Here is a 115,343-nt window from a genome sequence, read left to right as displayed (position 1 = left end):
TGCGGATTGCAGGGCCATGAATCAAGCCTTGTCGAAACATTTGCTCACGCGCTGTTCAGCTCGCCCGCAAATATGTTACAAAAGTTGCGCCACCCACTGGGGTGGCAAACGTTCTCAGGGCGGGGTGCAACTCCCCACCGGCGGTAATGGCGCGCAATGCGCCGAGCCCGCGAGCGCTTGCAAGCCGGCAACGGCCTGCAAGGTCAGCAGACCCGGTGTGATCCCGGGGCCGACGGTCATAGTCCGGATGAAGAGAGAACGGGATTGCGACACCTTCAAAAGGCCAACGCAGGGCCGTGCCATGCGCATGTACCCATAGATCCCCTTCGATCCACATGCCCTGTTTTTTTCTTGAACAGGAGTGAACCGATGCAACCCACTGCAATTGACAGCAAAAGCCACACCCACGAACGGATCGCTTTCGTCCAGGCTTGCTGGCACAAGGATATTGTCGATCAGAGCCGCAAAGGCTTCGTCGAGGAAATGCGCGTGCTGGGCTATCAGGAAGCCGACATCGATTTCTACGAGGTCGGCGGCGCCTTCGAAATTCCGCTGCACGCCAAGCTGCTGGCCAAGAGCGGGCGCTACGCCGCCGTGGTCGGCGCTGCCCTGGTGGTAGACGGCGGTATCTACCGTCACGAATTCGTCGCCCAGACGGTGGTCAGCGCGCTGATGCAGGTTCAGCTGGAAACCGAAGTGCCGGTATTCTCGGTGGTACTGACCCCGCATCACTTCCATGACGGCGAACAGCACCACACCTACTTCTTCAATCACTTCCTGCACAAAGGCGCGGAAGCTGCACGCACCGTGGCCGATACCGTGCAGAAAGTACGCGCCCTGCGTCGCCTGCAGCAGCAGCAGAAAAGCGCCTGAGCCTCAGTCCTGCGGAGTCGGCACGATGAGAATGCCGGCGCGCAGGCCATTGGCAACCTTGGGGTTGGGGAAAATGATCCGTGCGCCCTGCTCTTCTACGACCCAGCGCTGACCGGCGCCGTCCTCGGCCAGCAGATAGCCCGGCGCCAGCTCGGTGAAATTCTCGATGTCGTCATCCAGGTGCAGGCGGAAGGCGTCCGTGTGCTTGATGACCTCGCGCGACACTGAAAACAGCTCCAGCTGCACCAGCGGTTGATCGAGGTCCGCCTCGCGGCCTTCGATCAGCTCGCGCAGGCTGGCGTCCAGACGCGTCAGATCGACCTCGGCGTTCTGCCCGAACGGCCTCGCCTTGCCCAGTTCCAGAGTGAACGCCTCGGCGTCCAGCTGCTCGTAGGTGAACGCGCTGAACGTGATGGAGGACTTGTTCTGCAGCAACACCGCGCGCATGCCTGCCGCCTGCAGGCGTACCAGCTCTTTGCGGGAGTGCTCGCGCCCCTGCTTCCAGGGGTACAGCGCGAACTGCTCGATCCGTGAGCCACGAATGGCCGTGTGCAGGTCGTAATGCAGGCGCGTGCGCTGCGGCAGGCTGAAGAAGGTCGTGGCCAGGCGTTCCAGTTCGCAGGCGCGCAAGGCTTCATTGCCACTGGCAGCGGCATGCCGGCCGTTGAACAGCCGGTTGACGTCGCGCTCGATGTAGCGCGCACCCCGGCGCATGGCTTCGGGGTTGCCGAACAGGAACAGGATACGCGCGCGGGGAATCAGCTGGCCCCGCGCGATGGCCTGCAGCAGGCTGTCGAGCAGTTCGATGGGCGCGGTTTCATTGCCGTGCACACCGGCCGACAGCAGCAGGTCGAGGCCGCTGTCCGTCGCAGCCGGCGGACGCACCTCCAGGGCGCCTTCCCCCAGCCAGCGCAGGCAGACGCCCTTGGTGGTCAGCTGGATCTTCTGCGTTGGCTCGTGGCCGGCCAGGGTCAGTTCGAGCAGTTTGCCAAGAGCGAGCATGGGGCGGCGTCCCTGAAGGATGAGGTTTTAGTGGTTGCAGTCGGGACCGTGAACGTGGCCGTCTTCGTCCTCGGCACCGGCGTCGGCCGGCTCCATTTCCAGCTGCAGGCTGACCAGGTTGGTCGCCAGCGGGCGCAGCAACAGGTTGGCGTATTCGGCATCGCCTTCCTCGACGTCCACACCGATCAGCAACTGGCCGCGGCCGTCATGCTGGATCCAGACTTCCTTGCCCTGCCAGACCACGCAGAAGCGCGTGCAGGAGGTTTCCAGCTGGGTGCCGTCGGTGTCTTCGAGAATCAAGCGCAGGGCGTCGGACATAGGTGTACCTCGATGCTATTTAGAGTTGGAAAAAATCAAAGCTCGTTGAATCAGAGCTGGAAAGGATAGACCGAACCCAACCGGAGGATCCGGGTCAGCTCGTCCAATGCCTCGCGGCATTCGATCAGCAGTTGCGGGTCGGCCATATCGGCTTCGACCAGACGGTCGCGATAGTGACGTTCGACCCAGTCGTTCAGGGTGTCGTGCAGCGCGGGTGTGAGGATCACGCCTGGGTTGACCGCCGCCAGCTCCTCGGGCTTGAGCGCCACGCGCAGGCGCAGACATGCCGGGCCGCCGCCGTTGCGCATGCTTTGCTTGAGGTCGAATACCTTGACCTCGGCAATGCCTGTGCCCTGCCCGGTCAGCTGCTCCAGGTAGCTCCAGACCCGCGGGTTGGCGCGGCACTCTTCCGGGACCACCAGCAGCATGCTGCCATCGGCGCGGGTGAGCAACTGGCTGTTGAACAGGTAGGTGCGCACGGCGTCGTCCACGGAAACGTCGGCGCGCGGCACGCTGATCGCCTGCAGCCGACCACCGCGCGCGGCGAGCTTGGTTTGCAGTTCGGCCAGCACGCGGTCGCTGTCGAGGAAGGCGTCCTGATGATGGAACAACAGCTCGCCGTTGCCGACCGCGATCACGTCGTTATGGAACACCCCCTGGTCGATGACCGCCGGATTCTGCTGGGCAAAAACCACGCCCTGCTCGCTCAACCCATGCAGCCGAGCCACCGCCTGGGACGCTTCCAAAGTCTGGCGCGCCGGATATTTCTGCGGCGCGGGCACTCGTGCGTCGAAGGCGCTGCGGCCGTAGACGAAAAACTCCACGCCAGCCTCGCCATAGTCCCGGCACAGCCGCGTATGGTTGGCAGCGCCCTCGTCGCCGAACTGGGCGACGGCAGGCAGTGCTTCATGGTGGGCGAAGTGCGCGGGGTCGGCAAACATCGCCTGCAGCACCCGGCTGGTGGTCGGGTGTTCGATGCTGCGGTGGAATTTGCAGTTGAGGTTCGCCGCGGTGAAATGCACGCGCCCATCGGCCGTGTCGGCGCTGGGACTGACAGTGGCGGCGTTGGCTACCCACATGCTCGAGGCCGAACAGCTAGCCACCAGCAGCGGCATGGCATCACGCGCGGCCTGGGCGATCACCTCGGCATCGCTGCCGGCGAAGCCCAGGCGGCGCAATGCTGCCACATCCGGGCGCTCCTGCGGCGCCAGAACGCCCTGGGTGAAGCCCAGTTCCATCAGCGCTTTCATCTTGGCCAGGCCCTGACGCGCCGCTTCGCGCGGATTCGAGCCTTGCTGGCTGTTGCTCTGCGACGCCACGTTGCCGTAGGACAACCCACCGTAGTTGTGGGTAGGCCCCACCAGGCCATCGAAATTCACTTCACAGGGTTTCATCGGTTCGGCTCCGTGGATCTGTTCTTGTACGCAAAGGTGCAACGACCGCCTACAGCGTGATGCCCGGACTCAGGGTCGCGGGCAAACCGAGTGTGGGGGTTTCCAACGAGGCCACCGGGTAGGCGCAATAGTCGGCGGCATAGTAGGCACTGGCGCGGTGGTTGCCGGACGCGCCGACGCCGCCGAACGGTGCGCTGCTGGCAGCGCCGGTCAGTTGCTTGTTCCAGTTGACGATGCCCGCTCGGCTGCGCAACCAGAATTCGCGGTAACGCGCTTCCGAGTCCGACAGCAGTCCGGCAGCCAGGCCGTACTGAGTGGCATTGGCCTCGGCGATGGCCGCATCGAAATCCACGTAGCGCACCACTTGCAGCAGCGGGCCGAACAGCTCTTCGTCGCGACGACCGTGAGCCTGGGTGACGTCGAGGATGCCGGGGGTGAGCAAGGCCGCGTCGGCCCGTGGCTGGGTCATGCTCAGCAGGCTGATCGCGCCGCTGTTCAGCAACTGCTGCTGGGCCTGGAGCAGCGCCTGCGCCGCGGGCATGGAGATCACCGAGCCCATGAAAGGCGCTGGGGTGCAGTCGTATTCGCCGACCTCGAGGGTGGCACACACCTGCACCAGACGCTCGAGCAGACGGTCCCCCCACTCGCCGACGGGGACCAGCAGGCGCCGCGCGCAGGTGCAGCGTTGACCGGCAGAAATGAACGCCGACTGAATGATGGTATAGACCGCAGCATCGAGGTCCTGCACCTGCTCGACCACCAGGGGGTTGTTGCCGCCCATCTCCAGCGCCAGGATCTTGCCCGGCTGGCCGCCGAATTGTTGGTGCAGCAGGTTGCCTGTGGCGCTGGAACCGGTGAAGAACAACCCGTCGAGCCCGGCATTGGCGGCCAGTGCCATGCCAGTGTCGCGGCCGCCCTGCAGCAGGTTGAGCACGCCGGCCGGCAACCCGGCTTCGGCCCAGCAGCGCACGGTCAACTCCGCCACCTTGGGCGTCAGCTCGCTGGGCTTGAACAGCACGCAATTGCCAGCCAACAGTGCTGGCACGATATGGCCGTTGGGCAGATGGCCAGGGAAATTGTACGGACCGAACACCGCCACCACGCCATGGGGCTTGTGCCGCAGGGCCGCCGTGGCGTCGGCCAGCGGCGCGCTCTTCTCGCCGGTGCGTTCGGCATGGCTCTGGATCGAGATCGCCACCTTGTTGACCATGCTGGTCACTTCGGTGGCTGCTTCCCACAAGGGTTTTCCGGTTTCTTCGCCGATGCACCGCGCCAGCTCATCGGTGCAGGCCTTGAGTCGCTCGGCGAACGCCTGCAATACGGCAATGCGCGCCGACAACGGCTGGCTCGCCCAGCCGACGAAGGCATGCCGCGCGGCCTGTACGGCCAGGGCCACCTGGTCGGCACTGGCACTGCGCCCCTGCCAGACCACAGCCTGGCCCACTGGATTGAGCGACGTCAGCAACTCGCCTTCACCAGGCAGCCATTGGCCGTCGATAAACAAAGTATTCATCAAAGCACCTCCCGAACGGGCGGAGTCATGGGTACCGCGCGCACCTGGTCACCCGCGCTCAGCTGCAGGCGGCGGGCGGTCAAGGGATCGACCACCAGCGTGCCGGAAGCGAAGCGCGCCGGCGCCGCCGTGATGCGGCACTCTTCGCGTTCGCGGTTGTAGATCAGAAACGGTGGGGCATCGTCGCCGGGGGTGCCGATGGCCAGGACCAGGCTCTTGCTGTCGTGGACCGCGCGAATCTTGCTGGTCTCGCATTCCACCGCCGGGCCGGCGTCGAAGATGTCGACGTAGCCCTGGTAGCTGAAGCCTTCGGCCTTGAGCATGGCCAGGGCGGGCTCGGTATCGGGGTGGACCTTGCCGATGACCTCGCGCGCAGCCGGGGACAGGAAGCAGCTGTAGAGCGGGAACTTGGGCATCAATTCAGCGATGAAGGCGCGGTTGCCGACGCCGGTCAGGTAATCGGCCTGGCTGAATTCCATCTTGAAGAAATGCCGGCCCAGGCTTTCCCAGAACGGCGAGCGGCCGTCGGCATCGGAAATGCCGCGCATCTCGGCGATCACCTTGCGCCCGAACAGGTGCGGAAACTGAGCGATGAACAGCAGCCGCGCCTTGGCCAGCAAGCGCCCGTTCAGGCCCTTGCGGTGACCTTCGCGCAGGAACAGCGAGCACAGTTCCGAATTGCCGGTCAGGTCGTTGGCGAGGAACAGCGTGGGAATCTCGCGATAGATGTTCAGCTCCTGCGAGGCGCTCACGGTCAGGCCCACCCGGTAGTTGTACCAGGGCTCGCGCTGGCCCACGGCACCGGCAATGGCTGAAATGCCCACGACCGTGCCGTCATCGTCTTCGAGCACGAACAGGTAATCGGCATCGCCGCGCCCGGCTTCGCCGCGAAAGGTCTTCTCGGCCCAGCCGACCCGGTGCGCCAACCGTTCTTCGTTGGCTGGCAAGGTGGTCAGGCCGGGGCCGGTGCTGCGGGCCAACTCGATCAGCGCCGGCAGGTCACTGCTGCGTACGGGACGAACGATCATGCTTTCTCCTCGAGCAGGCACCGCGTGGTACCTGCAGAACTCGGCCTGTTCAACCAGGTATCAAACTGCAACCAGACGCACGCTGGCGCCCTCGCCCACACCCAGCGCCTCGGCGGTGGCCAGGTCCAGCCCGACCGGCTTGCCGGGCACCCAGTCGAGTTCCAGCAGCACCGCGCGGTAATCCTGCAGCAGACCGTTGGAAACCAGGTAGGGACGGCCAGGGCCGCCGCGCTCGTCCGACGCCGCGACAAGCTTGACCGGCACCACGCGGCTGTGGGCGATCGAGCGAATGCCCGATACCCGTGCATGCAGGGTGGGCCCTCCGTCGAAGATGTCGATGTAGTGATCGGTTTCGAAGCCTTCGCGCATCAGAATGTCGAACGTCACCTGCGCACGCGGGTGTACCTGGCCCATGGCCTCTTGCGCCTGGTCGGGCAGCAAGGGCACGTAGATCGGGTAGTGCGGCATCAGTTCGGCGAGAAACGTGCGGCTCTTGATGCCGCACAGGCGTTCGGCCTCGGCGTAGTTGAGATCGAAGAAGTTGCGGCCGATCGCGTCCCAGAAAGGTGAGTCGCCGTGTTCGTCGCTGTAGCCGACGATCTCGGTCACCACCGAATCGGCAAAGCGCTCCGGGTGGTTGGCCATGAACAGCAGGCGTGCCCGCGAGTTGAGCTCGGCCCAGATACTGCCGACCAGTTCGGGCACCACGTAGAAGCTGGTCAACAGGCTGTTGCCGGTCAGGTCATGACACTGCGAAAGCACGTGAATCTTGTTGTGGATCTTCAGCTCGCGCGAAGCGTGCACGAAGGTCTCGTTGCGAAAGCTGTAGAAGGGTTCGGAGTAGCCGGCGGAGGCGACGATCGCCGAACAGCCGACCAGGCGCTGGGTGCTCAGGTCTTCAAGAACGAAGAAATAGCTTTCCTCACCGTTGAAGCTGACTTCGGCGGCAAAGGACGCCTCGGACTTGGCGATCTTGTCACTCAACCGGCCTGCATCGTCGGGCAGCGAAGTGACACCGATGGGGCTGTCGGCAGCCAGGCGCTGAACCTCGGCCAGGTCAGCCATTTGCGCAGGGCGCATTACCAGCATGGTGCCACTCCTTGTCGATTGCAGCGGGTCGATTGCAGAGGTGGCGCTGGCTTTGAGCCAACGCCACGAACGGGCCGATCAGGCCTGGGTCAGGTGCGCCACGGCGCGTTCGAAGCGGTCCAGGCCTTCGTCGATGTCGGCCTCGTCGATGACCAGGCTCGGGGCGAAACGCACCACGTCCGGGCCGGCCTGCAGAATCATCAGGTCGTGCCGTTCGGCAGCATTGAAGAAGTCCTTGGCGCGGCCTTTCCAGGCGTCGCTCAAGGCGCAACCGATCAGCAGGCCCAGGCCACGGACTTCGCTGAACACGCCGTAGCGCTGGCCGATCTGCTCCAGGCGCGTCTTGAAGTGCTGGTGCCGTGCCTTGACCCCGGCTCGTACCTCGGGCGTGTTGACCACATCGAGCACTGCCTCGGCCACGGCGCAGGCCAGAGGGTTGCCGCCATAGGTGGTGCCGTGCACGCCGACCGCGAAGTGTTTGGCCAGGGCATCGGTGGTGAGCATCGCCCCGATCGGAAAACCGCCCCCCAGGCTCTTGGCGCTGGAGAGGATGTCCGGGGTGACGCCGTAGTTCATGTAGCTGAACAGCTCGCCACTGCGCCCCATGCCGCTTTGCACTTCGTCGAACACCAGCAGGGCATTGAACTGGTCGCACAGCGCGCGAGCGCCTTGCAGGTAGGCCGGATCGGCCGGCACCACGCCGCCTTCGCCCTGGACCGGCTCCAGCACCACGGCGCAGGTCTTGTCGGACACGGCCGCTTTCAGCGCTTCGAGGTCGTTGTAGGGGACGTGGCGAATGCCGGTGATCTTCGGACCGAAACCGTCGGAGTACTTCGGCTGGCCACCCACGCTGACGGTGAACAGCGTGCGGCCGTGGAAGCTGTTGAGGGCCGACACGATCTCGTATTTCTCGGGACCGAAGTTGTCGTGCGCCACACGCCGGGCCAGCTTGAATGCGGCCTCGTTGGCTTCGGCGCCGGAGTTGCAGAAGAACACCCGGTCGGCAAAGGTGGCGTCGACCAGCTTCCTGGCCAGGCGCAGGGTGGGCTCGTTGGTGAAGACGTTGGACACGTGCCACAGCTTGTTGGCCTGCTCGGTGAGCGCGCCTACCAATGCCGGGTGCGCGTGACCCAGCACGTTGACGGCGATGCCACCGGAGAAATCGATGAGCTCGCGACCAGCCTGGTCCCACACCCGGGAACCTGCACCGCGCACGGGAATGAAAGCGGCCGGTGCATAGTTGGGCACCATTACCTGGTCGAAATCGGCACGTTGCACGGGGGCTTGCTCAACGGACATCGGAGTCTCCTGTCAAGGAACGCTCAGCGCAGAATGGGCGAGCGATAGGGGATTGTAAGGACTGGTGCACGCGCGGCATTGCCGCCATGCGACAACTTGTTACAGCGCCAAACCGCCATTCTACGGGGGTTGTCGCGAATGCGACATATAGGGATAGAAAGGCGCTGACGTGCGTGTTGTGTCAGATCGACCGCACCACCCATTCGCGGCCGATGACCGCTCCTACAAGGGTTCTGCGCGTACTCCCGTAGGAGCGGTGCGTGGCCGCGAAAGCCACACCACGGTTCACTAGGTACACCGCGGTGCCTGATTCGCGGGCGGAGCCCGCTCCCACAAGGGTTCTGCGCGCACTCCCGTAGGAGCGGTCCATGGCCGCGAAAGCCACACCGCGCTTCGCCTGGCACGGCGCAATCCGGAAAGAGGGTCAACCTCGCTCGGCGGGGACCGAAGACAATTCGAACGGGCTGCTGCTGCGACGCTGGTTGCGATCCTCGCGGGGGGTGGCGCCGAAAAAATTGCGGTACGCGCTGGAAAAATGCGGGCCCGAGGAAAACCCGCACGACAGGCCGATCTGGATGATCGACTTGCTGGTCTGCATCAACATCTGCCGCGCCTTGTTCAGGCGCAACTCGAGGTAGTACTGGCTGGGTACGCGGTTCAGGTACTGCTTGAAGATGCGCTCCAGCTGGCGCCGCGAAACACACACATGCTGGGCGATCTCGTCGGTGGTCAGCGGCTCTTCGATATTGGCTTCCATCAACAACACCGCCTGGGTCAGCTTCGGATGGCTGGACCCCAGACGATTCTGCAACGGAATGCGCTGGCGCTCGCCGCCCTCGCGGATACGCTCCACCACCAGCTCTTCGGACACCGCCCCGGCCAGTTCGGCGCCGTGATCGCGGGCCAGTACCGCCAGCAGCAGGTCGAGCACCGACAAGCCCCCGCAAGCCGTCATGCGGTCGCGGTCCCAATCGAACAGGTGGCTGGTGGCGATGACCTTGGGAAAGCGCTCGGCGAAATCATCCTGCCAGCGCCAGTGCACGGCCGCGCGGTAGCCATCGAGCAACCCCAGCTGCGCCAGCGGGTAGACCCCCGCCGACAGCCCGCCCACCAGGCATCCGGCCCGGACCGTCTGCTTGAGCGCAGTGGCCAGTGCCGGCGCCAGCGCCGACGGTGGCTCGTCAGCCAGCAGAAAAAGCTTCTGGCAACCCTCCAGGCGACCGTTCCACGCCTCACCGGGTAGCTGCCAGCCGCCTGGAACAGGTGGTTCGGCCTGCAGGAAAAGCAACTCGTAGGTCACTTCCGGGTGCACCTTCTGCGCCACTCGCAGGGCCTCTTCGGCCAGCGCCAGGGTCAGGGCTCGCGTGCTGGGCCAATAGAGGAAACCGATTCGTTGGGCTGTCATCTGATGCGGACCGAAACCTTAAGTATCAAAAACCGAATGGGAAATGGCACTGCGCCAGGCATGCTCGACCTGCTCGCAGGAAAACACCCGGCAGATGTTTCAAGCGGCGATCACTTGAGGCTGCCGGACAAGAACTGCTGCAACCGCTCGGAACGCGGATTGGCCAGCACCTCGCGCGGGTCGCCGGTTTCTTCGACCAGGCCCTTGTGCAGAAACACCAGTTGGTTCGACACCTCACGGGCGAAACCCATCTCGTGGGTCACGACGACCATGGTCCGCCCTTCCTGAGCCAGGGCCTGCATCACCTTGAGCACGTCACCCACCAGTTCCGGGTCGAGCGCCGAAGTCGGTTCGTCGAACAACATCACCTCGGGTTCCACCGCCAATGCACGGGCAATGGCGACACGCTGCTGCTCGCCACCGGACATGTGCCCCGGATAGGCATCCTTGCGGTGCGAGACCCCCACCTTGGCCAGATAGTACTCGGCTTTTTCCAGCGCTTGCTTTTTCGATACGCCCAACACATGCACGGGCGCTTCGATGACGTTTTCCAGCGCGGTCATGTGCGACCACAGGTTGAAATGCTGGAACACCATCGACAGGCGCGAACGCAAGCGTTGCAGCTGCTTGGGGTCGGCTGCCCTGAGCGCCCCATCCTTGCCGGCAACCAGTTTGAGCTCTTCGTCGTTGAGCAGGATCTTGCCCGCGTGGGGCTGCTCGAGCAGGTTGATGCAACGCAGGAACGTGCTCTTGCCCGATCCGCTGGAGCCGATGATGCTGATCACATCGCCCGCCTTCGCCGCCAGCGAGACACCCTTGAGCACCTCATGCGAGCCATAGCGCTTGTGCAGGTCCTGAACTTGGAGTTTGTACATGATCGGGGGTCTCGCAAATCGGTCAGTCACGGGCCAGCGGCCCGTGGCGAAAAGGTTTTTGCTGCACGCGTTCAGTGCCTGCGCGGTGCCAGGTAGGCCAGCCAGCGGCGCTCGGCCAGCTTGAACAGGCGCACCAGAATGAACGTCAGGCACAGGTAGCACACACCCGCCGTGATGTAGGCCTCGAACGGCAGATAGTACTGGGCGTTCACCGTACGTGCTGCGCCGGTGATGTCGATCAGGGTCACGATCGAAGCCAGGCTGGTGGTCTGCAGCATCATGATCACTTCGTTGCTGTACTGCGGCAGCGCTCGGCGCAGTGCCGAGGGCAGCAGGATACGCCGGTACATCCCGGCCCTGGACATGCCCATGGCCTTGGCCGCTTCGATCTCGCCCGGTGGCGTGGCCCGCAGGCTGCCGGCGATGATTTCGGCGGTGTAGGCACTGGTATTGATGGCGAAGGCCAGGCAGGCGCAGAACGTGGCGCTCGACAACCAGGGCCAGAGCACGCTGTTGCGCACGGCCTCGAACTGGGCCAGACCGTAATAGATCAGAAACAGCTGCACCAGCATGGGCGTGCCACGGATCACGTAGGTGTAGAGCCACGCGATGCCGTTGACCAGCGGCTGCCGGGACACCCGCATCAAACCCAGCGGCAGCGCCACCAACAGACCGAAGAACAGCGAAATCGCCAGCAGCTTCAAGGTTTCCAGCATACCGCTCATGTACAGCGGCAGGCTGTCCCAGACGACGTTGTAATCGAAGATCATAGCTCAGCCGCCTTGATGCCCACCGAGTAGCGTTTTTCGATGGCGCGCAGCAACAGCAGCGACACACTGGTGATGACCAGGTACATCGCCGCCACCGCGAGGAAGAAGGTGAACGGTTCGCGGGTGGCATCCGCCGCCTGCTTGGCCTTGAACATCATGTCCTGCAGGCCGACCACCGAAATCAATGCCGTGGCCTTGGTCAACACCAGCCAGTTATTGGTGACGCCGGGAATCGCCAGGCGAATCATCTGCGGCACCAGCACCCGGAAGAACACCTGCAGGCTGCTCATGCCATAGGCCATGCCGGCTTCGGCCTGGCCCTTGGGAATGGCCATGAACGCGCCGCGAAAGGTTTCCGACAGGTAGGCACCGAAGATGAAACCCAGGGTGAAGATACCGGCCAGCAGCGGATTGAGGTCGATGTAGTCGTCGTAACCCACCAACGGCGCCACGCGATTGAGGATGTCCTGGCCACCGTAGAAGATCAGCAGGATCAACACCAGATCGGGTATGCCACGAATCACCGTGGCGTACAGGTCACCCAGCCAGGCCAGCCAGCGTACCGGCGACAGGCGCAGGGCCACGCCGAACAGACCCAGCACGATGGCCAGTGCCATGGACGACAAGGCGAGCTGCAGCGTCAGCCAAGCGCCATCGAGAATGACGGCCCCGTAGCCTTTCAACATGTAGAGATCCTCGCCCGAAGAATGAAAAATGGTGCAGACCGCGGTTTCCCGCCGTTTGCACCATCAGTCAGGTGACGCCTGCCGGCTTATTTGCCGTAGATGTCGAAATCGAAGTACTTGTCCTGGATCTTCTTGTACTCGCCGTTGGCGCGAATGCCTTCGATGGCCGCGTTGATGCGATCCACGTTGGCCTTGTCGCCCTTGCGCACGGCGATACCGATGCCGTCACCGAAGTATTTCGGGTCGTTGACCGACGGGCCGACGAATGCGTAGCCCTTGCCGGCGTCGGTGTTGAGGAAACCGTCCTGCAACAGGGTGGCATCGGCCAGCGTGCCGTCCAGTCGACCGGCGGCCACGTCCAGGTAGATCTCGTTCTGCGAGCCGTACGGCATCACTTCGACGCCCAGCGGCTTGAGCACCTCGGTGGCATACCGGTCATGGATGGTGCCGCGCTGCACGCCGATCTTCTTGCCTTTGAGCTCGGCCATGGAGTCGCTCACCTGGGTGCCGGACTTCATGACCAGACGCGCCGGAGTGGCGTAGTACTTGTTGGTGAAATCAACGGACTTCTTGCGGTCGTCGGTAATCGACATCGACGACAGAATGGCGTCGATCTTGCGGACCTTGAGGGCGGGAATGAGACCGTCGAATTCCTGCTCGACCCAAGTGCACTTGACCTTCATCTCAGCGCACAGCGCGTTGCCGATGTCGTAGTCGAAACCGACGATGCTGCCATCCGGCGCCTTGGACGCGAACGGTGGGTAAGCGGCTTCGATACCGATCTTCAGCGGCTTTTCATCGGCGAACGAGGTCGCCGACAGCACGGACAGTGCCAATGCGCCAAACAGTGCAAGTTTCTTCATTGGGTGAGCTCCAGCGAAAATGGGCAGTATGGGCAAAGTGAGCGCAGGCCCAGAATGCGAAAAATGAGGCTGAACGGGCGACGCCACGAGGTCCGGCGAGTGAGCGCATTTTAACGGCACTGTGCCAGTCGATATTTCTTCAATGCGACAAGTAGTTACAGAAGCACCGAGACACCCAGACCAAGGGATTGACAGCCCATGCCGATTGTGGCTGAGCAAAAAGACGCGCAACCTGTCCATCAAGCAATTAGCGCGCCCATTATTGGCAAAGGCTTGGCAGACGGCAAGCTTGGGGTTGTGGGAGATGTTGCATGTGACAGGCGATGGGGCCTTGGGTGGCACCCGGCGCGGCAATGGCGTTACCGCAGTAACGCCAGCGCTGCCTGAACAACCTTGCGGGCCCCTTCGCGGGCAGAGGCCCCCGAGGTCGCGTCAACTCACGCCGAAGCGCGATGCATTTCCTTGTGGGTGTCGATGAGCTGTTGCACCACCCCCGGATCGGCCAAGGTAGAGATGTCACCCAGCGAGTCGTACTCGGCCGTGGCGATCTTGCGCAGGATGCGCCGCATGATCTTGCCCGAGCGCGTCTTGGGCAGCCCCGGCGCCCACTGGATCACATCCGGCGAGGCGATGGGGCCGATCTCCTTGCGCACCCAGTTCTTGAGCTCCAGGCGCAGTTCCTCGCTGGTCTGCTCGCCACCATTGAGCGTGACATAGACATAGATGCCCTGCCCTTTCAGCTCATGGGGAACGCCCACCACAGCGGCCTCGGCCACCTTGGGATGGGCCACCATCGCGCTTTCGATCTCGGCCGTGCCCATGCGGTGCCCGGAAACGTTGAGCACGTCATCGACTCGGCCGGTGATCCAGTAGTAGCCATCTTCGTCGCGACGCGCGCCGTCGCCGGTGAAGTACATGCCGCGAAAGGTCTTGAAATAGGTATCGACGAAACGATCATGGTCGCCGTAGAGGGTACGCGACTGGCCCGGCCACGAATCGAGAATCACCAGGTTGCCCTCGGCAGCGCCGTCGATCAGGTTGCCCAGGTTGTCCACCAGCGCCGGCACCACGCCGAAGAACGGTTTGGTCGCCGAACCGGGCTTGAGGCCGATCGCACCCGGCAGCGGGCTGATCAGGATGCCGCCGGTTTCGGTCTGCCACCAGGTGTCGACGATCGGGCAGTTCTGCTTGCCGACCGTGTTGTAGTACCAGTTCCAGGCCTCGGGGTTGATCGGTTCGCCCACCGAACCCAGCAAGCGCAGGCTCGAGCCATCGGCGCCCTCGACTGCCTTGGTGCCCTCGGCCATCATCGCGCGGATAGCGGTGGGCGCGGTGTAGAGGATATTGACCTTGTGCTTGTCGATGATTTTCGAGACGCGGGTAATGTCCGGGTAGTTGGGCACGCCTTCGAACAGCAAGGTGGTGGCACCGTTGGCCAGCGGGCCATAGACGATGTAGCTGTGGCCGGTGATCCAGCCGACGTCCGCCGTACACCAGTAGACATCGCCCGGCTTGTAGTCGAACACTCGCTCATGGGTCAGCGCGGCGTACACCAGGTAACCGCCGGTGGTATGCAACACACCCTTGGGCTTGCCGGTCGAGCCGGAGGTATAGAGGATGAACAGCGCTTCCTCGGCGCCCATTTCCTTCGGCGCGCAGGTGCTCGATGCCACCTCCAGCAGCGAGTGGTACCAGATGTCGCGATGACGGTTCCACTCGATCTCGCCACCGGTGCGCTTGCACACGATGACCTTCTGCACGCTGCTGGTTTCGGGGTTGGTCAGGGCGCGGTCGACGTTGGCCTTGAGCGCCGTTTTCCTGCCGCCCCGCAGGCCTTCGTCGGCGGTGATCACCACCTTGGACTGGCAGTCGATGATGCGCCCCGCGAGCGCCTCGGGCGAGAAGCCACCGAACACCACCGAATGCACCGCGCCGATGCGGGTACAGGCGAGCATCGCCACCACCGCCTCGGGAATCATCGGCATGTACAGGGTCACCACGTCGCCGCGGTGCACATCCTGGCCGCGCAGGGCGTTGGCGAACTTGCACACCTCGGCGTGCAGCTCCCGGTAGGTGATGTGACGGCTTTCGGAAGGGTCGTCGCCTTCCCAGATGATCGCGACCTGATCGCCGCGTTCGACCAGGTGGCGGTCCAGGCAGTTGTAGGAGACGTTGAGGGTGCCGTCGGCGAACCATTTGATGTCGACATGGTGATCGTCGAACGAGGTCTGCTTGACCTTGGTGAAGGGCTTTATCCAATCGAGGCGCTGCGCCTGTTCGCGCCAGAAACCGTCCGGGTTGACCACGGACTGCTGGTACATGGCCTTGTAGGTCGCCTCATCGGTCAGCGTGGACGCCGCCACCTCTGGACGAACGGGATACAGGGAAGCCGCACTCATCTTTCATACCTCGGTTGAGTAGTTGTTGTTTTATACACCTGTTTTAAGGGTATCTGGCCCGTGCAGCCATTCGACGATGGTAGTACCGCCGCTTGCACCGATGCACGCCCGGGCCTGCGGGATTAGTGCAGATTCGAATAAAACTGTTTATCCGAACCGGCTCTGTTTACCTCCACCGTGCACGCCTAGAATCGATTTCGCCAGCAACGGCACCGCGATCGACGAAGACTGCATCCCCCCACGAAGGCCTGTCGATCGCAACATTCCCACTCTCAAGTTTCACACGTGACCTCACAAGGGCTGCGTGCCCCCTGACGACTGCAAAACAGGAAAATAGACATGAAAGCTTTTTTGATTCTGGCGCTGATTGGCGCGAGCGGCATGGCCCTGGCCGATGAAACCACCACGGCTGCCACCGAAAAAACCACGGTGGAACCTTATGAGTATTCGCAGCACCCCGATATTGCTCACGTCATCTCGACTTCAGCGATTCCCAACGTCTGCGCCGTGGTCCCGGCACGCCTGACCTACGAAGATTCGCAGGGCAAGCGCCACATCATGGAATATCAGGTCATGGGCAACGGCTGTTCGAACAGCTGAACACCTCCCAGCGTCGGGGCTGCGGCCCCGCTGCTGGCCTGCACCAGAGCAACCGCGCCAGCAGCATCTGCATGAAGCGCCACCCATCGCCGTCTCTCTTTTTGTGCCTCGTGCCTCTATCATGAGCGTCACGTAAGCCTGTCTTCATTTCTCGTGTGCGCCGGACACCCAGCCAGCCTGCCCGCACCTGCGCCCATCACCTGCTTCCGCGACGGATCTACCTATGCCCCACTCACAGCGCCCCATGACGGTCACGCTGCAAGTCGTCTCCATCGTCCTGTTCACCTTCATCGGCTACCTGAGCATCGGCATCCCGCTGGCGGTATTGCCAGGCTTCGTCCACAGCGACCTGGGCTACGGCGCGGTCATTGCCGGGTTGGTGATCAGCGTGCAGTACCTGGCCACCCTGCTCAGCCGCCCGCAGGCGAGCAAGATCATCGACAACCTGGGCAGCAAGAAAGCAGTCATCTACGGCCTGGTCGGCTGCGGCATCAGCGGGCTGTTCATGCTGCTGGCCGGCTGGTTGCAAAGCTGGCCGGCGCTGAGCCTGACCAGCCTGCTGGTGGGTCGGGTACTGCTGGGGTCGGCGGAGAGCCTGGTGGGCTCGGGGTCCATTGGCTGGGGGATTGGCCGCGTCGGCGCAGCCAACACCGCCAAGGTCATCTCCTGGAACGGCATTGCCAGCTACGGCGCCCTGGCCATCGGTGCGCCGCTGGGCGTGCTGATGGTCAAGCATCTGGGCCTGTGGAGCATGGGTGCGAGCATCATCGTGCTGGCTGGCGTGGGCATCGCCCTGGCCTGGAACAAGCTTCCCGCACCCGTGGTGGCCGGCGAGCGGCTACCGTTCCTGCACGTGCTGGGCCGCGTGCTGCCCCATGGCACCGGGCTGGCCCTGGGCGGTATCGGCTTCGGCACCATCGCCACCTTCATCACCCTTTACTACGCCAGCAATGCCTGGGACAACGCGGCACTGTGCCTGAGCCTGTTCGGTGCCAGCTTTATCCTTGCCCGGCTGTTGTTCGGCAACCTGATCAACCGCATCGGCGGTTTTCGGGTGGCGATCGTATGCCTCAGCGTGGAAACCCTGGGCTTGTTGCTGCTGTGGCTTGCGCCCAGCCAGGAGCTGGCCATGGCTGGCGCGGCGTTGACCGGGTTCGGATTTTCCCTGGTATTTCCAGCGCTCGGCGTCGAAGCGGTCAATCTGGTGCCGGCGTCCAGCCGCGGTGCGGCTGTGGGGGCCTACTCGCTGTTCATCGACATGTCGCTGGGCATCACCGGACCGGTGGCAGGCGCCATCGCCGCAGGCTACGGCTTCAGCGCGATCTTCCTGTTCGCCGCCGTGGCTGCGTGCGCCGGCCTGGGCCTGACCTTCTATCTATACCGGCGAGCGGCAAGCCTGCCACCAGCGCAAGACAAGCTGGTCTAGAACGGCATGATCTAGAAATCGATCCTGCCACGCCCGGCCTTGATCGCCCCGCGTTTGGTCTTGCCTTCCAGGCGGCGAGTCTTGGAGCCCAGCGTGGGCTTGGTCGGCCGGCGCTTCTTCTCCACCTTGGTGGCCAGCAGAATCAGCTCGCGCAGGCGCTGCAGGGCGTCGGCGCGGTTTTGCTCCTGGGTGCGAAACTGCTGCGCCTTGATGACGATCACGCCATCGCCGGTGATCCGGCTGTCGCGCAGCGCCAACAGGCGCTCCTTGTAGAACGGCGGCAGCGACGAAGCGCCGATGTCGAAGCGCAGGTGCACCGCACTGGAAACCTTGTTGACGTTCTGCCCACCCGCGCCTTGTGCGCGGATGGCGCTGAGCTCGATTTCAGCGTCGGGCAGATAGACGGCGTTGGAGATTTCCAGCATGCAGCGCTCCGGTCAGGACGAGGGGTTCGACTTGAGGCGATAACACAGGTACATCCCGCCGATCCACAGAGGAATGGCATACACCGACACGCGGATGCCGGGAATCATCAGCATGATGATCAGGATGAACGCCACGAACGCCAGGCACAGGTAGTTGCCGTACGGATACCACAACGCCTTGAACAGCGGCACCTGGCCCTGGCGCTGCAAGTGCTGGCGAAACTTGAGGTGCGAGTAGCTGATCATCGCCCAGTTGATCACCAGGGTCGCCACCACCAACGACATCAACAGCTCGAGCGCCTGCTGCGGCACGAAGTAGTTCAATGCCACGGCCACCAGCGTGATCGCCGCCGACACCAGCAGCGCCCGAACCGGCACGCCACGGCCATCCACCTTGGCCAGTGCACGCGGCGCGTCGCCCTGCTCGGCCATGCCCAGCAGCATGCGGCTGTTGCAATAGGTGCCGCTGTTGTAAACCGACAAGGCTGCGGTCAGTACCACGAAGTTGAGCACGTGGGCAGCCGTGTCGCTGCCCAGCATCGAGAACACCTGCACGAACGGGCTGCCGCTGTAGGCATCGCCCGAGGCATTCAGGCTGGCCAGCAGACCGTCCCACGGCGTCAGCGACAACAGCACCACCAGCGCGCCGATGTAGAAGATCAGAATGCGGTAGATCACCTGATTGATGGCCTTGGGAATCACCGTCTTCGGGCTGTCGGCCTCGGCCGCCGTAAAGCCGAGCATCTCCAGGCCACCAAAGGAGAACATGATGATCGCCAAGGCCATGACCAACCCGCCTACACCGTTGGGAAAGAAACCACCGTGGGCCCAGAGGTTGCTGACACTGGCCTGAGGGCCGCCGTCACCGCTGACCAGCAGATAGCTGCCCAGGGCAATCATGCCGACGATCGCCGCGACCTTGATGATGGCGAACCAGAATTCGGTCTCGCCGAACACCTTGACGTTGGTCAGGTTGATGGCATTGATCATCAGGAAGAACACCGCAGCGGAGACCCAGGTGGGTATTTCCGGCCACCAGTAGTGCACGTACTTGCCGACGGCGGTCAGTTCGGACATGCCTACCAGGATGTACAGCACCCAGCAGTTCCAGCCGGACAGAAAACCGGGAAACCGGCCCCAGTAGCTGTGGGCGAAGTGACTGAAAGAGCCGGCAACCGGTTCCTCGACGATCATCTCGCCCAGCTGACGCATGATCAGGAAGGCAATGAAGCCGCAGATGGCATAGCCCAGGATCATCGACGGGCCGGCGGACTTGAGCACGCCTGCCGAACCCAGGAACAGCCCGGTACCGATGGCACCGCCCAGAGCGATCAGTTGGATGTGGCGATTCTTCAGCCCACGCTTGAGCTGGTTTTGTTCAGTCATCAGGGAGCAGTCACTTCTTCGACGTTCGAGGTATCAAGAGTGCAATGGTCCGCCGCAGGCAAACCTTGTGGGAGCGGGTCTCTGCCCGCGAAGAGGCCCCCACCGACACCCCACAAAAAAACGCCAACCCTGGAAGGTTGGCGCACGTGGACATCAGTTGTCCTTACTCAGGCTTGGGCTTGCGACGGCCAAAGCCTGGGCGCTGACCGGTACCAGCGGCCGGGCCACGACGATTGCCCGACGGCGCGTCGTCCACCAGCTTGATGCCCGGGCGCTTTGCAGCGGGCTTGGCACCCGGCTTGCCGGCAGGCCTGGCTGGACGCTTGTTCATGTCCGCCGGACGCTCGGCCACGGCACTGCCACGACCGCTGTCCTTGCGCGCAGCCGGCGCCGAATCACCGCGTGGCTGACGGGCTGGACGCTGCTCGCCGGACGGCGCCGAATCGCCGCGCGGCTGGCGAGCCGGGCGTTGGTCGGTGGACGGCGCGCCGTCCTGGGCAGGACGCAAGGTGCGCACGCGCTCGCCGCGGCCCATCGGGCGCGAGGATTTGCGCTGCATGCGCTCCAGCTTGTCCTTGGTCTTGGTGGTCATCGACGGCATGGCCACGGCGGTCAGGCCGACTTCGGCGCTCAGGGTATCGACTTCACCCTGGGTCAGCTCACGCCAACGACCCATCGGCAGGTCGGAGTTGAGGAATACCGGACCGAAGCGCACGCGCTTCAGGCGGCTGACCACCAACCCCTGGGATTCCCACAGGCGACGTACTTCGCGGTTGCGGCCTTCCATCACCACGCAGTGGTACCAGTGGTTGAAGCCTTCGCCACCCGGTGCCTGCTGGATATCGGTGAAGCGAGCGGGCCCGTCTTCCAGGATCACGCCGTTCTTGAGGCGCAGCAGCATGTCGTCGTCGACTTCGCCGCGTACGCGCACCGCGTACTCACGGTCCATTTCGAATGAGGGATGCATCAGGCGGTTGGCCAACTCGCCGTCGGTGGTGAACATCAGCAGCCCGGTAGTGTTGATGTCCAGGCGGCCGACGTTGATCCAGCGGCCTTCGCGCGGGCGCGGCAGGCGGTCGAATACGGTCGGGCGGCCTTCGGGGTCGTCGCGGGTGCAGATTTCGCCGTCTGGCTTGTTGTAGATGATCACGCGGCGCACGGTTTCCGAGGCTTCTTCGCGCTTGATCACCTTGCCATCGACGGTGATGGCGTCGTGCAGGTCGACGCGCTGGCCGAGGGTCGCGACCTTGGCGTTGACCTTGATTCGGCCTTCGCTGATCCACGCCTCGACGTCTCGGCGCGAACCCACGCCGATACGGGCCAATACTTTCTGCAGTTTTTCGCCGGCAGGGCCGATTTCCTGGCTGCCGTCTTGCTGATCGAGATCTTTCATCGTAAGCACCTCCCGGTGGGTCGAATTGAATGCTGCTCGGCGCAGGCGCGCCGGAGGGCCGCGAATGATACGCGCAACACGGCGCCTGCGCATCAAAGGCTAGCCGATTTTTTCAGGCTTTCTTCTTTTTCCGCTTGGCGGTGCCTTTCATGTCTTTCAGGCGCTGCACCGCCTGCGCGTTCACGTCGCGCCGCTCGTCTTTGTCCATCTTCTTCCAGGCCTTGCACTCAGGCTTGGTGCGGCCACAGGCAATACACGTCTCGTCAGTGAACTTGCAGACGCTGATACAGGGGTTCTTGCTGCTCATGGGGTACGACACCGAATTCGTGATTGATCCATTGATAGACATTGCCAAACCCGTAAAGCACCAAAGAATGTCGGGTATCGGTAAACACCCGCCGGATCGACCAATTGCTGACCGCGAGACCCTACCCATTCCGAGCATCTTCTTACTTGCGTCAACGTGCAATTCTTTGACGATTGGCTACGCTTTGATTTAAGTCTGATGTCGAGCAAAACTCCTCGGTCGTAGCCCGAATGCGACTGGCCCAAATGGGTTCCAGCCGCTCAAGAATGTCTATTCGCTGCCATTGCCACTAGGCAGCGAATACCCTCTCTTGCTCAGGAGCCCTCGAGAATGCAGACGTCGATCTTCCTCACAGCACGGCTGCTCCGTAAAGCACATTCTCGTGCGAGGCCAAATATCCTACGCGCGCTTCCCTGTGTGTTCTTGCTGGGCTTGCTCGACACAAGCTTTGCCTACGACGCCGCACGCCATCCTGTCTATACGAATCAGGCCGTGATCGCTTTTCGAGGATGCGGGTACACCTTGCCGGCAAGCGCAGCAGCAGCACTGGCGGCTGGAACACAGGATGAGGACACTGCCCCTCTTAATCTCTATGACCGCAGCACTAACTGGCACTTTTACAACCGCGAGGGCCGCCTGCGACCATGGGCCTTCGGTAATCGTAGCCTTGATCGTATTTTCGCAAAGCGTTCTCAAGCCTTGGAAATCGCGCTGCGGGGCGAATCGAATATCAACGATGTTTATCACAGAGCGGGTCAGGTACTTCACTACATACAGGACATGAGCGTGCCTGCCCATGTAGCACCTGCTTTCCACATGAAACTTCCTCTCTGGGACCGTTCCGATCCCTTCGACAACTTCACCGCACCCGTTGACTCAGCTCCGTTTGCCCTGACAAGCAAACAGTGTAGTGAACTGAGCGACCAAATCACCACAGACCCAGTGACCGCCACTAGGCTACTGGCTAATGCTGCCAAGCGAACGCTAAGCGCCATCTCCCCATCCGTATTGGAAGGCCAAACCAGCGACACCGACTGGCGAGCCTACTGGATTTATCCATCTGATAACCACGCCGACGCCGCCAATGGCTGGGGCGCTTACGGACTTTGCGTATTTGCCAGACGCCCTCAACGCTCAGGATGTAAAACCCCGAGGCAAGAAGAGGCGCTGTTCGCACTTCAATATCAGCGCACTGTGACTGATTCGATTCGCATACTCATCTATCTGGACAAGCGCAGAGCAAAGCGTCCCACTACTGCTTTCCCGCCACAACAATCACTCGCCGGCCAACATTAAGGAGCGATAACCATGGGCCGTTACCAAAAATCTCCACGATTGGGCAACTGGCGCTACGGCTCACGCACTTGCCTCTGCGCTTTGGCCATCGCGATGATAGCCGTGCTGATCATCAGCCTGCAGAGTTGCTCATGGATCGTAGCTGGCGCCGCCAATACGGTCTATCCAAGCCTCGCTTCGCCGGAAGAGACCGAAGCCCCCCCGACGTTCACTACGTATTACCCGTCAGCCGCCACCGAGGCGATTTTCGGTGGCCGTGGTGTCGGACTGGATTGCTCGATACCCAAGCCACTTAAAGCCTTGGCGTTTAGAACCAGCGCTGAAGGTGCACCAATCTCATTACAGTTCAGACAATCCTGCGTTATGCATGACCTATGCTATCGCCATGGCTACGCGACCTATGGATACACTCAGGCGCAGTGCGATGTCATGCTTCAAGAGTCCGCTTATCGCCTGTGCCGTCAGATAAACAAGTCCACTAGAGAGGAAACAAGGTCGAGCGTCGCAGCGGCGTATACCGAGTGTGAAACCGAGGCTCGCAAAGTCCTTCTTGGAGTAACACTCGGGGGAGGCGGCTCGTTCAAGTCCAAGGGACGATCGACATACTTCGAATACGACCCTATGCCAACACACGCTGACGACTACGTCGTGGGGCGTGCAGTAGACGACGCTACTGCACAAGCAACAGTCGGCGACTTGGGTATCAGAACGTTTCACATCCTGCGGCAGACAATGTCGATGAGAACGCTGACCAATAACCCAGCCGCATCAACCCACGACGAGCAAAAGGGGACGCCTAGGCTTTTTCCCGATCGAAGAATCGCTACACCTCCGCAGCTCACAGGCTACCCCGACTCTGGATCCAGAGTCGCCATGGCCAGTCTCGTCTCCATAGCGAGAAAGGATCTGAAAACCACCGAGCTTAAACTTTATGAGGTGCAGGCTCTCGCCTCGTCACAAAGCGGGGCAGGCGCGTACGACTTGCAATTCAAAGCATGCCCTGACAGGTACGACTCCCCATGCGGTACGGACGTAGATGCATCTATTCATAAGTTCGTGATGGTCGACCGCAAACCTGTGCTGTTATCGGTCACCCATCGGGGAAGTATTCCTGGGATAGATTCAAATCCATGCCCAAGCGACGGTAAGGCTTTGGGAAGCGCTGTCAAAGTGGTGCAGAAATCCATCATGTTTGACGTGAGGCAACCTGCCGAATCGCCCCAGATAATCTGCAAAAACGGAAGAAAAAGTCCTGCCTGGCCTATGGATGACTACCCGCTTAATGCAAAGACGCTGATGCGACAAAAATACCGGTTCATGCAGCATGACGTGCTGATCGAAAAGAATGCTGTCAATCAGGCAACACATGCGTGGGTTCTGGGTCGAGGTGCAAAACTTTCGAATAAGACAGCAGGTCATGAACCCCTGTTCGAAGAAGACAGCGCCGGAAGCACCTATCAGACCCATGTAGTAGTGGCCCGGCAAGCACTGGGTAATCGCAAATTCACCGAGATCGATCGATTCGAACTCGAAGCATCCGAGACCGACGAGCCCTTCCAGTTGGTCCGTCTCGGCGGATCACACGGGGTAGCGCTCATGTCGCTCGGCTGGAAGGCTGCCGACCGTGCACGGGTAAGCGATGATCAAACTCCGCGGGCTCCGCCCATACTCAAACTATGGAGAGTTCCTGGCAAAGATCGTAATGCCAGCCAGCAACCGATGACAGTATCACTTCCCGAAGCCCTCAAAGACCGCTACACCGACATCCCACCTGTCATGGCACGGCTGAGCACTCGGGAAGAACCTGTTTTGATTTTCGCTAAACTCAGTCCGCCGCCTACGCTCAACCAGGAAGAGGAAGCTGCGGCCTTGGACTTCAAAGACACCACAGTAGCGAGCTCTATCGTCATGGACTTAGTTGTGATCAGTCTCATGCCTCAGGCGGACACCAGTATAAGACCATTGATCATGCAGCAGCTGAGCTGTGAAATCGATCTGCGGAAGCAGCTAAATAACGAGAAGGCCTCCGATATCAGAAAAGGGGCCTATCGTGCGCAAGATCTGACGGCGCCAAATAAAACTGGAGTTGAGCAAGAAAACTCGCACGCTACCGCCCGAGGCATGACTGATCTAGCCAACCGCTGGCGGATGAGCCAACTTATAGCTTCAGAGCTGCGAAGCGCCGACAACATGCGAGCCTTGGCGCTTACGATGGTCTTCAATGGATTTCCCGGCATGTCTGTCCAGGTACGGTTCAAAACCCGTGATGGCAATATTGAAGCTGGGGAGCCAGTCACCGTGGACGATTACTTCAGCTGCGCGTCACCTGCTATCGTAGCCAAAAGCTGAAAGGAACAATTCAGAAGTTACGAGACACAAAAAAAGCGACCCGAAGGTCGCTTCCTTTGTTTGCCTCAAGGAGTTCAAGGGCCTCGAAGCTTTGTATGGCGCAGCGGACGGGACTCGAACCCGCGACCCCCGGCGTGACAGGCCGGTATTCTAACCGACTGAACTACCGCTGCGTATCGCTCGGACTTGCGTCCGTTTGAAACCTGTTGACCCAGAACTTCGAGGTTCTCGATCGCTGACCCGGCGAACCGAATCAGTGTATAAAATGGCGCAGCGGACGGGACTCGAACCCGCGACCCCCGGCGTGACAGGCCGGTATTCTAACCGACTGAACTACCGCTGCGCAGTGTGTGCTCTCTTGTTTCAGCACGTGTTGCTCTTCGTTGCGTTCTCAGCTGCATTCTAACGAAATGGTGGGTGATGACGGGATCGAACCGCCGACCCTCTGCTTGTAAGGCAGATGCTCTCCCGGCTGAGCTAATCACCCTTTGCTTCGCTGAGGCCGCGAAATTTACGCAGGTACCGAACCTAAGTCAATACCCTGTATGAAGTTTTTTTGAAAAAGGTGTTAAATGTCAGAGCTTGTGAAACCTTGCGGGCCTCTTCGCCGGCAGAGCCCGCTCCCACAGGATCCTCAGATGACTGGGTTTGTGTGGGAGCGAGGCAGGCGGCGAGCCCTCTGGCCGCGAAGAGGCCTTCAGCCCTTACAGCGCAGCCAGCCCGCGCGCCAGATCGGCCTGCAGGTCGTTAACGTCTTCCAGGCCTACCGCCACCCGGATCAAGCTGTCGCGAATCCCTGCCGCTTCGCGTTCGGCGGGCGACAGGCGCCCGTGCGACGTGGTGGCCGGGTGGGTGATGGTGGTCTTGCTGTCACCCAGGTTGGCGGTGATCGAGATCAGGCGGGTTGCATCGATGAAGCGCCAGGCGCCCTCCTTGCCTCCCTTGACCTCGAAACTGACCACGGCGCCGAAGCCTTTGGTCTGACGCTTGGCCAGTTCGTGCTGGGGGTGGCTCGGCAGGCCCGAGTAATGCACCTTCTCGATGCCCTCCTGCGCCTCCAGCCATTGCGCCAGCACCTGCGCGCTGGCGCAATGGGCGCGCATGCGCAGGTTCAGGGTTTCCAGGCCCTTGAGGAAGATCCAGGCGTTGAACGGGCTCAAGGTAGAGCCAGCGGTGCGCAGGTAACCCAGTACCTCGTTCATTTCCTTGCTGCGACCGCACACGGCGCCGCCCATGCAACGACCCTGGCCGTCGATGAACTTGGTCGCCGAGTGCACGACGATGTCGGCACCCAACGCCAGCGGCTGCTGCAGCGCCGGTGTGCTGAAGCAGTTGTCGACCACCAGCATGGCGCCCTTGGCCTGGGCCACGGCGCTCAAGGCCGTGATGTCGACCAACTCGGCCAGCGGGTTGGACGGCGACTCGACGAACAGCAGCCTGGTATTGGCCTTGATGGCCCGTTCCCAGCCGCTGACGTCGGCCAACGGCACGTAGTCCACTTCGATGCCGAAGCGCTTGAAGTACTTCTCGAACAAGCTGATGGTCGAGCCGAACACGCTCTGCGACACCAGCACGTGGTCGCCCGCGCTGCACAGGCTCATGACCACGGCAGTGATCGCCGCCATGCCCGTGGCGAAGCCGACCGCCTGTTCGGCGCCTTCCAGGGCGGCCAGGCGCTCTTCGAAGGAGCGCACAGTGGGGTTGGTGTAGCGCGAGTAGACATTGCCCGGCACTTCGCCGGCAAAACGCGCCGCGGCATCGGCCGCAGTACGGAAAACATAGCTGGAAGTGAAGAACAGCGGATCACTGTGTTCGCCTTCCGGCGTGCGGTGCTGGCCGGCGCGAACCGCCAGGGTGTCGAACGACACCCCTTCGAGATCGCTATCCAGTCGCCCGGCATCCCATTCCTGTGTCATGCCGTTGCTCCCATTCAGTTGTTGTAGAGGTCTATGATCGCGCTGACCGCATGCGACTTGCTCTTGTTGGAGTCGTTGCGCGCCTGCTCGATCTTGTTCAGATAGAACGCGTCGATATCGCCGGTGACGTACTTGCCGTCGAACACCGCGCAGTCGAAGTTCTCGATCTTGACCTTGCCACCACCGACCGCATCGATCAGGTCGGGCAGGTCCTGGTAGATCAGCCAGTCGGCACCGATCAGATCGGCCACTTCCTGGGTGCTGCGGTTGTGCGCAATCAACTCATGCGCACTCGGCATGTCGATGCCGTAGACGTTCGGGTAGCGCACGGCTGGAGCAGCCGAGCAGAAATAGACGTTCTTGGCGCCGGCTTCGCGAGCCATCTGAATGATCTGCTTGCAGGTGGTGCCGCGAACGATCGAATCGTCCACCAGCATCACGTTCTTGCCGCGGAACTCCAGCTCGATGGCATTGAGCTTCTGGCGCACCGATTTCTTGCGCGCGGCCTGGCCGGGCATGATGAAGGTACGACCGATGTAGCGATTCTTGACGAAGCCTTCGCGAAACTTCACGCCCAGGTGGTTGGCCAGCTCCAGGGCCGCAGTGCGGCTGGTGTCCGGAATCGGGATGACCACGTCGATGTCGTGTTCCGGGCGTTCGCGCAAAATCTTGTCGGCCAGCTTCTCGCCCATGCGCAGGCGTGCCTTGTACACCGAGATACCGTCGATGATCGAGTCAGGGCGGGCCAGGTACACGTGTTCGAAGATACACGGTGCGTACTGGGGGTTGGGTGCGCACTGGCGAGTGTGCAGTTTCCCGTCTTCGGTGATGTACACCGCCTCGCCCGGCGCCAGGTCGCGGATCAGGGTGAAGCCGAGTACGTCAAGGGACACGCTTTCGGAGGCGATCATGTATTCCACGCCTTCGTCGGTGTGGCGCTGGCCGAACACGATCGGACGGATCGCGTGCGGGTCACGGAAACCGACGATGCCGTAGCCGGTGATCATCGCCACCACTGCGTAGCCACCGGTGCAGCGCTTGTGCACATCGGTGACGGCGGCGAACACGTCTTCCTCGGTAGGCTGCAGCTTGCCGCGCACGGCCAGTTCGTGGGCGAACACGTTGAGCAGCACCTCGGAGTCCGAGCTGGTGTTGACGTGACGCAGGTCCGATTCGTAGATTTCCTTGGCCAGCTGCTCGACGTTGGTCAGGTTGCCGTTGTGCGCCAGGGTGATGCCATAGGGCGAATTGACGTAGAACGGCTGGGCCTCGGCCGAGGTCGAGCTGCCCGCCGTGGGATAGCGCACATGGCCAATGCCCATGTGCCCGACCAGCCGCTGCATATGGCGCTGCTGGAAAACGTCCCGTACCAGCCCGTTGTCCTTGCGCAGGAACAACTTGCCATCGCTACTGGTAACGATACCGGCAGCATCCTGGCCGCGGTGTTGGAGGACCGTTAGCGCGTCATACAGCGCTTGATTGACGTTCGACTTACCGACGATACCGACGATGCCACACATGCGACGCAACCCCTACTTAATGAATCTGAACTGAGCACCACTCACTGCGCCTTGTTGGCCGGCAAGAGGTGTTCCTTGAACGGAATGTCAGCCGGTGCGCTGATTCCGCTGGCGAGCCACTGGCTGGACATCCCCAGAATGAGGTTTTTCGACCAGTCAGCAACCAAAAGAAATTGGGGCAGGAGCCGTGATTCCTGCCACCACGAATCCTGTTGAACGGGCCCCAGGCTCATCAGCCCGGCGGCCACCACCACCAGCAGGCCACCGCGCGCGGCGCCGAAGACCATGCCCAGGAAGCGGTCGGTACCCGACAGCCCGGTGACGCGAATGAGTTCGCCGATCAGATAGTTGACCATGGCGCCGACCAGCAGGGTGGCCACGAACAGTACGGCACACCCGGCGATGACGCGCGCGGATGGGGTCTGGATGTAGTTTTCGAAATAACCGGCGAGGGAACCACCGAACAGCCAGGCCACGCCACCTGCGACTATCCACGTGACCAGCGACAGGGCTTCCTTGACGAAGCCGCGTGTCAAGCTGATCAGTGCGGAGATGGCGATGATCGCGATGATCGCCCAGTCGACCCAGGTAAATGCCACGGTGCGGCCTGCATACGGATAAGGCGGCGCATTTTAGCAGAGCGCGGGCGCGGGAGTAAGCGGCGATTGTCGCCTGCACCGCAGCGCGCCCCTTCGCTGCCGCTGACCGCTCCTACAGCTTCCCGTAGGAGCGGTCAGCGGCAGCGAAGGGAGCGCCACGGTCCCGCGTCTGACGAAGACTCAGCCGCGCTCGGGCTCGAAACGTACCACGAACCCCTGCAGCTTCTGCTGGCGGTTGATCACGTCACGCAGGCGCTCGGCCTCGGCGCGCTCGACCAGCGGGCCGACGAACACCCGGTTCTTGCCATCGGCCGTACGTACGTAGGCGTTGTAACCCTGCGCACGCAGGCTCTTCTGCAGGGTGTCGGCACCGGCGCGGTTGGACAGGCTGGCCAATTGCACCGACCAGCTGACCGGCAGCCCATTGGGGTCGATCTTGCTGCCGGTGTCCGTCTTGGCGACCGGTGGCACCTTGGCCGCAGCGATGGGCGCGGAAGGCTGCACCGATTCCACCGGCTTCTTGGCAGGTGTGGCAGGCGCGGCAGGCACCGACTGGATCGGCTGGCTAGGCGGGGCAGCCTGCGTCGCGGCCTGCGCTGGAACCGGCTCCGTCTCGATGATCTGCGGCTCGGGCACGGCAACCGGCTCGACCTGCACCTGAGGCGCGGCCGGGGCCTGCGGCGCTGCCGGGGCTTGCACCTGAACCTGGCGCACGGTTTGATCCTCGCGCGAAAACAGCATCGGCAGGAAAATCACCGCCAGCGCGATCAGCACCAGGGCGCCGATCATGCGCTGCTTGAACACCTTATTGGGCAATGCCATCCACGTTCTCCCGTTCTACGTTGCCATACATCCATTTCAGGGCCTGGGCGACACAGTGGAACGAGCCGAACACCAGAATCTCGTCACCCTCGCCTGCGGCTTCGCACTGCGCTTCGAGCGCATCGGCGAGGCTGCCATGAGACGTCGTGGCAGCGCCAAGGTTCAGGAGCGCGGCGTCGAGTTCGGCGGCCGGACGACTGCGCGGTGTTTTCAGTGGTGCGACTGCCCAGTGCTCGATGACGGCTGTCAGCGGCTCGATCACTCCGACCAGGTCCTTGTCGGCGAGCAGGCCGAACACGGCCAGACGCCGCCCCGCAAGAGGCTGGCGCGCCAGCCGCTCGGCCAGAAAGCGAGCGGCGTGCGGGTTGTGGCCCACGTCGAGAAGAATTTCGACCGGCTTGCCGGCGTAACTCACCCGGTGACGGTCCAGGCGGCCGGCCACGCGGGTGTGCGCCAGCGCCCAACCCATACGTGCAGCGTCACGCGGCAGATCGAGTGCCACATAGGCCTGCAGGGCCAACGCGGCGTTTTCCAGCGGCAAGCTGGGCAATGGCAACGACAGCAACTCGACCGGGTAGCCTTCGACATCCACCCCGCGCCACGACCAGTGATCGCCTTGCGCGGTGAAGTCGTAGTCGCGGCCGCGCAGATAGAAGGGGCAACCCAATGTGGCAACCTGCTCGAGCAATGGCTGCGGAGGGTCGATATCGCCACACAGTGCTGGCACGCCAGCGCGCAGGATGCCGGCCTTCTCGAACGCCACCGACTCGCGGGTATCCCCCAGGTACTCGGCATGGTCCAGACCGATGCTGGTGACCACGGCCACATCGGCATCCACCAGATTGACCGCATCGAGCCGACCGCCCAGGCCCACTTCCAGCACCACGGCATCGAGCTCGGCGCGCTGGAACAGCCAGAGCGCGGCCAGGGTGCCCATCTCGAAATAGGTCAAGGTAGTGGCGCCGCGCGCCGCTTCCACGGCGGTGAACGCCTGGCACAACTGGGCATCGGTGGCCTGCTGGCCGTCGATCAGCACTCGTTCGTTGTAGCGCAGCAGATGCGGCGAGGCGTAGACCCCCACTTTCAGATCGCGATCCTGCATCAGCGCCGCAATGAACGCGCAGGTCGACCCCTTGCCGTTGGTCCCGGTCACCGTGACCACACGCTCGGCTGGCTTGCCCAGGCCCAGGCGCTGCGCGACTTCGCGGCAACGGTCCAGGCCCATGTCGATGGCCGAAGGGTGCAGCTGCTCCAGATAGGCGAGCCACTGGCTCAGGCTGCGCTCGGTCATACGTTGGCGGGCGCCGGTGGAACCACAATGGGCTCGATCGGGGCGGCCACGTAGGTAGGCGTCGGCAGGCCCATGAACTGGGCCAGCAGGCTGCCCAGGCGCGGGCGCAGTTCCTGGCGCGAAATGATCATGTCGATCGCACCGTGCTCGATGAGGAATTCGCTGCGCTGGAAGCCTTCCGGAAGTTTTTCGCGCACGGTCTGCTCGATCACCCGCGGGCCGGCAAAACCGATCAGCGCCTTGGGCTCGGCGACGATCACGTCACCGAGCATGGCCAGGCTGGCGGAAACGCCGCCGTAGACCGGATCGGTCAGCACCGAGATGAACGGAATGCCTTCTTCGCGCAAACGCGCCAGGACTGCTGAGGTCTTGGCCATCTGCATCAGCGAAATCAGCGCTTCCTGCATGCGCGCACCACCGGAGGCGGCAAAGCAGATCATCGGGCAACGGTTTTCCAGGGCGTAGTTGGCGGCACGCACGAAGCGCTCGCCGACGATGGCACCCATGGAGCCACCCATGAACGAGAATTCGAAGGCGCTGGCCACCACGGGCATGCCCAGCAAGGTGCCGCTCATGGAGATCAGCGCATCCTTTTCGCCCGTCTGCTTCTGCGCTGCAGTCAGGCGATCCTTGTACTTCTTGCCATCACGAAACTTCAGGCGATCGACCGGTTCCAGATCGGCACCCAGCTCGGCGCGGCCATCTTCGTCGAGGAAGATGTTCAGACGCGCACGTGCACCGATGCGCATGTGGTGGTTGCACTTGGGACAGACGTCGAGGGTCTTCTCCAGCTCCGGACGGTACAGCACTGCTTCGCAGGACGGACACTTGTGCCACAGGCCTTCGGGCACCGAGCTTTTCTTCACTTCCGATCGCATGATCGAAGGGATCAGCTTGTCTACCAACCAGTTGCTCATGCTTTATTTCTCCAGTACCGGGGACTGCTGGCCTGGCCAGGTCCCGTGCATGCTCTTGAGCGTGTTCAGATATGAAACGAATACGTGGGCGAGCGTGGCGCAGGCTGCACACCTGCGTGCCGCGCGTTTCGCGAAACGTATGGACGGTGCCGAGCTGCCTGCCGTCACATGCTGCTCCCACGCACCGCTTTGAGGAAAGCGTCGATTTTGCGATGGTCCTTGATGCCCTTGCTCGACTCCACCCCGCCACTCACATCCACCGCCCAGGGTTTGACCTGAGCGACGGCCTGGGCGACGTTGCCGGCGTGAAGCCCACCTGCCAGCACGATGGGCTTGTCCAGGTGCGCGGGCACCAGCGACCAGTCGAAGGCTTCACCGGTGCCGCCCGGCACGCCGGCCACGTAGGTGTCGAGCAGAATGCCGCTGGCGTTGCGATAGGCCCGACAGGCCGCCTGCAGATCATCGCCGGCGCGCACGCGCAATGCCTTGAGGTAGGGACGGTGGTAGCCCTCGCATTCTTCCGGCGTTTCGTCGCCATGGAATTGCAGCAGGTCCAGCGGCACGGCGTCGAGGATTTCACCCAGTTCGCAACGGCTGGCATTGACGAACAGGCCGGTGGTGGTCACGAACGGCGGCAGCGCGGCGATGATCGCGCGTGCCTGTTGCACGTTCACCGCCCGGGGGCTTTTGGCATAGAACACCAACCCGATCGCATCGGCACCCGCGTGCGCAGCGGCCAGAGCATCCTCTATGCGGGTAATACCGCAGATTTTGCTGCGAACGGCTGACATGTCGGCGAGTACCTCGACTTGGCTGGGGAACGGCGGATGTTAGCAAATGCTGTCGGCGACGTCAGCCAGTGTGTCGAACCCGGTCAGGAAGTGCGGACCGATATAGCGCTCGGGCAGTGGGAACTCATCGCGGTACTCGACTTGCACCAGGTACAGCCCGAAAGGATGGGCCGTGACCCCGCCGGTTCGGCGTACCCGGCTTTGCAACACTTCGGCGGCCCATTCCACAGGGCGCTCGCCCGTGCCGATGGTCATCAGTACACCGGCGATGTTGCGCACCATGTGGTGCAGGAAGGCATTGGCGCGCACGTCGATGACGATCATCTTGCCGTGCTGGGTGACCCGCAAGTGATGCAGTTGCTTGATCGGCGACTTGGCCTGGCACTGGCCGGCGCGGAAGGCACTGAAGTCATGGGTACCGACCAGCGCCTGGGCGGCGGCGGCCATGCGGGCGACATCCAGCGGACGGTGATTCCAGGTGATTTCCTCGCCCAGATGGGCGGGTCGGATCTGGTCGTTGTAGATGACGTAGCGGTAGCGGCGGGCGATGGCCTTGAAACGCGCATGAAAGGTGGGCGGCATGATCTTCGCCCAGGTGACACTGACATCATGGGGCAGATTGATGTTGGCACCCATGACCCAGGCTTTCATGCTGCGCTCGGCCTGGGTATCGAAATGCACCACCTGGCCGCAGGCGTGGACACCCGCGTCCGTGCGGCCGGCGCACATCAGCGAGACGGGCGAAGCGGCAACCTTGCCGAGGGCGTCTTCGAGGGTTTCCTGTACGGTGCGCACGCCGGAGGCCTGGCGTTGCCAGCCGCGGTAGCGCGAACCTTTGTATTCAACGCCCAAGGCAATGCGATAGAAGCCGTCGGCCGCCGATTCGGCGACCGCGTTGTCGATGTTTTGCACGAAGTTGCAGCCTGTTGGTTAAGCGATGGCGGCGATTATACCGGATCATGGAATTGCGGCGCTGCCTTCGCGGGCAGAGCCCGCTCCCACAAAAGGGGCCTCGATGTACAGATGTGGGAGCAGGTTTGGGGGTCGGACGGCGACCGCTGCACCGCGTTACCGACTGATGCGCCCAAGCATCTCGCGCGCCTCATCCTGCTGCCCGGTACTGCCTTCCTTGAGCACTTCACCGAGAATGTCGCGGGCGCCGTCGTTGTCACCCATCTCGATGTAGGCACGGGCCAGGTCAAGCTTGGTGCCCGCCTCGTCTCCCCCGTCGAGGTAGTCGAAATCGTCTTCGCCTTCGATCGGCGGGAGGTCTTCAGGCTTGGGTGGCACGGCGAACGGTTCGGCCATGGGTGTGCGGGCAAAACCGTCGGAGAGTTTTTCCAGTTCGGCATTGATCTCGTTCAGGCGCGATTCGGGTGCCTGTGGCTCCTCGGCGTCATCGGCCAACGACAGATCGAAATCTTCCGGCAACGTCGTCTCGGGTTCGTCGGTCGAATTGCCCGCCGCAGCTTTCTGCTCGGCCAGCAAGGTGTCGAAGTCGATGTCCGCGCCTGCCGTCGGCGCGGGGTCCGGGGTGTCGTCCAGGTTGAGGTCGAAATCGGTATCGAAGGTGCCGTCCAGCGAGTCGGCGGACCCCGGCTCGTCGTGCAGCAGCTGCTTGACGTACTCGGCGTCCATCTGCGCTGCCGCGGCGGCTGCACCGGCAGCGGCGGCAACAACGCCCAGCATGGCAGGGAAGCGCGCTTTCAGACGCTCGACGTCGGCATGGTTCTGGCCGGTGGCGATCAACTGCCGCTCCTGGCCGACGAAGCCATCACGATCACCTTGCAGGCCATACACTTCCATCAATTTCAGGCGCAGATCGCTGCGCTTGGGCTCGCGCTCGGTTGCCGCTTCCAGCAGTTCGGCAGCATGATTGAGGCGGCCGCGGGCAATGCTCTGCTCCACTTCGGCGAACAGCCCTTCATCGGTGTCGATGCTGGGGCGCAGCGGCGGCGTAGGCAGCACGGTCGGCGCGGGCGCCTCGGCAAAGGTAGCCGGTGCGGCACTGGCCCTGGCGCCCGCTACCGAGGCGGCCACCATGGCCGGGGTCAGGTGCACGGTCGCCGCCGGGCGCTCCAGTCCTTCGAAGCTGTTGGGCGGCAAGTCGAGATCCGGGCCGTGATCGGGCTCTTCGGCCAGCGCGCGGGCCATGCGCATGTGCTTCTCGGCCTCCTGCTGCGCCTTGCGGCGGCGGGCCAGCAGCAACAGCAGCAAGAGCAGCGCTGCAAGGGCACTGGCACCTACCACCATCAGCAGGGTCGAGTTGTCGCTGGGCTGCTCGGCAACCGCGTCGTCGGCGGGGTCGGTGGTCGCATCCAGCGGCTCGCCCTGAGGCAAGGCCGGCGTACTGGCGGCAGCGTCGGGATTGACCTGCTCGGTGGCACCGGGTACCGCCGGTGCCGGAACCAGCGCGGCGTTGACCGGGGCGTCGGAATCGCCCTCGGCAGGCTCGCCGTCGTCCTGCGCAGGGGCCAGCGCCTGCGCCGGCGCCAACGCTTCGGCCGGCACCGGTACATCGGCGCCCGCTGCCTGCATCTTGGCCAGTTGGTCGTTCTTGAGCTGAATCAGTTTCTGCAACTTGTCGAGCTGGCTCTGCAGGTCGGCGTTACGGCTGCGCAATTCTTCGTTGTCACGGCGCGTTGAGTCCAGGGCTTCCTGGGTCACCGCGAGTTTCTGGTCGAGGGCCCTGGCATCGCCCGCCGGGCCGTTGGCCTCGCTGGCGCCTGACACCAGGCTGAGGTTGTCTTGCGGCGGCGCGGCGGCCGGCGCCGGAGCACCGTTGCCACGGCGCGTGGCATCGACCTGTTGCGCCCGCGGACCGAGGCGACGACCTTCGCGCCAGGCAGCATTCTGCCGCGCGACTTCGGCCACGGCTGGGCCCGGCGCGGTAGCCGCGGTCTGCTGGGCGTCCGGCATGCGCAGGACCTGCCCGGTCTTGAGACGGTTGATGTTGCCGTCGAGAAACGCGTCGGGGTTGAGCGCCTGGATGGCCAGCATGGCTTGCTGGACCGAGCTGCCCTGACGATTGCGCGCAGCGATCTCCCACAGGGTGTCACGCGAACCCGTGGTGTAGGACGCCTGGTTGGCGCTGGCGGCGGGAGCGCTCAGCGCCGGCTGCGGTGCATTCTGCGCCGCCTGGGCCGCCTGCGGGGCAAACTGCGCGGGATCGAGCAGCATGCTGTAGTCGCGCAGCAGACGGCCGCTGGGGAAATTGACCTGAACCAGGAACTTCACCAAGGGCGCCGACAAGGGTTGCGTCGAGGTCACGCGGATGACGCTGCGGCCACTGGCGTTGATCACCGGCGTGAAGCGCAGGCTGTCGAGGAAAGCCTGGCGCTCGACGCCCGCCTTGCTGAACTCCTCGGCCGGGGCCAGCACTGGCTGCACCTCGGCGGCAGTGAGGCCGCGCACATCGAGCAGTTCTATCTCGGCGAGCAGGGGCTGGTTCACCGCGGACCTGAGGGTCAACTCACCCAGCTCCAGGGCGTTGGCGATACCGGAGGACAGCGCCGAAGCGGCAGCCATTGCTAACACCAGTTTGCGAACTTGAACCATGGCCTAATCCTTGTCTGAACATTCCTCGGCAAGCGAGAAAAAGCTTGCGCTGTCGCATGCGAACAGCTGGGCAAAACGGGCGAACTGTCTGCAAATTGTCGGCAAGTATCTTTTAGCCATGACCTTTAATCAACAACTCGGCCACTTGTACCGCATTCAAGGCGGCGCCCTTGCGCACGTTGTCCACCGTGGCCCACAGGCTCAGCGCCTGGGGATCGTCGATACCGGTGCGTACACGACCCACGTACACCACGTCCTGGCCTACCGCATCGCCCACTGCTGTAGGGTAGTCGTCTTCCACTGTTTCGATCCCGGGCGCCATGGCCAGGGCCTGGTTGATGGCCGCAAGGTCCAGCGTCGAGCCGGTCTGCAGCGCGATGCTGTAGCTGTCGCCGAAGAACACTGGTGCCTGCACGCAGGTCACCGAAATCTTCAGCGCTGGCATGCCAAGCAGCTCGCGCAGTTCGTCGACCAGCCGCCGCTCCAGCGGCACATGGCCCTGCGCGTCGGGCGTACCGACCTGCGCCAGCAGGTTGAAGGCGATCTGGCGGTCGAAGAACTGCGGTTCCAGCGGGCGCACATTGAGCAGCTCGGCCGTTTGCCGGGCCAGTTCGCTGACAGCCTCGCGGCCCAGGGCCGACACGGCCAGGCAGGCGGTCACGTGCACCTGCTGCAGATCCAGCACGGCGCGCAAGGGTGCCAGGATCACGGCCAGCGCAGTGGCGGCAGCGCTGGGGCTGGCGACTTGCACGGGCAGCGGCAGATCGCTCAGCACGGCGGCATTGGCTTCCGGGACCACATTGGGGGCCTGGGACGTCGGCAGGCCGGCCGACAGATCGACGACCGTGCAACCGGCCGCCGTGGCACGCGGCGCCAAGCTGCGCGTCACCGCAGGGCCGGCGGCGAAGAACACCAGCTTGACCAGACTGAAATCGAACTGATCGACTTCACGCACCCGCACGTTCTTGCCGCGAAAGGCCACCGATGCACCGGCCGATTCGCTGCTTGCCAACAGGTGCAGCGCACCCACCGGGAAATCGCGCTCTTCGAGAACCTGCACGAGGGTTTCGCCAACCGTCCCGGTGGCGCCGATCACGGCGATGTCGAAAGTCTTGGGCATGGGCAGGGTCCTTGGGAAATGAACAGGCCGCGCACTTTATCGGTTATCGGCCGCGCTGTCCTGGCAGCAGACAGGCGCCGCAGTGCACCTGCCTCACCGCGGCGCGCCCTTCGCGGCCACGGACCGCTCCTACGGACAACCTCGCAACCTGCGCAGGAGCGGTCATCGGCCGCGAAACAGGCGCCGCGGTGCCCCTGACCCACCGCGGTGCGCCCTTCGCGGCCACGGACCGCTCCTACGGACAACCTTGTAACCTGCGCAGGAGCGGTCATCGGCCGCGAAGGGAGCGCCGCAATGGCTCAGTGCTTCTTGTCTTTCTTGAAGGCGGCTTCCAGCGCATCGTTGATGGTGCGCAGTACCTTGACTCGCGCCCAGCGCTTGTCGTTGGCCTCGACCAAGGTCCACGGCGCCACCTCACTGCTGGTGCGATCGACCATGTCGCCCACGGCGTCGCGATAGGCACCCCACTTTTCGCGGTTGCGCCAGTCGTCTTCGGTGATCTTGAAACGCTTGAACGGAATCTGCTCGCGCTCTTTGAACCGTTTCAACTGGGTCTGTTCATCGATCGCCAGCCAGAACTTGACCAGCACCACACCGGCATCGGTCAGTTGCTCTTCGAAGTCGTTGATCTCGCCATAGGCGCGCATCCAGTCGGCCGGACTGCAAAAGCCTTCGATCCGCTCGACCAACACGCGACCGTACCAGGAGCGGTCGAACACGGTGAACTTGCCCCGCGCCGGCAATTGCCGCCAAAAGCGCCACAGATAGGGCTGGGCGAGTTCGTCCTGGGTCGGCGCGGCAATCGGCACGATGTGGTATTGACGCGGGTCGAGCGCGGCGGCGACACGCTTGATCGCTCCTCCCTTGCCCGCCGCATCGTTGCCTTCGAACACCGCCACCAGAGCGTGACGGCGCATGCGCTTGTCGCGCATCAGGCCTGCCAGGCGAGCCTGCTCGGCAATCAACTGGCGTTCGTAATCGTCCTTTTCCAGATGTCGGCTCAAATCCAGGCTGCCGATCAGGCTGCGTTTGTCGATGCTTTCACCGATGTTCGCCACGGCCTTGCGCACTGGCTCGGTGGGCGCCTTCAGCGCTGCCTGCAACCCTTCCAGCAGAATCTGCCCGACCGCCAGGCTGCGGTAGTTGGCATCCACACCTTCGATCACGTGCCACGGCGCGTAGTCGCGACTGGTGCGCCGCACCACGCGTTCGCCGAAGCGCACGAAGCGGTCATAGGTCCTGGACTGCTGCCAGTCCAGCGGGCTGATCCGCCAGCTGTGCAACGGATCGTCACGCAATGACTTGAGCCGCGCCTTCATCTGCTGCTTGGACAGGTGAAACCAGAACTTGAAGATCAGCGCACCTTCGTCGCAGAGCATTCGCTCCAACCGCTGCGCGCCGTTGATGGCCTGCTCCAGACGGCCGTCCTTGATGTCGCCATGCACCCGATCCTGAATCATCTGGCTGTACCAGTTGCCGAAGAACACGCCCATGCGGCCCTTGGCCGGCAACTGGCGCCAGTAGCGCCAGGCTGGTGGTCGCGCCAGTTCCTCGTCGGTCTTTTCATCGAAGGTGCGCACCTCGATCAGGCGCGGGTCCATCCACTCGTTGAGCAACTTGACCGTCTCGCCCTTGCCCGCCCCTTCGACGCCGTTGATCAACACGATCACCGGAAAACGCGCCTGCTCCTTGAGCTCGTACTGGGCTTCCAGCAGCGCTTCGCGCAGGGCAGGCAGACGCGCCTCGTAAGTGTCCTTGTCGATGGCATGACCAATTTCGGCGGATTCGAACATGGGGCAGGCATTCCTCTTCGGTTAGCTTGTGCGAGCCTCGCTGGGCGCGGTGGTGCTTTGCGTATCGCTACTGAAGCCGACCCGCTCGAGCAGGGTTAGTTCGGCCAGCAAGGCGTTCTCGGCACCCTGGCGACGTCGGGCGATGTCATTGGCGCGCCGCAGGTAATCGCCGCTGCTGCCGGGTTCCTGGCGCTCGTCGAGGACGCTCAACTCCTCGGCGAACGGCGCCAGACCCCGTTCCAGGGTGCTCGCATGGCGTTCACGCAGGTAGTCGGTCCAGAATGCCTGGCGGATCATGAACGCGGCGAAGTCCGGTGCGGCTTCGGCCTGCAGCACCTCGGCCTGTGCGGCGTCGTAGATGTCGACGCCGATACCGGCCGTGGCGGCATAGGCCATGCTCTGCGGCTGGCCGGGCAAGGCCAGGCGACGGGCCAGATAGGTCCGCAGCGCCATGCGCACTTCTGCCTCGTCGACGCTCACACCCAGGCGCCGACGCTCGGCAATGATGCGCCGGGCAATGACCTCCAGCCGGTCGAGCCGGAACAGTCCACGGGCCAGCTCGTACAGGCGTTCGCCACGCTGGGCCCAGGTTGCGCCCTGCAAGGCGTAATGCTGGAGCACATGCACTTCCATATCACTGAACATCAACCGCTCTCCATCCACGCAAGTGTCCAACCCCTGGGCCATGGTGTACAGGCGTTGACGCAACTGGCGATTGGCCGATGCACCGGCAACGACATTCCAGACGCGCCGGGTCAGTTCGGTTGGATTGCGGGTGTAATCCGGTGTGTGACGCAGATTGTCGATCAAGCGGGTGAAGGCCTCGGAGCCGTCTTCATCGACCAGCCCCTGCCACAACTGTGCGCGATGGCGTCGCTCCACCTCGCTGGCACCCTGCAGCCACACATCGACCAGCGGGCGGCCGGCACTTGCCGAGTGCACATCGTTGGTCCGATGGGCGAAGAACTGAAAACGCCGGTGTGGCCTGGGGCTATCCAGCTGCCTCAAGCTGAAGTCATCCAGCCTGTTGCGATCCATGAAAACGTCCACACCCTGCCCTTGGCTCATCTCGGTGAACACCGAGTCGGGAATATGGCGCAGCCGGGTGCGGTACAGGTTCAGGGTCCGCAGCGCGGGCAGCCGCGAAGCCCACTGTGGCCAGCTGGGCAGCACCAGACCGGCGAGATTGAGTTGCTGCAGCCTGGAGAAACCGCTGGAAGTGGCTATCGGCCCCGGAAGATTGCCGCTCAGGCTCAACAGGGTCAGGTCCGGCAGACGTCCCAGGCGATCGAGCAGCGCCTGGTCCAGGGTCAGGTTGCAGAGCGTCAGGTCCAGTTCGGTCAGCTGTGTCAGACGATCGACCGCTTCGGGCAACTGGCCCAGGTTGCACTCACGCAGGGTCAGGCTGCGCAGCTGCGAAAAGCTGGCCAGCAAGTTGGTCAGCGCCGGCGCGTCCACCGTGCTGCCGGTCAGGTTCAGGTGCGTGACGAAGCGCAGATCGGCGTTCAGGCCGGGAAAATCCAGCAGCGGCGCGTAGGTCAGGTTCAGATGATAGTGGTGTCCGTTGGCCACACGTTCGGAAGGCAGCTGACGGCGCCAGGCGATGTCCAGACGCGCCGTGACGTCGGCACGGTAATGCATCAGGTCGCCTCTGCTGGCGTTGTAGCGGGCCGGCAGGTTGGCCGGGGCCGGTCGGTGCGCCCACGCTTGCAGCTGAGCGTGCATCTGCGAGCGCTCGGAGGCCAGGTTGTCCAGCCCCAGCATGATGTCGGCGCGGCTCATGCCGACTTGTTCGTACAGTCCCAGCAGTTCGCGGGCGCCGGGCTCGCTGGTGCCCGGATAGAGGCCGCGAATGCGTGCCACCAGCACCCGTCGCGACAGGGCCACCTCTCGCCTTCCGCTCATGGGGTAACCCACGCGCCCGTAGCCGTCGCGCATCGGTGCCCTGAAGCTTTCCGGCAAAGGGGTCTGGCCCAGCCAGCGTGCACAGGCATCGCGGTGAGCGAAGGCGTAGTCACGCACCGCATCGCCCGACGCGGTGTCGCCCAGCACCTGCTTGATGGCCCGTTCCAGCTCGAGGCTGTCCAGCGACTGCGCGGTGCCGAAGCACAGGCCTTCGAAGGCGCGATTGAGCCGTTGGCACTGCTGATAGGCACGCGCGCGCTCACTCGACTTCAGGGGAATGCGTCGATTGACCAGCATTCGCGCCTGTTCGCCAGGCGCCACGCCGAGCAATACCTCCTCGGCTGCGGCGACGCTCAAGGCGGGAAAATCCCTGCAAATGAGCTGGGTGGCCGGACCGCTGCCAAAATGCGTGGCGTCGTAGAGCTGTTCGAAACGTATCTGCGCGGCAGTGTCCGCAAGCCCGGCGCGTTGCACCTGGCGGTGCAGGGCAAAACGTTGCAGGGCATCGACCAGCAACGCAGTGGCTTTGTAGGCCTGGGCATAGACCGCGTCCAGCAAGGTGGGCGGCAACCCGGTACTGGCCAGCGCCCGATGGATATCCTCTGAATCCATGCCCGACAGCCGCCAGCCCAGGCGGTCACGCAGGGTGGTGCCGGACACCTCGGGTTGCTGCTCGGCGGCCAGCCGCCAACCGGCACCCGTTTCCTCGATCAGTGGCAGGTAGGCATTCGCGTCGCGCGGATGGGTAATGCGCCACCGCTGGTACCGATCGTCGAAGCGAAGGTCATGCACGCGCCCGTCGATGACCACGCTGTCACGTGCTTCGTCGTGATAGAGCCGATCGGTATCGGGCAGCAGGTCGGCAGGCAGGCCCTGGGCAGCAACGTAGTCGTCGAGGTTGGGACGCCACAGGTGCTCGCGGCCATCGGCGAGCGTCACCGGGAGCAGTTCCGCCAGCTGGGTATCGGCGGCAATGGCAGGCACTCTGGGCGCGATCCAGCTGCGGCCCGCCTGCACCGCGCCGGCGAACACCGCCATGGTCGCCAGATTTTCGACCACGCTCATGGCATGGCCGAAGGCGGCATGATCATCGCCCTGGCGCCAATCGTCGACGCCACTGAACACTTCCTGCAACAGCTGGGCCGCAGCGCAGGTCAGCATGGCCGCACCCAACGCCGGGACCAGCAGGCCGGCGATATTGAGCAGGGTCGTTCCGGCGTCCAGATAACGCCGGCGTTCACGCTCCCGGATGATGGCGTCTTCGTCGGCGGTCGGCACCGCCATCACTCGAGCATCCTGGTAGGTCTTGAGCAAGCGATCATTATGTTGCAGGTCGAACAGGTCACCGACCACCGCACGCTTTTCCAGGTTCAATCGCTTCAGCCAAGCGCCACCGGAGCCGGCAAGCCGCTGCTGCAGACGCCGGTCGAACGGCGCAGCGAACTTCTCGCCCACCAACGAGCAGACATATCGCTGGAAATCGGGCCGCTGGAGTTTTTCTCCCAGGCGTTCGGCGAAGGCCTGGAACGAAGGGTATTGCTTGATCGGGTGGTCGGGTTCGCCGGGCATCAGCACCACACAGCGACCGTCGACGGTCGATTCGATCAGTTGCACGCCGTACAACGCCACGGCAGCGAAATCGGCGCTGCCCAGCAGGCGCAGCCAGTGATAGCGCACCGCGCTGCCCGCCCAGGTCGGGGGAGCCGCTTGGGCAACCTGCAGCAGCAGACGATAGCCGTCTTCCTCGACATCGCCGCGCAAGCGGGCAATGTGGGCCAGCACTGCGAGATGGGCCTGGTCATTGCGTTTGAACAGCGCCGCCACCCGCTCGGGTTGGTCGTCGGGCTTGAACACTGTGTCCAGGTGAGCCTGGTAGCGCTGGCCCAGGTCCAGGCGCCGGCAGGCAGTGGCGAATCGCTGGGGGTCGAGGGCGATTGCCGGTTTTTCCTGGCGGGCGCGAAAGTCGATGTCTTTGCCGGCAGTGAAGTATTCGACACCGCCGCTTGGCAGCACCATCGAACCCGGCGCAAAGCTCAGGTTCGCTTCGAAATTCTGCATGGCGGCAACCAGCAGGTTCTGTTCAATCGCCCAGCGATGACTGAAGCCCATGCCGACGTTGTGCATGGCGCGCACCAGCACATAGCCGCGCGGATCAATGTCGAGCTGGCACTGCCTGCGGATCTCCTGCCCGACCAGGTCGGCACAGAACTCAGTGACGTCGCGCAGCCCGGCCAGTACAGGGGCGAGGGCGCGCTTGGCGGCGTGGCTTTCATTCTGACTGGCGCTCAACGCCTGGCGCATCGCCGGGCTGGCCTGGCTCAGCCAGGTCGGCAACCGCTGCGCGACGATGCGCGCATGGCGGCGGTCCCGGTCGGTGCCGCCCTGGCTCATTGGGGGGTAGATCGCGTGCATGATCGGCTCCTTGCCGAAAGGGGAGCGCGCACGGTAGCCCGCGCCACAGCCGCCAGAGGCTGCATTAATAACCACCTGCAGACCGCAGTGGCCGCCGCGCAACCGTTGCAGCGGCCTGGCGCTGGCGAAGCAGAGCCTGCGCGCTACAATGCCTGCTCGCCTATTGCCGAAGCCGTCATGAAAACCCCGAGCACCCTCGCCCAGCTGGACTGGACCGACACCGGTCATCCTCGATCGCGCGCCTTCGGCGACGTCTATTTCGCCGCCGACGGCCTGGCCGAAAGCCGCCATGTGTTCATCGAGCAGAACCGCTTGGCAGAACGCTTCGCCGCCCTCGCCGACGGCGAACGCCTGGTGATCGGCGAAACCGGCTTCGGCACCGGGCTGAATTTTCTCTGTGCGTGGCAGTGCTTCGCCGCCTCGGCTGCACCGACTGCGCGCCTGCACTTCATCAGCGTGGAAAAGTACCCGCTGAGCGCTGCGGACCTGACCCGAGCCCTGGCGCTGTGGCCAGAGCTTTCGGCCTGCAGCGAGGCGTTGCTGGCGCAGTACGTGGCGGTGCATGAAGGCTTCCAGCGCCTGGTGTTCGACGGCGGCCGGGTGACCTTGACGTTGCTCATAGGCGATGCGCTGGAACAGCTGCCGTGCCTGGACGGGAAGGTCGATGCCTGGTTCCTGGATGGTTTCGCTCCGGCGTGCAACCCGGCCATGTGGACACCCCAGCTGTTCGCCGAACTGGCGCGGCTGGCGGCGCCCGGCGCAACGCTGGCCACGTTCACCAGCACCGGCTGGGTTCGTCGTGGCCTGGCGGCCGTCGGCTTCAAGATGAAACGAGTGCCGGGCATCGGCAATAAATGGCATGTATCCAGAGGCGTGTTCGCGGCCGACGCCGCAGTGGCAACACCCGCCGTCAAGCCCTGGTTCGCCCGCCCCGAGCCGGTAACCGGCGAACGCCACGCGCTGGTCATCGGTGCCGGCCTGGCAGGATGCGCCACCGCTGCCAGCCTGGCCGCGCGCGGTTGGCGGGTGTCGCTGCTCGAGCGTCATGCCGAAGTGGCTCGGGAAGCCTCGGGAAATCCGCAGGGCGTGCTGTACCTGAAGCTGTCGGCCCACGGTACGGCCCTTTCGCATTTGATTCTGGCGGGCTTCGGCCACACGCGCAGGCTGCTTGCGCAACTGCAGCGCGGTCGCGACTGGGACGCCTGTGGCGTTCTGCAGCTGGCCTTCGACGACAAGGAAGCGCAGCGCCAGGGGCAACTGGCCGACGCATTCCAACCCGAACTGCTGCACCTGCTGGACCATTCAGAGGCCCAGGCGCAGGCAGGCGTCGACTTGCCCAGCGGCGGCCTGTTCTACCCCGACGGTGGCTGGGTACACCCGCCTGCCCTGTGCCAGCACCTGGCGCGTCACCCACGCATCACCCTGCTGCGCCATCACCACGTGGCAGACCTGCGCCACCTCGACGGCCAATGGCACGCGTTCGCCGACGACACCCTTCTGGCCTGCGCCCCAGTAGCCGTGCTGGCGTGCGCCGCCCAGGCCAATGCCTTCGCCCAGACCTGCGCCCTGCCACTCAAGCGCATCCGCGGGCAAATCACTCGCCTGTCGGAGACACCGCGCAGTGCTGCGCTGTCGACGGTGGTCTGCGCCGAGGGCTACATCGCCCCCGCCCGCTCGGGCGAACACACGCTGGGCGCCAGTTTCGACTTCCGCAGTGAAGACCTCACGCCCAGCCAGGCGGACAACCTCGACAACCTGGCCCTGCTCGAGGCGATTTCCCCTGACCTTGCCGTGCGTCTGGGCGCTGCGCTGCTGCCCGCCGAACGCTTGCAGGGCCGGGCCGGATTTCGCTGCACCAGCCCGGACTACCTGCCGATCATCGGGCCGGTCGCCGACGCGCAGGCATTCGCCGAGCGCTTTGCGATCCTGGCCAAAGATGCCCGCCAGGTGCCTGAACAGCCCTGCCCCTGGCTGCCGGGGTTGTACGTCAACAGCGGCCATGGCTCGCGCGGGCTGATCACCGCGCCGCTGTCGGGTGAACTGATTGCCGCCTGGCTGGACGACGAACCGCTGCCGCTGCCTCGGGAGGTGGCCTGGGCCTGCCATCCGAATCGCTTCGCGCTGCGGCGGCTGATACGCAACAAAGCTTGAACCTGCATGGGGGGCCGGACTCACAGTCACAGCCCCTCGCCGTTGCCGCGGCCCGAGGGCCGCAGCATCACCGTCATGAAGAACTTGCCCATGTTGCATATCCAGGGTCTGCACAAGACCTACGCCACACCGCAAGGCCCACTGCCGGTGCTGCAGGGCATCGACCTGCAACTGGAGCGTGGCGCCAGCCTGGCGCTGATGGGTGAATCGGGCAGTGGCAAGAGCACCCTGCTGCATCTGGTCGCGGGGCTGGACATGGCCGACAGCGGTCGTATCGAAGCGGCCGGGCAGGTGCTCACGCAGATGAACGAGCGCCAGCTGGCGCGCTGGCGGCGCTGCGACATCGGCTTGATCTTCCAGCAGTTCAACCTGATCAGCAGTCTCAGCGTGGCCGACAACCTGGCCTTTCAGGCCCGCCTGGCCGGCCGCCTGGACCCAGCCTGGCAGCGCGAACTGGCTGAACGCCTGGGCTTGTCGGCACTCCTGCAGCGGTATCCGGAGCAACTGTCCGGCGGGCAACAACAGCGCGTGGCCCTGGGCCGCGCATTGGCCTCGCGGCCGCCCCTGCTGCTGGCCGACGAACCTACCGGCAACCTCGACGAAGCCACCAGCGAGCACGCGCTGGACCTGATGCTCGAGTTGCTGCGGGCCAGTGGCAGCACGCTACTGATGGTCACTCACAGCCCGCTGGTGGCAGCCCGCCTGGAGCGACGCGTGGTGCTGCAGGCCGGTCGCATCGTTGCCGGGACGGATCGCTGACGTGGCGGTGCTGTACTGGACCCTGCGCAGCCTGCTCAGCCATTGGCGCCGGCATCCGGTACAGGGCGTGGCGCTGATCACTGGCCTGTGGCTGGCCACCGCGTTGTTCACCGGCGTGCTCGCCTTGAACAGCCAGGCGCGACAGAGCTATGCCCTGGCCAGCCAGATGGTCGGTGGTCAAGCCCAGGCCAGCATCGTTGCCCGTGACGGCGCCGACCTTGCGCAATCGACCTTCATCGCACTGCGCCTGCAGGGCTGGCCAGTCTCTCCGGTGCTCGAGGGCCGGATCACCCTCCCCTCGCATCCGCAACTGCGCCTGCAAGTGATGGGTATCGAGCCGTTGACTCTGCCAGCAGGCAGCCCCGTGGCCGGCGAGCTGCCGAGCAGCGATGACCTGAGCGCGTTCATCGGCGCACCCGGCCGTACCTGGGTGGCGCCCCAGACCTTGCGCGAGCTTGGCGTGGAGGAAGGTGCACGGTTGCCCGCCGGCACTGGCGCAACCCTTCCTCCCCTGCAGGCCCGGGCACAGATGGCACCCGGTGTGCTGCTGATGGATATCGGCGCGGCCCAGACGGTGCTGCAGACGCCTGAACGACTGACCCGCCTGCTGCTGCCACGAACGTTCGAAGGCGTTCTGCCCGACGCATACACCGATCGTCTGCAAATCAACCGCAGCGATGCCGACGGCGACCTCGCGCGGCTGACCGACAGCTTTCACCTGAACCTGACCGCGCTGGGCCTGCTGGCGTTCGTGGTCGGCCTGTTCATCGTCCACGCTGCCATTGGCCTGGCACTGGAACAGCGTCGTGCCCTGCTGCGAACCTTGCGTGCCTGCGGCGTGAGTGCCGCCCTGCTGGTGCTGGCCCTGGCCCTGGAGCTGGGCCTGCTGGCGCTGCTCGGCGGCCTGGCCGGTATCGTCAGCGGCTACTGGCTGGCCAGTCTGCTGCTGCCCGATGTGGCGGCCAGCCTGCGTGGCCTGTACGGCGCAGAAGTCGCCGGGCAGCTGAACCTAAGCCCGGCCTGGTGGCTGGGCGGCCTGGCACTGAGCCTGGGCGGCGTGTTGCTGGCCGGCGGCGACAGTCTCTGGCGTGCTGCACGCCTGCCACTGCTGGCATTGTCCGGTGGCGAAGCCTGGCATCAGGCCCACCGCCAATGGCTGCAGCGACAAGGCGTGGTGGCGGCCTGTGCAGCCGTGCTGGCCCTGCTGTTGGCAGTATGGGGCAACGGCCTGGCCACGGGCTTTGCGCTGATGGGCAGCCTGTTGCTGGCGGCAGCGTTGGCCTTGCCGGTGCTGCTCAGCAGCGTCCTCGCCCTGCTCGCCCGGCGCCGCTGGGGCGTGCTGGGCCAGTGGTTCCTGGCCGACTGCCGCCAGCAATTGCCGGGACTGAGCCTGGCCCTCATGGCGTTGCTGCTGGCACTGGCCGCCAACATCGGCGCTGCGAGCATGACCGAGGGGTTCCGGCAGACCTTCAGTGGCTGGCTGGAACAGCGCTTGAGCGCCGAGTTGTACCTGCGGCCACAGCACGCCGAGCAGGCCCAGGCGCTGCAACGATGGTTGCAAGGCCAGAACGGGATCGAGCAGGTGCTGCCCGGCTGGGAGATGCAGATTCGTCAACAAGGCTGGCCAACCGAACTGACTGCCGTGATCGACGCGCCGCTCTACCGCGAGCATTGGCCGCTGCTCGAACAGGCCGCCGGCAATCCATGGGACACCTTGTTTTCCAGTGACAGCCTGATGCTCAGCGAGCAACTGGCGCGGCGCCTGGGCGTAGGCATCGGGGCGCGCCTTGCATTGCCCGCCGCCCAAGGGCGCTGGAACCCGACCGTGGTGGGCATCTATGCCGACTACGGCAACCCCAAGGGCCATATTCTGGTCAGCGCCGCGCAGTTCCAGCAACACTGGCCCGGGACCCCACCTGCCCGCTTTGCCCTGCGCATGGCCGAGGCCGACACCGCTGCCCTGAAAAGCCGAGTGCAGCAAGCGTTTGGCCTGGACGACAGCCATGTGGTGGAACAACGGCAACTCAAGCGCTGGGCCTCGCAGGTTTTCGAACGCACATTCAGTGCCACGGCTGCCCTGAATGCATTGACCCTGGGGGTGGCCGGCGTGGCCCTGTTCATCGGCCTGCTGACCCAGAGCCAGAGTCGCCTGGGTCAGCTCGCGCCGCTGTGGGCAATGGGCGTGCAACGGCGCGAACTGATCCTGCTCAGTGTGGCGCAGACCTTGATCCTGGCTCTGCTGACCCTGGTGCTGGCGGTCCCGCTGGGGATTCTGCTGGCGTGGTGCCTGGTGGCGGTGATCAACGTGCAGGCGTTCGGCTGGCGCCTGCCCCTGCAGGTGTTCCCATGGCAGATCCTGCAGCTGTGCGGCCTGGCGCTGATTGCGGCGATGCTGGCCTCGGCCTGGCCCATGCTGCGCCTGCAACGCAGCCAACCCACCGACCTGCTGCGAGTGATGGCCAGTGAGCGTTAAGTTGATCCGAATCCTGGTGCTGGCCCTGCTGCTGGCAGCCAGCGGCTGCGAGCCAACCCCACCCCCTGCCGGTTTTGCCGGGCTTGGCGGCCAGGCCGGTGACTTCGCCCAGGTCACCCCCGGCAAGGTCTTCCAGTTTCCCGCCGACCATGGCGCTCACCCCGACTTCCGCATCGAGTGGTGGTACCTGACCGCCAACCTCGAAGACGACCAGGGGCAACGCTTCGGCGTGCAGTGGACCCTGTTCCGCAGCGCCCTGGCACCGGGCAGCACCGAACCGGGCTGGGGTAACCGCAACCTGTGGATCGGCCACGCCGGACTCACTTCCGCAACGGACCACTACAGCGCACAGACCCTGGCCCGCGGAGGCATCGGCCAGGCCGGTGTGAGCATCATGCCGTTCAATGCCTGGATCGATGACTGGCACCTGCGCAGCCAGCCTGGCGTCGAGCACACGCTCGCCGCAATGGACGTACAGGCCACTGGCGAACGGTTTGCCTACCAACTGGCCCTGACCAGCGAGCGCCCTCTGGTACTGCAGGGCGAGCAAGGCTATAGCCGCAAGTCCGATGCGGGACAGGCCTCGTATTATTACAGCCAGCCGTTCTTCAGCGCAGCCGGCCAGCTGCAGATCGACGGCAAGCGCTATCAGGTCAAGGGCCGCGCGTGGCTTGACCGGGAATGGAGCAGCCAGCCACTGGCAGCCGATCAGTCCGGCTGGGACTGGTTTTCGCTGCACCTGGACGACGGCCAGCAGTTGATGGTGTTTCGCCTGCGCGGCGCCGGCGGGCAAGACTTTCTCAGCGGTAACTGGATCGACGCCCAAGGGCGCAGTACACCGCTGGCCCCGGGCAGCATCACCCTGCGCCCGTTGCAGGACACCCGCGTGGCCGGTCGGCAGGTACCCACGCGCTGGGCCATCGACATCCCCAGCCACGGCCTGCATGTGCAAACCACCGCGTTGAACCCGAAAGCCTGGATGGCGGTGGGCATGCCCTACTGGGAAGGCCCGGTGACCCTGGCGGGCAGCCACGCTGGCGAGGGCTATCTGGAAATGACCGGATACTGATACACGCACGGGTTTTTGTACAAATATCAAACCAACCTGGGTCGTCGCGGTCCTTTTAGAAATACCTAAGGACGCTCCGTCACGGCATGCCGACCTCCAGCGCTTTTGCCAAACACTGGTTCGCCAGCCGTCAATGGAAGCCCTTCGCGTTCCAGAAGGACGTCTGGGCCGCCGTCAAACGCGGCGAATCGGGCATGCTCCACGCGAGCACTGGCGCGGGCAAGACCTACGCCGTCTGGTTCGCCGCCCTGCAACGCTTCGCCAAGGCCGGGCCCGTCATTCCCAAGGGCAAGCGCAAGCCGGTCATGGCGCCGCTGACCGTGCTATGGATCACGCCCATGCGCGCGCTGGCCGCCGATACCCTGCGCGCCCTGCAGGCACCGGTGGATGAGTTGCAGATCGGCTGGAGCCTGGGCCTGCGCACTGGCGACACCAGCAGCAGTGATCGCGCCAAGCAAACGCGCCGCCTGCCCTCGGCGCTGGTAACCACCCCGGAAAGCCTGACGCTGCTGCTGGCCCGCGACAAGGCTTGCGAGGAGTTGAGCAGCGTCGCCATGGTCGTCGTCGATGAGTGGCACGAGCTGATCGGCAACAAACGCGGCGTGCAGTTGCAGCTGGCATTGGCGCGATTGCGGCAGTGGAACCCGCAGCTCATCGTCTGGGGCATCTCCGCCACCCTGGGTAACCAGGCGCATGCACAGGAAGTGCTGCTACCCGGCCAGCCGAGTGTCAGCGTGCAAGGCGCGCAGGCCAAGACGATCGAGGTCGACACGCTGTTGCCGGCGGCCATCGAACGGTTTCCCTGGGGTGGGCACATGGGTCTGCGCATGCTCGACCAGGTGGTCGCCGAGGTCGAAAGCAGCAACAGTTGCCTGATATTCACCAACACCCGTGCACAGTCCGAAATCTGGTTCCAGGCCATCCTCGATGCGCGCCCGGACTGGGCGGGCATCATCGCCCTGCATCACAGCTCGCTGTCGCGGGAAGTGCGCGAGTGGGTCGAACGGGCCCTCAAGCAAGGCCAGCTCAAGGCGGTGGTGTGTACGTCGAGCCTGGATTTGGGGGTGGACTTCCTGCCGGTGGAACGGGTGCTGCAAATCGGCTCGGCGAAGGGTATCGCGCGCTTGATGCAGCGTGCCGGTCGCTCCGGCCATGCACCGGGTCGGGCATCGCGGGTCACCCTGGTACCGACCCACAGCATGGAACTGGTCGAAGCTGCGGCAGCCCACGATGCCGTCGCGCAGCGACGCATCGAGCCACGCGTGTCACCCGACAAGCCATTGGATGTGTTGGTCCAGCACCTGGTGAGCATGGCGCTGGGCGGCGGTTTCCTGCCCGACGCATTGCTGGTCGAAGTGCGTACCACCTGGGCTTACCGCAACCTGACCGAGGATGAATGGCAGTGGGCCCTGGCGTTCGTGCGCTATGGCGGCCACTCCCTCACTGCCTACCCCGATTACCGTCGAGTCGAGCCTGACGAGCATGGCCTGTGGCGCGTCCCCGACGCACGCCTGGCGCGTCGTCATCGCATGGGCATCGGCACCATCGTCAGCGATGCCAGCCTGCAGTTGAAGTACTGGAGCAAGGGCGGTGGCGGTCGCTCGCTGGGCAGTGTCGAAGAGGGGTTCATCGCCCGTCTCAAACCGGGTGACGGCTTTCTGTTCGCCGGGCGCCAACTGGAGCTGGTGCGGGTCGAGGACATGACCGCCTACGTCAAGCGCAGCACCGCCAAGAAAGCCGCCGTGCCGCGCTGGAATGGCGGGCGCATGCCGCTGTCCGGCGAGCTGGCCGACGCCCTGGTGGCGAAGCTGGGCGCCGCCGCCCGCGGTGAGTACGACAGCCCCGAGATGCGTGCCGTGCGCCCGCTGCTGGAAGTACAGCAACAGTGGTCGGCGCTACCCAGCGAAACCACGTTACTGGCGGAAACGCTGAAGTCGCGCGAAGGCTGGCACCTGTTCATCTACCCCTTCGGCGGTCGCCAGGTGCATCTGGGCCTGGGCAGCCTGCTGGCCTGGCGCCTGGCGCAGCGCCAGCCCCTGACATTCTCCATCGCGGTGAACGACTATGGGCTGGAACTGCTCAGTGCCACCGAGGTGGACTGGGCGGCCCAACTGGACCCTGCATTGCTCAGCGCGCACAACCTGTTGAGCGATGTACTGGCCAGCCTGAACGCTGGCGAACTGGCGCTGCGGCGCTTTCGCGAGATTGCGCGGATCTCCGGCCTGGTGTTCGGCGGTTACCCTGGCTCGCAGAAAAGCACCCGCCAGGTTCAGGCTTCCAGCGGCCTGTTCTTTCAGGTATTCAAGCAATACGACGCCGGCAACCTGCTGCTGACCCAGGCGCAGGAAGAAGTCTTGAAGCAGGAGCTGGAAGTGCAGCGTCTGGAGCATGTACTGCAACAGATCGCCAGTCGGCGTCTGGATATGCACGCGGTCAAGCGTCCGACGCCGCTGGGCTTTCCGCTGCTGGTCGAGCGTTTCCGTGAAAGCCTGAGTTCGGAGAAGCTCGCCGACCGCATACGTCGCATGGTCGGCGACTTGGAGAAAGCCGCAGGATGAGTGAGTATTGCAACGTACAACTGGCAGGCGCCGAGCTATGGCTGCTGGCCGAGAAAGCGGTCTACTGGCCCGAGCACAAGGCCCTGTTGATAGCCGATGCCCACTTCGGCAAGGCAGCGGCCTACCGCAAGCTGGGCCAGCCGGTGCCTCATGGCACCACGGCGAGCAACCTTCAAGTGATTGACCGAATTCTGGAGAAGTATCCCACCGAACACCTGATATTCCTCGGCGACTTTCTACATGCACCGGGATCGCATTCGGCTGGAACGCTGGATGCCTTGGCAGCATGGCGAACGGATGTCGCAGATTTGCGCATCACCCTGATTCGAGGCAACCATGACAAACGCGCGGGCGACCCGCCTGCGGAGCTGCGTTTCGAGGTGGTCACCGAGCCTCTGGAAATGGGCCCGTTCGCATTGCAGCACGAACCCGATCCACACCCGGAGCTGCATGTACTGGCTGGACACATTCACCCGGTCTATCGGCTGCACGGACGTGGCCGCCAAAGCCTGCGCCTGCCGTGCTATCTGCTCAGAGGCAAGGTCAGCCTGCTGCCGGCATTTGGCGCTTTCACCGGTGGCTACAACATGGACAGCGCCGCCGACCAGCGTGTGTACGTGGTCGGCGACGGCGGCGTCTGGCGGGTCGCTTGAGCGTCAGACCACCGGCGCGGGGGGCGGCTCGTCCGGAATGGTCGGGCTGCCTGGCTCCGGTGGTTGCGGGGTATCAGGATCGGGTTGGCCAGGTACGCCGCCAGCCATATGGCCGTAGGAATCGGCCAGAAGCGACCAGGCGAGTAGGCCAATCTGGTTTGGCTGCAGCTGAGCCAGTTGAGCACTGATAGTCGGGTCGATTTTCATAGACACTCCTGAGCAATGGCCCGGAATACGGTGGGTAAACCGGGCAAGTCACTCATATGGAGTAGTAAAATGATAACTAGTTCGCCTCGATGGCTTTCACCTGTCTGCCCACCTGTCTGCCGGAATCAGGTGCGTGGCAGGGTCACGCCGCGCTGGCCCTGATATTTCCCGCCACGATCCTTGTAGGACACCTCGCATTCTTCGTCGGACTCCAGGAACAGCATCTGCGCCACCCCTTCGTTCGCATAGATCTTGGCCGGCAGCGTGGTGGTATTGGAGAACTCCAGGGTCACATGCCCTTCCCATTCCGGCTCCAGCGGCGTGACGTTGACGATGATGCCGCAGCGCGCGTAGGTGCTCTTGCCCAGGCAGATGGTCAGCACGTTGCGTGGAATGCGGAAGTACTCGACCGTGCGCGCCAGGGCAAAGGAGTTGGGTGGGATGATGCAGACGTCGCTCTTGATGTCGACGAAGCTCTTTTCGTCGAAGTTCTTCGGATCTACCGTGGCCGAGTTGATGTTGGTGAACACCTTGAATTCGTCGGCGCAGCGCACGTCGTAGCCGTAGCTGGACACCCCGAAGGAAATCACCCGCTGGGCGCCTTCGCCGCGCACCTGACGCTCGACGTAGGGTTCGATCATGCCGTGTTCCTGCGCCATGCGGCGAATCCACTTGTCCGATTTGATGCTCATGGCGGGTGTCCTGAATAACGAGGTGAATAAAGTCCGAAGCGCATCTTACCGGGCCTCGCGCTGCGGTTCAAAGACTGCCTCGCCCATGGCGCGGCGAACCTGCCACCAGGCTGCGCATGGCCGCCGAGCACTATTTGCAAGAAACCCTGCAAAGACCATTGGCACGTTCCTGAAAAAGGGTTAAGGTGGCGCCACTGTGTTGCTTGTGTCACTGAGAATCTCTACCCGATGTCCAACATCTTCATGAATTTTCCTGCTCTTTGCACTCAGTCTCGGCCAGGGCTTTTCCCGAACCGCAGTTAACTTTGTTCAAGGAGATACACCATGTCCAATCGCCAAACCGGTACCGTCAAGTGGTTCAACGATGAAAAAGGCTTCGGCTTCATCACTCCACAATCCGGTGACGACCTGTTCGTACACTTCAAAGCCATTCAGGCTGACGGCTTCAAAAGCCTGAAAGAAGGCCAGCAGGTCTCTTTCATCGCTACCCGCGGTCAGAAAGGCATGCAAGCTGAAGAAGTTCAAGTCGTATAACTTGAGCTGAACAGCTTCTGAAGAACCCCGCCCTCACCGGCGGGGTTTTTTTATGCCCGCAGTTTGATCTTTTCAGCTACAGGTGACGGCGGGCGCCAGGCGCGCCGTCACTCACTGGGCTGGGCAGTTCAGTCGTCGCTGACGGTAATGCTGGGCATTGCCTGCGCGCTGGCTTCCTGCAACACGATCCGCGCACCGACATGCCGCGCCAGCTCCTGGTAGACCATGGCGATCTGGCTCTCTGGCTCGGCCGCCGCCGTCGGTTTGCCACCGTCGGCCTGTTCGCGAATCAGCATCGACAATGGCAGCGACGCCAGCAGCTCCACGCCGTATTGCGATGCCAGCTTCTCGCCGCCGCCTTCGCCGAAGAGATGTTCGGCATGACCGCAGTTGGAGCAGATGTGCACGGCCATGTTCTCGACCACACCGAGCACGGGAATGTGCACCTTGCGGAACATCTCGACACCCTTGCGGGCGTCCAGCAGCGCCAAGTCCTGAGGCGTGGTGACGATCACCGCACCCGCCACCGGCACCTTCTGCGCCAGGGTCAGCTGAATGTCGCCAGTACCCGGCGGCATGTCGATGACCAGGTAATCGAGGTCGTCCCAGGCAGTCTGGGTGACCAATTGCAACAGCGCGCCCGACACCATCGGACCACGCCAGACCATCGGGGTGTTGTCGTCGGTGAGAAAGGCCATCGACATCACCTCCACGCCATGCGCCTGAATGGGCACGAACCATTTCTGGTCCTTGACCTTGGGCCGAGTACCCTCGGCGATGCCGAACATCACGCCTTGGCTGGGGCCATAGATGTCGGCATCGAGAATGCCCACCCGGGCGCCTTCGCGGGCCAGGGCCAGGGCCAGGTTGGCGGCCGTGGTCGACTTGCCGACTCCACCCTTGCCCGATGCCACGGCCACCACGTTCTTGACGTTGGCCAGGCCGGGAATCTGCGCCTGCGCCTTGTGCGCCTGCACCACGCAATCGATCTGCACGCGAGCGCGGTCGACCCCGTCCAGGTTTTCGATGGCCGTCTGCAGTACCTGGGCCCAGCCATTCTTGAACAGGCCGGCGGCATACCCCAGCTGCAAGCGCACCTGCACCTGCGCGCCATCGATATCGATGGCCTGCACGCACCCGGCACTGACCGGGTCCTGGTTCATATAGGGGTCGGTGTACTGGCGAAGGACGGCTTCCACCGCTGCGCGATTCACGGTGCTCATGGCTACTCCCGATCAAAGACTGAGCAAAACAGGCGGCTATCCTAACGCGTCTGCCCGGACACCGGCAGATTGGATTTACGCGCCCGCCGGAGCCAGTCTGCTGCATCGGCGCGCGGCGCCCAGATTATTCAGCATACCTTTGGCCCTGCGCCCCCCAATCCGTTAGAATCAGCGCCTTTTCAAAAGCGGGAGACAGGCAGCATGGCGCAGCAGTATCAACCGGGGCAACGCTGGATCAGCGACAGCGAAGCGGAACTCGGCCTGGGCACCGTCCTGGCCCAGGACGGTCGCTTGCTCACCGTGCTCTACCCGGCCACCGGCGAAACCCGCCAGTACGCATTGCGCAATGCTCCGTTGACGCGCGTGCGCTTTTCTCCAGGCGATGTGATCACCCACTTCGAAGGCTGGAAACTGACCGTCCGCGAGGTCGACGATGCCGACGGCCTGTTGGTCTACCACGGCCTCAATGCGCAGAACGAGCAACGCACGCTGCCTGAAACCCAGCTGTCCAATTTCATCCAGTTCCGCCTGGCCAGCGACCGCCTGTTCGCCGGCCAGATCGACCCACTGCCGTGGTTTTCGCTGCGCTACAACACCCTGGAACACACCAGCAAGCAGTTGCAGTCCTCGCTCTGGGGCCTGGGCGGCGTGCGTGCGCAACCCATCGCGCACCAGTTGCACATTGCCCGCGAAGTCGCCGACCGCATCGCCCCGCGTGTATTGCTGGCCGACGAAGTGGGCCTGGGCAAGACCATCGAAGCCGGCCTGGTGATTCATCGCCAGCTGCTGTCCGGGCGAGCCAGCCGCGTGCTGATCCTGGTCCCGGAAAACCTGCAGCACCAATGGCTGGTGGAAATGCGCCGGCGCTTCAACCTGCAGGTGGCCCTGTTCGATGCCGAGCGCTTCATCGAAAGCGATGCCAGCAACCCCTTCGAGGACGCGCAACTGGCGCTGGTCTCGCTGGAATGGCTGACCGAAGATGAAAAGGCCCAGGATGCGTTGTTCGCCGCCGGCTGGGACCTGCTGGTGGTCGACGAGGCCCATCACCTGGTCTGGCACGAGGAAAAGGCCAGCCCGCAGTACTCGCTGGTCGAGCAACTGGCCGAAGTCATCCCCGGCGTTCTGCTGCTCACCGCCACCCCGGAGCAACTGGGCCAGGACAGCCACTTCGCACGCCTGCGCCTGCTCGATCCGAACCGTTTCCATGACCTGGCGGCCTTTCGTGCCGAAAGCGAAAACTATCGTCCGGTCGCCGAAGCCGTGCAGGAACTGCTCGACAAGGGCAGCTTGTCGAGCACCGCGCAACAGACCATCCATGGGCTGCTTGGCGCCCAGGGCGACACACTGGTCGCCGCGGTCAATGCGGGCGACGAGGAAGCCGGCCCTCGGCTGATCCGCGAACTGCTCGATCGCCACGGCACCGGGCGCGTATTGTTCCGCAACACCCGCGCCGCCGTGCAGGGCTTCCCCGAACGCAAGCTGCACCCCTACCCACTGCCGTGCCCGGACGCCTACCTGGAGCTGCCGCTGGGCGAACACGCCGAGTTGTACCCGGAAGTCGGCTTCCAGGCTCAGGCCGAGGACAGCGACGCCGAACGCTGGTGGCGCTTCGATCCGCGGGTGGAATGGCTGATCGACACGCTCAAGATGCTCAAGCGCACCAAGGTGCTGGTCATCTGCGCTCACGCCGAAACCGCGATGGACCTGGAAGACGCCCTGCGCGTGCGCTCCGGCACCCTGGCCACGGTGTTCCACGAAGGCATGAGCATTCTGGAGCGGGACCGCGCCGCGGCCTACTTCGCCGATGAAGAATTTGGCGCGCAGGTGCTGATCTGTTCGGAAATCGGCAGCGAGGGCCGCAACTTCCAGTTCGCCCACCATCTGGTGCTGTTCGACCTGCCTGCGCACCCCGACCTGCTCGAGCAGCGCATCGGCCGTCTCGACCGAATCGGCCAGAAACACATCATCGAGCTGCATGTGCCGTACCTGGAAAACAGCCCGCAGGAACGCCTGTTCCAGTGGTACCACAGCGCGCTCAATGCCTTTCTCAACACCTGTCCTACGGGTAACGCGTTGCAGCACCAGTTCGGTCCGCGCCTGCTGCCGATGCTGGAAAACGCCGACGACGGTGAGTGGCAAGCGCTGATCGACGAGGCGCGCAGCCGCCGTGAGTCGCTGGAAAGCGAGCTGCACACCGGGCGCGACCGACTGCTGGAGCTCAACTCCGGCGGCGACGGCGAAGGCCAGGCTCTGGTGGCTGCCATCGAAGAGCAGGACGATCAATTCGCCCTGCCGATCTACATGGAAACCCTCTTCGATGCCTTCGGCATCGACAGCGAAGACCATTCCGACAACGCGTTGATCCTGCGCCCCAGCGAGAAGATGCTCGATGCCAGCTTTCCGCTCGGCGACGACGAAGGCGTGACCATCACCTACGACCGCGAGCAGGCGTTGTCGCGCGAGGACATGCAGTTCATCACCTGGGAGCACCCCATGGTGCAGGGCGGCATGGACCTGGTACTGGCGGGCTCGATGGGCAACACCGCCGTGGCGCTGATCAAGAACAAGGCGCTCAAGCCAGGCACCGTGCTGCTGGAACTGCTTTACGTCAGCGAAGTGGTCGCGCCGCGCTCGCTGCAGCTGGGCCGCTACTTGCCGCCTGCGGCGCTGCGCTGCCTGCTCGACACCAATGGCAACGACCTGGCATCGCGAGTGTCGTTCGAAACCCTCAACGATCAGCTCGAAAGCGTCCCCAAGGCCAGCGCCAACAAGTTCATCCAGGCGCAGCGCGATGTGCTCGCACCGCGCATCACCGCCGGCGAGAGCAAGATCGCGCCGCGGCATGCCGAACGCGTCGCACAGGCGCAGCACCGCCTGGCTGCCGAAACGGAAGAGGAACTGGCACGCTTGACGGCGTTGCAGGCGGTCAATCCGACCGTCCGGGACAGCGAACTGGTTGCCCTGCGCAAACAGCGTGAAGACGGCCTGGCCATGCTCGACAAGGCTGCCCTGCGCCTGGAAGCCATTCGCGTGCTGGTAGCCGGCTGACCGCTGCCTTCCCGCGCGGGCGTGAGCCTGCGCGGGAGGGCGTTACCGAATCACCCTGACTGTTACTGGCCGTGTCGCCAGCGTTCGCTGGCACGCGGATGGTTGCCGATGACCACGATCAGCAGTTGCGAAGACCGGCGCGTTTGACCTCGACCACGCACCGCCGTGGTGCATGCATTATTCCCCTGCCCTTTCCTGGATCACTACCCACGGTGACACCACCACCGCCCAGAGCACCGGATCGCGTTCGCAGAAATCCAAGGCCCGCGGCGCAGACAGCTTCTCGACCTTTCCATCGGCCAGCCATTGGGCGACTTCGGCATGCTTGTCTTCGGCCAACGCCTGCCCTACGGTGATCAAATCCAGGCCAGGCTCGACCCACAACAGGGCACCCTTGGCAAAGAAGGGCTGCAATGCCTGCCATTCGATAATTGCGGTCTCGCCAAGCAATTTGGCATAGAGGGTGCTAGCGTCTTCAGTCATGGGTTTCACCGTCAGGAAAAAATCGGCGCCATGATAGCGGTCCGAGTTGTCTGGAAAAACCCGGTTGCAATATATAGATTCGAGTTTTGCCCCGACAAACCGGCTTTATTCGTCTGGCCGGACGCCAGCATGTACTTGAATCTATAACTTTATGTCGATTTAGCGACAACCGATCGCTTTCGCTGCAAACGCCAGCTTTCCAACCGGCAAACCGGCGCTCTACACTGTACCGGTACAGTTGTCGGGTGCAGATTCGGATGTCGTCTGCCATGGCTCGCCGAGGGGGTAAAGCGGTGAGTGTGGCCAAGATTCGGTCCGCCGCCTGTTCGGCCAGGACTATAAAAACTACAACGCAAAAATGGAGCACTAATGAATAAGCAGATTTCCAAACTGTTTGCCGCTCTGGTTCTGGCCGGCGTCGCCAGCCACTCGATGGCAGCCGACACCATCAAGATCGGCATCGCCGGGCCCAAGACCGGCCCGGTTGCCGAATACGGCGTCATGCAGTTCAACGGCGCGAAGATGGCTATCGAGCAGATCAACGCCAAGGGCGGCGTTGACGGCAAGCAGCTCGTAGCCGTCGAATACGACGACGCCTGCGATCCCAAGCAGGCCGTTGCGGTGGCCAACAAGGTGGTCAATGACGGCGTCAAGTTCGTCGTTGGTCACCTGTGCTCCAGTTCCGCCCAGCCGGCATCCGATGTCTACGAAGACGAAGGCATCATCATGGTGACCCCGGCGGCCACCAGCCCCGACATTACCGCCAAGGGCAAGAAGCTGGTATTCCGTACCATCGGCCTGGACAGCGCCCAGGGCCCTGCCGCCGGCAACTACATCGCCGATGTGGTCAAACCCAAGATCGTTGCCGTCGTCCACGACAAGCAGCAGTACGGCGAAGGCATTGCCACGGCGGTCAAGACCACGCTTGAAGGCAAGGGCGTGAAAGTCGCCGTGTTCGAAGGCATCAACGCCGGCGACAAGGATTTTTCATCGCTGATTGCCAAGCTCAAGCAGGCCAACGTCGACTTCGTCTACTACGGCGGCTACCACCCCGAGCTGGGCCAGATCCTGCGCCAGTCCAAGGAGAAAGGCCTGAACGCCAAGTTCATGGGCCCTGAAGGCGTGGGCAACGATTCCATCTCGCAGATCGCAGGCGAAGCCTCCGAAGGCCTGCTGGTCACCTTGCCCAAGTCTTTCGACAAGGATCCTGAAAACATCGCGCTGACCAAGGCATTCCAGGACAAGAAGCAAGACCCGAGCGGTCCGTTCGTTTACCCGTCGTACTCGGCCGTGCAAGTGATTGCCGACGGCATCACCGCCGCCAAGAGCGAAGACACCGACAAAGTGGCCGAGGCCATCCACGCCGGTACCTTCAAGACGCCCATGGGCGATCTGAGCTATGACGCCAAGGGCGATCTGAAGAACTTCCAGTTCGTGGTCTACGAGTGGCATTTCGGCAAACCCAAGACCGAAGCCGCCCAGTAAGCCTGGCAACACCCCCACAAAGCCCACTGCATCGCAGTGGGCTTTGTTTTACGAGTGACGGGTACGGCCGGTGCGAACCACCGGCCGGCCCCCTGAAAATCTTGAAACCGTGACCAGCGGTTCACCTGCCCTGCCCGGCAACACTGCGCCAAGGAGAGCGCTCGGGACATGGCTGGAGAAATGCGAACAGGTTTTTAGGAGCGCGGTAAATGCCTGAATTATTCCATTACATGCAGCAGTTGGTGAATGGCCTGACCATCGGCAGCACCTATGCATTGATCGCCATCGGCTACACGATGGTGTACGGCATCATCGGCATGATCAACTTCGCCCATGGCGAGGTGTACATGATCGGTTCGTATGTCACCTTCATCGTTCTGGCTGGCCTGGCCATGCTAGGCATCCACAGTCTTCCGGTACTGATGATCGCCGGCTTCGCCGCCGCCATCCTGGTCACCAGTGCCTATGGCTACAGCATCGAACGTGTCGCCTATCGACCGCTGCGCAACAGCAACCGGTTGATCCCGCTGATCTCGGCGATCGGCATGTCGATCTTCCTGCAGAATTCGGTGCAGCTGTCCCAGGGTTCCGGCAACTTCGCCATTCCCAATCTGCTCCCCGGCAGCCTGACCTTCGGCCCCGGTGGTGCCGAGGAAGTACAGATTTCCTACATGCAGATTCTGGTATTCCTGGTCACGCTGGGCGCGATGTACGGCCTGACGCTGTTCATTTCCCGCTCACGCATGGGTCGCGCCTGCCGCGCCTGCGCCGAGGACATGAAAATGGCCAACCTGCTGGGCATCAACACCAACGCGATCATCGCCCTCACCTTCGTGATCGGCGCGGCACTGGCCGCAGTCGCGGCCGTGCTGTTGAGCATGCAGTATGGCGTGATCAACCCCAGCGCCGGCTTCCTGGTCGGGCTAAAGGCCTTCACCGCAGCGGTGCTGGGCGGTATCGGCAGCATTCCAGGTGCCATGCTGGGTGGCCTGGTGCTGGGCGTAGCCGAAGCGTTCGGCGCGGATATCTTTGGTGACCAGTACAAGGACGTCGTGTCGTTCGGCCTGCTGGTCCTGGTTCTATTGTTCCGTCCGACCGGCATCCTGGGCCGTCCGGAGGTTGAGAAAGTATGAGCAAGTCTCTTAGATCCGCGCTTTTCAGCGCGGCACTGGTGTGGGCCGTGGCCTATCCGGTACTGGGCCTGAAACTGGCCTTCTCCGGCGTTACCCTGGTTGTGCAGAACGCCAGCACCGGCACCCTGCTGACCATTGCCGGCTGTTCGCTGCTGATGTTCCTGCGGGTGCTGTTCGCCGAGCGCATCGGTGGCCTGCGCCGCGATTCGAGCAGGCCGCTGATACCGGCCAAGGCCTCGAACTTCCTCACCCTGCCCAGCACTCAGCGCTGGTTCATCCTGGCCCTGGTGGTGCTGGCGTTCATCTGGCCGTTCTTCGGTTCGCGTGGCGCGGTCGACATCGCAACCCTGATCCTGATCTACGTGATGCTCGGCCTGGGCCTGAACATCGTGGTCGGCCTGGCTGGCCTGCTCGACCTGGGTTACGTGGGTTTCTATGCGGTCGGCGCCTACGGCTATGCCCTGCTCTCGCATTATTTCGGCCTGAGTTTCTGGGAGTGCCTGCCACTGGCAGGTCTGCTGGCGGCAACCTTCGGTTTCCTCCTGGGCTTCCCGGTGCTGCGCCTGCGTGGTGATTACCTGGCCATCGTGACCTTGGGCTTCGGGGAAATCATCCGGATATTCCTGCGCAACCTCACCGACATCACCGGCGGCCCTAACGGCATCAGCAACATCGAAAAGCCGACGTTCTTCGGCCTTTCGTTCGAGCGTCGCGCAGCCGAGGGCAGCCAGACCTTCTACCAGTTCTTCGGCCTGGAATACAGCCCGATCGGCAAGGTCATCTTTCTCTACCTGATCGCCCTGCTGATGGCCCTGGCGGCGCTGTTCGTCATCAACCGCTTGCTGCGCATGCCCATCGGACGAGCCTGGGAAGCGCTGCGTGAGGACGAGATTGCCTGCCGCGCGCTGGGCCTCAACCCGACCGTGATCAAGCTCTCCGCGTTCACCCTGGGCGCGGCATTCGCAGGCTTCGCAGGGAGTTTCTTCGCAGCACGGCAAGGCCTGGTCACCCCGGAATCGTTCACCTTCATCGAGTCGGCGATCATTCTTGCCATCGTTGTGCTGGGGGGCATGGGCTCGCAACTGGGGGTGATCCTCGCCGCCATCGTGATGATCCTGCTGCCTGAATTGATGCGTGAGTTCAGTGACTACCGCATGTTGATGTTCGGCGCCCTGATGGTGCTGATGATGATCTGGCGTCCGCAAGGCTTGCTTCCGATGCAGCGTCCCCACCTGGAGCTGCGCAAATGAGCCAGAACATTCTGCAAGTCACCGACCTGAGCATGCGCTTCGGCGGCCTGCTGGCGGTCAACGGCGTGGCCCTGAGCGTGAAGGAAAAGCAGGTGGTGGCCCTCATCGGCCCCAACGGCGCCGGCAAGACCACGGTGTTCAATTGCCTGACCGGCTTCTACAAGCCCAGCGGCGGTACCATCCTGCTCGATGGCCAGCCGATCCAGGGCCTGCCTGGCCATCAGATCGCTCGCAAGGGCGTGGTGCGCACCTTCCAGAACGTGCGGCTGTTCAAGGAAATGACCGCACTGGAAAACCTGCTGATCGCCCAGCATCGGCACTTGAACACCAATTTTTTCGCCGGCCTGTTCAAGACGCCCAACTTTCGCAAGAGCGAAAGGGATGCCATGGAGTACGCCGAGTACTGGCTGGAAAAGGTCAACCTCAAGGAGTTCGCCAATCGCACCGCAGGGACGCTCGCCTACGGGCAGCAGCGCCGCCTGGAGATTGCCCGCTGCATGATGACCCGGCCGCGCATGCTGATGCTCGACGAACCGGCGGCCGGTCTCAACCCGCGCGAAACCGACGACCTCAAGGCGCTGATCGGGTTGCTGCGTGAAGAGCACAACGCAACCGTGCTGCTGATCGAGCACGACATGAAACTGGTCATGAGCATTTCCGACCACATCGTCGTGATCAACCAGGGCACGCCCCTGGCCGATGGTACGCCGGAGCAGATCCGCGACAATCCTGACGTCATCAAAGCCTACCTGGGGGAAGCGTAAATGCTGCAGTTCGAAAACGTTTCTACCTTCTACGGCAAGATCCAGGCGCTGCACGGGGTCAATGTGGAGGTTCGCCAGGGCGAGATCGTCACTCTGATCGGTGCCAACGGCGCGGGCAAGTCAACCCTGCTGATGACCCTGTGCGGCGCGCCGCGGGCGCACTCGGGGAGCATTCGCTACATGGGCGAGGAGCTGGTGGGCAAGGAGTCAGCGGAGATCATGCGCAAGAGCATCGCCGTGGTGCCCGAAGGGCGTCGCGTGTTCGCGCGCCTGACTGTTGAGGAAAACCTGGCCATGGGCGGGTTCTTCACCGACAAGGGCGACTACGAGGAGCAGATGGACAAGGTCCTGGCCTTGTTCCCGCGGCTCAAGGAACGCTTCAGCCAGCGCGGGGGCACCATGTCGGGCGGTGAGCAGCAGATGCTTGCCATCGGCCGCGCGCTGATGAGCAAGCCCAAGCTGCTGTTGCTCGATGAACCCTCCCTGGGGCTGGCACCGATCATCATCCAGCAGATCTTCGACATCATCGAGCAGTTGCGCCGTGATGGGGTCACGGTGTTCCTGGTCGAGCAGAACGCCAACCAGGCCCTGAAGATCGCCGACCGTGCCTACGTGCTGGAAAACGGCCGGGTGGTCATGCAAGGCAGCGGCGAAACCCTGCTCACCGACCCCAAGGTGCGCGAGGCCTACCTGGGCGGTTGAGCGGGCCGCCAGGCTTGTGCGCCCCGCTACCTGTAGGAGCGGTCCGCGGCCGCGAAGGCATCACCGCGGCTCGACTGACAGACCGCGGTAAGTCCTTCGCGGCCGCGGACCGCTCCTACGGCAGACCGTGAGGCGGAGCGGACGACGTAGTCCCGTCGTCCCTGCGAACACGCTTTTCACGGGCCCTGTGCTACCGTGCTCCTCATCGTTCAGGAGACCCACGATGCACCTGCCCCGCTCCCTCGCCATGCTCGCCCTGCTGCCACTGCTCGCCAGCTGCCAGTCCATCTTCAACCGCGCTGCGGATGCCCCTTCCACTGCAGGCCTGACCCGCATGCAAGGCGCCCTGCAGGGCGACAACGGCCGGCTGTTCTTTCAGCCCTGTGGTGACCCGCGCCGCTATGCGGTAACCGACAGCAATGACACCGGGGTATTGCAGGAGGCCTCGCAACTGGCCGGCAATCGCCCTGTGGTGTATGCCGACCTGCGCGGACGTTTCGACGCCAGCACCAACGGCAGCACCGATGGCCAACTGCGCCTGCAGCAGCTGTATCGACTCGATCGCTCGCTGGCCGCGTGCAAGGACCCGGACTTCAAACTGTCCAGCCTGAGCGCCGCTGGCGAGTCCCCGCGCTGGCAGGTCAGGGTGACCGGCCAGGGCATGATCGTGGATCGCGAAGGTCAGGCTCCCCTGGCCTTGCCCTATGTCGAGGAACAGGTCGGCGATGGCCGCTTCAACCTGTCCACCGAGGCCAACGGCCAGCGCATCGAGCTGTGGGTGGCACCGCAACGCTGCGTCGATACGCGCAATCAGGGTGTGCAATTCCTCGCTGCCGAACTGCGCGTCAACGGCGAAGTGCAGCGTGGCTGCGCGACCTTCGGCGGCGCCCGCAACCAGTAAGCTGCACCGTCCAGCGTTTTTTACCTGACGACGGGCAGCGCATCGCGTTTATAATGCCGGGTTCTGTTATGCCCCCGGGGCGCGCCCGGATTTTTGGACCTGTCATGCTACGAATCACCGAACTCAAGTTGCCCCTGGACCACTCCGACGACGCCCTGCAGCCTGCCATCGTGCAGCGCCTGGGCATCGCCGACGCCGACCTGCTCGACTTCACTCTATTCAAACGCAGCTACGATGCGCGCAAGAAGAACAGCGAACTGCAGTTCATCTACACCGTCGATCTGCAAGTGCGCGACGAAGCCGCGGTGCTCGAGCGTTTCGCCGATGACCACAACGTCAACGTGGCCCCGGATGTGAGCTACAAGGTAGTCGGGCATGCGCCAGGGGACTATGCCCAGCGCCCTCTGGTCGTGGGTTTCGGCCCCTGCGGGATCTTCGCCGCCCTGCTGCTGGCGCAGATGGGCTTCAAGCCCATGGTGCTCGAGCGTGGCAAGGAGGTGCGCCAGCGCACCAAGGACACCTGGGGCCTGTGGCGCAAGAACGTGCTGAACGCCGAGTCCAACGTGCAATTCGGCGAGGGCGGTGCCGGCACCTTTTCCGATGGCAAGCTCTACAGCCAGATCAAGGACCCACAGCACCATGGGCGCAAGGTTCTGCACGAGTTCGTCAAGGCTGGAGCGCCCGAGGAAATCCTCTACGTCAGCAAACCGCACATCGGCACGTTCCGCCTGACCGGCATGGTCGAGAACATGCGCCAGCAGATCATCGCGCTGGGCGGCGAGATCCGCTTCGAGCAGAAAGTCACCGACCTGCTGGTCGATGGCGAGCGGCTGCAGGGAGTGGTTCTGGAAAGCGGCGAGCAGTTGCTCTCCAACCATGTGGTCATGGCCCTGGGACACAGCGCCCGGGATACCTTTCGCATGCTGCACGCGCGCAATGTGTTCATGGAAGCCAAGCCCTTCTCCATCGGTTTTCGCGTGGAGCACCCGCAGGGCATCATCGACCGCGCCCGGCTGGGCAAGTACGCCGGCCACCCGAAGCTGGGTGCCGCTGACTACAAACTGGTCCACCACGCCAAGAATGGCCGCTCGGTGTACAGCTTCTGCATGTGCCCCGGCGGTACCGTGGTCGCGGCCACGTCCGAACCGGGTCGCGTGGTCACCAACGGCATGAGCCAGTATTCGCGCAACGAGCGCAATGCCAACTCAGGCATCGTCGTCGGCATCACCCCGGAACAGGACTATCCCGGCGGCCCGCTGGCCGGCATCGAACTGCAGGAACAGCTCGAGTCCACGGCGTACCTGCTGGGTGGCAGCAACTATCAGGCGCCGGCGCAATTGCTGGGCGACTTCGTTGCCGGCAAGCCTTCCACAGCACTGGGCAGCGTCGAGCCTTCGTACAAACCGGGGGTCACGCTGGGCGACCTGGCACTGTCGCTGCCGGCTTTCGCCATCGAAGCGATCCGCGAGGCCCTGCCGGCATTCGAACGCCAGATCAAAGGCTTCTCGATGCATGACGCCGTGCTGACCGGCATCGAGACACGCACGTCCTCGCCCCTGCGCATCACCCGTGGTGCCGACTACCAGAGCCTGAACCTCAAGGGTCTGTTCCCGGCCGGTGAAGGTGCTGGCTATGCGGGCGGGATCCTCTCCGCCGGCGTGGACGGCGTACGTATCGCCGAAGCCGTAGCGCGGGATATTCTGGGTCTGCACTGACCCTTCGCCACTGCGTATTGGCATTGCCTGGAAAACGCATGCCGCTCACGCCTCAAGCGGGCGCAAAAAAACCGGCCTAGGCCGGTTTTTTCGTCGACGAGTTCGCTTAGTGCGAGACGCGGCTGGTGCCGTCTACCGTCATGATGCGTACACGCTCGCCGACACGGAACACTTCGTTCTCCTGTACGGCCTGAACGTAGGCACGCATGCTGCCGTCGTCCTCGCGCACGGTGATTTCCACACCCTGTGTGCGGGTGAATCCTTCTTCGGTGGCCGAGCCCAGCAGACCGCCAGCCACGGCGCCGATCACGGCAGCGACGATGCTGCCGCGACCGCCACCGACTGCACTGCCGGCAACACCACCGACCACGGCACCCGCGCCACCGCCGATCGGTGTCTTGGTGCCTTCGATCTTGACCGGACGCAGCGACTCGATGGTGCCCATGCGCACGGTTTGCACACGGCGCGCCTCGTCGCGCGAGTAGGAGTCGCCCGACAGGTTGGAGGCACATCCGCCCAGCAGCAGGGACATCGTGGTGAAGCAGGCAACTAGCAGAACTGACTTGCGCATTTTGGCAGGACTCCATGGGACATGTGTGCATTAGACGCCGCAGGCCAACGGCTGTCACGACACGGTCTATAAAAATTTACGTCAAAGGTGCGTCAAAGGGCGCAGACGCGGGCCTGGATGCTCGACAAGCCACTGAACGTCTGGACAACGGGCAATGGCAAAAGGTCAAGGCAGGGTCAGGGAGCCAGACGTTCGCGAACCCACGAACCGGCTTGCAAGCGATAGTTGAGGCGGTCGTGCAGGCGACTGGGACGCCCCTGCCAGAACTCGATTCGATCAGCCACCAAGCGATAACCACCCCAGTGCGCGGGGCACTCGGGCTCGACAGCGCTGAAGCGCTGCTCGGTTGCCTGCAGCAGCGCTTGCAGCTCGCTGCGATCAGCAATGACCTGGCTCTGCGGCGAGGCCCAGGCACCGAGGCGACTGCCAAGGGGACGGACCCGATAGTAGGCATCGGATTCGGCCGCGCTGACCTTGTTCACCCGCCCTTCTATTCGCACTTGTCGCTCGAGGGTAGGCCAGAAGAAGGTCATGGCCGCAAACGGCCGATCTGCCAGCTGCTGGCCCTTGGCACTGTCGTAGTTGCTGAAGAAGGTGAAACCCTGATCATCCAGGCCCTTGAGCAGCAACACGCGACAATGGGGACGACCTTCGGCATCGACGGTGGCCAGCGTCATCGCGTTGGCTTCCACCGGCGCCTGCTCGGTCTGGACTGCCTCGCCGAACCACTGGCGAAACAGCGCGAAGGGCTCGGACGGTGCCTGTGCCTCGTCCAGCCCATCACGGGTGTAACTACGGCGCATGTCGGCCAGGGCTTGCGTCATGGCAGCAATCCTTGCATCAGTGCGCCTTGGCCTGGTCGTTGCTCACGGCTTTCTTGGCGACGGCTTTCTTGGCCTCGGTTTTCTTGGCAGCCGGGGCGGCTTTCTTGGCCACGGCTGGCTTGGCTGCGGTTTTCTTCGCGGTTGCAGCCTTGGCAGGCGCCTTGGCGGCAGGTTTGGCAACCGGTGCAGGCACGGCCTTGACGTCCTGGGTGGCAAGCATTTCAGCGGCAGTGAAGGTCGGCTGGTTGTACTTGGCCAGCAGGGCCAGCATGGTGTTCTGCGGGGTCAGGAGAATTTCCACGCGACGATTGAGCGAACGACCTTCGACACTGTCGTTGGCGGCACGGGGCATGACCGAACCCATGCCACGCAGCATCAGGCGGTCACGCTGCAGACCGCTGAGGCGGAAGATCGAGGCGATCGACTGCGCACGCTCCTGGCTCAGTTTCTGGTTCAACGGCCCGGGGCCGCTGGTGTCGGCATGGCCCAGGACCAGCACGGCTGTCTTGTGATCGGCGTCGATGGCCTTGGCCACGCGGGTGATCGGGCCGAGGCTGATCGGCAGCAGCATCGAAGGCCGGTCGGGGTTGAACGAGGAGTCGACCGGTGCGGTGATCACCAGCAGGTCTTCGCGACGCTCGAGTTCGAACTTGCTGTCCTTGATGGCTTCGCGCAGCTTCGGCTCGTAGGCGTCGAGCCAGGCCTGGGTGACCTTGGGGTCGACCTTCGGCACGTCGGCAACCTTGGCCTGGGCAGGGGTGCTGCTGGCGCCGAACGGCCACCACCAACGGCTTTCGCTGTCGGACTTGGAATCGGCCTTGGCCACCTTGTCGGTGATGGCCTGCTCGACTTCCTTGTCAGCCGCCTTGCTGGCGACTGCGTCACGGCCAAATGGCCACCAGGCATGCCCGCCCTGGGCCGAGGAATCCTGGGGAGTTTGAGCACAACCGGTAGCGGCCAGGCACAAGGCAAACGCGATGGATTTATTCGGTGACATGGTGCATTCCACAAGGTGTTGGTAAATACAAACCGGTTTAACAAACCGGCCTAAATTGTTGATTGATAGAGTAGAGCAGTCATAGCCTAATGGGCGACCGCTGGTCGATTTGTGATCAATCGCTTCAGAGGCAACTGCGTAGAACGCGCACCAGATGCTGTGCTCGCGGGTCCATCAGTATATAGGGGCCCAGTGTGTTCACGGCAAAACCAAAGGCAACATCATGTTCCGGATCGGCGAAGCCGACCGCCCCCCCTGCCCCAGGATGACCGAAGGCGCCGGCCCCCAAGCCGAAAGTGGCGTTGGCCACCTGCGGCTGGTCGAGCATACAGCCCAGTCCGAATCGTGTAGGCGTCATCAAAGTCTTGTCCATGCCCAGGCTGTGCTCCCGGGTAAGCTCGGCGAGCATGTCGGATTCGAGCAGGCTTCCATCGAGCAAACCAGCGTAGAAACCAGCCAGGCTGCGGGCATTGCCATGGCCGTTCGCCGCAGGCTGTTGCATGCGTCGCCACTCTGGCTTGTTGGTACTGGTCAGCACCGATGGCGGATTGGTGAAGGCGCGCGTGGCCATGGCCGCGGGTTCGCGCATGGTCACCTGCAACAGACGCTGGGCCGCTTCGTCGCCGACATTGCCCTTGCCGCGGGCGATGTGCGCGACGCGGTGGAACTCCTCATCCGCCAGCCCGACATGGAAATCAAGCCCCAGGGGTTTGGCCACCCGCGCCACGATGGATTCGCCTGGCCCGCGGTTATCGACCCGCCGCAGCAGTTCGCCGACCAGCCAGCCGTAGGTAATGGCCGCATAGCCATGCCCGGTACCCGGTTGCCACCACGGCGTTTCCGCCGCCAGCGCGGCGGTCATCCGTGGCCAGTCGTAGAGTGCTTCGGGCGGCAGCATGTCGCGCAAGGCTGGCAGGCCGGCCTGATGGCAGAGCAGATGGCGCAAGGTGATCGACTGTTTGCCGGCGGCGGCGAATTCCGGCCAGTAGCGGGCCACCGGAGCGTCCAGCGCCAGCTTGCCCTCGGCCACCAGCTGCAGAGCGGTCACGGCAGTGAAGGTCTTGGTGCAGGAGAACAGGTTGAGGATGGTGTCGCTGTGCCAGGCCTGGGTACCGTCCTTGTCGGCGGTACCGGCCCAGAGATCGACGACCGTCTCGCCACCCACCTGGATGCACAGCGCGGCGCCGCGCTCCTGAGGGTTGTCGAACAATGCCGCGAACGCTTCACGCACGGCTTCGAACTGCAACTCGAAGTGACCTTGTATCTGCACCCTGACTCCCATCGACCACGCCGCGAAAAATGAAGCGCATTGTTTCAGCGATTCAGCGCTTTGTGAACCGCCCTGCCCTCGATTATCGTCGCGCCGGAGCCGTGCGGGCCGTCAGGAAATCTCCCGGCGGAACGGTGGCAATGCGTTGAGGATGGCCTTGCCGTAGCGCTGGGTGACCAGGCGTCGATCGAGCAGCGTGATGGTGCCGCGATCCTGCTCGGTACGCAGCAATCGCCCGCAGGCCTGGATCAGGCGCAGCGAGGCATCGGGCACGGCGATTTCCATGAACGGGTTGCCACCGCGCGCCTCGATCCATTCGGCCAGCGCCGCCTCCACCGGATCGTCAGGCACTGCGAAGGGGATCTTGGCGATGATCACATGCTCGCAATAGGCACCGGGCAAGTCGACGCCTTCGGCGAAGCTGGCGAGACCGAACAACACGCTGGAGTCCCCGCCATCGACACGCGCCTTGTGCTTGTTCAGGGTTTCCTGCTTGGACAGGTTGCCCTGGATGAACACCTGCTTGCGCCAGTCGCGGTCCAGGCCGTCGAACACGTCCTGCATCTGTTTGCGCGAGGAAAACAGTACCAGGGTTCCACGATAGCCTTCGACCAGGTCCGGCAGGTCGCGGATGATCGCAGCGGTGTGCGCCGCCGCATCGCGGGGGTCGGCTCGCAGGTCGGGGACGCGCAGCACCCCGGCCTGTTCATGGTGAAAGGGGCTGGGCACGATGGCGGTCACCGAGGCCTTGGGAATCCCGGCGCGCATGCGGAAACGGTCGAACTTGCCCAATGCGGTCAGGGTAGCCGATGTCACCAAGGCACCGTAGGCGACGTTCCACAGGTTGCGGCGCAGCATCTCAGCCGCCAGGATCGGGCTGGCATTGACTTCGATATCGTACAGCGCACCGCCATCGGCCAGGGTCAGCCAGCGCGCCATGGGCGGACTGTCTTCGGGGTCTTCGGCGGTGAAGGCCGTCCACAATTCCCAACTGCCCTGAGCGCGAGCCAGCAGGCTGCCGAACAGCGGGTACCATTCCTCGGCCTGATGGCTGGCAATGCCCACGTTCTTTTCGCCGTCCATGCCTTCCTTGAGCAACTCGCTCAAGCGGGTGAACAGGTCGGTCAGTTTGGAAAAGCCCTTCTTCAGCTCGATGCCCATTTCCCGCATATGCTCGGGCACCACCCCGCCGACGAAGCGATGGCGTGGGCGCTCACGGCCTTCCATGTCTTCGCCGGGCTTGAAGTCCGCCAGTTGCTCGCAGGCGCTGAACATGAACTGCTGCTGGGTCTTGATCTCACGGGCCAGCTCCGGCACCTGCTCGATCAAGCGCCCCAGGTCACCCGGCAGCGGGTGCTGGGCGAGCAGCTTGGTCAGGTTCTTGGCCGTGGTTTCCAGCCAGTCGGCTGTAGAGCGCAATCGGCTGTAGTGAGCGAAATGGCCGATCGCCTTGTCAGGCAGGTGATGGCCTTCATCGAATACGTACAACGTGTCGCGCGGATCGGGCAGCACTGCCCCGCCGCCCAATGCCAGGTCGGCCAGTACCATGTCATGGTTGGTGACGATCACATCGACCTTGCCCATGCCTTCGCGGGCCTTGTAGAAGGTGCACTGGGCAAAGTTAGGGCAATGGCGGCTGGTGCACTGGCTGTGGTCGGTGGTCAGGCGCGACCATTGCTGATCTTCCAGGGCCACCGGCCAGCTGTCGCGGTCACCGTCCCATTTGTTGCCAGCCAGTTTCTCGATCATGCTGGTGAACAGTTTCTGGCTCGCCTCGTCGACCTCGATCTTGAAACCTTCCTCTTCGAACAGCTGCGCGGTCGCGCTCTGCGCGTGTCCTTCCTGCAGCAGCACGTCGAGTTTGGACAGGCACAGGTAGCGTCCGCGGCCCTTGGCCAGCGAGAAGGTGAAGTTCAGCCCGCTGTTGCGCATCAGGTCGGGCAGATCCTTGAACACGATCTGTTCCTGCAGCGCGACCGTGGCCGTGGCAATCACCAGGCGCTTGCCGGCCGCCTTGGCCACCGGAATCGCGGCCAGGCTGTAGGCAACCGTCTTGCCGGTGCCGGTGCCCGCTTCCACCGCCACCACCGCCGGATAGCCCGTACGCCGACCTTCGTCATCGCACGCGATGTCGCCCAATACCTTGGCGATTTCGGCGATCATCAGGCGCTGGCCATAGCGCGGCTTGAGGCTCTTGGCTTCGAGAAAACGCGTGTAGGCGCCCTGGATCGTGGTTTTGAGTTCGTTACTGATCATCGGCTGGTCATGGCGAAAGGCTGGATATATTTTCAGTGTTTCTCATCGGGTCGCTATCATACCCTGCTCGACTTCGATGTGCTGGCTGGAGATACCCATGAGCGCCGACAGCGTCTTTCAAACCCTGCATGGGCTCGCTGTGCTGATGTGGCTGGGCGGCATGCTCGCGACATGCACGATCCTGCGCCCGGCCGGGCTGGCAGTGCCTTCGCGGGTTCAGCGCCTGCAGCGTCTGGTGGATATTTTCCCACGGCTGTTCGGCGGGGTCTGGGCCGCCGTGCTGATTCTTCCGATCAGCGGCGTCGCCCTGCTGCGCCTGCGCTTCACCGGCTTCGAGACGGCGCCACGCGACGTACAGATCATGATGGGCCTGTACGTGGTCATGGTGGCCTTGTTCCTGCGCATGCAGGGCCTGCAACTGCCCGCGCTGCGCAAGGCCGTGGCGGCCCAGGCGTGGACGGACGGCGCGATCGCCATGAAGAAGCTGCGTCGCCTGGCGGTGGGTGGCCTGCTGCTGGGCCTGGCGACCGTGGTGCTGGGTATGGCCAGGCAGTTCTGAACCAACCTGGTCAGAAGCGCTGGATGCTCAACGTGCCTTCGGTGCCCGCCTCGCCTGCTCTTCCCGGCAAGCCCTCGCGACCCGACTTGCCGCCTTCGGCGCGGTACACCATGCAGCCCTTGGATTTGCCTCCGGCGCCCGGACGTCCGGGAACACCGGCAGCGCCGCCCTGGCCGCCGTCGGTGCGCACCTTGATCGCTTCGCTGGCGAAGGTCGCCGGCAGGCGCAGGCGGACATTGGCGCCAGGCGCGCCAGGCAGGCCGTCGCCGCCATTGTCACCGTTGCCACCGCGTCCCGCCGAGCCCCAGGTACAACCAGGCGCCTGGCCATTGCCACCGTCCAGACCCGCATAGCCATCGGCACCCGCGCCGCCGCGCGCGTCAATGTTCACCTCCAGGGCGTCCAGCGATTGCAACTGCACGTCAAGATTGCGCCCTGCGCGAGCCGCCTTCTGATGGGTACCGGGCGCGCCACGGGCGAGAATCTGGCTGCCGCTGCCGAGTTCTGCATGCTGCGCGCGCAGGCGCAACTCCTGCTCGCCCGGCACTATCGCAATGCGGGCCTCATGCCCCAGGCGCAATTGCTCGACACTGAGTTCGGTCAGGTTGGCGGGAATCAGCAAGGTGCCGTAATCCGCTACCTCCAGGCGCTGCAGCTGCAGCACGCTGGAGCTGGCCGGCAGGCGCAACAGCGAATGAGGTTCGACACTGACCGACTCGGCCAATGCCAGCGGCGCAAACAGTACTGCCAACAAACCCAGCTTACGCATGGCTAGCCTCGGTATCGGACGGTGCGGGAATGGATTGGATGTGAAAGATCCCGGCCAGCAGGATCTGGGCTCGGTCAAGCCACGGATGGCTGCGCCCGCGCAGGCGCTTGTTGAAGGCGATCGCTTCGATCAGGTGCAGGAACAGCAACGTGCCGCCGGCCAGGTTGATCAGTGCATGAAACGGTTTGACCATCGGCATGAACAGGTTGAGCAGCACCACCCACCAGAACAGCAAGGTCAGACATTTACCCAGAATCAGAAATCCTTTCATGTGCCCCCCACGGCATTGGCTAGGCGCACATTAACGGCTGGGAGGTGGCGGTGACCAGAGGCCGGCAGGAAAAACCTGCCGACCCACATCGATCAATGGCTCAGATGGATTTCCACGCGACGGTTCTTGGCGCGTCCGGCGTCGGTGTCGTTGCTGTCGACAGGCTCGCTCTCACCGCGACCCTCGCTGCTCAGCTTGTCTGCCGCAACGTCTTGGCCCAGAAGAAACGAGACGACACTGGCGGCACGCTGCTCGGACAGCTTCTGATTGAAGGCATCGCTGCCGACGCTGTCGGTATGACCGACGATCTTGACCATGGCCACCTGGGCCGTCTTCATCCGCGCTGCCAGCGATGTCAGTTCGGTACGGGCACTTGAGGTCAGTTCGGCGCTGCCGAATTCGAACGGTACGTCGCCCGCATCGCTCAAGGTGACCACTTCGGGGATATCGGCCACTGGCGGCTCGGGCGCCTTGGTCACGGCGGGGTAGACCGGCAATGGGCAGCCGTTGTGCTTGACTGGCGTATTGGCCGGGGTATCGGGGCAACGATCGCGTCGATCGAATACGCCGTCTTCGTCCTTGTCGCCGTCCTGGGCATAGCAGACCAGACCGCTTACCACCGCACCGGCCAAGCCACCGCCAGCGGCCCAAGCACCACTTTCAATGGCACCCAACCCGCCACCGGCGAGGCCACCCAGCACGCTGCAGACAGGCCAGGTACGCGAGTTGAGTGGGGACGCCCCTTCAGGGGAGGTGGTACAGCCGCTCAGCACACCGGCGACCAGCAGAGCGGGAAGTACGGTCCGCGATAGATCTTTCAGCTTCATTCAAGGCTCCTGAGTCGCCGGCGGGCGCCGGCAACTGAGAAGTAAAGCGTGCCGCCGGTCGTTGTACAAGGGGACTGGCGGTTGGCGCTAAAGGTTCAACGCTGGATGAGAATCTCGGTACGGCGGTTCATGGCGCGACCGTCGGCTGTGTTGTTGTCGGCAACCGGCTGGGCCTCGCCCACGCCCTTGACCGATACCACGCTGGCCCGTGGTACGCCGCTGCTGACCAGGTAATCAGTCACTGCCTTGGCGCGCTGCTCGGACAACCGTTGGTTGTAGGCGTCCTTGCCGACACTGTCGGTATGACCGCTGACGCTCAAGCGCGCCGTGGTCGCTTCGGTCTTCAGGCGGGTGGCGACGGTATCGAGCTGCGCCCGGTCGGCGGCGGTGAGGGTGGCCTTGTCGAATTCGAAATGCACGTTGCGGATGACGATCGTCTCCTCCTTGGGCATCGGTGCCGGCTCGGCAGCGACTGGCATCGGCGCCGGGGCAGGCGGCGGGCAACCATTGGCGTCTACCGGCGTGCCCTTGGGAGTGCCGGGGCACTTGTCGCGGCTGTCCGGTACGCCATCACCGTCTTCGTCGCCATCGCCATGCACCCAGCAATAGGCCGCGCCGACACCGGCAGCCGCCGCGCCTACGCCGGCTGCCAGCGACCCGCTTTCGATGGCGCCCAACGCCGCACCGGTCACCCCGCCCACGGCCGCGCACATCGGCCAGTCGGTTTTCTGCAAGCCTGCGCAACCCGTCAACACGCTGCTGACCAATATCAAGGGTAATGCCGTCCGAACTATGCTCATCTAGTTTCTCCTCAGGGAATCGGCAGCAGGGGCCGACGTTCTGGGAGTAAAGACCGTGGTTGGCATATGCGCCAGCAATAAGCCATAGGGCGCGCCATCCAATCAATGCTGGGCCATCGGGTCGGGGCCCTATAATGTGGTGGCCACGACCGAGGAGCTTCAATGACCGACGCAGTATCTTCCCGTACCCCGCAACAGGCTCTGGCGGCCTTGCTCGAACGTCACGCGCCGCAGCGCCTGCTGCTGATCGGCGCGAGTGCATTCCCGGCCCTGGCCGCGTTCGAGGCAGCGCACCCCGAAACCCGTGTATCCAGGGCCGCGCCCGGCCCCCTGCCCGCGGACCTGGCTGGCCAGCGTTTCGACCTGGCGCTGGCGGTGGATTGCCTGGAGCATCTGAACAAGGCCGAAGGCACGCGCCTGCTGGCCGGTATCCGCAACCTCAATGCGAGCTGCATCGCCGTGCTGGCCGACCCGGTCGCCAGCGGCTGGAGCGACACCGACTTCTACGCCCTGGCCCTGCAGGCCAGCGAACGCTTCGCCCGCGACCAGCAGGTGCTCAAGCTGTACACCTATGATGTGCGCGAATACAAACAAGTCCCGGATTGGCTCAACGCCAGGTTCTGGGCCAACCCGGAAAACTTCGGCAAGTATTGGTGGTGATATGAGCGTTTCGATCTGTCCGTGCGCAAGTGGCAATCTGCTGCCGGCCTGTTGTGGTCGCTATCACGAGGGCCAGCCGGCGCCCGATGCGCAGAGCCTGATGCGCTCGCGCTACAGTGCCTACGTGCTGGGCCTGGTGGACTATCTGGTGAACACCACCCTGCACGCCCAGCAGGCCGGCCTGGACCGCCAGGCCATTGCCCAGTGGAGTTCGCAGAGCACCTGGCTGGGCCTGGAGGTGGTGGCGGCGGAAGTCTTCGGCGGCCAGCCGGAACACGCGTTCGTGACCTTCACTGCGCGCTGGCACGACAGCACCGGCGAGCACTGCCATCGCGAGCGGTCGGCGTTCGTGCAGCACGACGGCCGCTGGTATTTCATCGACCCGACCGTCCCGCTCAAGGCCAGCCGCAACGACAGCTGCCCCTGTGCCAGTGGGCAGAAATTCAAGAAATGTTGCGCGGGCTACATCAGCCAATGATTTTCAGATGAGAAGTGTCCGGCACCTGGACGGTTTCCTCGTGCCGCAACTGCCCCATGTCGCTGCCGGCAGGCGCCAGGCTGAACTGCTGCAGGTTCAACTGCGCCGAGCGCTGTGCGGGACGTTCATCCTGCAGATCGGCGCCCACCTCGGCGATGGCGAAGTCCGGCGCGTCCACAGCCACGAACGCTGCCATGTACGCATCACGCGGCACGACCTCGGCACGGCGGGCCACCGCCATGGGTTTCTGGCCGAAGTCGCCTGCCGCCGCCGGCGCGGTCATGATGATCTCTTCAATGTCCTGAGCCATTTCGTCGATGCTGGCCACGGCCCCTGCGCGTGCCAGCGCCGCGCGGTATTTTTCCGCCGCCTGGGCGTCGAGGTTGTTCTTGAGGACCAATCGGCGTCCGGAAAACAGCATCTCGATTCGCTGGGCGTCGGCCTGGAACAGTTTTGCCAGGTTGCTCTTGACCTGGTCCAGCGCCGCGCCGGGCACGCATTGGCCGCTGAAGACGATCTCGTAGAAACGCATGGCAACTCTCCTGGCATGGCACCGTTGCGGGCGCTGGGCGTCCGCACAGATGCCGAAAAGCCAGCACCGTAACAGTGATTATGGACCACGATCTTTCGGCGCAACAAGCACGCCCTTGTCATGCCCGTGCGCCTTGTTAGACTCAAGGCAAATCCGGAGGTCCCTGCCATGTCCGCTTGCACTCTCGTTCTGCGCAGCATCGGCTTGCTTTCACTGCTGGGACTCACGGGCTGCGCCACCTGGTTCACCGGCAACTACCAGGATCCTCAGGTGCATCTGGTCAAGGTCGAAGTGGTCAAGGCCAACATGCTGCAACAGCGCCTGATCCTGCGTTTTCGCATCGACAACCCCAACGGCCGCAGCCTGCCGGTGCGCGGCCTGAGCTACAGCGTGCGCCTGGAAGACATGCTGCTGACCGAAGGCGACGCCAGCGACTGGTTCAGCGTGGCCGCCAACAGTGGCGAATACTATGAGCTGCCGGTGCGCACCAATCTCTGGCAACACGCGCGCGAGCTGTCACGCCTGCTCAAGCACCCCGAGCGAGCGATCCGCTACGAATTGCGCGGCGAATTGCGCACCGGGGTGCTGTTCGGCCACGACGTGGTGCTCAACCACACCGGGGTAATCGACGCGCGCGGCTTGTCCGGCCGCTGAGACGTCGCAAAGATTTTTCCCGCAGCGCTGCTATTCCGAACCCAGGGTGAGATAATTCCGGCCAATTTCACCTGCGGAGTATTCTCGATGTCCCAGCAACCCCATGTGCACGGCCCTGACTGCAACCATGACCATGACCATGACCACGATCACCCTCATGAGCACGACCACGGTCACGTGCATGGCCCGCACTGCAACCACGCCCCACAGGAACCGGTGCGCAATGCACTCAAAGATGTAGGCCGCAACGATCCCTGCCCCTGCGGCAGCGACAAGAAATTCAAGAAGTGCCACGGCGCCTGAGCCGAAACGATGCCCGAGGGTGCTGCGTGCTGGCAGCCCCTCCCTTGACCCCAATCCCACCGCTGTGCGCTGTGTCCGCGAGCGGCTTGGGCACGAAGAAAATATCCCCCGCCTGACGCTTGCGCGTCGCCCCCGCCCTCTCTAACGTAGCGCCTTTTACGCCAGCCCCTGCAGGAGCTTCGCCATGGCCTCGCCCGCCCGTTTTTTCTTCACGCCCACGTTCGGCTGCGCCGCCGTGGTCACCGGCATGCTCACCCTGACCGGCTGCCAACAATGGCTGGGCGGCTCCGCCGAGCAAAACCTGCCGCCAAGCGTGGGTGTACAGCCGCTCAAGGGCCTGGCGCAGAACGTCTCGGTCAGGCGTAACGGGCTGGGCATGCCGTTGATCGAAAGCAATACCTTCCACGATGCCCTGTTTGCCCAAGGCTATGTGGCCGCCAGCGACCGCATCACCCAGATGGTCCGTCTGCGGCTGCTGGCCCAGGGACGCCTGGCCGAACTGGACGGCGTCGAAGCGCTGGACGGCGACCGCCTGCTGCGCAGGGTCAACCTCAAGAAAAGCGCCGACCAGTTGTATGCCGCCGCTTCACCCCGATTGAAGCGTTTCTTCGATGTCTATGCACGGGGCGTCAACGCCTACCTGTTTCGCTACCGCGGCAAGCTGCCCGCGCAGTTGGCAGGCTACACCCCCGAATACTGGAAGGCCGAAGACTCGGCGCTGATGTTCGCGTTGTGGTCGTTCAGCCAATCGCTCAACCTGCAGGAAGAGCTGGGTTCGCTGGTACTGGCGCAGAAAGTGGGCACCGACAGACTGGCCTGGCTGCTGCCGGTCTATCCGGATGAGAGCCTGCCTTTCACCGAGGCCGACAAGCTCAGGGGCGTGCCTCTGGGCAACTCGTTGACCCACCCGGCGGGCCTGGCCACGATGAATCGCGAACTCGCGCGACTTGGCGCGCCAAGCTCGAGCAACTGGGCCATCGCCCCGCAACGCACGCGGGCCGGGAAAAGCCTGTTCGCCAACGATACCCACGCAGCGACGAGCGTTCCGTCGGCGTGGAGCTTCGTGCAGCTGCGCGCGCCGCGCTTTCAGGCGGCAGGTGTCGCCCTGGCCGGTTTGCCGGGCGTGCTGGCCGGCTTCAATGGTCAAGTCGCCTGGGGCATGGCGGCAGTGATGGGCGACAATCAGGATCTTTTTCTGGAGAAGGTGCGCAGCGAAGGCGGCCGCGTGCTGTATCAGTCCAACGGCAAATGGCAGCCCGCCCACGTGCGTCAGGAGACCTACCTGGCCAAGGGGCAGCGTCCGCTGCGCGAGGCGGTCTACGAGACCGGTCACGGCCCGCTGCTCAACGACGTCAGCGGCATGCCGGCCAGCGGCGGCTACGGCTTGGCCCTGCAACTGCCGGACTTGACCGACGACAAGAGCCTGGATGCGCTGTTCGATCTGTCGCGCGCCAGCAATGTCGAGAAGGCTTCGGATGCCAGCCGGCAGATACGCGCCGTGGCCACCAACCTGCTGTTCGCCGATGCCAGCAGCATTGGCTGGCAGGTCACCGGCCGCTTTCCCAACCGTCTCGAAGGCAAGGGCATGCTCCCCTCGCCCGGCTGGGACGGTCGACATGACTGGGATGGCCTCGCCGACCCCATGCTTCACCCCTACGACCAGGACCCGCCGCAGGGTTGGCTGGGTACCGCCAACCAGCGCATCGTCCCGCCCGGCTATGGCATCCAGCTGTCCAACGCCTGGTACTACCCGGAGCGCAGCGAGCGCCTGGCCGAGCTGGCCGGTGCCGGCAAGCACGACACACGCAGCATGATTGCCATGCAGTCCGATCAGACCACCTCCTTCGCCGCCAAACTGAAAAAGATGTTTCTTGCGCCCGGCATGGCACAACCGCTGAAAAGTGCCATCGATGCGCTGCCCGAGGGCGAGCGGACCAAGGCCCGCGAAGCCTACACTCGCCTCATGGCCTTCGATGGCCGCCTTGCCGCGCAATCCGCCGATGCCGCGCTGTACGAGCTGTTTCTGCAGCAAAGCGCGCAGCGGACCTTCCTCGACGAGCTGGGCCCGCTCGACAGCGACAGCTGGAAGGCCTTCGTGGCCCAGGGCATGTCTTCCTACTCGGCCCAGGCCGATCATCTGCTGGGGCGTGACGACAGCCCGTTCTGGGACGATCTGAGCACCGCGCAGAAGGAAGACAAGCCGGCCATCCTGGCGCGCAGCCTGGCCGCCGCGGTCAGCGCCGGCGAGGCGCAGCTGGGCACTGATCGAAGCACTTGGCAATGGGGGCGTCTGCATCGCACCACCTGGACCGACACGGGCGGGCCCGATGCCGGCGCACCCGTGCTACGCGGCCCGGTTGCCACCGGTGGCGATCACACTACCTTGAACGCTGCGCCCTACGGCTGGGGCGACAGCTTCGACACCGCGTCGATACCGGCACTGCGCATCGTAGTCGACTTCGCCCAGGCCGAGCCGATGATCGGCCTTGGCAGCAGCGGGCAGTCGGGTAATCCGGCCAGTGCCAACTACACCGACGGCATCGACGCGTGGCTCAAGGGTCAATACGTCAGCTTCCCGATGCAGCCGCAGCATTTCGACAAGGCCTACGGGACCAAGCGACTGACGTTGACGCCGCAGAAATGACCGTGTGAATTCGCCGCTGAAAACGCAAGAGAGCCCCCGTTACTCGAAACGGGGGCTTGATCACTGCGCTGGATCCTGCCCTATCGGGAAGAACACCCCGCCACTCCACACCCCCAGCCAACCGTCACGCACCACGGCCAGCTCGACCAGCCGATAGAACACGTTGCGGTGAATGCGTGCTTCCAGGTTGTTGCGCACCAGCACATAGGGTGAAGGCTCCTGGGTACAGGGGTCGATGTCGACCCGCAGCGGGTGCTGCGCGTCGGCGTCGACGCAGTCCTCGACATTGCTGGTGAAGCGCAGCGACTGCTGCTCGCCTTCCCCCGACACCTGCATGTCGATGGCCACGAACGGTGCGTCATCGACGACGATGCCGACTTTTTCCACCGGCGTCACCAATACGTACTCGTCGCCATCGCGGCGCAGGATCCCGGCGAACAACTTGACCATCGCCGGTCGGCCGATCGGCGTGCCCTGGTAGAACCAGGCACCGTCGCGGGCAATACGCATGTCGATGTGCCCGCAGAAATCGGGATTCCACAGGTGCACGGGCGGCAAGCCCTTCTTGGCGGTGGGAATGTGCGCCAGCAAATCGTCGGCCTTGCCCGTCATGCTCGTCTCCTCAGCGGCTTACGCCCAACAAGCTGCGAGCGTAGTCCTCAAGGGGTGGGCCAAGCAAATCTTCCGGTTTGTTGTCGCGCATCGTCAACAGCCCGCCACGGCTGCGGATGGTCGCGGTGTCGATGAGATAGCGGGTGCTGGTTTCGATGAGCATGATCTGAATCACGCTGCTGTCGACGCCGAGCCGGTCCAGAGCTTCCTGGTCGGCCCATTCGTCAGCATTGCCGATGCGGTCGTCGGCGCGTGCAAAACGGGTGTAGAGCAGGTAATGCGCGCCGGCATTGCGCGCCTCGCCCAAGGCCTGTTCCAGGCCCAGCGGTGCCGGGGCGCGGCGTACCACGGGAAAGTACTCGACGAACGCTTCGAACGCCTGTTCAGCCACAACGTTGGGCCGAGGGTAGGCGCCGCCGGGAGGCACGAACGCGCCCTGGCCAATATAGATGAACGAGTCCGGCTGCACGCGCAAGTTGTTGAACCGGCGAGTTTCACTGTGATTCAACACACCCGCATCGCTCAGGTGATAGCGGGCGCCTTCGCCCAGATCACTGACCTTCATGCAACCGCCCAACGCCAACAGCGCCAGCAGCACGACCAGGTTACGCATGCATCCTCCAGAGCCGGCGACAAGATCCCGGCGATCAGCCACATGATGCAGCTTCTGCGCCAGTTTGCAGGGCTCGGGATGGCTCGGGGGTCAGGCTTCTTTGGGGCCGGGTATTTCCGGATCGCGTTTGCGCTTGTTGCCCATGCGCACGCCGATGTCCATGAGGAACTGGAAAAAACCTTCCTGATCTTCCAGTACGTTGCTCCAGAACGGCGAGTGGTACAGCGCCACCGCGCCGTGTACCAGCGCCCAGGCAGCGCAATAGTGGAAGTACGGCGGAACGTCTTCCAGCTTGCCCTCGCTGATTCGCCCCTCGATGAGGAACGTCAGGCGTTCGAAATTCGACGCGCGGATCTTGTGCAGCTGCTCGACGAGCTCGGGCACCTGGTTGCCCTTGACCACCTTCTCTTCCAGCCGGTCGAACAGCCGATAGCGCTGCGGATCGCGCATGCGGAACTCGAAGTAGGCGCGGGACAGGGCTTCCTTGTCTCGATCGATGTCGGCCGAATGCAGCAGCGCGTTCAGGTCGCGCTCGTAGTCGAGCATCAGGCGCAGGTAGATCTCGGCCTTGGACTTGAAGTGTTTGTAGATGGTGCCTTTGCCGATACCCACGGTGTCGGCAATCAGCTCGACTGTAACGCTGTCTTCGCCTTGCTCGAGAAACAGCGCCAGTGCGGTGTCGAGGATTTCCTGCTCGCGGCGGCGAAATTCACGGACCTTACGAGGTTCTTTTTGCATAGGAAGGACTGGATCGAAAGCGGAGGCAGTCATTATGCCTGTATGAGGTCAAAATGCACGGATCATCCCAAATCTCTGGCTTTATGGCGCATATGCCACGCACCCCTGCAATCTGTACTGAGCAGCGGCGGGCGTATTCCAAATACGTTTAAGAAAACCCTGCAAGGCACTGGCGCCCCTGATCCATTCGACAATACTTGAACTGTCGTCGCGCCATACTCCCCCAAGTGATGCGGCGGCAAGGCGTCGATGGACCACGCGCCTGTTGTGACTCCTAATGGTCTTGACCCGGGATTCTCCCCCCAGAGCCCGGGTTTTTTTTGCCCGTGCAGGCTCAAGCCTGGCGACGAACACGCGCCAGGGGGAACAGCCGGCAGAAATTGTCGGTGGTGCGCTCGGCCAGGCTGTCGAACGTCTCGCCGCGGACCGTGGCGATGCACTGTGCCACTTCGCGGACGTACTGCGGCAGATTGGACTTGCCACGGTAGGGAATGGGCGCCAGATAGGGCGAATCGGTTTCGACCAGCAAGCGATCGGCCGGCACCTGCCGCGCAACTTCACGCAGGGCATCGGCATTGCGGAAGGTCACGATGCCCGACAGCGAAATGTAGAACCCCAGGTCGAGGGCGGCCTTGGCCATCGCCCAATCTTCGGTGAAGCAATGCAGCACGCCGGCCTGGGGCAATTGCGCCTCGCGCAACAAATCCAGGGTATCGGCGCGTGCGCCGCGGGTATGCACGATCACCGGCTTACCGGTCAGATTGGCCGCCTGCAGGTGCAGTCGAAACGACTCCTGCTGCAGCTGCGCCGCCTCGGGTTCGTAGTGGTAGTCCAGGCCGGTTTCACCGATCGCCACCACGCGTGGCGCATCGAGCTCGGCCATCAGCCAGTCCAGCGCGGGCGGCTTGCCGGGAGCGAGGTCGAGGGGATGAATGCCGACCGAGCAATCGACGTCGTCGTAACGGCCGGCCAGGGCCTTGACCGTGGCGGCGTTCTCGGCGCTGACGCCGATGCACAGGAAATGCCCTACACCGCAGGCACGCGCGGCCTGCAAGGCGGTGTCCAGGCAGCCGTCGTGTTCGGCAAGGTCGAGGCGGTCGAGGTGACAGTGGGAATCTACGAGCATGGGGGTATGGGGACTACATCGTGTGAGTGGGACGGTCGGACTTCAGGGCGCCGGCCAGATAGGTTTCGATCTTGTTGCGCGCAGTATTGTCGCCGTCGTTGAACTGCACGCCCACGCCCGCAGCGCGGTTACCCTGGGCGCCCTTGGGGGTGATCCAGGCGACGCGACCGGCCACGGGAATCTTCTCCGGCTCATCCATCAGGTTGAGCAGCATGAACAGCTCATCGCCCAGCTTGTAGCTCTTGCTGGTCGGAATGAACAAGCCGCCGTTCTTGATGAACGGCATGTACGCCGCGTACAGGACGGCCTTGTCCTTGATGGTCAGGGACAGAATACCGTTGCGCGGTCCGGGACTGACGGGTTGATTCATTCGTGCTCCGTTACTGATAGTGAATTTTCGCAGCAGTCAAACCGCGTCTGCCGCATCCGGCGTCCCCGCGTCGCACCGACCCAACCACGTCCGCCGTCGACGCGGCTTGCGCCGCTGCTACAACCGGCGCATCCCTGTAGCAGCGGCGCGAGCCGCGTCCGCTATCACCACGGTACATCAGACAAACCGCCGCCAACATCGGCGGCGTTCGATCACAATGCACCCATCACGTCTGCCCCGGCAAGGCCATCCAGGACACCAGCAGCGCCTCGATGAGCAATACCCGGTTCAGGTTGGCCTTGGCCAGCACTTTCTGACGCTGCATCAGCACCCAATCCTGAATGGCCAGCACCTTGCTCTGGGTACTCTTGTCAGCCAGATATTGCAGCACCTTGCGCATGTCGCTCAAGCCCAGCCCCTGCTCGTCCGTCGTCAGGCGATAGCGCAGCAACAGGTTCGACCACTCACAGAACCAGTCGAACAGCAGCAGCAATGGCACAGCGCTCCAGGCTTCGGCCAACTGGCTGGGCGTCTGCTGCCCTTTCAGCAGCTTCTTCACCCCTTCGACCACCAGCGCCCGCTGCTCGACGATACCGGCAGCCTGCAACCTCACCGCTGCCAGCGGCGAGCCTGCGGCCAATGCGAGCAGATCGGTGCGCGCAGCCCCGTCCACTTCCGGCAGCGCCGTGGCCAGCCACTGCAGGCTGACGGCCTGAGTAGGCAACGGGCACGCCTGCTGCACGCAACGGCTCTTGACCGTGGGCAGCAGTCGACTGGGCTGATGACTGACCAACAGCAGGACGGTATTGCCCGAAGGCTCCTCGAGACTTTTCAACAATGCGTTGGCCGCATTGACGTTCATCGCTTCGGCAGGCTCGATCAGCACGACCTTGCGCCCGCCCATTTGCGCGGTCTGCACCACGAAGGCGACCAGCTCGCGCACCTGGTCGACCTTGATCGCCTTGTCCGCTTCCTCAGGTTCGAGGATGAAATTGTCCGGATGGCTGCCGGCCTGCAGCAACAGACACGACTTGCAGGCCCCACAGGCGTGCTGCGCGGCCGGACGCTGGCACAGCAACAGTGCCATCAGGCGCTCGGCCAGGGCACGCTTGCCGATGCCCTGCGGCCCGTGCAGCAGGTAGGCGTGAGCATGCTGGGTGCGCCCGGCCAGCTTCTGCCAGAGGTCATCCTGCCAGGGGTAGGCGTCAGCCACGCGGCAAACCTCGCAGCTCGGGCAGCAACGCATCCAGCGCCTGCTGGACCTGCGCCAGGCTCTGCCCGGCATCGACCACCCGATAGCGCGAAGGCGCTGCAGCGGCGCGCGCCAGGTAGGCGCCACGCACGGCCTCGAAGAACGCCCGGCCTTCCTGTTCGAAACGATCGAGGCGACCCCGCGCGCTGGCCCGCGCCAAGCCGACTTCCACGGGCAGGTCGAACACCAGCGTCAGGTCCGGGCGCAACGTGCCCTGGACGAAGGTTTCGAGCTGGGCGATGCGTTCCTGGGACAACCCACGGCCGCCGCCCTGATAGGCGTAGGTGGCATCGGTGAACCGATCGCACAACACCACCGCGCCACGCGCCAGCGCCGGGCGAATCACCTGGGCCAGGTGTTGCGCGCGCGCGGCGAACATCAGCAGCAGTTCGGTATCCACGCACATGGTTTCATCGCTGGGTGCCAGCAGCAGTTCGCGGATACGTTCGGCCAGGGGCGTGCCGCCCGGCTCGCGGGTCAGCACCACGTCCAGTCCGCTGGCGCGCAGACGCTCGGCCAGGTACTCGCGATTGGTACTCTTGCCCGCGCCTTCCGGCCCTTCCAGAGTGATGAATAAACCGGTCACAGGGTGTCCTTGCAAAGTCATGGAGCAGGTGCCTCGACGGCATCCGGCTTCTCTTGTGGCTCGCGCGTACCGGTCTCTGTCGGCGCCGCGGCAGGCGCGGGGCTCGAGCGATAATCGGCGCGGCGTTTGAGTTGGTATTCGCGCACGGCGTTGTTGTGGGCATCCAGATCGTCGGAAAAGACATGGCTGCCGTCGCCGCGCGCGACGAAATACAGGCTGCTGCCAGGGACCGGGTTGAGCGCAGCATGAATCGCCTCGCGGCCCACCATGGCAATGGGCGTGGGCGGCATTCCGGCGATCACGTAGGTGTTGTAGGCCGTCGGCTCGCGCAGGTCGGCGCGGGTCAGCTTGCCGTTGTAGCGCTCGCCCATGCCATAGATGACGGTCGGGTCGGTCTGCAGCAACATGCCCGTCTTGAGACGACGCACGAAGACCCCGGCGATCTCGCCGCGCTCCTGGGGCACACCGGTTTCCTTTTCCACCAGCGAGGCCATGATCAGCGCCTGGTAAGGCTCGCTGTAGGGCGCGCTGGCGGCGCGCTCGCTCCATTCGCTGGCCAGCACTTCTTCAAGACGGGCGTAGGCCTGCTGCAGCAGCTCGACATCGCTCATGCCACGCACGTACTTGTAGGTGTCAGGGAAGAATCGACCTTCGGGGAACGCCTTGGGGTGGCCGATGCGCGCCATGACCTCACTGTCGCTGAGCCCGCCCAGGGTCTGCTCGAGCTTGTCCTGACGCGCCAATGCCGCGCGCACTTGATGGAAATTCCAGCCTTCGACCAGGGTCAGGCTGTACTGCACCACCTCGCCGCGCTGCCAGACGTTGAACAGGTCGTTGACGGTCATGCCGGGCGTCATGCGGTATTCGCCGGTGTGCAGGGGCTGTCCGGCACGGTTGAAGCGCCAGTACAGGCGCAACCAGAATGCATCGCGCAGGGTGCCCGCCGCCTGCATGCGCAGGATCGTGCCGCCGGGGGTTGCGCGGTTGGGCACGTCGAGCAGCTGTTCTTGAGTTACGGCCAGCGGCTGGTTCAAGGCACTGTCGACTTTCCAGGCCGCCACGCCCGTCGCCAGTGCGGCAACAACGATGAGCGTTTCCAGCAACAGCAGAAATTTACGCTTCACAAATCAGGCATCCAATAGCGCGTGGGCAATGCCTTGCAGTTTACGGGTGAGCGGTCCCGGCGACCACCTCAGCGACGTGAAAGCGCGCACCGGCCACACGCCGTAGACACTGTTGCAGACGAATACTTCGTCGGCCCGTGCCAGGTCCGCTGGCCACAGGTCACCCACGGACACCTGCAGACCCAGCGTCGCGGCTTGCTCCAGCAGTTCGGCGCGCATCACTCCGGCCACGCCGCAGCGATGCAGCGCGGGCGTGTGCAACACCCCGTCGACCACCAGGAACAGATTGCTGTAGACCCCTTCGACGAGGCGCCCGGACACGTCCAGCATCAAACCTTCGGCAAAAGCCGGGTCGCTCCATTCGGCGCGGGCCAGTACCTGCTCCAGGCGATTGAGGTGCTTGAGTCCGGCCAGCAAGGGTTGCTCGGCGAGCCGCGTGCTGCATGGGTAGAGTTCCACACCCTGCGCGCGGTGTGCCTGCGGATAGGCGGGGCTGGGAGAACCTTGCAGAATGCGCCGCGCCGCGGCCTGCGGATCAGCGGCATAACCGCGCGCACTGTCACCGCGAGTGACGATCAACTTGAGCACGCCCTGACCCAGTGCCGCTGCATAGCGCACGACCTCGTCGCGCAACACCGCCAGTTCGGCCACGATCGCCAGACGCTGGCAGCCCAGCGCAACGCGCGTCAGGTGACGGTCCAGCAGCACCGCCTGGCCATTGCGTACGGCAATGGTTTCGAACACACCATCACCGTAGGCCAGGCCCCGACTCTTCAGGCCCAGCGCATCGCCTGGCTGCCCGTCGAGCCAGGCCTGCATCAACCGGGAAAGCGCCGGAACACCAGGGAACCGTTAGTTCCACCGAAACCGAACGAGTTGCTCAGCACCACGTCGATCGGGATGCTGCGCGCGGTGTGCGGCACGAAGTCCAGGTCGCAGCCCTCGTCCGGCTCGTCCAGGTTGATGGTCGGCGGCGCCATCTGGCTGTTGATGGCCAGCACACTGAATATGGCTTCAACGGCACCGGCGGCACCCAGCAGGTGACCGGTCATCGACTTGGTCGAGCTTACCGCCAGCTTGTACGCATGGTCGCCGAACACGGTCTTGATGGCGCTGACTTCGGCCAGATCGCCCGCCGAGGTCGAGGTGCCATGGGCATTGATGTACTGCACCTGGTCGGGCGTGATGCCGGCATCGCGCAGCGCATTGGTCATGCAGCGTGCCGCACCGGCGCCATCTTCAGGCGGCGAAGTCATGTGGAACGCATCGCCGCTGGTGCCGAAACCGATCAGCTCGGCATAGATGGTCGCACCACGCGCCTGGGCGTGCTCGAGTTCTTCGAGCACCAGCGCGCCTGCGCCATCGGACAGGACGAAACCGTCGCGGCCCTTGTCCCACGGACGGCTGGCCCGGGTCGGCTCGTCATTGCGCGTGGACAAGGCACGCGCCGCGCCGAAGCCGCCCATGCCCAGCCCGCAGGCGGCCATTTCCGCACCGCCGGCGATCATCACGTCAGCCTCGCCATAGACGATGTTGCGTGCCGCCATGCCAATGCAATGGGTGCCAGTGGTGCAGGCGGTGGCGATTGCGTAGTTGGGCCCCTGCGCACCGAGGTGAATCGACAGGAAACCGGAAATCATGTTGATGATGGAGCCAGGCACGAAGAACGGCGATATCCGCCGTGGCCCGCTGTCGTGCAGGATGCGGCAGGTTTCTTCGATATTGGTCAGGCCACCGATGCCCGAGCCCATGGCCACGCCGATACGCTCGCGATTGGCATCGGTGACTTCAAGGCCCGCGTTGCGTACTGCCTGGAAACCCGCGGCCAGGCCATACTGAATGAACAAGTCGAGCTTGCGTGCCTCCTTGACCGAGAGGTATTGCTCGACATCGAACCCCTTCACCGAGCCGCCGAAACGGGTCGAATAGGCCGACAGATCCGTATGTTCGATGGGACCTATGCCACTGCGGCCGGCCAGGATGCCCTGCCAGCTGCTCGGCACGTCGGTGCCCAGCGGTGACAGCATGCCCATACCTGTGACCACGACGCGTCTACGCGACACAGCACTCTCCTTATTCTGGAAACATCACCGCGCGGCCGTCTAAAGAAAAAACCGCACGCCAACGAAGGCAGTGCGGTTTTCCATGACAAGCAACGGCGATTACAAAACGTTACGCCTGGTGGGCGGTGACGTAATCGATGGCAGCTTGAACAGTGGTGATTTTCTCGGCTTCTTCGTCAGGAATCTCGGTTTCGAATTCCTCTTCCAGAGCCATCACCAGCTCAACGGTGTCCAGGGAATCGGCACCCAGATCTTCAACGAAGGAAGAAGTGTTGTTGACCTCCTCCGCTTTGACGCCCAGTTGCTCGGCGACGATCTTCTTGACGCGTTCTTCGATGGTGCTCATACCTTGTTTTCACTCCTAATGGACATATGTCAGGCGGCTGGCCGGTACGTAAGTTTATAGAAGAAGCTCGGCTTTTCAAACTGAAAGCGTCACTGCGACCCCACGTAAGCCTGCCACCTAGAATTCGGATGCAGCTTTATAACGGATTTTGGATGCCGGGTAAGACATTTTTTTGAAGCAATCCGTCACATTTTCATTTACATGTACATGCCGCCGTTCACCGGGATTGTAGCCCCTGTGACGTAGGCTGCACCGTCGGAAGCCAGAAAACCGACCACTTTGGCGATTTCGTCGGCCTGACCCAGGCGACCCAGCGGAATCTGGCCCTGCAGCGCTTCGCGCTGTGCTTCGGGCAGTTCGCGGGTCATGTCGGTGTCGATGAAACCGGGCGCCACCGAGTTCACGGTGATTGCGCGCGAGCCGACTTCACGTGCCAGGGCACGACTGAAACCCTCGAGACCGGCCTTGGCCGCGGCGTAGTTTACTTGGCCGACGTTGCCCATTGCACCTACAACCGAACCAATGCTGATGATCCGGCCCCATCGCGCTTTGGTCATGCCACGCAATACGGCCTTGGACAGGCGGAACAGGCTGTTGAGGTTGGTATCGACCACATCGTGCCATTCGTCGTCTTTCATGCGCAGCATCAGGTTGTCGCGGGTGATGCCGGCGTTGTTGACCAGAATCGCCGGGGCGCCGAACTGCTCCTGGATCTTGGCCAGGGTGGCAGCCACCGACTCGTCACTGCACACGTTCAGCTCCAGGCCGGTGCCTTCGATGCCGTGCTCCTTGAGCGTGGCAGCAATGCGTGCGGCGCCGCTCTCGGAGGTAGCGGTGCCGATGACGGTGGCGCCCATGCGACCCAATTCCAGGGCAATCGCCTGGCCAATGCCACGGCTTGCGCCAGTGACCAGTGCAACTTTACCTTGCAGGCTCATGCAAGTTCTCCTTGATCAGGCTTGCGCCGCGCGGGTGGCGGCGAAGGCTTCGGGGGTGTTCAGGTTGTCGGTGCTCACGCCCTCGGCGCAGCGCTTGTTGAGGCCGGCCAGGACTTTGCCCGGCCCGCACTCGACCAGACGCGGCGCACCCTGGGCAGCCAGGTACTGCACGGTTTCAACCCAACGTACTGGCTTGTACAACTGCTCGAGCAGGTCGCGCTTGAGGGTGTCGAGATCGGCCGGCACGGCGGCGCTGACATTCTGCACGACCGGGATCTGCGGCGACTGCCAGTCGATGGCATTGACCGACTCGGCGAAACGCTCGGCAGCCGGTTTCATCAAGGCACAGTGCGACGGCACGCTGACCGGCAACGGCATGGCGCGCTTGGCGCCCTTGGCCTTGCACAGTTCGATGGCACGGGCAACGGCTTGCGCCGAACCGGCAATCACCACCTGGCCCGGAGAGTTGAAATTGACCGCGCTGACCACGTCGCCCTGGGCCGCTTCGGCGCAGGCTGCCAGCACATCGGCGTCTTCCAGGCCAAGAATGGCCGCCATGGCCCCCTGCCCGGCGGGAACCGCTTCCTGCATCAACTGGCCGCGACGCTCCACCAGCTTGACCGCATCGGCCAGGGACAGGCAGCCCGCGGCTACCAGCGCGCTGTATTCGCCCAGGCTGTGGCCGGCGACATAGGCCGGATGCTCGCCGCCCTCGGCCAACCACAGGCGCCACAGCGCGATGGAAGCGGCGAGAATGGCGGGTTGCGTCTTGTCGGTCTGATTGAGGCTTTCGACCGGGCCGTGCTGGACCAGCGCCCAGAGGTCATAGCCCAAGGCGTCGGACGCCTCCTTGAAGGTGTCCATGACCAGGGGGTACTGCGCACCCAGCTCGGCCAGCATGCCGAGCGACTGGGAGCCTTGCCCCGGGAAAACGAATGCGAGGGATGCAGACATTGAACAAGCCCTTGTATGATCTTGTTGCCGGAAAATTCGACGCCGGAAGCGTGTCCGGCGCACTGAACTGACAGTTGGATAACGTACACCTGCCAGTGGTCACATTTAAGCACCTCTGGCCGCGCACGCCTAAAGCAGCCTCTGCGCCAGCTGCCCATGCAGGCGTCGCGGCAGGTTTTCGCGAATCTCGTCGCGCGCCCGGTCTATCGCACACTGCAGCCCTTCCACGCCAGCGGCGCCATGGCTCTTGACCACGATGCCCTGCAGGCCGAGCAGACTTGCGCCGTTGTAGCGCGCAGGGGCCAGGTCGGCCTGCAGTCGCTTGAGCAACGGCAGAGCCAGCACGCCCGCGGCGCGCGCCATCAGGCTGCTGCGAAACAGCGCCTGCACGCGCTCGGCGAACATGCCGGCCAGGCCTTCGTTGGATTTGAGCAGGATATTGCCGACGAAGCCGTCGCACACCACCACATCGGCCTCGCCTCGAAACACGCCGTCGCCTTCGATGTAGCCGGTATAGTTCAGGCCCTGCGCCTTGCGCAACAGGCTGGCGGCAAGCTTGACCTGCTGGTTGCCCTTGATGTCCTCGGTGCCCACGTTGAGCAGCGCAACCCGCGGCCGCTCGACGCCCAGTGCCTGGGCCGCGACCGAGCCCATCACGGCGAACTGATACAGGTGCTCGGCACTGCAGTCGACATTGGCGCCCAGGTCCAGCAGCTGGCAGTACCCTCCCCGTGTCGGGATCGCGGCCATCATGGCCGGGCGGTCGATGCCCGGCAGGGTCTTCAGCAAGTGCCTGGACAAGGCCATCAGAGCCCCGGTGTTGCCGGCGCTGACCACCGCCTGGACCTGCTCGTCACGCAGCAGCTCGAGCGCCACACGCATCGACGAATCCGGCTTGCCGCGCAACGCCTGGGACGGGCGCTCGTCCATGCCGACCACTTCACCGGCGGCAGCGATGTGCAGGCGTGAGCGATCCATTGCCGGCTGGCTGGCAATCAGTTCTTCGAGGAGTTGAGGGTGACCGACGAGGGTCAGGTGCAGCGAGGGCGTAGCTGACAGGCAGGCAAGGCTGGCCTGAACAATGCTGCGGGGACCGAAGTCCCCGCCCATTGCATCAATCGCGATGGACTGAGCGGACAAGATTTACTCGTCAGCGCCCTTGTCGATCACTTTACGGCCACGGTATACGCCTTCTGGCGATACGTGGTGACGCAGGTGCACTTCACCGGTGGTCTTTTCGACCGACAGGGTGCTTGCCTCGAGTGCGTCGTGCGAACGGCGCATGTCACGGGCAGAGCGGGATTTTTTGTTCTGCTGAACAGCCATAATTGATTAACTCCTAAACGTTTGGGTCACGCTTTAACTGCGCCAATACACTGAACGGGTTGGACCGCGTTACCTCGTCCTCGCTCGGATCGGGATCATCTGCTCCCGCCGGCTGCTGGCATTCTTCCGGATGATGAGCAGGCACGATAGGCAAGGCGAGCAACAGCTCCTCCTCGACCAGCGCCTGCAGATCCAATGGATCTTCGCCCAGTTCCAGCACGTCATAACCTTTCGGTAACGACTGGGTGTTCGCACCCTCCTTCACCACGGCATAACTGCATTCGCTGTGGATCGGCAGGGTTACCAGCTCAAGACAACGCTGGCAAACCATCTTGACTTCGACGTCCAGGCAGCTGTGGATGACCACGGCCTTGCGTTCGTCTCGCTCGAAAATGAATTTGGCCTGCACCGTACCGACGGTGTCGGAAAGCGGGTCGCAGAGTCTCTCCAAATCGGCCAAGAGCAGCGAACCTTCTAGGGTTACGCCACGATCTGCCAATTTGCGCGGGTCAACGTGAGGTGGAATCGGGTCATTCAACATAGGCGCAGCATTCTAGGGACGACCCCCTCACCTGTCAAAGGAAATTCAGGCCCAAGTGCATGATAGAGTGGCCGTTCATCCACAGGAGCCTGCCATGCCTGCCCTGCTACTCGCTTCCAGCTCCCCCTACCGCCGTGAACTGCTGTCGCGGCTTCGCCTGCCGTTCACCTGCGCATCGCCCGACATCGACGAAAGTCACCTGCCAGACGAGCCGGCCTGCGCCCTGGTCAAACGCCTCGCCGAGCAGAAAGCCCGGGCGCTGGCCGCGCTGCATCCCGGGCATTTGATCATTGGTTCGGACCAGGTTGCGGTGCTCGCAGACAGGGTTCTGGGCAAGCCTGGCGGCTTCGCACAGGCGCGCGAGCAATTGCTGGCTGCCAGCGGCCGGTCCGTCACGTTTCTGACCGGGCTGGCGCTATTGAATGTGGTAAGCGGCGAGTGCCAGGTCGATGTGGTGCCGTTCACGGTGCACATGCGCCCGCTATCGGCCGCTGCCATCGAACGCTACCTGTTGGCAGAGCAGCCTTATGACTGCGCCGGCAGCTTCAAGGCCGAAGGGCTGGGTGTGACCCTGTTCCAGAGCACCGAAGGTGCGGATGCCACCAGCCTGGTTGGCCTGCCGCTGATTCGCCTGGTGGACATGCTGCTTGCAGAGGGTGTGCAACTGCCTTGAGCCTTGCGGGGGGGTGATTACTGCCCGCGAAGAGGCCATCGACAGCGCTGCAACGACTCAGCGCAGGCTCGGCCCCTGGAATCCCATCCACATCGCGATCTGATCGGCAACGCTGGCACCGAACTTCTTCGAGAAGCGGTCGAGCGGCGATTCCTTCACGGTGAAGTCGACCATGTCCTTGGCGCCGATCACGTCGCGGGCAACCATGCTGCTGCTGCCCAGCGCGTCGACCAGACCCAGTTGCAGTGCCTGCTCGCCCGACCAGATCAGCCCGGAAAACAATTCGGGATGCTCTTTGTCTTTGAGTCGGTCACCACGGCCGGCCTTGACGCTGTCGATGAACTGCCGGTGGGTGGTCGCCAGCACGCCCTTCCAGAACTCGGTCTCATCGGCACGCTGCGGCTGGAACGGATCCAGGAATGCCTTGTGCTCGCCCGAGGTATAGGCGCGGCGCTCGACGCCAAGCTTTTCCATGGTGCCGACGAAGCCGTAGCCGGCCGCCGTCACGCCAATGGAACCAACCAGGCTGGACTTGTCGGCGTAGATCTCATCCGCGGCGCTGGCGATGTAATAGGCGCCGGACGCACCCAGGTCGGCAATGACCGCGTAAACCTTGATGTCCGGGTGCTCACCGCGCAAGCGACGGATCTCGTCGAAGACGTAGCCGGACTGCACCGGACTGCCGCCAGGACTATTGATGCGCAAGATCACGCCCTTGACCTTGGTGTCTTCGAATGCACTGCGCAGGCTGCCGACGATATTGTCTGCGCTCGCGGCTTCCTTGTCGGCAATCACACCGCGCACGTCGATCACCGCGGTATAGCCGGACGCACTGCTGCTCGTGGCCTTTTCCATATCCAGCAGCGGCGAGAAGAGAAAGATCGCGCCGAACAGATAGATGAACGTCAGCAGCTTGAAGAAGATGCCCCAGCGGCGAGCGCGGCGCTGTTCCTGCACACTGGCCAGCAGGGTTTTTTCGAGCAGTCGCCAGCTTTTTTCATCACCTATGGGCGCGCTGTCTTCTTCACTGCGTGGAGCTTTCCATTGATCGGACATTCTCTACCTCTTGTTCAGGCTGATACGCGACGACTGTCGAGCCACGCGGGCAATTGGTCGAACGATTCGATGCACACCTGCGGTTCGTATTGGCGCAGCACATGCAGCGGCAGGGCGCCGTAACCAACGGCCACGCTGTGCATGCCGGCATTGCGCGCCATCAATAGATCGAACGAGGCATCGCCGACCATCAGCGAGCGCTCAGGCACCGCCCCGCAATGGCTCATGATCTGCTCAAGCATCAGAGGATGGGGCTTGCCGCGGGTTTCATCGGCAGCACGGGTGATGTCGAAAAAGTCTTCCCAGCCGTGCGCCTTGAGCACTCTATCCAGCCCACGGCGCGCTTTGCCGGTTGCCACGGCAAGGCGATAGCCCTGCTCGCGAAACCCGAGCAAGGCTTCGCGCACACCGGGAAACAGCGCAGACGGCGTGGCGTCCAGGGCCATGTAGGCATCGGCGTAATGCGCGCGCATGGCCAACACCTGCGCCTCGTCGAGCTGGGGATACAGCACGCCGATGGCTTCGGACAGGGCCAGGCCGATGATGCCCTTGACCGCTTCGTCACTGCACGGCGGGTAGCCGGACAGTGCCGCGGCGGCGTGCATGGCCTCGACGATCCGGCCTATGGAGTCGCACAGGGTGCCGTCCCAATCGAAGATCAACAGCGAGTAATCAGCTTGCACTCAGGCGCTCCACGGTCCGGGCCCAGACTTCGTCGACCGGCGCCTCGACCTTCAACTCACCGCCATCGGGCAGCGGCACCGTCAAGGCATAGGCGTGCAGGAACAGACGCTTGCCACCCAGCTCGCGAATCTCTTTGGAGAAGTTTTCGTCGCCGTACTTGGTGTCGCCGGCAATCTCGTGCCCGGCATGCAGGGCGTGTACGCGGATCTGATGGGTGCGCCCGGTGATCGGGCGCGCCTCGACGATGGTCGCGAAGTCGCCGAAGCGGCGCAGCACCTTGAACAGGGTCAGCGCTTCCTTGCCTTCTTCGTTGATCTCGACCATGCGCTCGCCCGAACGCAGGTTGCTCTTGAGCAGGGGCGCATTGACCTGCTTCTTGGCGGTCGCCCAATGCCCGCGCACCAACGCCATGTAGCGCTTGTCGACACCGTCGCCACGCAGCGCCGCGTGCAGGTGGCGCAGCATGGAGCGTTTCTTGGCGATCATCAGCAGCCCGGACGTGTCGCGATCCAGGCGATGCACCAGTTCGAGCTCCTTGGTGTCGGGGCGCAACTGGCGAAACGCTTCGATCACGCCGAAGCTCAGGCCGCTGCCGCCATGCACGGCAATGCCTGCCGGCTTGTTCAGCACGATCAAGGCCTTGTCTTCATAGACAATGGCATCTTCGAGCCGCTGCAGCAGCCCTTGCGCAACCGGCACGGGCGCGTCGCGCTCGGGCAGGCGCACCGGCGGCACGCGTACGATGTCGCCGGCCTGCAGCTTGTATTCCGGCTTGATGCGCCCCTTGTTCACCCGCACTTCGCCCTTGCGCAAGATGCGATAGATCAAGGTTTTCGGCACGCCCTTGAGCGCCGTAATGAGAAAGTTGTCTATGCGTTGGCCGGCAAGTTCCGGCGCAACCTCGATCAGCTGAACGCCGGAGGTTGGGGGAGTAGTAGTCGTCATGGCCGCGATCATAACAATTTTTTATGGATTTGAAGCACTTAATGATTGCTGCTATAGTCGCGAACGCCGCCATAAGCGGCTGGGCAGCGGACAAGCGGTTATGAACCGGCCCTGACCGACGCAATTCTCGAGGACGCGAGGCCGTCCTACGGGGCTTTTGCCAGTTACGGAGTGTTTGAGGGCAACGCCGCGCAGGTGCGAGAAAACCGATGAAAGCCCAGGAACCCCGGCATACCGGACACCTTCCTGCCTTTTGTTCGACGCCACTTACGCTTTGCAGTCGTCCTTACCCAGTTCAGGTACAAGCTTCGGAAACCCAATGCCTTAGTCATACAGGGCGAACTTTACGAATTGAAGTTCGCGATATTGCCAACCCGTTGCGGATTCAGCGCGCGGCAGCACCCGAATTATCAGGGATACGTGTAGGGTGGAGATGCACAACCGTCGGACCGTGTAGTACCGCGTCACGGCAGGAAGCAGCCTCAGGCACTTCTGCCATGCCGGTCTTGAACAAGACGCTCAAGGGCGTCCACGCCAGACGATTGATTCCTCCTCCTGACTGAGTGCTTTTGACACCACAGCAAGCAGGACGCGTCGTCGCGGTTCCGCCCCTGTTGGGCAGAAATCGCTGGACACTGCAGTGGCCTAGGCCCTGTTGACGCACCTGACACCGACCGTGAGAAGTCGTGTGTGCCGAACGCCGTTTCCGGCAGCCCGGAAACCGACGGTACTACATGAAAAGAATGCTGATCAACGCAACTCAACCCGAAGAGTTGCGTGTTGCCCTTGTAGACGGCCAGCGCCTCTACGACCTGGACATCGAGTCAGGCGCCCGCGAGCAGAAGAAGGCCAACATCTATAAAGGCCGCATCACTCGCATCGAACCCAGCCTTGAAGCCGCCTTCGTCGACTTCGGCTCGGAACGCCACGGCTTCCTGCCCCTCAAGGAAATCTCCCGCGAGTACTTCAAGAAAAACCCCGAAGGCCGCGTCAACATCAAGGAAGTCCTGAGCGAAGGCCAGGAAGTCATCGTCCAGGTCGAGAAGGAAGAGCGCGGCAACAAGGGCGCTGCCCTGACCACGTTCATCAGCCTTGCCGGTCGCTACCTGGTACTGATGCCCAACAATCCGCGCGCCGGTGGCATTTCCCGTCGCATCGAGGGTGAAGAGCGCAACGAACTGCGCGAAGCACTCAATGGCCTGGTCGCTCCTGCCGACATGGGCCTGATCGTTCGCACGGCCGGCCTTGGCCGCAGCAGCGAAGAGATGCAGTGGGACCTGGACTACCTGCTGCAGCTGTGGACCGCGATCAAGGAAGCCTCGCTGGACCGCTCCGCACCTTTCCTGATCTACCAGGAAAGCAACGTCATCATCCGCGCGATCCGCGACTACCTGCGCCAGGACATCGGCGAAGTGCTGATCGACAGCGTCGAAGCCCAGGACGAAGCCCTGACCTTCATCCGCCAGGTGATGCCGCAGTACGCCAGCAAGATCAAGCTGTACGAAGACAGCGTGCCGTTGTTCAACCGTTTCCAGATCGAGAGCCAGATCGAAACCGCTTTCCAGCGTGTGGTCGAGCTGCCTTCCGGCGGTTCGATCGTCATCGATCCGACCGAGGCACTGGTGTCCATCGACATCAACTCGGCGCGCGCCACCAAAGGCAGCGACATCGAAGAAACCGCCCTGCAGACCAACCTCGAAGCCGCTGAAGAGATCGCTCGCCAGTTGCGCCTGCGCGACATCGGCGGCCTGATCGTCATCGACTTCATCGACATGACGCCGGCCAAGAACCAGCGCGCCGTGGAAGACAAGGTCCGCGAGTCGCTGGAAGCCGACCGCGCTCGTGTACAAGTGGGCCGCATTTCCCGCTTCGGCCTGCTGGAAATGTCCCGTCAGCGCCTGCGTCCCTCGCTGGGCGAGAGCAGCGGCATCGTCTGCCCGCGCTGCAGCGGCACCGGCATCATTCGCGACGTCGAATCGCTGTCGCTGGCCATCCTGCGCCTGATCGAAGAAGAAGCCCTGAAGGACCGCACTGCCGAAGTCCGCGCCCAGGTGCCGATTCCGGTCGCAGCGTTCCTGCTCAACGAAAAACGCAACTCCATCACCAAGATCGAACTGCGCACTCGTGCGCGCATCGTGATCCTGCCGAACGATCACCTGGAAACGCCGCACTTCGAAGTACAGCGCCTGCGTGACGACAGCCCGGAAGCGCAGAACAGCCAATCCAGCTACGAAATCGCCGCTGCCGAAGTGGAAGAAGTGCTGCCGGTTGCCGCCACGCGCACCCTGGTCCGCCAGGAAGCCGCAGTGAAAACCGCGCCGACCCGCGCCGCTGCGCCGGTCGTAGCCGAAGAAGCTGCCCCCGTGGCTGCGGCAGCGCCTGCCCCCACTCCTGCTCCGCAGATCGCCGAACCCAGCCTGTTCAAGGGCTTGGTCAAGTCGCTGGTAAGCCTCTTCGCCACCAAGGAAGCGCCTGCTGCACCTGTGGTCGTCGAGAAGCCCGCTGCCACCACCACCGAGCGCCCGGCGCGCGAAGAGCGTCGCAACGGTCGCCAGCAGAGCCGCAACCGCAGCAGCGGTCGCCGCGACGAAGAACGCAAGCCACGCGAGGATCGCGCACCGCGTGAAGATCGCGCTGCCCGCGAAGACGCACCTGCCGCCCGTGAAGAGCGCCCTGCCCGCGCACCGCGTGAGGAACGCCAGCCGCGCGCACCACGTGAAGACCGTCGCCCACGCAATGGTGGCGACAACGCTCCACGCGTCCGTGAACTGCGTGAGCCGCTGGACGCTCCAGCCGCACGCGAAGAACGCCCGGCCCGCGAAGAGCGCGCGCCACGTGAAGAACGTGTCGTCCGCGAGGAACGTGCTCCGCGCGAAGAACGTGCGCCCCGCGAAGAGCGTCCGGCCCGCGAAGAACGTGCACCGCGCGAAGAGCGGCCGGCCCGTGAAGAACGCCAGCCCCGCGCTGCGCGCGAGGAGCGTGTCGATCATCCGGAAAACCCGGCGGAGACCGAAGTCGACAATGCCGAAGAGGCACTGACCAACGAGGAACTGCTGCAGGACGACAACCAGGACAGCAACGACGGCGATCGTCCGCGTCGCCGCTCCCGTGGTCAGCGTCGTCGCAGCAACCGCCGCGAACGTCAACGCGATGCCAACGGCGACGTGATCGAGGGCTCGGAAGAGTCGAACGAATCGACCATCGAAGGCGAGTCGAACGGTGCAGCCCTGGCTGCCGGCGTTGCCGTCACCGCAGCGGTTGCGGAAGGCGCCATCAGCGCCGCCGCCGAAGCCCAGGCCCACGAGCAGGCCGAACAGGCCAATCGCAGCGTGCAGCCTGCCACCGTCGAAGACACCGCCGTCGAAAGCGAAAGCCTGGCTGCACCGGAGATCGTCGCCACCGCGCCGACCGCCGAAGCGGCTGTTGAAGTGCCGGTAGACACTGCAGCAATTGCTCCGGCCCAGGCCCACAGCGAGCCCGAAGTCGAACGGCCTGCCACGGTCTCGGCGCCCGACAGCTGGGCTGCGCCTGCCAACGAAAGCGCCGCACCGGTAGTCGAGCAGCAGCCCGTCACCGAAGCAGCCAAGCCTGCCGAGGCCGTCGAAGCCGTCGAGCCTGCGCAGGAGCACGTCGCCGAGCCGGTGGAACTGACGCCTCCGTTCGACGCCACGCCAACGCCGGTCAGCCAACCTGGCGCCGACGTCGAAGTGGACGCACCGGTGGTGGTCGATCCTGCACAGGTCAGCGAGCCGACGCCTCAGCCTCGCGCTGCCGAGCCTGCCGCAGACGCACCGTGGTTGCCTGCCGAGCCTGCCTTGCACCACATCAGCGAACCGGCTGGCGCGGAACCAGTAGCCGCCGAGCCGGTAGTGGTCGAACCGGCTGCCGTCCTGCCGGTCGTCGAGCCGTTGCAGGCAAGCGAGCCTGCAACAGTCGTGGAGCCCGAGCCTGCTCAGGAAGTCGAACCGGCGCCGGCCCTGCCAAGCAATGGTCGTGCACCCAACGACCCACGTGAAGTGCGTCGTCGCAAGCGCGAAGCCGAGGAAGCGGCGAAAGTCGCTGCCTCGAAGCCCGACACTGAGGTATCCAGCGCCGCTGTCGCGCAAGATACCCAGGACGAGCCCAAGCCACTGGTGTAATCAGCCCGTGTGAATCAGCCCCCGTCGTGCAAGCGCCGGGGGCTTTTTCTTGCCGTTGGTGCAGGAATTCGGCCTGATTCGAACCTTAATGCATTTTAAGCGTTGACAGCCTTTCAACTATCTGTAGAATGCGCCTCCACAGACGCGGGATGGAGCAGTCTGGTAGCTCGTCGGGCTCATAACCCGAAGGTCGTCGGTTCAAATCCGGCTCCCGCAACCAAACATCGGAAGGGCCACTCTATAAACGGGTGGCCTTTTTCGTATGCGCTCGATAAAGCCCTCCGCCACGGCAACACGCCCTGCAACCCAGCAATGTGAAAGTTGCTTTACAGTTCGCCACGCGTCGGTCACCGGTCGTGCGCAGGCGCTAGAATGGCGCGAATTATTTTTTCCACAGGGATTGGTACTTTGACGGGATCCCGGCATCCTGTTGCGCACAATCCAAGAGGTGATTGATGCGCTCTGACTTGTCCGATTCAACCGCTGTGGAACTCCCCCCCGCCGCTGCCACTGCCAGTCCGATCAAGCCTGCGCGTGCCCGCTGGCTCGATCTGCTGAGCCGCTACCGGCAACCGGTGGGGCTGGCCGTTACCCTGTTGCTGTTCGCCATCGCGCTATTGGCCTGTCGGCACCTGCTCAGCGAGCTGGACATCTACGCCTTGCACGACTCGGTCCTGGCCACTCCGCCTGCCGCTTTGGGCGGGGCGCTGCTGGCCATGGTCTGCGGGTTCATCATCCTGCTGGGCTACGAATGGTCGGCCAGCCGCTATGCCAACGTCACCCTCCCCGCACGCACCCTGGCCCTGGGGGGGTTCACCTCGTTCGCCATCGGCAATGCCATTGGCCTGTCGATGCTGTCCGGCGGTTCGGTGCGTTATCGGCTGTACTCGCGACTGGGCGTGGGCGCCGGCGAAGTTGCGCGCATGACCCTGTTCGCCAGCCTTTCGCTGGGTTGCGCCCTGCCGCCGCTCGCTGCGGTGGCCACCCTCAGCAGCCTGCCCGCCGCTTCCATGGCCCTGGGGCTGTCACAGGGGCTGCTGGGGATGATTGCCGCAGTCGTGCTGGTACTGACCGCGCTGCTGGTACTGGGCGTCTATCGACGGCGCCTGGCCGAGCAGCCGCTGCCTCACAATCTGTTGGTGCGAGCGGGACGTCGCACGCTGCGACTGCCCAGCGCACGCCTGACACTGCTGCAACTGGTCATCACCGCCCTGGACGTGGTGGCCGCAGCCACCGTGCTGTATCTGTTGCTGCCCGAAGCGCCGCCGTTCGGCGCTTTCGTGCTGATCTACCTGCTGGCGCTTGCCGCAGGCGTACTCAGCCACGTGCCTGGCGGGGTCGGCGTGTTCGAAGCGATCCTGCTGGCGGCGTTCGCCGATACCCTGGGCGCCGCGCCGCTCGCTGCGGCCCTGCTGCTGTATCGCCTGATCTATGTAGTGCTGCCAATGCTGGTGGCGTGCGTGGTGCTGCTGGCCAACGAAGCGCGCCGCCTGTTTTTCGCCCAGCAGGCGATTCGCGTGGCTTCCGGGCTGGCGGCGCCGATATTGGCGGTGCTGGTGTTCCTCTCCGGCGTGGTGCTGCTGTTTTCCGGCGCTACGCCTGAGATCGACACCCGCCTGCAGGACCTGGGCTTCCTCATTCCGCATCGCCTCATCGACGCCTCGCACCTGGGCGCAAGCCTGGTGGGCGTGCTGTGCCTGCTGCTGGCCCAAGGGTTGCGCCGACGCCTGTCGGCGGCCTGGGTATTGACCATGGTGCTGCTGCTGGCGGGCGCTGTGCTGTCGCTGCTCAAGGGCTTCGACTGGGAAGAAGCGTCGTTGCTGTGCATGACCGCACTGCTGCTCGCGGTGTTCAAGCGCTCGTTCTACCGACCCAGTCGCCTGCTGGAGTTGCCGTTTTCACCGCTGTACCTGATCGCCAGCGTGTGCGTGGTGGGCGCCTCGATCTGGTTGCTGTTCTTTGCTTACCAGGATGTGCCCTACAGCACCAAGCTGTGGTGGCAGTTCGCACTGGATGCCGATGCCCCCCGCGGCCTTCGCTCGGCCCTGGGCAGCGCGGTACTGTTGATCGTGGTCGCCCTGACCTGGCTGCTGCGCACCGCACGCCCGGTGATCCACCTGCCCACACCCGATGAACTGCAGCGCGCTGCAACCATCCTCAAGGCGTCGCACCAGCCCGATGGTGGCCTGGCCCTGACCGGCGACAAGGCGCTGCTGTTCCACCCCAAGGACGAGGCGTTTCTGATGTACGCCCGCCGCGGGCGCAGCCTGGTGGCGCTGTACGACCCCATCGGCCCGACCCAGCCGCGTGCCGAAATGATCTGGCAGTTTCGCGACCTGTGCGACTTTCACCACGCCCGCCCGGTGTTCTATCAGGTCAGGGCAGAGAACCTGCCGTTCTACATGGACATTGGCCTGACCGCGATCAAGCTGGGTGAAGAGGCTCGGGTCGACTTGCACGCTTTCGATCTGGAAGCCAAGGGCAAGGAGATGAAGGATCTGCGCTACACCTGGAATCGCGGCGGCCGCGACGGCCTGTCCCTGGAGATCTACGAGCCCGGCCAGGCACCGCTGGACGAGCTCAAGGTCATTTCCGACGCCTGGCTCAGTGGCAAGAACGTGCGCGAGAAGGGGTTTTCCCTGGGTCGCTTCAGCCCGGAATACCTGAACCATTTTCGTATCGCGATCGTCCATTTCGAGGGCAAGCCGGTGGCGTTCGCCAACCTGCTGGAAACCGACAGCAGGGAGCTGGCCAGCCTGGACCTGATGCGCGCGCATCCCCAGGCGCCCAAATTGACCATGGAATTCATGATGGTAGGCTTGATCCAGCACTACAAGAAACACGGTTACGCTCGCTTCAGCCTGGGCATGGTGCCGCTGTCGGGCCTGCAGCCTCGGCGCGGCGCACCTCTGACCCAGCGCCTGGGTTCGATGGTCTTCAACCGTGGCGAGCAGCTGTACAACTTCCAGGGCTTGCGTCGCTTCAAGGACAAGTTCCAGCCGACCTGGGAGCCTCGTTACATGGCCGTGCCGGCAGGCCTTGACCCGCTGGTCGCACTGGCCGATACCGCCGCCCTCATTGCAGGTGGCCTGACAGGATTGGTGAAACGCTGATGATTCGACGTAACTGGCGCAAGTTGTTCGCCTTGATCGTGGTACTGCTGCTGGCGGTAGCCGGTTATTACTGGTGGGCCACCCGCCCTGTTCCTGCAGCGCAGCTCAGCGCCCAGCGCCTGAGCAACGGCAGCGATGCCCGCGAAGTCGTACCCGGCACTCGGACCAAGTCGCGAGTGGCGATTGCACTGCCTGCTGCCGAAGCCTTGACCGACAAGCAGTTGCTGGACCTGAGCCGGGATGCCTCGGCGCACATCGTCCAGGTGATCCTGCCGGAAACCGACTGCGGCCTGCAGCAGGCCGCCCTGGACGCTGCCATCAAGCGTCTCGACGGCGCACCGGACCTGGTGGCTGGCATAGGTCCGGGTGCGTCGCTGGCCTGGCGCTGGTTGGCCACCCAGGACAATGACAAGGCTCAGGCAGTCTCGGTGGACCTGAGCGTGGAGAAACCGGACGGCTGTCTGCCGGAGTTGCCGAAGAAAGCCGAGCATGGCCAGTGGATGGTTGCCTGGAATGACAACCCCGACGATGCCAGTGCGGCGTTCGTGCGTGACCAGCCCAATGCGCAGACTGTCATCAGCGACTACGACGTGAAGCTGCCGCAGGTGCTGAAGAACCAGATCACCGCCATCCTGGTCGGCACCGAAGGCACCCATCTGGCCATCCCGGTGGTCGAGGTGCCCGCCGCGCAGAGCAACGAGACCGTCAGCCTGTTCCTCTCCGGCGACGGCGGCTGGCGCGACCTCGACAAGGCGGTTGCCGGCGACATGGCGACGATGGGCTACCCGACCGTGGGTATCGATACCCTGCGCTACTACTGGGAACACAAGACGCCCGAGCAGAGTGCCGACGACCTGGTCGAGCTGATGCACTTCTACCGGCAGAAGTGGGGCGCAAAACGCTTCGTGCTGACCGGTTATTCGTTCGGTGCCGACGTGCTCCCGGCCATCTATAACCGCCTGCCCGCCGAGGCACAGGACAGCGTCAGCGCTATCATCCTGTTGGCGTTCGCCCGCAGTGGCAGCTTCGAGATCGAAGTCGAGGGTTGGCTCGGCAACGCTGGCAAGGAGGCCCCCACCGGGCCGGAAATGGCCAAGCTGCCGGCCGCCAAGGTTGTTTGCGTGTATGGCGAAGAAGAGGCCGACGAAAGCGGCTGTACCGAGCCGACTGCAGTAGGCGAGAAGCTCAAGCTGCCGGGTGGCCACCATTTCGACGAGAATTACCCGGCGCTGGCCAAGCGCCTGGTGCTGCAGATCGACAAGCGTACCGGCTCGAACTGATCGGGCTGTAAAAGCAAAGCCCCGGACCTGCGCAGGTACCGGGGCTTTTTTTTGTGCGGCCTACACCGAACCTACATCTCCACCTGCGTACCGAGTTCGATCACCCGGTTCACCGGCAGCTTGAAGAAGCGCAGGTTGCCATTGGCATTCTTCAGCATGAAGGCGAACAACTGCTCGCGCCAGCGCGCCATGCCGGCCAACTTGGAAGCGATCACCGTCTCGCGGCTGAGGAAATAGGTGGTGCGCATCGGGCTGAAGTCCAGCTCCGGCAGATCGCACAGGGCCAGGGCGCCGGGCACGTCCGGTTCGTCCATGAAGCCGTAATGCAGAATGACCCGGAAGAACCCTTCGCCATAGCTCTGCACCTCGAACCGCCGTGCAATGGGCACCCTCGGTGTGTCTTCGTTGACCACCGTCAACAGCACCACCTGCTCATGCAACACCTGGTTGTGCAGCAGGTTGTGCAACAACGCGTGGGGCACGGCATCGGAACGTGCAGTAAGGAACACCGCCGTGCCCTGGACGCGATGCGGCGGCTGTACGCTGATGCTGCCGATGAAGATCGGCAGCGGCAACCCGCCCTCGTCGATCCGTTCGACCAGCAGTTGCTTGCCGCGCTTCCAGGTGGTCATGAGGATGAACAACACGGTTCCCGCCAGCACCGGGAACGCACCGCCCTGAATGATCTTCGGCACGTTGGCGGCGAAGAACAGGCCATCGACCAGAAGGCAACCCAGCAGGACCGGGACGGCCAGCACCGGCGGCCACTTCCACAGCAGCAGCATCACGGCCGACACCAGGATGGTGGTCATCAACATGGTCCCGGTGACGGCGACGCCATAGGCCGAGGCCAGCGCACCGGAGGATTCGAAACCGATCACCAGCAGCACCACGCCAACCATCAACGCCCAGTTCACCGCGCCGATATAGATCTGCCCCTGCTCGCTGCTCGAGGTGTGCTGGATGTGCATGCGCGGGATGTAGCCCAGCTGGATGGCCTGCTGGGTCAGGGAGAAAGCGCCGGAGATCACCGCCTGCGATGCGATCACGGTGGCCAGGGTGGACAGTGCCACCAGCGGCACCAGGGCCCAGCCTGGCGCCAGCAGGAAAAACGGATTGCGCGCCGCCTCGGGGTTTTCCAGCAACAGGCCGCCCTGCCCGAAGTAGTTCAGCACCAGGGCAGGCAGCACCAGAATGAACCAGGCACGGGCAATCGGCTTGCGGCCAAAATGCCCCATGTCGGCATACAGCGCCTCGGCGCCGGTCAGTGCCAGCACCACGGCGCCGAGGATCGCCACACCCATGCCGGGGTGAACGATGAAGAAGCGCACTGCCCAGACCGGATTGAACGCCTTGAGCACTTCGGGGTGCTGGTATACCCCGTAGGCACCCAGCAGCCCCAGCACCAGGAACCACACCACCATCACCGGCCCGAACAGCTTGCCGATGCGTTGTGTACCGTGCTTCTGGATCAGGAACAGCGCCACCAGTACCACCAGCGCCATCGGCACCACCCAACGCTCCAGGCCATCGAACGCCAGTTCCATGCCCTCGATGGCCGAAAGCACCGACACCGCCGGGGTGATCATGCTGTCGCCGTAGAACAGCGCGGCACCGGCCAGCCCGCACACCACCATCAAGGCACGCAGCCTAGGCAGCGAGGCGGTGGCACGCGTCGCCAACGCCGTCAGGGCCATGATGCCGCCTTCGCCCTGGTTGTCGGCGCGCAACACGAACAGCATGTACTTGATCGAGACGACCCAGATCAGCGACCAGAAAATCAGCGAGAGGATGCCCAGCACCCCGTCGTGGGAAATGGGCACGCCATAGCCCCCGGAAAAGACTTCCTTGAGCGTGTACAACGGGCTGGTGCCGATGTCGCCATAAACGACACCGACCGCTGCCACCAGCATGCCGATCGGTCGGGCCGCCGAATGTCCGCCATTGCCGTTACTGCTTGCCTGAACCATCGACCACTCCCGCACCCGTGATTTGTAACGCCATGTGGCGAGATGCGGCGAAGCATAGCGCAGCACTCGTCGCAATTCCTCGCATAATGCTGGTCAAGCGACCCGGCCATCGCTAGAATTGCGCACTTTTTGATCAGAGGCGTACCCAGCGCCCACCTGTGTGGCCCACGAGGCCCTATCGATACCGAGGTTAGCCATGTCCACCACTCCTTCGTCGGCCGCTCCAAAGGTCGGCTTCGTCTCGCTGGGTTGCCCCAAGGCCCTGGTCGATTCCGAGCGAATCCTGACTCAGTTGCGCATGGAAGGTTACCAGGTGGTGTCCACCTACGAAGACGCCGACGTGGTGGTCGTCAACACCTGTGGTTTCATCGACACCGCCAAGGCCGAGTCCCTGGAAGTGATCGGCGAAGCGCTCAAGGAGAACGGCAAGGTCATCGTCACCGGCTGCATGGGCGTGGAAGAGAATGCCATTCGCAAGGTGCACCCCAGCGTGCTGTCGGTCACCGGCCCGCAGCAGTACGAGCAGGTGGTCAACGCGGTGCACCAGGTGGTGCCGCCTCGGCATGACCACAACCCGCTGATCGACCTGGTACCGCCACAGGGCATCAAGCTGACGCCGCGTCACTACGCCTACCTGAAAATTTCAGAAGGCTGCAACCACAGCTGCAGCTTCTGCATCATCCCCTCGATGCGCGGCAAGCTGGTCAGCCGTCCGGTGGGCGATGTGCTGAGCGAGGCCGAGCGCCTGGTCAAGGCCGGGGTCAAGGAAGTGCTGGTCATCTCCCAGGACACCAGTGCCTATGGGGTGGACGTGAAGTACAAGACCGACTTCTGGAACGGTCGCCCGGTCAAGACACGCATGCTCGAATTGTGCGAAGCCCTGAGCACACTGGGCGTCTGGGTGCGCCTGCACTACGTGTACCCCTACCCCAACGTCGACGACATCATCCCGCTGATGGCCGCCGGCAAGATCCTGCCGTACCTGGACATCCCCTTCCAGCACGCCAGCCCGAAAGTGCTCAAGGCCATGAAACGCCCGGCCTTCGAAGACAAGACCCTGGCGCGGATCAAGAAGTGGCGCGAGCAGTGCCCGGACCTGATCATCCGTTCGACCTTCATCGTCGGCTTCCCCGGCGAGACCGAAGAAGACTTCCAGTACCTGCTGGACTGGCTGAGCGAGGCGCAACTGGACCGCGTTGGCTGCTTCCAGTATTCGCCGGTCGAGGGCGCGCCTGCCAACCTGCTGGACGCTGCCATCGTCCCCGACGACGTGAAGCAGGACCGTTGGGACCGCTTCATGGCGCACCAGCAGGCCATCAGTGCCGCACGCCTGCAGATGCGCATCGGCAAGCGCGTGGAAGTGCTGATCGATGAAGTCGAGGAACAGGGTGCGGTGGGCCGTTGCTTCTTCGACGCCCCGGAAATCGACGGCAACGTGTTCATCGACGATGCCACCCACCTCAAACCGGGCGACAAGGTCTGGTGCACCATCGTCGATGCCGACGAATACGATCTGTGGGCCGAACTGGCCTGATTCGAGCTGCCCTGGCTCGACAGGCAAGACGGCGGCGACCGGCCCGGTTCGCCGCCACGCCAGCCGCAGGCGCTAGACGCCGGGCAATCTGCGCGGGCTTAACCGCCTCCAGGCAGTTACACTAGCGCCCTTTCCTTGCTACGGCCGCAGTCATGTCTGAACCCACTCGTCTTTCCAAACGCCTCATCGAACTGGTCGGGTGTTCCCGCCGCGAGGCCGAACTCTTCATCGAAGGCGGCTGGGTGTCCGTTGACGGCGTGGTGGTCGACGAACCGCAGTTCAAGGTGGACGCACAGAAGGTCGAGCTCGATCCTCAGGCCAAGGCCGAAGCACCGGAGCCGGTGACCCTGTTGCTGCACCAGGCACCGGGACAGAGTGCCGAAGACGCGCTGGCTACGCTCAACGCCCAGACCCTGTCCAGCGAGCACGGCTTCGGCAAGCGTCCGCTCAAGGGGCACTTCCTGCGCCTGAGCTGCGCGGCCGAGCTGCCTGCCAATGCCAGCGGCCTGCAGATCTTCACCCAGGACTGGAAGACCCTGCGCAAGCTGACCGCCGATGCGGCCAAGATCGAACAGGAATACGTGGTGGAAATCACCGGCGAGATCAGCCCCCACGGCCTCAACCGCCTCAATCATGGCGCGATGTACAAGGGCAAGGCGCTGCCGGCGGTGAAAGCCAGCTGGCAGAACGAGACACGCCTGCGCTTCGCCTTGAAGAACCCGGCACCCGGGGTGCTGCAGCAACTGTGCGCCAGTGTCGGTCTGACGATCGTCTCGATCCGCCGCATTCGCGTGGGCGGTGTGTCGATGGGCAAGCTGCCCCTGGGCCAGTGGCGCTACCTGACGACCAAGGAAAAATTCTGAACCCTCTCTTTTTCCGGCGCTGCCTGGGCAGCGTCGTTCAACCAGGATACACACCATGATCCACAACGATGTACTGCGCAGCGTGCGCTACATGCTCGACATCAGCGACGGCAAGGTTGCCGACATCACCGCTTTGGGCGGACTGGAAATCAGCAAGGCCGACGTCATCAGCTACACCAAGAAGGACGAAGAAGAAGGCTTCGTGCATTGTCCGGACGCTGTCCTGGCGCACTTTCTCGATGGCTTGGTGATCTATCGCCGCGGTCGCGACGAGAGCCGCCCCGCCCAGGCGGTCGAGCTGCCGGTCACCAACAACATCGTCTTGAAAAAACTGCGCGTGGCCTTCGAACTCAAGGAAGACGACATGCACGCCGTGCTCAAGTCGGTCGACTTTCCGGTGTCCAAACCTGAACTGAGCGCCTTGTTTCGCAAGTTTGGCCACAACAACTACCGTGCGTGCGGCGACCAGTTGCTGCGCAACTTCCTCAAGGGCCTGACCCTGCGAGTCCGCGGCTGAGCCCCATGGCCTACAGCGTCGAACCCATCGGTTTTGTCCGTTCCTGCTTCAAGGAAAAGTTCGCCATCCCGCGCCAGCCGCAACTGGCGCCGGCCGCGCGCGGCGTGCTGGAGCTGCTGCCACCGTTCGATCAGGGTGAGGCCGTGCAGGGCCTGGAACAGGTCAGCCATGTATGGCTGCTGTTCCTGTTCCATGAGGCCCTGGAAGACAAGCCGCGTTTGAAGGTCCGTCCGCCGCGCCTGGGCGGCAACAAGTCGATCGGCGTTTTCGCCACGCGGGCCACCCATCGGCCCAATGGCATCGGTCAATCGGTGGTCCGCCTGGACAAGGTCGAAGGCGCGCGCCTGCACCTCTCCGGCATCGATTTGCTCGACGGCACGCCGGTGCTGGACATCAAACCCTACGTGCCCTATGCCGACAACGTGCCTGCTGCCGTCAACGCCATCGCCAGCGCCGCGCCCGAGCCCATTGCCGTGCAGTGGCTGGACGCGGGACTGGCGCAAGCCAGGACGCATGCCATGCGCCTGGGTGAGCCGTTGGTGGCGTTGATCGAGCAATGCCTGGCCCAGGATCCGCGCCCGGCCTACCAGAAGCCTGCCCCCGAGCGCGAATACGGTGCCCGGTTCTGGGATGTGGACGTGCGCTGGCATTACCCGCGCCCCGACTGCATCTGCGTGCTGGAAGTGGTGCTCTCCTGAGCCTGCGCATCGCCCACAAAAAAACCGCCCGAGGGCGGTTTTTTCATGGTGCTGGCCAGCCGCTTACTTCTCGACGAAGGCGCGCTCGATCAGGTAGTCACCCGGCTCGCGCATGCGCGGCGAGACGGTCAGGCCGAAGCTGTTGAGCACTTCGCTGGTTTCGTCGAGCATGCTCGGGCTGCCGCACAGCATGGCACGGTCGTCCTGCGGGTTGATCGGCGGCAGGCCGATGTCGCTGAACAGCTTGCCGCTGCGCATCAGATCGGTCAGGCGGCCTTCGTTCTCGAACGGCTCGCGCGTCACGGTGGGGTAGTAGATCAGCTTGTCGCGCAGTGCCTCGCCGAAGAATTCGTTCTGCGGCAGGTGCTCGGTGATGAACTCGCGGTAGGCGACCTCGTTCACGTAGCGCACGCCATGGCAAAGAATGACCTTTTCGAAACGCTCGTAGGTTTCCGGATCCTGGATGACGCTCATGAACGGCGCGAGGCCGGTGCCGGTGCTCAGCAGGTACAGGTGCTTGCCCGGCTTGAGGTCATCGAGAACCAGCGTGCCGGTGGGCTTCTTGCTGATGATGATCTCGTCGCCTTCCTTCAGGTGCTGCAGCTGCGAGGTCAGCGGGCCATCGGGCACCTTGATGCTGAAGAACTCCAGATGCTCTTCCCAGTTCGGGCTGGCGATCGAATAGGCGCGCATAAGCGGGCGGCCGGTGGGTTGTTGCAGGCCGATCATCACGAACTGCCCGTTCTCGAAGCGCAGGCCCGGATCGCGGGTGCACTTGAAGCTGAACAGGGTGTCATTCCAGTGATGAACACTGAGTACACGTTCGTGGTTCATGTTGCTCATGTACGGGGCTCCTAGAAAAAGCGTACGCCTGACAGGGGCGCGATTGCGCAATAGTTTACGGGGCTCAACAATATCTGTTAAATGGATTATTAAGATATGGGTAATCGGTTATATAGATATGCGATTCACACTTCGTCAATTGCAGGTATTCGTCGCCGTGGCCCAGCAGGAAAGCGTGTCACGCGCCGCCAACCTGCTGTCGCTGTCGCAGTCGGCGACCAGCACCTCGATCACCGAGCTCGAACGGCAATCGAGCTGTCAGTTGTTCGATCGCGCCGGCAAGCGCCTGAGTCTCAACGCCCTGGGTCATCAACTGCTGCCCCAGGCCGTGGCCCTGCTCGACCAGGCCAAGGAAATCGAAGACCTGCTCAACGGCAAGTCAGGATTCGGTTCATTGGCAGTAGGCGCGACTTTGACCATCGGCAACTATCTGGCCACTCTGCTGATCGGCCGTTTCATGCAGGTGCACCCGGAAAGCCAGGTCAAGCTGCATGTCCAGAACACTGCGAACATCGTTCAGCAGGTGGCGCACTATGAAATCGACCTGGGGCTGATCGAGGGTGACTGCAGCCATCCAGACATCGAGGTGCAACCCTGGGTCGAAGACGAGTTGGTGGTGTTCTGTGCGCCACGGCATCCATTGGCTTCGGTGCCCAGTGCCAGCCTGGCCTTGCTGACCCAGGAGGCGTGGATTCTGCGCGAACAGGGCTCGGGCACGCGCCTGACATTCGACCAGGCCATGCGTCACCATCGTCTGGCACTCAACATCCGCCTGGAACTGGAACACACCGAAGCGATCAAGCGCGCCGTGGAGTCCGGGCTGGGCATCGGGTGCATTTCCCGGCTGGCACTGCGCGATGCCTTTCGGCGCGGCAGCCTGGTGCCGGTGCACACGCCCGAGCTGGATCTGGCGCGGCAGTTCTATTTCATTTGGCACAAACGCAAGTACCAGACCTCGGCCATGCGCGAGTTTCTCGACCTGTGCCGCGCCTTCACCGCCGGCGCGCAGCGCAGTGACGAGATCGTCCTGCCCGACATCGCCTGAGCCAGGCATCGGTCAAAGCAGAATCACAGCCCACACCAGCACGATCATGCTCAAGGCAACGAACTGAGCTGCGCTGCCCATGTCCTTGGCATTCTTCGACAATGGGTGACGCTCCAGCGAGATGCGATCGATAGCCGCCTCGATCGCCGAGTTGAGCAATTCAACGATCAACGCCAGCAGGCACACCGCGATGAGCACCGCGCGCTCCACGCGGCTGACCTGCAACAAAAAGCTCAGCGGCACCAGCACGACGTTGAGCAACACCAACTGGCGAAACGCCGCTTCGCCAGTGAAGGCTGCACGCAGACCATCGAAGGAGTAACCCGTAGCATTGAGAATACGTTTGAGGCCGGTCTGGCCCTTGAAAGGTGACATGCGCGACGATCCAGGAAAGGAAGACGGCCGACGATGAAACGTTCGGCGTGAAAAAGGCGTGACGGTGCAGCTCAGTTGGCGGAGGTTGACTCCAATTGTTGCAACAGCAGGGCAGCCTGGGTGCGAGTACGCACGCCGAGCTTGCGAAAGATCGCTGTTACATGGGCCTTGATGGTGGCTTCCGACACGCTCAACTCGTAGGCGATCTGCTTGTTCAACAAACCTTCGCACACCATGGTCAGTACCCTGAACTGTTGGGGCGTCAGGCTGGCAAGCCCCTCGCTGGCGGCCTTGGCTTCCGCCGAAACGCTGACCGCCTCGAATGCCTGCGGCGGCCACCAGACTTCCCCATCCAGCACCTCGCGTACGGCCGCTTGAATGGTTTCGAGCGAACTGGACTTGGGAATGAAGCCACTGGCGCCGAATTCACGCGAGCGCACCATGACCCAGGCGTCTTCCTGAGCCGAAACCATCACCACGGGTATGTGCGGATACTGGCCGCGCAGCAATACCAACCCGGAAAAACCGTAGGCGCCGGGCATATTCAGGTCCAGCAGCACCAGGTCCCAGTCGGCCTTTTCGTCCAGGCGCCCTTCGAGCTCGGCAATACTCGCCACCTCTACCAGACGCACTTCTGCGCCCAGACCCATGGTCAAGGCTTGATGCAGCGCGCTGCGAAACAGCGGATGGTCGTCGGCGATCAGGATTTCGTAAGTTGCCATCGATCACAGGATTCCAGGAAATGAAGCCGTTCGGACAGTATCCGCCCGATTCGGCGCCAAGAATGCCGACCCCGGCCATGGTGGTCAAGCGACTCCATGGCCAGAGCCCGCGTCGCCGCCAGGATTATAGATAGTCGGCCAGAAACCGATGCGCCGCATCGGTCTCGTCCACTGGCTCCTGGAATTTCGCTGCCAGGTAATGCGCACTGAACACATCGAGGTAGGCATCCAGTACGCGCGCCGCCTGCTCGTCGCCGGCCAGCTCCAGACACAGCGCCGCCACCTCGGCGGTGCAGAAGTGATCGTCGCGCTTGGAGCGGCGCAAGGTGTAGCGCGACAGTTGTTCGGGCGCCAGGCTCAACACCGGCAGCGAGGCCAGGTACGGACTCTTGCGGAACATCTTTCGCGCTTCGGTCCAGGTAGCGTCCAACAGTATGAACAAAGGCCGTCGACCGAGCTGCGGCGCCACGCTGCTGGTTACCCGCTGCGGCTCGACGAACTCTCCGGGAAAGACCAGATAGGGCTGCCACTGCGGATCCGCCAAAAGTGCCAGCAACCGCGGGTCGACGGCTACGCGCGACCACATGAAGGCGTGGGTGTCGGCGATCACGTCGGCAATCAGCCAGCCGGTGTTGCTCGGCTTCATGGGTTCCACGTCATGCATCAGCAGGCACATGGCCGACCGTGCGTTGACATTGGGACGCCACGCGCACAGGCAGTACTGCGGAATGACTCGGCAACG

Annotated in this window: 102 protein-coding genes, 4 tRNA genes and 1 riboswitch (1 of these 107 only partly in view); of the genes, 36 read left to right on the top strand and 70 right to left on the bottom strand. The window is 63.6% G+C overall.

All coding sequences use genetic code 11. The features are described 5' to 3' along the window. Positions 1-106 precede the first annotated feature (106 nt). Positions 107-264: riboswitch (FMN riboswitch) on the top strand. Positions 265-369: 105 nt separating this feature from the next. After that, positions 370-873, top strand: coding sequence for a 6,7-dimethyl-8-ribityllumazine synthase (locus H7993_RS10495; RefSeq protein WP_122476365.1), 504 nt, complete (start codon positions 370-372; stop codon positions 871-873). 3 nt (positions 874-876) lie between these two features. Here the strand turns inward: H7993_RS10495 and astE are convergent, their stop codons facing one another. From astE to acs, 13 genes are all read right to left on the bottom strand, one after another. Then, the gene (astE, locus tag H7993_RS10490; protein WP_185794332.1) at positions 877-1,875 is read right to left on the bottom strand and encodes a succinylglutamate desuccinylase; all 999 of its coding nucleotides are present in this window, start codon (positions 1,873-1,875) and stop codon (positions 877-879) included. 27 nt (positions 1,876-1,902) lie between these two features. Then, positions 1,903-2,193: a topoisomerase II gene (locus H7993_RS10485; protein ID WP_122476369.1), complete on the bottom strand. Its 291-nt coding sequence runs from the start codon at positions 2,191-2,193 to the stop codon at positions 1,903-1,905. A 50-nt stretch (positions 2,194-2,243) separates the two neighbouring features. Then, positions 2,244-3,587 (bottom strand): N-succinylarginine dihydrolase, encoded by a 1,344-nt coding sequence (gene astB / locus H7993_RS10480; RefSeq protein ID WP_185794331.1) that lies wholly within the window; start codon positions 3,585-3,587, stop codon positions 2,244-2,246. Between the two features lie 49 nt (positions 3,588-3,636). After that, positions 3,637-5,103, bottom strand: a complete 1,467-nt coding sequence (gene astD / locus H7993_RS10475; RefSeq protein ID WP_185794330.1) for a succinylglutamate-semialdehyde dehydrogenase — start codon at positions 5,101-5,103, stop codon at positions 3,637-3,639. After that, entirely contained in the window at positions 5,100-6,128 is a 1,029-nt protein-coding gene (gene astA, locus H7993_RS10470; RefSeq protein WP_122476375.1) for an arginine N-succinyltransferase, read from the bottom strand. The genes astD and astA overlap by 4 nt, the downstream gene beginning before the upstream one ends. Positions 6,129-6,188: 60 nt before the next feature. Next, positions 6,189-7,217 carry an arginine/ornithine succinyltransferase subunit alpha gene (aruF, locus tag H7993_RS10465; protein WP_185794329.1) on the bottom strand — a complete coding sequence of 343 codons (1,029 nt, stop codon included), beginning with the start codon at positions 7,215-7,217 and terminating at the stop codon, positions 6,189-6,191. A gap of 78 nt (positions 7,218-7,295) precedes the next feature. Then, entirely contained in the window at positions 7,296-8,516 is a 1,221-nt protein-coding gene (locus tag H7993_RS10460) for an aspartate aminotransferase family protein (RefSeq protein ID WP_122476379.1), read from the bottom strand. A 424-nt stretch (positions 8,517-8,940) separates the two neighbouring features. After that, complete coding sequence (gene argR / locus H7993_RS10455; RefSeq protein ID WP_122476381.1) at positions 8,941-9,921, bottom strand: transcriptional regulator ArgR; 981 nt, start codon at positions 9,919-9,921, stop codon at positions 8,941-8,943. 110 nt (positions 9,922-10,031) lie between these two features. Next, positions 10,032-10,796 (bottom strand): ABC transporter ATP-binding protein, encoded by a 765-nt coding sequence (locus tag H7993_RS10450; RefSeq protein WP_185794328.1) that lies wholly within the window; start codon positions 10,794-10,796, stop codon positions 10,032-10,034. 71 nt (positions 10,797-10,867) lie between these two features. After that, on the bottom strand, positions 10,868-11,566 hold the full coding sequence (locus H7993_RS10445; protein WP_122476385.1) for an ABC transporter permease: 699 nt from the start codon (positions 11,564-11,566) through the stop codon (positions 10,868-10,870). Further along, positions 11,563-12,252: an ABC transporter permease gene (locus tag H7993_RS10440; RefSeq protein WP_122476387.1), complete on the bottom strand. Its 690-nt coding sequence runs from the start codon at positions 12,250-12,252 to the stop codon at positions 11,563-11,565. The genes H7993_RS10445 and H7993_RS10440 overlap by 4 nt, the downstream gene beginning before the upstream one ends. 86 nt (positions 12,253-12,338) lie before the next feature. Continuing rightward, positions 12,339-13,115, bottom strand: a complete 777-nt coding sequence (locus H7993_RS10435) for an ABC transporter substrate-binding protein (protein ID WP_185794327.1) — start codon at positions 13,113-13,115, stop codon at positions 12,339-12,341. 437 nt (positions 13,116-13,552) lie between these two features. Continuing rightward, the gene (gene acs, locus H7993_RS10430; RefSeq protein WP_185794326.1) at positions 13,553-15,514 is read right to left on the bottom strand and encodes an acetate--CoA ligase; all 1,962 of its coding nucleotides are present in this window, start codon (positions 15,512-15,514) and stop codon (positions 13,553-13,555) included. A gap of 339 nt (positions 15,515-15,853) precedes the next feature. Here acs and H7993_RS10425 point away from each other — a divergent pair, with 339 nt between their 5' ends. Both H7993_RS10425 and H7993_RS10420 read left to right on the top strand, forming a co-directional pair. Further along, positions 15,854-16,114 (top strand): DUF2790 domain-containing protein, encoded by a 261-nt coding sequence (locus H7993_RS10425; protein ID WP_122476393.1) that lies wholly within the window; start codon positions 15,854-15,856, stop codon positions 16,112-16,114. A 223-nt stretch (positions 16,115-16,337) separates the two neighbouring features. After that, positions 16,338-17,540, top strand: coding sequence for an MFS transporter (locus H7993_RS10420; RefSeq protein ID WP_185794325.1), 1,203 nt, complete (start codon positions 16,338-16,340; stop codon positions 17,538-17,540). An 11-nt stretch (positions 17,541-17,551) separates the two neighbouring features. Here the strand turns inward: H7993_RS10420 and arfB are convergent, their stop codons facing one another. From arfB to H7993_RS10400, 4 genes are all read right to left on the bottom strand, one after another. Beyond that, positions 17,552-17,965 (bottom strand): alternative ribosome rescue aminoacyl-tRNA hydrolase ArfB, encoded by a 414-nt coding sequence (gene arfB, locus H7993_RS10415; RefSeq protein ID WP_185794324.1) that lies wholly within the window; start codon positions 17,963-17,965, stop codon positions 17,552-17,554. A gap of 12 nt (positions 17,966-17,977) precedes the next feature. Beyond that, on the bottom strand, positions 17,978-19,351 hold the full coding sequence (locus H7993_RS10410; protein ID WP_185794323.1) for an amino acid permease: 1,374 nt from the start codon (positions 19,349-19,351) through the stop codon (positions 17,978-17,980). Positions 19,352-19,514: 163 nt separating this feature from the next. Continuing rightward, the gene (gene rluB, locus H7993_RS10405; protein WP_122476400.1) at positions 19,515-20,744 is read right to left on the bottom strand and encodes a 23S rRNA pseudouridine(2605) synthase RluB; all 1,230 of its coding nucleotides are present in this window, start codon (positions 20,742-20,744) and stop codon (positions 19,515-19,517) included. Between the two features lie 112 nt (positions 20,745-20,856). After that, a complete protein-coding gene (locus H7993_RS10400; protein WP_122476402.1) occupies positions 20,857-21,051 on the bottom strand; it encodes a DUF1289 domain-containing protein in 195 nt (64 codons plus the stop codon). Between the two features lie 330 nt (positions 21,052-21,381). Here H7993_RS10400 and H7993_RS10395 point away from each other — a divergent pair, with 330 nt between their 5' ends. Both H7993_RS10395 and H7993_RS10390 read left to right on the top strand, forming a co-directional pair. Then, the gene (locus H7993_RS10395; RefSeq protein ID WP_185794322.1) at positions 21,382-22,347 is read left to right on the top strand and encodes a phospholipase C/P1 nuclease family protein; all 966 of its coding nucleotides are present in this window, start codon (positions 21,382-21,384) and stop codon (positions 22,345-22,347) included. A gap of 12 nt (positions 22,348-22,359) precedes the next feature. Next, positions 22,360-24,696: a hypothetical protein gene (locus H7993_RS10390; protein WP_185794321.1), complete on the top strand. Its 2,337-nt coding sequence runs from the start codon at positions 22,360-22,362 to the stop codon at positions 24,694-24,696. Positions 24,697-24,792: 96 nt separating this feature from the next. Here H7993_RS10390 and H7993_RS10385 read toward each other — a convergent pair. The 15 genes from H7993_RS10385 to H7993_RS10315 form a co-directional block, all read right to left on the bottom strand. Continuing rightward, positions 24,793-24,869 (bottom strand) — tRNA-Asp (locus H7993_RS10385). Positions 24,870-24,962: 93 nt separating this feature from the next. Further along, positions 24,963-25,039, bottom strand: a tRNA-Asp gene (locus tag H7993_RS10380). Between the two features lie 68 nt (positions 25,040-25,107). Then, positions 25,108-25,183, bottom strand: a tRNA-Val gene (locus tag H7993_RS10375). A gap of 217 nt (positions 25,184-25,400) precedes the next feature. Continuing rightward, positions 25,401-26,612 (bottom strand): O-succinylhomoserine sulfhydrylase, encoded by a 1,212-nt coding sequence (locus H7993_RS10370; RefSeq protein WP_185794320.1) that lies wholly within the window; start codon positions 26,610-26,612, stop codon positions 25,401-25,403. Positions 26,613-26,626: 14 nt separating this feature from the next. After that, complete coding sequence (gene purF, locus H7993_RS10365; RefSeq protein ID WP_122476407.1) at positions 26,627-28,132, bottom strand: amidophosphoribosyltransferase; 1,506 nt, start codon at positions 28,130-28,132, stop codon at positions 26,627-26,629. A gap of 41 nt (positions 28,133-28,173) precedes the next feature. Beyond that, positions 28,174-28,731, bottom strand: a complete 558-nt coding sequence (locus H7993_RS10360; protein WP_122476408.1) for a CvpA family protein — start codon at positions 28,729-28,731, stop codon at positions 28,174-28,176. 180 nt (positions 28,732-28,911) lie between these two features. Then, complete coding sequence (locus tag H7993_RS10355) at positions 28,912-29,553, bottom strand: SPOR domain-containing protein (RefSeq protein WP_185794319.1); 642 nt, start codon at positions 29,551-29,553, stop codon at positions 28,912-28,914. Continuing rightward, on the bottom strand, positions 29,537-30,844 hold the full coding sequence (gene folC / locus H7993_RS10350) for a bifunctional tetrahydrofolate synthase/dihydrofolate synthase (protein WP_185794318.1): 1,308 nt from the start codon (positions 30,842-30,844) through the stop codon (positions 29,537-29,539). Before folC ends, H7993_RS10355 begins: the two co-directional genes overlap by 17 nt. Next, on the bottom strand, positions 30,841-31,761 hold the full coding sequence (accD, locus tag H7993_RS10345) for an acetyl-CoA carboxylase, carboxyltransferase subunit beta (RefSeq protein ID WP_122476414.1): 921 nt from the start codon (positions 31,759-31,761) through the stop codon (positions 30,841-30,843). Before accD ends, folC begins: the two co-directional genes overlap by 4 nt. Positions 31,762-31,925: 164 nt before the next feature. Beyond that, on the bottom strand, positions 31,926-32,552 hold the full coding sequence (locus H7993_RS10340; protein ID WP_185794317.1) for a phosphoribosylanthranilate isomerase: 627 nt from the start codon (positions 32,550-32,552) through the stop codon (positions 31,926-31,928). Positions 32,553-32,591: 39 nt separating this feature from the next. Then, positions 32,592-33,464, bottom strand: coding sequence for a tRNA pseudouridine(38-40) synthase TruA (gene truA / locus H7993_RS10335; protein ID WP_185794316.1), 873 nt, complete (start codon positions 33,462-33,464; stop codon positions 32,592-32,594). Positions 33,465-33,620: 156 nt separating this feature from the next. Then, the gene (locus tag H7993_RS10330) at positions 33,621-36,110 is read right to left on the bottom strand and encodes a motility hub landmark protein FimV (RefSeq protein ID WP_185794315.1); all 2,490 of its coding nucleotides are present in this window, start codon (positions 36,108-36,110) and stop codon (positions 33,621-33,623) included. 112 nt (positions 36,111-36,222) lie between these two features. Beyond that, entirely contained in the window at positions 36,223-37,230 is a 1,008-nt protein-coding gene (locus H7993_RS10325; RefSeq protein ID WP_185794314.1) for an aspartate-semialdehyde dehydrogenase, read from the bottom strand. Between the two features lie 299 nt (positions 37,231-37,529). Further along, the gene (gene pap / locus H7993_RS10320; RefSeq protein ID WP_185794313.1) at positions 37,530-39,023 is read right to left on the bottom strand and encodes a polyphosphate:AMP phosphotransferase; all 1,494 of its coding nucleotides are present in this window, start codon (positions 39,021-39,023) and stop codon (positions 37,530-37,532) included. 21 nt (positions 39,024-39,044) lie between these two features. Continuing rightward, the gene (locus H7993_RS10315) at positions 39,045-43,340 is read right to left on the bottom strand and encodes an NEL-type E3 ubiquitin ligase domain-containing protein (RefSeq protein ID WP_185794312.1); all 4,296 of its coding nucleotides are present in this window, start codon (positions 43,338-43,340) and stop codon (positions 39,045-39,047) included. Between the two features lie 177 nt (positions 43,341-43,517). On the opposite strand from H7993_RS10315, the gene mnmC reads away from it, so the two are divergent. The 6 genes from mnmC (at position 43,518) to pdeM (ending at position 53,003) form a co-directional block, all read left to right on the top strand. Then, the gene (gene mnmC, locus H7993_RS10310) at positions 43,518-45,491 is read left to right on the top strand and encodes a bifunctional tRNA (5-methylaminomethyl-2-thiouridine)(34)-methyltransferase MnmC2/FAD-dependent 5-carboxymethylaminomethyl-2-thiouridine(34) oxidoreductase MnmC1 (protein WP_185794311.1); all 1,974 of its coding nucleotides are present in this window, start codon (positions 43,518-43,520) and stop codon (positions 45,489-45,491) included. 90 nt (positions 45,492-45,581) lie between these two features. Beyond that, positions 45,582-46,250 carry an ABC transporter ATP-binding protein gene (locus H7993_RS10305; protein WP_185794559.1) on the top strand — a complete coding sequence of 223 codons (669 nt, stop codon included), beginning with the start codon at positions 45,582-45,584 and terminating at the stop codon, positions 46,248-46,250. A 1-nt stretch (position 46,251) separates the two neighbouring features. Next, the gene (locus H7993_RS10300) at positions 46,252-48,723 is read left to right on the top strand and encodes an FtsX-like permease family protein (protein WP_185794310.1); all 2,472 of its coding nucleotides are present in this window, start codon (positions 46,252-46,254) and stop codon (positions 48,721-48,723) included. Positions 48,724-48,727: 4 nt separating this feature from the next. Beyond that, positions 48,728-49,792 carry a lipocalin-like domain-containing protein gene (locus H7993_RS10295; RefSeq protein ID WP_342345043.1) on the top strand — a complete coding sequence of 355 codons (1,065 nt, stop codon included), beginning with the start codon at positions 48,728-48,730 and terminating at the stop codon, positions 49,790-49,792. Positions 49,793-49,878: 86 nt separating this feature from the next. Further along, positions 49,879-52,350 (top strand): ligase-associated DNA damage response DEXH box helicase, encoded by a 2,472-nt coding sequence (locus H7993_RS10290; protein ID WP_185794308.1) that lies wholly within the window; start codon positions 49,879-49,881, stop codon positions 52,348-52,350. After that, a complete protein-coding gene (gene pdeM, locus H7993_RS10285; RefSeq protein ID WP_122476431.1) occupies positions 52,347-53,003 on the top strand; it encodes a ligase-associated DNA damage response endonuclease PdeM in 657 nt (218 codons plus the stop codon). The genes H7993_RS10290 and pdeM overlap by 4 nt, the downstream gene beginning before the upstream one ends. Before the next feature lie 3 nt (positions 53,004-53,006). On the opposite strand, the gene H7993_RS10280 is transcribed toward pdeM, so the two are convergent. Further along, the gene (locus H7993_RS10280) at positions 53,007-53,210 is read right to left on the bottom strand and encodes a hypothetical protein (protein WP_122476433.1); all 204 of its coding nucleotides are present in this window, start codon (positions 53,208-53,210) and stop codon (positions 53,007-53,009) included. Between the two features lie 125 nt (positions 53,211-53,335). Then, entirely contained in the window at positions 53,336-53,902 is a 567-nt protein-coding gene (gene dcd, locus H7993_RS10275; RefSeq protein ID WP_122476435.1) for a dCTP deaminase, read from the bottom strand. Positions 53,903-54,226: 324 nt separating this feature from the next. Between dcd and H7993_RS10270 the strand changes: the two genes are divergently transcribed. After that, entirely contained in the window at positions 54,227-54,436 is a 210-nt protein-coding gene (locus tag H7993_RS10270) for a cold-shock protein (RefSeq protein WP_049862192.1), read from the top strand. A gap of 128 nt (positions 54,437-54,564) precedes the next feature. Here H7993_RS10270 and apbC read toward each other — a convergent pair whose 3' ends face one another. Then, the gene (apbC, locus tag H7993_RS10265) at positions 54,565-55,659 is read right to left on the bottom strand and encodes an iron-sulfur cluster carrier protein ApbC (RefSeq protein ID WP_122476437.1); all 1,095 of its coding nucleotides are present in this window, start codon (positions 55,657-55,659) and stop codon (positions 54,565-54,567) included. A gap of 201 nt (positions 55,660-55,860) precedes the next feature. Here apbC and rapA point away from each other — a divergent pair, with 201 nt between their 5' ends. After that, positions 55,861-58,707 (top strand): RNA polymerase-associated protein RapA, encoded by a 2,847-nt coding sequence (gene rapA / locus H7993_RS10260; RefSeq protein ID WP_122476438.1) that lies wholly within the window; start codon positions 55,861-55,863, stop codon positions 58,705-58,707. Positions 58,708-58,884: 177 nt separating this feature from the next. Here the strand turns inward: rapA and H7993_RS10255 are convergent, their stop codons facing one another. After that, positions 58,885-59,190, bottom strand: coding sequence for a DUF2288 domain-containing protein (locus H7993_RS10255; protein ID WP_122476440.1), 306 nt, complete (start codon positions 59,188-59,190; stop codon positions 58,885-58,887). A gap of 369 nt (positions 59,191-59,559) precedes the next feature. Between H7993_RS10255 and H7993_RS10250 the strand changes: the two genes are divergently transcribed. The 7 genes from H7993_RS10250 (at position 59,560) to H7993_RS10220 (ending at position 67,140) form a co-directional block, all read left to right on the top strand. Further along, the gene (locus H7993_RS10250; RefSeq protein ID WP_122476442.1) at positions 59,560-60,675 is read left to right on the top strand and encodes a branched-chain amino acid ABC transporter substrate-binding protein; all 1,116 of its coding nucleotides are present in this window, start codon (positions 59,560-59,562) and stop codon (positions 60,673-60,675) included. A 209-nt stretch (positions 60,676-60,884) separates the two neighbouring features. Further along, complete coding sequence (livH, locus tag H7993_RS10245) at positions 60,885-61,808, top strand: high-affinity branched-chain amino acid ABC transporter permease LivH (RefSeq protein WP_122476443.1); 924 nt, start codon at positions 60,885-60,887, stop codon at positions 61,806-61,808. After that, positions 61,805-63,058, top strand: coding sequence for a high-affinity branched-chain amino acid ABC transporter permease LivM (locus H7993_RS10240; RefSeq protein ID WP_122476445.1), 1,254 nt, complete (start codon positions 61,805-61,807; stop codon positions 63,056-63,058). The genes livH and H7993_RS10240 overlap by 4 nt, the downstream gene beginning before the upstream one ends. Continuing rightward, on the top strand, positions 63,055-63,822 hold the full coding sequence (gene livG / locus H7993_RS10235) for a high-affinity branched-chain amino acid ABC transporter ATP-binding protein LivG (protein WP_122476447.1): 768 nt from the start codon (positions 63,055-63,057) through the stop codon (positions 63,820-63,822). Before H7993_RS10240 ends, livG begins: the two co-directional genes overlap by 4 nt. After that, complete coding sequence (locus tag H7993_RS10230) at positions 63,823-64,524, top strand: ABC transporter ATP-binding protein (RefSeq protein WP_122476448.1); 702 nt, start codon at positions 63,823-63,825, stop codon at positions 64,522-64,524. A 223-nt stretch (positions 64,525-64,747) separates the two neighbouring features. After that, positions 64,748-65,425, top strand: a complete 678-nt coding sequence (locus H7993_RS10225) for a hypothetical protein (RefSeq protein ID WP_185794307.1) — start codon at positions 64,748-64,750, stop codon at positions 65,423-65,425. A 104-nt stretch (positions 65,426-65,529) separates the two neighbouring features. Beyond that, on the top strand, positions 65,530-67,140 hold the full coding sequence (locus H7993_RS10220; protein ID WP_185794306.1) for an NAD(P)/FAD-dependent oxidoreductase: 1,611 nt from the start codon (positions 65,530-65,532) through the stop codon (positions 67,138-67,140). 106 nt (positions 67,141-67,246) lie between these two features. On the opposite strand, the gene H7993_RS10215 is transcribed toward H7993_RS10220, so the two are convergent. The 5 genes from H7993_RS10215 to dinG form a co-directional block, all read right to left on the bottom strand. Then, positions 67,247-67,711: an outer membrane lipoprotein gene (locus H7993_RS10215; protein WP_043185261.1), complete on the bottom strand. Its 465-nt coding sequence runs from the start codon at positions 67,709-67,711 to the stop codon at positions 67,247-67,249. 176 nt (positions 67,712-67,887) lie between these two features. After that, positions 67,888-68,535, bottom strand: coding sequence for a pyridoxamine 5'-phosphate oxidase (gene pdxH, locus H7993_RS10210; RefSeq protein WP_185794305.1), 648 nt, complete (start codon positions 68,533-68,535; stop codon positions 67,888-67,890). A 16-nt stretch (positions 68,536-68,551) separates the two neighbouring features. After that, positions 68,552-69,532, bottom strand: coding sequence for an OmpA family protein (locus H7993_RS10205; protein ID WP_185794304.1), 981 nt, complete (start codon positions 69,530-69,532; stop codon positions 68,552-68,554). Positions 69,533-69,656: 124 nt separating this feature from the next. Beyond that, positions 69,657-70,802, bottom strand: a complete 1,146-nt coding sequence (locus H7993_RS10200; protein WP_185794303.1) for a serine hydrolase — start codon at positions 70,800-70,802, stop codon at positions 69,657-69,659. Positions 70,803-70,913: 111 nt separating this feature from the next. Then, entirely contained in the window at positions 70,914-73,058 is a 2,145-nt protein-coding gene (dinG, locus tag H7993_RS10195) for an ATP-dependent DNA helicase DinG (RefSeq protein ID WP_185794302.1), read from the bottom strand. Between the two features lie 97 nt (positions 73,059-73,155). On the opposite strand from dinG, the gene H7993_RS10190 reads away from it, so the two are divergent. Then, a complete protein-coding gene (locus tag H7993_RS10190) occupies positions 73,156-73,617 on the top strand; it encodes a DUF2269 family protein (protein WP_185794301.1) in 462 nt (153 codons plus the stop codon). Positions 73,618-73,627: 10 nt separating this feature from the next. Here H7993_RS10190 and H7993_RS10185 read toward each other — a convergent pair whose 3' ends face one another. The 4 genes from H7993_RS10185 to H7993_RS10170 form a co-directional block, all read right to left on the bottom strand. Next, entirely contained in the window at positions 73,628-74,386 is a 759-nt protein-coding gene (locus H7993_RS10185; protein ID WP_185794300.1) for a collagen-like protein, read from the bottom strand. Beyond that, positions 74,379-74,657, bottom strand: a complete 279-nt coding sequence (locus H7993_RS10180; RefSeq protein ID WP_185794299.1) for a DUF1145 domain-containing protein — start codon at positions 74,655-74,657, stop codon at positions 74,379-74,381. Before H7993_RS10180 ends, H7993_RS10185 begins: the two co-directional genes overlap by 8 nt. A 92-nt stretch (positions 74,658-74,749) precedes the next feature. Beyond that, complete coding sequence (locus H7993_RS10175) at positions 74,750-75,478, bottom strand: PA1041 family peptidoglycan-binding anchor lipoprotein (protein WP_122476780.1); 729 nt, start codon at positions 75,476-75,478, stop codon at positions 74,750-74,752. Between the two features lie 101 nt (positions 75,479-75,579). After that, on the bottom strand, positions 75,580-76,284 hold the full coding sequence (locus H7993_RS10170; protein ID WP_185794298.1) for a PA1041 family peptidoglycan-binding anchor lipoprotein: 705 nt from the start codon (positions 76,282-76,284) through the stop codon (positions 75,580-75,582). Positions 76,285-76,446: 162 nt separating this feature from the next. On the opposite strand from H7993_RS10170, the gene H7993_RS10165 reads away from it, so the two are divergent. Both H7993_RS10165 and H7993_RS10160 read left to right on the top strand, forming a co-directional pair. Then, entirely contained in the window at positions 76,447-76,944 is a 498-nt protein-coding gene (locus H7993_RS10165; protein WP_185794297.1) for a DUF6231 family protein, read from the top strand. Position 76,945: 1 nt separating this feature from the next. After that, a complete protein-coding gene (locus tag H7993_RS10160) occupies positions 76,946-77,422 on the top strand; it encodes a YchJ family protein (protein ID WP_122713984.1) in 477 nt (158 codons plus the stop codon). On the opposite strand, the gene H7993_RS10155 is transcribed toward H7993_RS10160, so the two are convergent. Next, a complete protein-coding gene (locus tag H7993_RS10155; RefSeq protein WP_185794296.1) occupies positions 77,412-77,954 on the bottom strand; it encodes a hypothetical protein in 543 nt (180 codons plus the stop codon). The two genes, H7993_RS10160 and H7993_RS10155, sit on opposite strands and share 11 nt — an antisense overlap. Positions 77,955-78,122: 168 nt before the next feature. On the opposite strand from H7993_RS10155, the gene H7993_RS10150 reads away from it, so the two are divergent. The 3 genes from H7993_RS10150 (at position 78,123) to H7993_RS10140 (ending at position 81,555) form a co-directional block, all read left to right on the top strand. Next, the gene (locus tag H7993_RS10150; RefSeq protein WP_185794295.1) at positions 78,123-78,608 is read left to right on the top strand and encodes an LEA/WHy family protein; all 486 of its coding nucleotides are present in this window, start codon (positions 78,123-78,125) and stop codon (positions 78,606-78,608) included. 87 nt (positions 78,609-78,695) lie between these two features. Then, entirely contained in the window at positions 78,696-78,911 is a 216-nt protein-coding gene (locus H7993_RS10145; protein WP_185794294.1) for an SEC-C metal-binding domain-containing protein, read from the top strand. Between the two features lie 184 nt (positions 78,912-79,095). Then, positions 79,096-81,555 (top strand): penicillin acylase family protein, encoded by a 2,460-nt coding sequence (locus H7993_RS10140; protein WP_185794293.1) that lies wholly within the window; start codon positions 79,096-79,098, stop codon positions 81,553-81,555. Positions 81,556-81,615: 60 nt separating this feature from the next. Here the strand turns inward: H7993_RS10140 and H7993_RS10135 are convergent, their stop codons facing one another. The 16 genes from H7993_RS10135 to H7993_RS10060 form a co-directional block, all read right to left on the bottom strand. After that, on the bottom strand, positions 81,616-82,167 hold the full coding sequence (locus H7993_RS10135; protein WP_122476477.1) for a DUF1285 domain-containing protein: 552 nt from the start codon (positions 82,165-82,167) through the stop codon (positions 81,616-81,618). A 10-nt stretch (positions 82,168-82,177) separates the two neighbouring features. Further along, complete coding sequence (locus tag H7993_RS10130; protein ID WP_185794292.1) at positions 82,178-82,780, bottom strand: DUF4823 domain-containing protein; 603 nt, start codon at positions 82,778-82,780, stop codon at positions 82,178-82,180. Between the two features lie 90 nt (positions 82,781-82,870). Beyond that, entirely contained in the window at positions 82,871-83,518 is a 648-nt protein-coding gene (locus H7993_RS10125; RefSeq protein WP_122476480.1) for a TetR/AcrR family transcriptional regulator, read from the bottom strand. A 334-nt stretch (positions 83,519-83,852) separates the two neighbouring features. Further along, positions 83,853-84,644 (bottom strand): TatD family hydrolase, encoded by a 792-nt coding sequence (locus H7993_RS10120; protein WP_185794291.1) that lies wholly within the window; start codon positions 84,642-84,644, stop codon positions 83,853-83,855. A 13-nt stretch (positions 84,645-84,657) separates the two neighbouring features. Continuing rightward, positions 84,658-85,014 (bottom strand): PilZ domain-containing protein, encoded by a 357-nt coding sequence (locus tag H7993_RS10115; RefSeq protein WP_043185228.1) that lies wholly within the window; start codon positions 85,012-85,014, stop codon positions 84,658-84,660. A 226-nt stretch (positions 85,015-85,240) separates the two neighbouring features. Continuing rightward, positions 85,241-86,227 (bottom strand): DNA polymerase III subunit delta', encoded by a 987-nt coding sequence (locus tag H7993_RS10110; RefSeq protein ID WP_185794290.1) that lies wholly within the window; start codon positions 86,225-86,227, stop codon positions 85,241-85,243. After that, entirely contained in the window at positions 86,220-86,852 is a 633-nt protein-coding gene (gene tmk, locus H7993_RS10105; protein WP_185794289.1) for a dTMP kinase, read from the bottom strand. Before tmk ends, H7993_RS10110 begins: the two co-directional genes overlap by 8 nt. Positions 86,853-86,869: 17 nt before the next feature. Next, positions 86,870-87,976, bottom strand: coding sequence for an endolytic transglycosylase MltG (gene mltG, locus H7993_RS10100; RefSeq protein ID WP_185794288.1), 1,107 nt, complete (start codon positions 87,974-87,976; stop codon positions 86,870-86,872). A 3-nt stretch (positions 87,977-87,979) separates the two neighbouring features. Further along, positions 87,980-88,795 carry an aminodeoxychorismate lyase gene (gene pabC, locus H7993_RS10095; protein ID WP_185794558.1) on the bottom strand — a complete coding sequence of 272 codons (816 nt, stop codon included), beginning with the start codon at positions 88,793-88,795 and terminating at the stop codon, positions 87,980-87,982. Then, a complete protein-coding gene (gene fabF / locus H7993_RS10090) occupies positions 88,795-90,039 on the bottom strand; it encodes a beta-ketoacyl-ACP synthase II (protein WP_185794287.1) in 1,245 nt (414 codons plus the stop codon). The genes pabC and fabF overlap by 1 nt, the downstream gene beginning before the upstream one ends. Positions 90,040-90,148: 109 nt before the next feature. Then, on the bottom strand, positions 90,149-90,385 hold the full coding sequence (acpP, locus tag H7993_RS10085) for an acyl carrier protein (RefSeq protein WP_043185221.1): 237 nt from the start codon (positions 90,383-90,385) through the stop codon (positions 90,149-90,151). A gap of 197 nt (positions 90,386-90,582) precedes the next feature. Continuing rightward, positions 90,583-91,323, bottom strand: a complete 741-nt coding sequence (gene fabG, locus H7993_RS10080; protein ID WP_122476491.1) for a 3-oxoacyl-ACP reductase FabG — start codon at positions 91,321-91,323, stop codon at positions 90,583-90,585. Positions 91,324-91,338: 15 nt separating this feature from the next. Continuing rightward, positions 91,339-92,277 carry an ACP S-malonyltransferase gene (gene fabD, locus H7993_RS10075; RefSeq protein WP_185794286.1) on the bottom strand — a complete coding sequence of 313 codons (939 nt, stop codon included), beginning with the start codon at positions 92,275-92,277 and terminating at the stop codon, positions 91,339-91,341. 129 nt (positions 92,278-92,406) lie between these two features. Beyond that, positions 92,407-93,417 (bottom strand): phosphate acyltransferase PlsX, encoded by a 1,011-nt coding sequence (gene plsX, locus H7993_RS10070; protein WP_185794285.1) that lies wholly within the window; start codon positions 93,415-93,417, stop codon positions 92,407-92,409. Positions 93,418-93,420: 3 nt separating this feature from the next. After that, a complete protein-coding gene (gene rpmF, locus H7993_RS10065) occupies positions 93,421-93,603 on the bottom strand; it encodes a 50S ribosomal protein L32 (protein WP_003179396.1) in 183 nt (60 codons plus the stop codon). A 13-nt stretch (positions 93,604-93,616) separates the two neighbouring features. Then, positions 93,617-94,144: a YceD family protein gene (locus H7993_RS10060; protein ID WP_122476496.1), complete on the bottom strand. Its 528-nt coding sequence runs from the start codon at positions 94,142-94,144 to the stop codon at positions 93,617-93,619. 94 nt (positions 94,145-94,238) lie between these two features. Here H7993_RS10060 and H7993_RS10055 point away from each other — a divergent pair, with 94 nt between their 5' ends. Continuing rightward, positions 94,239-94,817: a Maf family protein gene (locus tag H7993_RS10055; RefSeq protein ID WP_185794284.1), complete on the top strand. Its 579-nt coding sequence runs from the start codon at positions 94,239-94,241 to the stop codon at positions 94,815-94,817. 57 nt (positions 94,818-94,874) lie between these two features. Here H7993_RS10055 and H7993_RS10050 read toward each other — a convergent pair whose 3' ends face one another. The 3 genes from H7993_RS10050 to rluC are packed head-to-tail and all read right to left on the bottom strand — an operon-like array spanning position 94,875 to position 97,502. After that, a complete protein-coding gene (locus H7993_RS10050; RefSeq protein WP_122476500.1) occupies positions 94,875-95,873 on the bottom strand; it encodes a S49 family peptidase in 999 nt (332 codons plus the stop codon). A gap of 14 nt (positions 95,874-95,887) precedes the next feature. Next, positions 95,888-96,556: an HAD-IA family hydrolase gene (locus H7993_RS10045; protein WP_185794283.1), complete on the bottom strand. Its 669-nt coding sequence runs from the start codon at positions 96,554-96,556 to the stop codon at positions 95,888-95,890. Next, complete coding sequence (gene rluC, locus H7993_RS10040) at positions 96,546-97,502, bottom strand: 23S rRNA pseudouridine(955/2504/2580) synthase RluC (RefSeq protein WP_122476782.1); 957 nt, start codon at positions 97,500-97,502, stop codon at positions 96,546-96,548. The genes H7993_RS10045 and rluC overlap by 11 nt, the downstream gene beginning before the upstream one ends. A 734-nt stretch (positions 97,503-98,236) precedes the next feature. Between rluC and rne the strand changes: the two genes are divergently transcribed. From rne to H7993_RS10020, 4 genes are all read left to right on the top strand, one after another. Then, positions 98,237-101,641 (top strand): ribonuclease E, encoded by a 3,405-nt coding sequence (gene rne, locus H7993_RS10035; RefSeq protein WP_483312747.1) that lies wholly within the window; start codon positions 98,237-98,239, stop codon positions 101,639-101,641. Positions 101,642-101,784: 143 nt separating this feature from the next. After that, positions 101,785-101,861 (top strand) — tRNA-Met (locus tag H7993_RS10030). 235 nt (positions 101,862-102,096) lie between these two features. After that, positions 102,097-104,754, top strand: a complete 2,658-nt coding sequence (gene mprF / locus H7993_RS10025; protein ID WP_185794282.1) for a bifunctional lysylphosphatidylglycerol flippase/synthetase MprF — start codon at positions 102,097-102,099, stop codon at positions 104,752-104,754. Beyond that, positions 104,754-106,034 (top strand): virulence factor family protein, encoded by a 1,281-nt coding sequence (locus H7993_RS10020; RefSeq protein WP_185794281.1) that lies wholly within the window; start codon positions 104,754-104,756, stop codon positions 106,032-106,034. The genes mprF and H7993_RS10020 overlap by 1 nt, the downstream gene beginning before the upstream one ends. A gap of 71 nt (positions 106,035-106,105) precedes the next feature. Here the strand turns inward: H7993_RS10020 and H7993_RS10015 are convergent, their stop codons facing one another. Then, positions 106,106-108,004, bottom strand: a complete 1,899-nt coding sequence (locus tag H7993_RS10015) for a potassium transporter Kup (RefSeq protein WP_122476508.1) — start codon at positions 108,002-108,004, stop codon at positions 106,106-106,108. 196 nt (positions 108,005-108,200) lie between these two features. Between H7993_RS10015 and rimO the strand changes: the two genes are divergently transcribed. From rimO to tsaA, 4 genes are all read left to right on the top strand, one after another. Then, complete coding sequence (gene rimO / locus H7993_RS10010; RefSeq protein ID WP_122476509.1) at positions 108,201-109,538, top strand: 30S ribosomal protein S12 methylthiotransferase RimO; 1,338 nt, start codon at positions 108,201-108,203, stop codon at positions 109,536-109,538. Positions 109,539-109,690: 152 nt separating this feature from the next. After that, positions 109,691-110,401, top strand: a complete 711-nt coding sequence (locus H7993_RS10005; protein WP_185794280.1) for an rRNA pseudouridine synthase — start codon at positions 109,691-109,693, stop codon at positions 110,399-110,401. A 55-nt stretch (positions 110,402-110,456) separates the two neighbouring features. Further along, positions 110,457-110,918: a YehS family protein gene (locus H7993_RS10000; RefSeq protein ID WP_122476512.1), complete on the top strand. Its 462-nt coding sequence runs from the start codon at positions 110,457-110,459 to the stop codon at positions 110,916-110,918. Positions 110,919-110,923: 5 nt separating this feature from the next. Next, positions 110,924-111,616, top strand: coding sequence for a tRNA (N6-threonylcarbamoyladenosine(37)-N6)-methyltransferase TrmO (gene tsaA / locus H7993_RS09995; protein WP_185794279.1), 693 nt, complete (start codon positions 110,924-110,926; stop codon positions 111,614-111,616). A 63-nt stretch (positions 111,617-111,679) separates the two neighbouring features. Here the strand turns inward: tsaA and fpr are convergent, their stop codons facing one another. Next, positions 111,680-112,459: a ferredoxin-NADP reductase gene (gene fpr / locus H7993_RS09990; protein ID WP_122476516.1), complete on the bottom strand. Its 780-nt coding sequence runs from the start codon at positions 112,457-112,459 to the stop codon at positions 111,680-111,682. Positions 112,460-112,577: 118 nt separating this feature from the next. Between fpr and H7993_RS09985 the strand changes: the two genes are divergently transcribed. After that, entirely contained in the window at positions 112,578-113,504 is a 927-nt protein-coding gene (locus H7993_RS09985) for a LysR family transcriptional regulator (RefSeq protein ID WP_122476517.1), read from the top strand. A 12-nt stretch (positions 113,505-113,516) separates the two neighbouring features. Here H7993_RS09985 and H7993_RS09980 read toward each other — a convergent pair whose 3' ends face one another. From H7993_RS09980 to H7993_RS09970, 3 genes are all read right to left on the bottom strand, one after another. Further along, positions 113,517-113,879 carry a diacylglycerol kinase gene (locus H7993_RS09980; RefSeq protein ID WP_122476519.1) on the bottom strand — a complete coding sequence of 121 codons (363 nt, stop codon included), beginning with the start codon at positions 113,877-113,879 and terminating at the stop codon, positions 113,517-113,519. A 71-nt stretch (positions 113,880-113,950) separates the two neighbouring features. Then, positions 113,951-114,601 carry a response regulator transcription factor ErdR gene (erdR, locus tag H7993_RS09975; protein WP_122476520.1) on the bottom strand — a complete coding sequence of 217 codons (651 nt, stop codon included), beginning with the start codon at positions 114,599-114,601 and terminating at the stop codon, positions 113,951-113,953. Positions 114,602-114,725: 124 nt separating this feature from the next. After that, positions 114,726-115,343: the 3' portion of a tRNA-uridine aminocarboxypropyltransferase gene (locus H7993_RS09970; protein ID WP_185794278.1), read on the bottom strand. It continues 93 nt past the right edge of the window; only the last 618 of its 711 coding nucleotides appear in the window; its start codon lies off the right edge, out of view; the stop codon is at positions 114,726-114,728.

This window comes from Pseudomonas baltica (genome assembly GCF_014235765.1).
In the GTDB taxonomy this organism is placed as follows: Bacteria; Pseudomonadota; Gammaproteobacteria; order Pseudomonadales; family Pseudomonadaceae; genus Aquipseudomonas; species Aquipseudomonas baltica.
Note: the sequence above shows the minus strand (reverse complement) of the source record. Positions and strands in the feature narration are given on the sequence as shown.

Coding starts and splice junctions, on each gene's coding strand:
- H7993_RS10495 (WP_122476365.1), top strand. CDS start 370: ATGCAACCCACTGCAATTGACAGCAAAAGCCACACCCACGAACGGATC.
- astE (WP_185794332.1), bottom strand. CDS start 1,875: ATGCTCGCTCTTGGCAAACTGCTCGAACTGACCCTGGCCGGCCACGAG.
- H7993_RS10485 (WP_122476369.1), bottom strand. CDS start 2,193: ATGTCCGACGCCCTGCGCTTGATTCTCGAAGACACCGACGGCACCCAG.
- astB (WP_185794331.1), bottom strand. CDS start 3,587: ATGAAACCCTGTGAAGTGAATTTCGATGGCCTGGTGGGGCCTACCCAC.
- astA (WP_122476375.1), bottom strand. CDS start 6,128: ATGATCGTTCGTCCCGTACGCAGCAGTGACCTGCCGGCGCTGATCGAG.
- aruF (WP_185794329.1), bottom strand. CDS start 7,217: ATGCTGGTAATGCGCCCTGCGCAAATGGCTGACCTGGCCGAGGTTCAG.
- H7993_RS10460 (WP_122476379.1), bottom strand. CDS start 8,516: ATGTCCGTTGAGCAAGCCCCCGTGCAACGTGCCGATTTCGACCAGGTA.
- argR (WP_122476381.1), bottom strand. CDS start 9,921: ATGACAGCCCAACGAATCGGTTTCCTCTATTGGCCCAGCACGCGAGCC.
- H7993_RS10450 (WP_185794328.1), bottom strand. CDS start 10,796: ATGTACAAACTCCAAGTTCAGGACCTGCACAAGCGCTATGGCTCGCAT.
- H7993_RS10445 (WP_122476385.1), bottom strand. CDS start 11,566: ATGATCTTCGATTACAACGTCGTCTGGGACAGCCTGCCGCTGTACATG.
- H7993_RS10440 (WP_122476387.1), bottom strand. CDS start 12,252: ATGTTGAAAGGCTACGGGGCCGTCATTCTCGATGGCGCTTGGCTGACG.
- H7993_RS10435 (WP_185794327.1), bottom strand. CDS start 13,115: ATGAAGAAACTTGCACTGTTTGGCGCATTGGCACTGTCCGTGCTGTCG.
- acs (WP_185794326.1), bottom strand. CDS start 15,514: ATGAGTGCGGCTTCCCTGTATCCCGTTCGTCCAGAGGTGGCGGCGTCC.
- H7993_RS10425 (WP_122476393.1), top strand. CDS start 15,854: ATGAAAGCTTTTTTGATTCTGGCGCTGATTGGCGCGAGCGGCATGGCC.
- H7993_RS10420 (WP_185794325.1), top strand. CDS start 16,338: ATGCCCCACTCACAGCGCCCCATGACGGTCACGCTGCAAGTCGTCTCC.
- arfB (WP_185794324.1), bottom strand. CDS start 17,965: ATGCTGGAAATCTCCAACGCCGTCTATCTGCCCGACGCTGAAATCGAG.
- H7993_RS10410 (WP_185794323.1), bottom strand. CDS start 19,351: ATGACTGAACAAAACCAGCTCAAGCGTGGGCTGAAGAATCGCCACATC.
- rluB (WP_122476400.1), bottom strand. CDS start 20,744: ATGAAAGATCTCGATCAGCAAGACGGCAGCCAGGAAATCGGCCCTGCC.
- H7993_RS10400 (WP_122476402.1), bottom strand. CDS start 21,051: ATGAGCAGCAAGAACCCCTGTATCAGCGTCTGCAAGTTCACTGACGAG.
- H7993_RS10395 (WP_185794322.1), top strand. CDS start 21,382: ATGCAGACGTCGATCTTCCTCACAGCACGGCTGCTCCGTAAAGCACAT.
- H7993_RS10390 (WP_185794321.1), top strand. CDS start 22,360: ATGGGCCGTTACCAAAAATCTCCACGATTGGGCAACTGGCGCTACGGC.
- H7993_RS10370 (WP_185794320.1), bottom strand. CDS start 26,612: ATGACACAGGAATGGGATGCCGGGCGACTGGATAGCGATCTCGAAGGG.
- purF (WP_122476407.1), bottom strand. CDS start 28,132: ATGTGTGGCATCGTCGGTATCGTCGGTAAGTCGAACGTCAATCAAGCG.
- H7993_RS10355 (WP_185794319.1), bottom strand. CDS start 29,553: ATGGCATTGCCCAATAAGGTGTTCAAGCAGCGCATGATCGGCGCCCTG.
- folC (WP_185794318.1), bottom strand. CDS start 30,844: ATGACCGAGCGCAGCCTGAGCCAGTGGCTCGCCTATCTGGAGCAGCTG.
- accD (WP_122476414.1), bottom strand. CDS start 31,761: ATGAGCAACTGGTTGGTAGACAAGCTGATCCCTTCGATCATGCGATCG.
- H7993_RS10340 (WP_185794317.1), bottom strand. CDS start 32,552: ATGTCAGCCGTTCGCAGCAAAATCTGCGGTATTACCCGCATAGAGGAT.
- H7993_RS10330 (WP_185794315.1), bottom strand. CDS start 36,110: ATGGTTCAAGTTCGCAAACTGGTGTTAGCAATGGCTGCCGCTTCGGCG.
- H7993_RS10325 (WP_185794314.1), bottom strand. CDS start 37,230: ATGCCCAAGACTTTCGACATCGCCGTGATCGGCGCCACCGGGACGGTT.
- pap (WP_185794313.1), bottom strand. CDS start 39,023: ATGTTCGAATCCGCCGAAATTGGTCATGCCATCGACAAGGACACTTAC.
- H7993_RS10315 (WP_185794312.1), bottom strand. CDS start 43,340: ATGCACGCGATCTACCCCCCAATGAGCCAGGGCGGCACCGACCGGGAC.
- mnmC (WP_185794311.1), top strand. CDS start 43,518: ATGAAAACCCCGAGCACCCTCGCCCAGCTGGACTGGACCGACACCGGT.
- H7993_RS10305 (WP_185794559.1), top strand. CDS start 45,582: ATGTTGCATATCCAGGGTCTGCACAAGACCTACGCCACACCGCAAGGC.
- H7993_RS10290 (WP_185794308.1), top strand. CDS start 49,879: ATGCCGACCTCCAGCGCTTTTGCCAAACACTGGTTCGCCAGCCGTCAA.
- pdeM (WP_122476431.1), top strand. CDS start 52,347: ATGAGTGAGTATTGCAACGTACAACTGGCAGGCGCCGAGCTATGGCTG.
- H7993_RS10280 (WP_122476433.1), bottom strand. CDS start 53,210: ATGAAAATCGACCCGACTATCAGTGCTCAACTGGCTCAGCTGCAGCCA.
- dcd (WP_122476435.1), bottom strand. CDS start 53,902: ATGAGCATCAAATCGGACAAGTGGATTCGCCGCATGGCGCAGGAACAC.
- H7993_RS10270 (WP_049862192.1), top strand. CDS start 54,227: ATGTCCAATCGCCAAACCGGTACCGTCAAGTGGTTCAACGATGAAAAA.
- apbC (WP_122476437.1), bottom strand. CDS start 55,659: ATGAGCACCGTGAATCGCGCAGCGGTGGAAGCCGTCCTTCGCCAGTAC.
- rapA (WP_122476438.1), top strand. CDS start 55,861: ATGGCGCAGCAGTATCAACCGGGGCAACGCTGGATCAGCGACAGCGAA.
- H7993_RS10255 (WP_122476440.1), bottom strand. CDS start 59,190: ATGACTGAAGACGCTAGCACCCTCTATGCCAAATTGCTTGGCGAGACC.
- H7993_RS10250 (WP_122476442.1), top strand. CDS start 59,560: ATGAATAAGCAGATTTCCAAACTGTTTGCCGCTCTGGTTCTGGCCGGC.
- livH (WP_122476443.1), top strand. CDS start 60,885: ATGCCTGAATTATTCCATTACATGCAGCAGTTGGTGAATGGCCTGACC.
- H7993_RS10240 (WP_122476445.1), top strand. CDS start 61,805: ATGAGCAAGTCTCTTAGATCCGCGCTTTTCAGCGCGGCACTGGTGTGG.
- livG (WP_122476447.1), top strand. CDS start 63,055: ATGAGCCAGAACATTCTGCAAGTCACCGACCTGAGCATGCGCTTCGGC.
- H7993_RS10230 (WP_122476448.1), top strand. CDS start 63,823: ATGCTGCAGTTCGAAAACGTTTCTACCTTCTACGGCAAGATCCAGGCG.
- H7993_RS10225 (WP_185794307.1), top strand. CDS start 64,748: ATGCACCTGCCCCGCTCCCTCGCCATGCTCGCCCTGCTGCCACTGCTC.
- H7993_RS10220 (WP_185794306.1), top strand. CDS start 65,530: ATGCTACGAATCACCGAACTCAAGTTGCCCCTGGACCACTCCGACGAC.
- H7993_RS10215 (WP_043185261.1), bottom strand. CDS start 67,711: ATGCGCAAGTCAGTTCTGCTAGTTGCCTGCTTCACCACGATGTCCCTG.
- pdxH (WP_185794305.1), bottom strand. CDS start 68,535: ATGACGCAAGCCCTGGCCGACATGCGCCGTAGTTACACCCGTGATGGG.
- H7993_RS10205 (WP_185794304.1), bottom strand. CDS start 69,532: ATGTCACCGAATAAATCCATCGCGTTTGCCTTGTGCCTGGCCGCTACC.
- dinG (WP_185794302.1), bottom strand. CDS start 73,058: ATGATCAGTAACGAACTCAAAACCACGATCCAGGGCGCCTACACGCGT.
- H7993_RS10190 (WP_185794301.1), top strand. CDS start 73,156: ATGAGCGCCGACAGCGTCTTTCAAACCCTGCATGGGCTCGCTGTGCTG.
- H7993_RS10185 (WP_185794300.1), bottom strand. CDS start 74,386: ATGCGTAAGCTGGGTTTGTTGGCAGTACTGTTTGCGCCGCTGGCATTG.
- H7993_RS10180 (WP_185794299.1), bottom strand. CDS start 74,657: ATGAAAGGATTTCTGATTCTGGGTAAATGTCTGACCTTGCTGTTCTGG.
- H7993_RS10170 (WP_185794298.1), bottom strand. CDS start 76,284: ATGAGCATAGTTCGGACGGCATTACCCTTGATATTGGTCAGCAGCGTG.
- H7993_RS10165 (WP_185794297.1), top strand. CDS start 76,447: ATGACCGACGCAGTATCTTCCCGTACCCCGCAACAGGCTCTGGCGGCC.
- H7993_RS10160 (WP_122713984.1), top strand. CDS start 76,946: ATGAGCGTTTCGATCTGTCCGTGCGCAAGTGGCAATCTGCTGCCGGCC.
- H7993_RS10155 (WP_185794296.1), bottom strand. CDS start 77,954: ATGCGTTTCTACGAGATCGTCTTCAGCGGCCAATGCGTGCCCGGCGCG.
- H7993_RS10150 (WP_185794295.1), top strand. CDS start 78,123: ATGTCCGCTTGCACTCTCGTTCTGCGCAGCATCGGCTTGCTTTCACTG.
- H7993_RS10145 (WP_185794294.1), top strand. CDS start 78,696: ATGTCCCAGCAACCCCATGTGCACGGCCCTGACTGCAACCATGACCAT.
- H7993_RS10140 (WP_185794293.1), top strand. CDS start 79,096: ATGGCCTCGCCCGCCCGTTTTTTCTTCACGCCCACGTTCGGCTGCGCC.
- H7993_RS10135 (WP_122476477.1), bottom strand. CDS start 82,167: ATGACGGGCAAGGCCGACGATTTGCTGGCGCACATTCCCACCGCCAAG.
- H7993_RS10130 (WP_185794292.1), bottom strand. CDS start 82,780: ATGCGTAACCTGGTCGTGCTGCTGGCGCTGTTGGCGTTGGGCGGTTGC.
- H7993_RS10125 (WP_122476480.1), bottom strand. CDS start 83,518: ATGCAAAAAGAACCTCGTAAGGTCCGTGAATTTCGCCGCCGCGAGCAG.
- H7993_RS10120 (WP_185794291.1), bottom strand. CDS start 84,644: ATGCTCGTAGATTCCCACTGTCACCTCGACCGCCTCGACCTTGCCGAA.
- H7993_RS10115 (WP_043185228.1), bottom strand. CDS start 85,014: ATGAATCAACCCGTCAGTCCCGGACCGCGCAACGGTATTCTGTCCCTG.
- pabC (WP_185794558.1), bottom strand. CDS start 88,795: ATGCAGGCCTGGCTCGACGGGCAGCCAGGCGATGCGCTGGGCCTGAAG.
- acpP (WP_043185221.1), bottom strand. CDS start 90,385: ATGAGCACCATCGAAGAACGCGTCAAGAAGATCGTCGCCGAGCAACTG.
- fabG (WP_122476491.1), bottom strand. CDS start 91,323: ATGAGCCTGCAAGGTAAAGTTGCACTGGTCACTGGCGCAAGCCGTGGC.
- fabD (WP_185794286.1), bottom strand. CDS start 92,277: ATGTCTGCATCCCTCGCATTCGTTTTCCCGGGGCAAGGCTCCCAGTCG.
- rpmF (WP_003179396.1), bottom strand. CDS start 93,603: ATGGCTGTTCAGCAGAACAAAAAATCCCGCTCTGCCCGTGACATGCGC.
- H7993_RS10060 (WP_122476496.1), bottom strand. CDS start 94,144: ATGTTGAATGACCCGATTCCACCTCACGTTGACCCGCGCAAATTGGCA.
- H7993_RS10055 (WP_185794284.1), top strand. CDS start 94,239: ATGCCTGCCCTGCTACTCGCTTCCAGCTCCCCCTACCGCCGTGAACTG.
- H7993_RS10050 (WP_122476500.1), bottom strand. CDS start 95,873: ATGTCCGATCAATGGAAAGCTCCACGCAGTGAAGAAGACAGCGCGCCC.
- rluC (WP_122476782.1), bottom strand. CDS start 97,502: ATGACGACTACTACTCCCCCAACCTCCGGCGTTCAGCTGATCGAGGTT.
- rne (WP_483312747.1), top strand. CDS start 98,237: ATGAAAAGAATGCTGATCAACGCAACTCAACCCGAAGAGTTGCGTGTT.
- mprF (WP_185794282.1), top strand. CDS start 102,097: ATGCGCTCTGACTTGTCCGATTCAACCGCTGTGGAACTCCCCCCCGCC.
- H7993_RS10020 (WP_185794281.1), top strand. CDS start 104,754: ATGATTCGACGTAACTGGCGCAAGTTGTTCGCCTTGATCGTGGTACTG.
- H7993_RS10015 (WP_122476508.1), bottom strand. CDS start 108,004: ATGGTTCAGGCAAGCAGTAACGGCAATGGCGGACATTCGGCGGCCCGA.
- rimO (WP_122476509.1), top strand. CDS start 108,201: ATGTCCACCACTCCTTCGTCGGCCGCTCCAAAGGTCGGCTTCGTCTCG.
- H7993_RS10005 (WP_185794280.1), top strand. CDS start 109,691: ATGTCTGAACCCACTCGTCTTTCCAAACGCCTCATCGAACTGGTCGGG.
- H7993_RS10000 (WP_122476512.1), top strand. CDS start 110,457: ATGATCCACAACGATGTACTGCGCAGCGTGCGCTACATGCTCGACATC.
- tsaA (WP_185794279.1), top strand. CDS start 110,924: ATGGCCTACAGCGTCGAACCCATCGGTTTTGTCCGTTCCTGCTTCAAG.
- fpr (WP_122476516.1), bottom strand. CDS start 112,459: ATGAGCAACATGAACCACGAACGTGTACTCAGTGTTCATCACTGGAAT.
- H7993_RS09985 (WP_122476517.1), top strand. CDS start 112,578: ATGCGATTCACACTTCGTCAATTGCAGGTATTCGTCGCCGTGGCCCAG.
- H7993_RS09980 (WP_122476519.1), bottom strand. CDS start 113,879: ATGTCACCTTTCAAGGGCCAGACCGGCCTCAAACGTATTCTCAATGCT.
- erdR (WP_122476520.1), bottom strand. CDS start 114,601: ATGGCAACTTACGAAATCCTGATCGCCGACGACCATCCGCTGTTTCGC.